114 protein-coding genes, 1 tRNA gene and 1 riboswitch (1 of these 116 running past the window's edge) are annotated in these 113,018 nt (G+C 58.5%); of the genes, 57 read left to right on the top strand and 58 right to left on the bottom strand.

Features of this window, described 5'->3' with window-relative positions:
* Together thrS and OLX72_RS00570 are read right to left on the bottom strand one after the other, a co-directional pair.
* Positions 1-107: the 5' portion of a threonine--tRNA ligase gene (gene thrS, locus OLX72_RS00575; RefSeq protein ID WP_433989533.1), read on the bottom strand. The gene continues 1,840 nt to the left of window position 1, outside the view; 107 of the gene's 1,947 nt are visible here — the first part of the coding sequence; the start codon lies at positions 105-107; the stop codon falls past the left edge of the window.
* Positions 108-207: 100 nt separating this feature from the next.
* Positions 208-1,212 carry an Lnb N-terminal periplasmic domain-containing protein gene (locus OLX72_RS00570; RefSeq protein WP_433989532.1) on the bottom strand — a complete coding sequence of 335 codons (1,005 nt, stop codon included), beginning with the start codon at positions 1,210-1,212 and terminating at the stop codon, positions 208-210.
* Positions 1,213-1,375: 163 nt separating this feature from the next.
* Between OLX72_RS00570 and OLX72_RS00565 the strand changes: the two genes are divergently transcribed.
* The 4 genes from OLX72_RS00565 (at position 1,376) to OLX72_RS00550 (ending at position 4,061) form a co-directional block, all read left to right on the top strand.
* Positions 1,376-2,122: an alpha/beta fold hydrolase gene (locus OLX72_RS00565; protein ID WP_114869346.1), complete on the top strand. Its 747-nt coding sequence runs from the start codon at positions 1,376-1,378 to the stop codon at positions 2,120-2,122.
* A 24-nt stretch (positions 2,123-2,146) separates the two neighbouring features.
* The gene (locus tag OLX72_RS00560; protein WP_114869347.1) at positions 2,147-2,581 is read left to right on the top strand and encodes a VOC family protein; all 435 of its coding nucleotides are present in this window, start codon (positions 2,147-2,149) and stop codon (positions 2,579-2,581) included.
* 14 nt (positions 2,582-2,595) lie between these two features.
* Positions 2,596-3,210: a hypothetical protein gene (locus OLX72_RS00555; RefSeq protein WP_114872133.1), complete on the top strand. Its 615-nt coding sequence runs from the start codon at positions 2,596-2,598 to the stop codon at positions 3,208-3,210.
* Positions 3,211-3,350: 140 nt separating this feature from the next.
* Entirely contained in the window at positions 3,351-4,061 is a 711-nt protein-coding gene (locus tag OLX72_RS00550; protein ID WP_433989531.1) for an alpha/beta fold hydrolase, read from the top strand.
* A gap of 3 nt (positions 4,062-4,064) precedes the next feature.
* Here the strand turns inward: OLX72_RS00550 and phaZ are convergent, their stop codons facing one another.
* Positions 4,065-5,336, bottom strand: a complete 1,272-nt coding sequence (gene phaZ, locus OLX72_RS00545) for a polyhydroxyalkanoate depolymerase (protein WP_114869349.1) — start codon at positions 5,334-5,336, stop codon at positions 4,065-4,067.
* A 111-nt stretch (positions 5,337-5,447) separates the two neighbouring features.
* Here phaZ and OLX72_RS00540 point away from each other — a divergent pair, with 111 nt between their 5' ends.
* The 3 genes from OLX72_RS00540 to phaR all read left to right on the top strand — a co-directional run bounded on the left by OLX72_RS00540 (position 5,448) and on the right by phaR (position 8,592).
* Positions 5,448-7,277 carry a PHA/PHB synthase family protein gene (locus tag OLX72_RS00540; RefSeq protein WP_114869350.1) on the top strand — a complete coding sequence of 610 codons (1,830 nt, stop codon included), beginning with the start codon at positions 5,448-5,450 and terminating at the stop codon, positions 7,275-7,277.
* Between the two features lie 131 nt (positions 7,278-7,408).
* The gene (locus OLX72_RS00535; RefSeq protein ID WP_114869351.1) at positions 7,409-7,855 is read left to right on the top strand and encodes a phasin family protein; all 447 of its coding nucleotides are present in this window, start codon (positions 7,409-7,411) and stop codon (positions 7,853-7,855) included.
* 179 nt (positions 7,856-8,034) lie between these two features.
* Positions 8,035-8,592, top strand: a complete 558-nt coding sequence (gene phaR / locus OLX72_RS00530; RefSeq protein ID WP_114869352.1) for a polyhydroxyalkanoate synthesis repressor PhaR — start codon at positions 8,035-8,037, stop codon at positions 8,590-8,592.
* A gap of 15 nt (positions 8,593-8,607) precedes the next feature.
* Here phaR and OLX72_RS00525 read toward each other — a convergent pair whose 3' ends face one another.
* From OLX72_RS00525 to secG, 16 genes are all read right to left on the bottom strand, one after another.
* On the bottom strand, positions 8,608-9,813 hold the full coding sequence (locus tag OLX72_RS00525) for a DegT/DnrJ/EryC1/StrS family aminotransferase (protein WP_433989530.1): 1,206 nt from the start codon (positions 9,811-9,813) through the stop codon (positions 8,608-8,610).
* 141 nt (positions 9,814-9,954) lie between these two features.
* Entirely contained in the window at positions 9,955-11,259 is a 1,305-nt protein-coding gene (locus tag OLX72_RS00520; protein WP_114869354.1) for an NAD(P)/FAD-dependent oxidoreductase, read from the bottom strand.
* A 107-nt stretch (positions 11,260-11,366) separates the two neighbouring features.
* Positions 11,367-12,725, bottom strand: a complete 1,359-nt coding sequence (locus OLX72_RS00515) for a glutamine synthetase family protein (protein WP_114869355.1) — start codon at positions 12,723-12,725, stop codon at positions 11,367-11,369.
* Positions 12,722-13,405, bottom strand: a complete 684-nt coding sequence (locus OLX72_RS00510) for a type 1 glutamine amidotransferase (protein ID WP_433989529.1) — start codon at positions 13,403-13,405, stop codon at positions 12,722-12,724. Before OLX72_RS00510 ends, OLX72_RS00515 begins: the two co-directional genes overlap by 4 nt.
* Before the next feature lie 61 nt (positions 13,406-13,466).
* Positions 13,467-14,786 (bottom strand): glutamine synthetase family protein, encoded by a 1,320-nt coding sequence (locus OLX72_RS00505; RefSeq protein WP_114869357.1) that lies wholly within the window; start codon positions 14,784-14,786, stop codon positions 13,467-13,469.
* A gap of 98 nt (positions 14,787-14,884) precedes the next feature.
* Entirely contained in the window at positions 14,885-15,691 is an 807-nt protein-coding gene (locus OLX72_RS00500) for an ABC transporter permease (protein WP_114869358.1), read from the bottom strand.
* Entirely contained in the window at positions 15,688-16,575 is an 888-nt protein-coding gene (locus tag OLX72_RS00495; RefSeq protein ID WP_433989528.1) for an ABC transporter permease, read from the bottom strand. Before OLX72_RS00495 ends, OLX72_RS00500 begins: the two co-directional genes overlap by 4 nt.
* A gap of 51 nt (positions 16,576-16,626) precedes the next feature.
* Positions 16,627-17,349: a transporter substrate-binding domain-containing protein gene (locus OLX72_RS00490; protein ID WP_114869360.1), complete on the bottom strand. Its 723-nt coding sequence runs from the start codon at positions 17,347-17,349 to the stop codon at positions 16,627-16,629.
* A gap of 38 nt (positions 17,350-17,387) precedes the next feature.
* Positions 17,388-18,176 (bottom strand): ABC transporter ATP-binding protein, encoded by a 789-nt coding sequence (locus tag OLX72_RS00485; RefSeq protein ID WP_114872134.1) that lies wholly within the window; start codon positions 18,174-18,176, stop codon positions 17,388-17,390.
* A gap of 154 nt (positions 18,177-18,330) precedes the next feature.
* Positions 18,331-19,071, bottom strand: coding sequence for a phosphate/phosphite/phosphonate ABC transporter substrate-binding protein (locus tag OLX72_RS00480; RefSeq protein WP_114869361.1), 741 nt, complete (start codon positions 19,069-19,071; stop codon positions 18,331-18,333).
* The gene (locus OLX72_RS00475; protein ID WP_114869362.1) at positions 19,068-19,508 is read right to left on the bottom strand and encodes a TerB family tellurite resistance protein; all 441 of its coding nucleotides are present in this window, start codon (positions 19,506-19,508) and stop codon (positions 19,068-19,070) included. The genes OLX72_RS00480 and OLX72_RS00475 overlap by 4 nt, the downstream gene beginning before the upstream one ends.
* 7 nt (positions 19,509-19,515) lie before the next feature.
* Entirely contained in the window at positions 19,516-19,962 is a 447-nt protein-coding gene (locus OLX72_RS00470; RefSeq protein ID WP_114869363.1) for a TerB family tellurite resistance protein, read from the bottom strand.
* Between the two features lie 38 nt (positions 19,963-20,000).
* Complete coding sequence (locus tag OLX72_RS00465; protein ID WP_114869364.1) at positions 20,001-20,693, bottom strand: hypothetical protein; 693 nt, start codon at positions 20,691-20,693, stop codon at positions 20,001-20,003.
* A gap of 18 nt (positions 20,694-20,711) precedes the next feature.
* Entirely contained in the window at positions 20,712-21,005 is a 294-nt protein-coding gene (locus OLX72_RS00460; protein ID WP_114869365.1) for a DUF1330 domain-containing protein, read from the bottom strand.
* 29 nt (positions 21,006-21,034) lie between these two features.
* Positions 21,035-22,678, bottom strand: a complete 1,644-nt coding sequence (locus OLX72_RS00455; RefSeq protein ID WP_114869366.1) for a CTP synthase — start codon at positions 22,676-22,678, stop codon at positions 21,035-21,037.
* Positions 22,679-22,851: 173 nt separating this feature from the next.
* Positions 22,852-23,217, bottom strand: coding sequence for a preprotein translocase subunit SecG (secG, locus tag OLX72_RS00450; protein ID WP_114869367.1), 366 nt, complete (start codon positions 23,215-23,217; stop codon positions 22,852-22,854).
* Between the two features lie 119 nt (positions 23,218-23,336).
* Here secG and nthA point away from each other — a divergent pair, with 119 nt between their 5' ends.
* From nthA to OLX72_RS00430, 4 genes are read left to right on the top strand one after another with little or no spacing between them, the layout of a single operon-like run.
* A complete protein-coding gene (gene nthA / locus OLX72_RS00445; protein ID WP_114869368.1) occupies positions 23,337-23,957 on the top strand; it encodes a nitrile hydratase subunit alpha in 621 nt (206 codons plus the stop codon).
* Positions 23,954-24,634, top strand: coding sequence for a nitrile hydratase subunit beta (gene nthB / locus OLX72_RS00440; RefSeq protein WP_114869369.1), 681 nt, complete (start codon positions 23,954-23,956; stop codon positions 24,632-24,634). Before nthA ends, nthB begins: the two co-directional genes overlap by 4 nt.
* Positions 24,634-24,954, top strand: a complete 321-nt coding sequence (locus OLX72_RS00435; RefSeq protein WP_433989527.1) for a nitrile hydratase accessory protein — start codon at positions 24,634-24,636, stop codon at positions 24,952-24,954. Before nthB ends, OLX72_RS00435 begins: the two co-directional genes overlap by 1 nt.
* Before the next feature lie 5 nt (positions 24,955-24,959).
* A complete protein-coding gene (locus OLX72_RS00430) occupies positions 24,960-25,352 on the top strand; it encodes a rhodanese-like domain-containing protein (RefSeq protein WP_114869371.1) in 393 nt (130 codons plus the stop codon).
* On the opposite strand, the gene OLX72_RS00425 is transcribed toward OLX72_RS00430, so the two are convergent.
* Complete coding sequence (locus OLX72_RS00425; protein ID WP_114869372.1) at positions 25,349-25,573, bottom strand: hypothetical protein; 225 nt, start codon at positions 25,571-25,573, stop codon at positions 25,349-25,351. The two genes, OLX72_RS00430 and OLX72_RS00425, sit on opposite strands and share 4 nt — an antisense overlap.
* 286 nt (positions 25,574-25,859) lie before the next feature.
* Between OLX72_RS00425 and OLX72_RS00420 the strand changes: the two genes are divergently transcribed.
* Positions 25,860-27,152 carry an adenylosuccinate synthase gene (locus OLX72_RS00420; RefSeq protein WP_433989526.1) on the top strand — a complete coding sequence of 431 codons (1,293 nt, stop codon included), beginning with the start codon at positions 25,860-25,862 and terminating at the stop codon, positions 27,150-27,152.
* Positions 27,152-27,376 carry a DUF2842 domain-containing protein gene (locus OLX72_RS00415; protein WP_114869373.1) on the top strand — a complete coding sequence of 75 codons (225 nt, stop codon included), beginning with the start codon at positions 27,152-27,154 and terminating at the stop codon, positions 27,374-27,376. The genes OLX72_RS00420 and OLX72_RS00415 overlap by 1 nt, the downstream gene beginning before the upstream one ends.
* Before the next feature lie 91 nt (positions 27,377-27,467).
* Here the strand turns inward: OLX72_RS00415 and OLX72_RS00410 are convergent, their stop codons facing one another.
* Positions 27,468-29,546 (bottom strand): hypothetical protein, encoded by a 2,079-nt coding sequence (locus OLX72_RS00410; protein WP_254684711.1) that lies wholly within the window; start codon positions 29,544-29,546, stop codon positions 27,468-27,470.
* 138 nt (positions 29,547-29,684) lie between these two features.
* Between OLX72_RS00410 and OLX72_RS00405 the strand changes: the two genes are divergently transcribed.
* Positions 29,685-30,368, top strand: coding sequence for a thiamine diphosphokinase (locus tag OLX72_RS00405; RefSeq protein WP_114869374.1), 684 nt, complete (start codon positions 29,685-29,687; stop codon positions 30,366-30,368).
* Here OLX72_RS00405 and OLX72_RS00400 read toward each other — a convergent pair.
* The 3 genes from OLX72_RS00400 to OLX72_RS00390 are packed head-to-tail and all read right to left on the bottom strand — an operon-like array spanning position 30,310 to position 33,389.
* Entirely contained in the window at positions 30,310-31,257 is a 948-nt protein-coding gene (locus tag OLX72_RS00400; RefSeq protein ID WP_114869375.1) for a DMT family transporter, read from the bottom strand. The genes OLX72_RS00405 and OLX72_RS00400 overlap by 59 nt on opposite strands.
* 51 nt (positions 31,258-31,308) lie before the next feature.
* The gene (locus OLX72_RS00395) at positions 31,309-32,682 is read right to left on the bottom strand and encodes an L-serine ammonia-lyase (protein ID WP_114869376.1); all 1,374 of its coding nucleotides are present in this window, start codon (positions 32,680-32,682) and stop codon (positions 31,309-31,311) included.
* Complete coding sequence (locus OLX72_RS00390) at positions 32,682-33,389, bottom strand: glutathione S-transferase family protein (protein ID WP_433989525.1); 708 nt, start codon at positions 33,387-33,389, stop codon at positions 32,682-32,684. The genes OLX72_RS00395 and OLX72_RS00390 overlap by 1 nt, the downstream gene beginning before the upstream one ends.
* Positions 33,390-33,577: 188 nt before the next feature.
* On the opposite strand from OLX72_RS00390, the gene rpiA reads away from it, so the two are divergent.
* From rpiA to OLX72_RS00360, 6 genes are all read left to right on the top strand, one after another.
* Positions 33,578-34,366: a ribose-5-phosphate isomerase RpiA gene (rpiA, locus tag OLX72_RS00385; protein WP_114869377.1), complete on the top strand. Its 789-nt coding sequence runs from the start codon at positions 33,578-33,580 to the stop codon at positions 34,364-34,366.
* 11 nt (positions 34,367-34,377) lie between these two features.
* Positions 34,378-35,736: a glutathione-disulfide reductase gene (gene gor, locus OLX72_RS00380; protein ID WP_114869378.1), complete on the top strand. Its 1,359-nt coding sequence runs from the start codon at positions 34,378-34,380 to the stop codon at positions 35,734-35,736.
* A gap of 71 nt (positions 35,737-35,807) precedes the next feature.
* Complete coding sequence (hflK, locus tag OLX72_RS00375; RefSeq protein WP_114869379.1) at positions 35,808-36,986, top strand: FtsH protease activity modulator HflK; 1,179 nt, start codon at positions 35,808-35,810, stop codon at positions 36,984-36,986.
* Positions 36,986-37,864, top strand: coding sequence for a protease modulator HflC (hflC, locus tag OLX72_RS00370; protein WP_433989524.1), 879 nt, complete (start codon positions 36,986-36,988; stop codon positions 37,862-37,864). The genes hflK and hflC overlap by 1 nt, the downstream gene beginning before the upstream one ends.
* On the top strand, positions 37,861-38,058 hold the full coding sequence (locus OLX72_RS00365) for a DUF2065 domain-containing protein (protein ID WP_433989523.1): 198 nt from the start codon (positions 37,861-37,863) through the stop codon (positions 38,056-38,058). The genes hflC and OLX72_RS00365 overlap by 4 nt, the downstream gene beginning before the upstream one ends.
* 310 nt (positions 38,059-38,368) lie before the next feature.
* Entirely contained in the window at positions 38,369-39,745 is a 1,377-nt protein-coding gene (locus tag OLX72_RS00360; protein WP_433990487.1) for a Do family serine endopeptidase, read from the top strand.
* Positions 39,746-39,819: 74 nt separating this feature from the next.
* Here OLX72_RS00360 and OLX72_RS00355 read toward each other — a convergent pair whose 3' ends face one another.
* Together OLX72_RS00355 and OLX72_RS00350 are read right to left on the bottom strand one after the other, a co-directional pair.
* Positions 39,820-40,347, bottom strand: coding sequence for a peptidoglycan-binding domain-containing protein (locus OLX72_RS00355; protein WP_114869382.1), 528 nt, complete (start codon positions 40,345-40,347; stop codon positions 39,820-39,822).
* A gap of 83 nt (positions 40,348-40,430) precedes the next feature.
* Positions 40,431-40,805, bottom strand: coding sequence for an OB-fold nucleic acid binding domain-containing protein (locus tag OLX72_RS00350; RefSeq protein WP_114869383.1), 375 nt, complete (start codon positions 40,803-40,805; stop codon positions 40,431-40,433).
* 126 nt (positions 40,806-40,931) lie between these two features.
* Here OLX72_RS00350 and OLX72_RS00345 point away from each other — a divergent pair, with 126 nt between their 5' ends.
* Together OLX72_RS00345 and OLX72_RS00340 are read left to right on the top strand one after the other, a co-directional pair.
* On the top strand, positions 40,932-41,255 hold the full coding sequence (locus OLX72_RS00345; RefSeq protein WP_114869384.1) for a 2Fe-2S iron-sulfur cluster-binding protein: 324 nt from the start codon (positions 40,932-40,934) through the stop codon (positions 41,253-41,255).
* Positions 41,255-42,001 (top strand): FG-GAP repeat domain-containing protein, encoded by a 747-nt coding sequence (locus OLX72_RS00340; RefSeq protein ID WP_114869385.1) that lies wholly within the window; start codon positions 41,255-41,257, stop codon positions 41,999-42,001. Before OLX72_RS00345 ends, OLX72_RS00340 begins: the two co-directional genes overlap by 1 nt.
* A gap of 60 nt (positions 42,002-42,061) precedes the next feature.
* Here OLX72_RS00340 and purD read toward each other — a convergent pair whose 3' ends face one another.
* Positions 42,062-43,324 (bottom strand): phosphoribosylamine--glycine ligase, encoded by a 1,263-nt coding sequence (purD, locus tag OLX72_RS00335; RefSeq protein WP_114869386.1) that lies wholly within the window; start codon positions 43,322-43,324, stop codon positions 42,062-42,064.
* Positions 43,325-43,398: 74 nt separating this feature from the next.
* Here purD and xseA point away from each other — a divergent pair, with 74 nt between their 5' ends.
* The gene (xseA, locus tag OLX72_RS00330; protein ID WP_114872139.1) at positions 43,399-44,952 is read left to right on the top strand and encodes an exodeoxyribonuclease VII large subunit; all 1,554 of its coding nucleotides are present in this window, start codon (positions 43,399-43,401) and stop codon (positions 44,950-44,952) included.
* Here xseA and OLX72_RS00325 read toward each other — a convergent pair.
* The 3 genes from OLX72_RS00325 to OLX72_RS00315 all read right to left on the bottom strand — a co-directional run bounded on the left by OLX72_RS00325 (position 44,949) and on the right by OLX72_RS00315 (position 45,868).
* Positions 44,949-45,347 (bottom strand): hypothetical protein, encoded by a 399-nt coding sequence (locus OLX72_RS00325; RefSeq protein WP_114869387.1) that lies wholly within the window; start codon positions 45,345-45,347, stop codon positions 44,949-44,951. The genes xseA and OLX72_RS00325 overlap by 4 nt on opposite strands.
* Before the next feature lie 70 nt (positions 45,348-45,417).
* Positions 45,418-45,681, bottom strand: a complete 264-nt coding sequence (locus tag OLX72_RS00320) for a hypothetical protein (RefSeq protein ID WP_433989522.1) — start codon at positions 45,679-45,681, stop codon at positions 45,418-45,420.
* A gap of 43 nt (positions 45,682-45,724) precedes the next feature.
* Positions 45,725-45,868, bottom strand: coding sequence for a hypothetical protein (locus tag OLX72_RS00315; protein WP_433989521.1), 144 nt, complete (start codon positions 45,866-45,868; stop codon positions 45,725-45,727).
* A gap of 156 nt (positions 45,869-46,024) precedes the next feature.
* Here OLX72_RS00315 and ftsY point away from each other — a divergent pair, with 156 nt between their 5' ends.
* Genes ftsY through OLX72_RS00300 form a run of 3 tightly spaced genes read left to right on the top strand, consistent with a single transcriptional unit; the run spans position 46,025 to position 48,958 of the window.
* The gene (gene ftsY, locus OLX72_RS00310; RefSeq protein ID WP_433989520.1) at positions 46,025-47,389 is read left to right on the top strand and encodes a signal recognition particle-docking protein FtsY; all 1,365 of its coding nucleotides are present in this window, start codon (positions 46,025-46,027) and stop codon (positions 47,387-47,389) included.
* A gap of 39 nt (positions 47,390-47,428) precedes the next feature.
* Positions 47,429-48,331, top strand: a complete 903-nt coding sequence (locus OLX72_RS00305; RefSeq protein ID WP_114869390.1) for an EamA family transporter — start codon at positions 47,429-47,431, stop codon at positions 48,329-48,331.
* Positions 48,332-48,340: 9 nt separating this feature from the next.
* The gene (locus tag OLX72_RS00300; RefSeq protein ID WP_433989519.1) at positions 48,341-48,958 is read left to right on the top strand and encodes an inner membrane-spanning protein YciB; all 618 of its coding nucleotides are present in this window, start codon (positions 48,341-48,343) and stop codon (positions 48,956-48,958) included.
* A gap of 91 nt (positions 48,959-49,049) precedes the next feature.
* On the opposite strand, the gene OLX72_RS00295 is transcribed toward OLX72_RS00300, so the two are convergent.
* Complete coding sequence (locus OLX72_RS00295; RefSeq protein ID WP_114869392.1) at positions 49,050-49,760, bottom strand: glutathione S-transferase N-terminal domain-containing protein; 711 nt, start codon at positions 49,758-49,760, stop codon at positions 49,050-49,052.
* Positions 49,761-50,201: 441 nt separating this feature from the next.
* On the opposite strand from OLX72_RS00295, the gene OLX72_RS00290 reads away from it, so the two are divergent.
* The gene (locus OLX72_RS00290; protein WP_433989518.1) at positions 50,202-50,438 is read left to right on the top strand and encodes a helix-turn-helix transcriptional regulator; all 237 of its coding nucleotides are present in this window, start codon (positions 50,202-50,204) and stop codon (positions 50,436-50,438) included.
* Positions 50,435-50,608: a hypothetical protein gene (locus OLX72_RS00285; RefSeq protein WP_433989517.1), complete on the top strand. Its 174-nt coding sequence runs from the start codon at positions 50,435-50,437 to the stop codon at positions 50,606-50,608. Before OLX72_RS00290 ends, OLX72_RS00285 begins: the two co-directional genes overlap by 4 nt.
* Before the next feature lie 368 nt (positions 50,609-50,976).
* Here OLX72_RS00285 and OLX72_RS00280 read toward each other — a convergent pair whose 3' ends face one another.
* The 3 genes from OLX72_RS00280 to OLX72_RS00270 all read right to left on the bottom strand — a co-directional run bounded on the left by OLX72_RS00280 (position 50,977) and on the right by OLX72_RS00270 (position 54,878).
* Positions 50,977-52,653, bottom strand: coding sequence for an amidohydrolase family protein (locus tag OLX72_RS00280; protein WP_433989516.1), 1,677 nt, complete (start codon positions 52,651-52,653; stop codon positions 50,977-50,979).
* Between the two features lie 737 nt (positions 52,654-53,390).
* Positions 53,391-53,789, bottom strand: coding sequence for a pyrimidine dimer DNA glycosylase/endonuclease V (locus OLX72_RS00275; protein ID WP_433989515.1), 399 nt, complete (start codon positions 53,787-53,789; stop codon positions 53,391-53,393).
* Positions 53,790-53,846: 57 nt separating this feature from the next.
* Positions 53,847-54,878: a tyrosine-type recombinase/integrase gene (locus OLX72_RS00270; protein WP_433989514.1), complete on the bottom strand. Its 1,032-nt coding sequence runs from the start codon at positions 54,876-54,878 to the stop codon at positions 53,847-53,849.
* Positions 54,879-55,015: 137 nt separating this feature from the next.
* A riboswitch (SAM riboswitch) is annotated at positions 55,016-55,093 on the top strand.
* Between the two features lie 60 nt (positions 55,094-55,153).
* On the opposite strand from OLX72_RS00270, the gene metZ reads away from it, so the two are divergent.
* Positions 55,154-56,335 (top strand): O-succinylhomoserine sulfhydrylase, encoded by a 1,182-nt coding sequence (metZ, locus tag OLX72_RS00265; RefSeq protein ID WP_114869393.1) that lies wholly within the window; start codon positions 55,154-55,156, stop codon positions 56,333-56,335.
* On the opposite strand, the gene OLX72_RS00260 is transcribed toward metZ, so the two are convergent.
* Complete coding sequence (locus OLX72_RS00260) at positions 56,332-57,585, bottom strand: M24 family metallopeptidase (RefSeq protein ID WP_433989513.1); 1,254 nt, start codon at positions 57,583-57,585, stop codon at positions 56,332-56,334. The genes metZ and OLX72_RS00260 overlap by 4 nt on opposite strands.
* Positions 57,582-58,370, bottom strand: coding sequence for a HalD/BesD family halogenase (locus tag OLX72_RS00255; protein ID WP_114872140.1), 789 nt, complete (start codon positions 58,368-58,370; stop codon positions 57,582-57,584). The genes OLX72_RS00260 and OLX72_RS00255 overlap by 4 nt, the downstream gene beginning before the upstream one ends.
* 107 nt (positions 58,371-58,477) lie before the next feature.
* Between OLX72_RS00255 and OLX72_RS00250 the strand changes: the two genes are divergently transcribed.
* The 6 genes from OLX72_RS00250 (at position 58,478) to OLX72_RS00225 (ending at position 65,093) form a co-directional block, all read left to right on the top strand.
* Positions 58,478-59,344 carry a LysR family transcriptional regulator gene (locus OLX72_RS00250; RefSeq protein ID WP_114869395.1) on the top strand — a complete coding sequence of 289 codons (867 nt, stop codon included), beginning with the start codon at positions 58,478-58,480 and terminating at the stop codon, positions 59,342-59,344.
* A 96-nt stretch (positions 59,345-59,440) separates the two neighbouring features.
* Positions 59,441-60,544, top strand: a complete 1,104-nt coding sequence (gene folE2 / locus OLX72_RS00245) for a GTP cyclohydrolase FolE2 (RefSeq protein ID WP_114872141.1) — start codon at positions 59,441-59,443, stop codon at positions 60,542-60,544.
* A 244-nt stretch (positions 60,545-60,788) separates the two neighbouring features.
* Positions 60,789-61,112 carry an antifreeze protein gene (locus tag OLX72_RS00240; protein WP_433989512.1) on the top strand — a complete coding sequence of 108 codons (324 nt, stop codon included), beginning with the start codon at positions 60,789-60,791 and terminating at the stop codon, positions 61,110-61,112.
* Between the two features lie 22 nt (positions 61,113-61,134).
* Positions 61,135-61,905, top strand: a complete 771-nt coding sequence (locus OLX72_RS00235; protein ID WP_433989511.1) for a hypothetical protein — start codon at positions 61,135-61,137, stop codon at positions 61,903-61,905.
* Between the two features lie 132 nt (positions 61,906-62,037).
* A complete protein-coding gene (locus OLX72_RS00230; protein WP_433989510.1) occupies positions 62,038-63,486 on the top strand; it encodes a TrkH family potassium uptake protein in 1,449 nt (482 codons plus the stop codon).
* Between the two features lie 29 nt (positions 63,487-63,515).
* Complete coding sequence (locus OLX72_RS00225; protein WP_433990486.1) at positions 63,516-65,093, top strand: thiamine pyrophosphate-binding protein; 1,578 nt, start codon at positions 63,516-63,518, stop codon at positions 65,091-65,093.
* 19 nt (positions 65,094-65,112) lie between these two features.
* Here the strand turns inward: OLX72_RS00225 and OLX72_RS00220 are convergent, their stop codons facing one another.
* A complete protein-coding gene (locus OLX72_RS00220; RefSeq protein ID WP_433989509.1) occupies positions 65,113-66,879 on the bottom strand; it encodes a serine protease in 1,767 nt (588 codons plus the stop codon).
* A gap of 187 nt (positions 66,880-67,066) precedes the next feature.
* On the opposite strand from OLX72_RS00220, the gene OLX72_RS00215 reads away from it, so the two are divergent.
* From OLX72_RS00215 to glmM, 9 genes are all read left to right on the top strand, one after another.
* The gene (locus tag OLX72_RS00215) at positions 67,067-67,996 is read left to right on the top strand and encodes a glycine--tRNA ligase subunit alpha (RefSeq protein ID WP_114869400.1); all 930 of its coding nucleotides are present in this window, start codon (positions 67,067-67,069) and stop codon (positions 67,994-67,996) included.
* The gene (locus tag OLX72_RS00210; protein WP_205389085.1) at positions 67,996-68,511 is read left to right on the top strand and encodes a DUF6446 family protein; all 516 of its coding nucleotides are present in this window, start codon (positions 67,996-67,998) and stop codon (positions 68,509-68,511) included. The genes OLX72_RS00215 and OLX72_RS00210 overlap by 1 nt, the downstream gene beginning before the upstream one ends.
* An 18-nt stretch (positions 68,512-68,529) precedes the next feature.
* A complete protein-coding gene (locus OLX72_RS00205) occupies positions 68,530-69,207 on the top strand; it encodes an FkbM family methyltransferase (protein ID WP_114869401.1) in 678 nt (225 codons plus the stop codon).
* A gap of 31 nt (positions 69,208-69,238) precedes the next feature.
* Positions 69,239-71,491, top strand: coding sequence for a glycine--tRNA ligase subunit beta (gene glyS / locus OLX72_RS00200; protein WP_433989508.1), 2,253 nt, complete (start codon positions 69,239-69,241; stop codon positions 71,489-71,491).
* Between the two features lie 92 nt (positions 71,492-71,583).
* Positions 71,584-74,121: a putative PEP-binding protein gene (locus OLX72_RS00195; protein WP_114872144.1), complete on the top strand. Its 2,538-nt coding sequence runs from the start codon at positions 71,584-71,586 to the stop codon at positions 74,119-74,121.
* A gap of 256 nt (positions 74,122-74,377) precedes the next feature.
* Positions 74,378-74,992, top strand: coding sequence for a cell wall hydrolase (locus OLX72_RS00190; protein ID WP_114872145.1), 615 nt, complete (start codon positions 74,378-74,380; stop codon positions 74,990-74,992).
* 157 nt (positions 74,993-75,149) lie between these two features.
* Entirely contained in the window at positions 75,150-76,070 is a 921-nt protein-coding gene (locus OLX72_RS00185) for a dihydroneopterin aldolase (protein ID WP_433989507.1), read from the top strand.
* Between the two features lie 41 nt (positions 76,071-76,111).
* Entirely contained in the window at positions 76,112-77,128 is a 1,017-nt protein-coding gene (gene folP, locus OLX72_RS00180; protein ID WP_433989506.1) for a dihydropteroate synthase, read from the top strand.
* On the top strand, positions 77,121-78,467 hold the full coding sequence (gene glmM / locus OLX72_RS00175; protein ID WP_114869405.1) for a phosphoglucosamine mutase: 1,347 nt from the start codon (positions 77,121-77,123) through the stop codon (positions 78,465-78,467). The genes folP and glmM overlap by 8 nt, the downstream gene beginning before the upstream one ends.
* Here glmM and OLX72_RS00170 read toward each other — a convergent pair.
* The 3 genes from OLX72_RS00170 to ilvC all read right to left on the bottom strand — a co-directional run bounded on the left by OLX72_RS00170 (position 78,445) and on the right by ilvC (position 81,536).
* Positions 78,445-79,389, bottom strand: a complete 945-nt coding sequence (locus OLX72_RS00170; protein WP_114869406.1) for a DMT family transporter — start codon at positions 79,387-79,389, stop codon at positions 78,445-78,447. The genes glmM and OLX72_RS00170 overlap by 23 nt on opposite strands.
* Positions 79,390-79,522: 133 nt before the next feature.
* Positions 79,523-80,428 (bottom strand): DMT family transporter, encoded by a 906-nt coding sequence (locus OLX72_RS00165; RefSeq protein WP_433989505.1) that lies wholly within the window; start codon positions 80,426-80,428, stop codon positions 79,523-79,525.
* 85 nt (positions 80,429-80,513) lie between these two features.
* The gene (gene ilvC / locus OLX72_RS00160) at positions 80,514-81,536 is read right to left on the bottom strand and encodes a ketol-acid reductoisomerase (RefSeq protein WP_114869408.1); all 1,023 of its coding nucleotides are present in this window, start codon (positions 81,534-81,536) and stop codon (positions 80,514-80,516) included.
* 137 nt (positions 81,537-81,673) lie between these two features.
* Between ilvC and OLX72_RS00155 the strand changes: the two genes are divergently transcribed.
* The 3 genes from OLX72_RS00155 (at position 81,674) to OLX72_RS00145 (ending at position 83,838) form a co-directional block, all read left to right on the top strand.
* Complete coding sequence (locus tag OLX72_RS00155; RefSeq protein WP_114872146.1) at positions 81,674-82,129, top strand: Lrp/AsnC family transcriptional regulator; 456 nt, start codon at positions 81,674-81,676, stop codon at positions 82,127-82,129.
* Positions 82,126-82,581, top strand: a complete 456-nt coding sequence (locus tag OLX72_RS00150) for an Lrp/AsnC family transcriptional regulator (protein ID WP_114869409.1) — start codon at positions 82,126-82,128, stop codon at positions 82,579-82,581. The genes OLX72_RS00155 and OLX72_RS00150 overlap by 4 nt, the downstream gene beginning before the upstream one ends.
* A 129-nt stretch (positions 82,582-82,710) precedes the next feature.
* A complete protein-coding gene (locus tag OLX72_RS00145) occupies positions 82,711-83,838 on the top strand; it encodes an aminotransferase class V-fold PLP-dependent enzyme (RefSeq protein WP_114869410.1) in 1,128 nt (375 codons plus the stop codon).
* On the opposite strand, the gene OLX72_RS00140 is transcribed toward OLX72_RS00145, so the two are convergent.
* From OLX72_RS00140 to OLX72_RS00130, 3 genes are all read right to left on the bottom strand, one after another.
* Complete coding sequence (locus OLX72_RS00140) at positions 83,826-85,034, bottom strand: UbiH/UbiF family hydroxylase (protein WP_433989504.1); 1,209 nt, start codon at positions 85,032-85,034, stop codon at positions 83,826-83,828. The genes OLX72_RS00145 and OLX72_RS00140 overlap by 13 nt on opposite strands.
* Before the next feature lie 75 nt (positions 85,035-85,109).
* Positions 85,110-85,358, bottom strand: coding sequence for a hypothetical protein (locus OLX72_RS00135; protein ID WP_114869412.1), 249 nt, complete (start codon positions 85,356-85,358; stop codon positions 85,110-85,112).
* Positions 85,359-85,441: 83 nt separating this feature from the next.
* The gene (locus tag OLX72_RS00130) at positions 85,442-86,086 is read right to left on the bottom strand and encodes a pyrimidine 5'-nucleotidase (RefSeq protein WP_433989503.1); all 645 of its coding nucleotides are present in this window, start codon (positions 86,084-86,086) and stop codon (positions 85,442-85,444) included.
* Positions 86,087-86,169: 83 nt separating this feature from the next.
* Between OLX72_RS00130 and OLX72_RS00125 the strand changes: the two genes are divergently transcribed.
* Positions 86,170-86,844 carry a GntR family transcriptional regulator gene (locus OLX72_RS00125; RefSeq protein ID WP_433989502.1) on the top strand — a complete coding sequence of 225 codons (675 nt, stop codon included), beginning with the start codon at positions 86,170-86,172 and terminating at the stop codon, positions 86,842-86,844.
* On the opposite strand, the gene OLX72_RS00120 is transcribed toward OLX72_RS00125, so the two are convergent.
* Positions 86,841-88,736, bottom strand: coding sequence for a glycosyltransferase (locus tag OLX72_RS00120; RefSeq protein WP_433989501.1), 1,896 nt, complete (start codon positions 88,734-88,736; stop codon positions 86,841-86,843). The genes OLX72_RS00125 and OLX72_RS00120 overlap by 4 nt on opposite strands.
* 92 nt (positions 88,737-88,828) lie before the next feature.
* The gene (gene carA / locus OLX72_RS00115) at positions 88,829-89,992 is read right to left on the bottom strand and encodes a glutamine-hydrolyzing carbamoyl-phosphate synthase small subunit (RefSeq protein WP_114869415.1); all 1,164 of its coding nucleotides are present in this window, start codon (positions 89,990-89,992) and stop codon (positions 88,829-88,831) included.
* 188 nt (positions 89,993-90,180) lie between these two features.
* Between carA and OLX72_RS00110 the strand changes: the two genes are divergently transcribed.
* Complete coding sequence (locus tag OLX72_RS00110) at positions 90,181-90,651, top strand: GatB/YqeY domain-containing protein (protein ID WP_114872148.1); 471 nt, start codon at positions 90,181-90,183, stop codon at positions 90,649-90,651.
* 7 nt (positions 90,652-90,658) lie between these two features.
* Here the strand turns inward: OLX72_RS00110 and OLX72_RS00105 are convergent, their stop codons facing one another.
* From OLX72_RS00105 to lipB, 5 genes are all read right to left on the bottom strand, one after another.
* Positions 90,659-91,153, bottom strand: a complete 495-nt coding sequence (locus OLX72_RS00105) for a DUF2244 domain-containing protein (protein ID WP_433989500.1) — start codon at positions 91,151-91,153, stop codon at positions 90,659-90,661.
* Positions 91,154-91,214: 61 nt separating this feature from the next.
* The gene (locus OLX72_RS00100) at positions 91,215-91,682 is read right to left on the bottom strand and encodes a hypothetical protein (RefSeq protein ID WP_114869417.1); all 468 of its coding nucleotides are present in this window, start codon (positions 91,680-91,682) and stop codon (positions 91,215-91,217) included.
* Between the two features lie 203 nt (positions 91,683-91,885).
* Positions 91,886-93,559 (bottom strand): cytochrome c oxidase subunit I, encoded by a 1,674-nt coding sequence (gene ctaD / locus OLX72_RS00095; protein ID WP_433989499.1) that lies wholly within the window; start codon positions 93,557-93,559, stop codon positions 91,886-91,888.
* 262 nt (positions 93,560-93,821) lie between these two features.
* Positions 93,822-94,865, bottom strand: coding sequence for a hypothetical protein (locus OLX72_RS00090; protein ID WP_433989498.1), 1,044 nt, complete (start codon positions 94,863-94,865; stop codon positions 93,822-93,824).
* Between the two features lie 144 nt (positions 94,866-95,009).
* Positions 95,010-95,657 carry a lipoyl(octanoyl) transferase LipB gene (lipB, locus tag OLX72_RS00085; protein ID WP_114872149.1) on the bottom strand — a complete coding sequence of 216 codons (648 nt, stop codon included), beginning with the start codon at positions 95,655-95,657 and terminating at the stop codon, positions 95,010-95,012.
* A gap of 244 nt (positions 95,658-95,901) precedes the next feature.
* Here lipB and OLX72_RS00080 point away from each other — a divergent pair, with 244 nt between their 5' ends.
* From OLX72_RS00080 to OLX72_RS00060, 5 genes are all read left to right on the top strand, one after another.
* A complete protein-coding gene (locus OLX72_RS00080) occupies positions 95,902-97,176 on the top strand; it encodes a peptidoglycan-binding domain-containing protein (RefSeq protein WP_433989497.1) in 1,275 nt (424 codons plus the stop codon).
* Positions 97,177-97,302: 126 nt separating this feature from the next.
* A tRNA-Leu gene (locus tag OLX72_RS00075) sits at positions 97,303-97,388 on the top strand.
* A 303-nt stretch (positions 97,389-97,691) separates the two neighbouring features.
* On the top strand, positions 97,692-97,877 hold the full coding sequence (locus OLX72_RS00070) for a helix-turn-helix transcriptional regulator (RefSeq protein ID WP_433989496.1): 186 nt from the start codon (positions 97,692-97,694) through the stop codon (positions 97,875-97,877).
* Entirely contained in the window at positions 97,874-100,147 is a 2,274-nt protein-coding gene (locus OLX72_RS00065) for an AAA family ATPase (protein WP_114869422.1), read from the top strand. Before OLX72_RS00070 ends, OLX72_RS00065 begins: the two co-directional genes overlap by 4 nt.
* A gap of 207 nt (positions 100,148-100,354) precedes the next feature.
* Positions 100,355-100,669: a DUF5681 domain-containing protein gene (locus OLX72_RS00060; RefSeq protein ID WP_433989495.1), complete on the top strand. Its 315-nt coding sequence runs from the start codon at positions 100,355-100,357 to the stop codon at positions 100,667-100,669.
* A 224-nt stretch (positions 100,670-100,893) separates the two neighbouring features.
* Here OLX72_RS00060 and OLX72_RS00055 read toward each other — a convergent pair whose 3' ends face one another.
* Positions 100,894-102,522 carry a N,N-dimethylformamidase beta subunit family domain-containing protein gene (locus OLX72_RS00055; protein WP_433989494.1) on the bottom strand — a complete coding sequence of 543 codons (1,629 nt, stop codon included), beginning with the start codon at positions 102,520-102,522 and terminating at the stop codon, positions 100,894-100,896.
* Between the two features lie 4 nt (positions 102,523-102,526).
* Complete coding sequence (locus OLX72_RS00050) at positions 102,527-105,007, bottom strand: CoA transferase (protein WP_433989493.1); 2,481 nt, start codon at positions 105,005-105,007, stop codon at positions 102,527-102,529.
* 102 nt (positions 105,008-105,109) lie between these two features.
* On the opposite strand from OLX72_RS00050, the gene OLX72_RS00045 reads away from it, so the two are divergent.
* Positions 105,110-106,033, top strand: coding sequence for a GlxA family transcriptional regulator (locus tag OLX72_RS00045; RefSeq protein ID WP_433989492.1), 924 nt, complete (start codon positions 105,110-105,112; stop codon positions 106,031-106,033).
* A gap of 379 nt (positions 106,034-106,412) precedes the next feature.
* Here the strand turns inward: OLX72_RS00045 and OLX72_RS00040 are convergent, their stop codons facing one another.
* On the bottom strand, positions 106,413-106,754 hold the full coding sequence (locus OLX72_RS00040) for a c-type cytochrome (protein WP_205389266.1): 342 nt from the start codon (positions 106,752-106,754) through the stop codon (positions 106,413-106,415).
* 221 nt (positions 106,755-106,975) lie between these two features.
* The gene (locus OLX72_RS00035) at positions 106,976-107,518 is read right to left on the bottom strand and encodes a recombinase family protein (RefSeq protein WP_114870475.1); all 543 of its coding nucleotides are present in this window, start codon (positions 107,516-107,518) and stop codon (positions 106,976-106,978) included.
* Positions 107,519-107,666: 148 nt separating this feature from the next.
* Between OLX72_RS00035 and OLX72_RS00030 the strand changes: the two genes are divergently transcribed.
* Positions 107,667-107,927: a recombinase family protein gene (locus OLX72_RS00030; RefSeq protein ID WP_368073705.1), complete on the top strand. Its 261-nt coding sequence runs from the start codon at positions 107,667-107,669 to the stop codon at positions 107,925-107,927.
* A gap of 366 nt (positions 107,928-108,293) precedes the next feature.
* Positions 108,294-108,434 carry a hypothetical protein gene (locus OLX72_RS00025; protein WP_162798056.1) on the top strand — a complete coding sequence of 47 codons (141 nt, stop codon included), beginning with the start codon at positions 108,294-108,296 and terminating at the stop codon, positions 108,432-108,434.
* Between the two features lie 468 nt (positions 108,435-108,902).
* On the opposite strand, the gene OLX72_RS00020 is transcribed toward OLX72_RS00025, so the two are convergent.
* From OLX72_RS00020 to OLX72_RS00005, 4 genes are read right to left on the bottom strand one after another with little or no spacing between them, the layout of a single operon-like run.
* The gene (locus tag OLX72_RS00020; RefSeq protein ID WP_254684589.1) at positions 108,903-109,571 is read right to left on the bottom strand and encodes an ABC-type transport auxiliary lipoprotein family protein; all 669 of its coding nucleotides are present in this window, start codon (positions 109,569-109,571) and stop codon (positions 108,903-108,905) included.
* Complete coding sequence (locus OLX72_RS00015) at positions 109,568-110,854, bottom strand: MlaD family protein (protein WP_433989491.1); 1,287 nt, start codon at positions 110,852-110,854, stop codon at positions 109,568-109,570. Before OLX72_RS00015 ends, OLX72_RS00020 begins: the two co-directional genes overlap by 4 nt.
* A 16-nt stretch (positions 110,855-110,870) precedes the next feature.
* Positions 110,871-111,680, bottom strand: coding sequence for an ABC transporter ATP-binding protein (locus OLX72_RS00010; protein ID WP_433989490.1), 810 nt, complete (start codon positions 111,678-111,680; stop codon positions 110,871-110,873).
* Positions 111,677-112,801, bottom strand: coding sequence for an ABC transporter permease (locus OLX72_RS00005; protein ID WP_114870471.1), 1,125 nt, complete (start codon positions 112,799-112,801; stop codon positions 111,677-111,679). The genes OLX72_RS00010 and OLX72_RS00005 overlap by 4 nt, the downstream gene beginning before the upstream one ends.
* Positions 112,802-113,018 lie beyond the last annotated feature (217 nt).

Genomic DNA, 113,018 nt, shown 5'->3' with positions numbered 1-113,018 from the left:
TTTTTCGCCAGAGACGGGGAAATATCGGCAGCCACCTGCAACGCGGTGATACCTGCGTCATAGGACCGTGCATTGCCATCGGGAAGGGTAAGTTGGATTTGGGCCATGTCGGGCCTCCTCGTCGGTTTGGCGCCTACGAGACGCCCGGTTGCGGGTTATGTTCGCGCGCTGTGTGGCGACAGATTGCGGGTAAGTCAACCGGTACGGTTACCGCGCCGGTGTCGGAACCCCGACACGGATCGCCTGTGAATAGCCGGACGTCAGCCCAACCTCCTGCGCGCGTTCGTCAATATGGGATAGCGCGCGCAATTGCTCCATCGGCACCCGCGTGTCCAGCGCGCCCTGATCATAGGCAAAATCGGGCAGGTAGCCGTTAAGCAGCAACCGCCAGTCCAGCGGGATGTTCACGCCGATGGCGCGCACCATGCGAAACACGGTTGTGGTGCAGTTGGTGGTGACAGAGTTGTAGAATTGCGGTGTTGCCGCCAGCAAATTGGCATCGCGTACGTATTCTTCCAACAGGGTGCGCGCCACAAGGGGAGATGTGTTCAACCGGTAAAGCTGCACGTCTTCTCCCCGGATGTTAGAGCGCACGCCCACCACATCGCGTTCTTCGGCGGCGACAAGAACCAGAGTGTTCGCCTTGAAAAAATCCGCCAGCGGGGAAAAACCGCCATCCACTTCGCGCCGCACTTCGACGGACCACGCCAGATAACGCCCGTCCTGAAACCCGAAGCTGACAATGAAATGGGCGATTTCCGGCCCGTCCCAGTGGGACAGAAACAGATCGACGCCTTCCAGTGTCGTCAGATCATAGCTGCGCTGCACCCAGTTTTGCGTCTTGTCGTCTTCGCTGCGCCATTCAAAATCGCGCACATCGTTCAGGGTCAGTATATCTCCGTCGATTTCCCCGGTGACCTGCCGCGCCACGTCCGGGGCCCAATTGCCATCGGCAGGGGGTTCGATCGACTCCCACCAGATGAAGATAAGCGCCATCGCAAAGGCAAACATCGCAAGCGAGCGCGTCGGGCGTTTGCCAAACTGGGCTGCCAGCGTGGTCAGGCCCAGCAGGCCCACACCCCCCGCCGCAATCATGCGGGCCGTTTCTTCCATCGGAAGGCGAAACCACAGGGCAAGGCCCGACCACACGGTCAGCCCCGCCACCAGCAACACAAGGATGCCGACGAAAATGATTTTACCGACAAGTCGCATGGCCTGTCCCCTGTTCTGCCCGATTAGACACCGGCGCGGGTTTTGCCCCTTTTTTACCGGTTTTTGGCTGTCTTGATATACCTCGCCACATTTTCGGCCATATCGCAATGAAGAATTGCGGTCAGGCCGGTCACGTGCATGATGGCGGCAAAAGGAGAAACCGATGCCTGCCACCACATTTCTGGAGACCGATCAGGGCCGCACGCTGGCCTATCATCTGACCCAGGGGCGGGGGCCGTGCATCGTGTTTCTGGGGGGGCTGAAATCGGATATGGAAGGCACCAAGGCGGTCCACCTTGAAGCATGGGCCAGAGCGCAGGGGCGGGCGTTCTTGCGGTTTGATTATTCCGGGCATGGCGAATCCTCGGGCCGGTTCACAGACGGGTGTATCGGCGATTGGGCGCAAGACAGCCTTGCTGCCGTCACCGCCCTGACCACCGGGCCGCTGGTGCTGGTCGGATCGTCCATGGGCGGGTGGCAATCGCTTTTGCTGGCGCGCGCCATCCCCGAAAGGATCGCCGGTCTGGTCACGATCGCCGCCGCGCCGGATTTTACCGAAGACGGGTACTGGGCCGGTTTCAGCGATGCCCAAAAGGCCGCATTGGACAGTGTCGGCCATGTGGAACTGCCCTCTGACTATATGGAGCCCTACATCATCACCAAACGGATGATCGAAGACGGGCGAGACCAGTTGGTGTTGCGCGCACCGCTTGCCCTGCCTTTTCCGGTGCGGTTCCTGCAAGGCACCCAAGACACCGCCGTCAGCACGCAAACCGCCCTGCGCCTGCTGGATCACGCAATTGGCCCCGATATGCGCCTGACGCTGGTGAAGGATGCGGATCACCGGTTTTCTGACGATGTGTGTCTGGATTTGATCGTGTCCGCCGTCAACGATGTGCTGGCGGATTAGCATACTGCGACAAGGAAGACGGACATGGACCAGCGGATTAGCCTGATTACCCTCGGTGTGCGTGACATTGCTGTTTCGCAGGCATTTTACTCCGCCCTTGGATGGGAACAGGCCGATGCAGAAGGCGGCATTGTGGTGTTCGATCTGATCGGTCAGACGCTTGGGCTTTATCCGCTTCAGGCGCTGGCGGATGATATCGGCTTGCCGGTTGATCACTTGGGCCACGGCGCGAAAACACTGGGGTATAATTGCCGTCGCAAGGATGAGGTGGCAGAAGTTCTGTCTGCAGCAGAAAACGCAGGCGCGCGCATCCTGAAAGCCGCATCAGACGTGTTCTGGGGCGGGCACCAAAGATATTTCGCCGATCCCGATGGCCACATCTGGGAGGTTGCGTTCAACCCGTTTTCGCCCTTGTCCGACAAGGGCGCATTCCGCTGGGCGGGGTATCCGGAACAATGAAACCGCCCGCCAGCATGAGAAGCCTTGAAAATTTCGGGCGCACCCGTTTGAGCAAACATTTTTTCATGCGCGATTTCCTTTATTCCGAAATCGGCAATTTCCACAGTATTCCAAACCTGCCGGACAATCCCGATCTGGCGATCAAGGCGGGCAAAATATTGTGCACAGAACTGCTGGACCCGCTGGAAGAAACCTTTGGCCGCATCGCGATCCGTTCGGGGTTTCGCAGTCAGGTGCTGAACCGGTATGGCAACGAAAACAATCTGAACTGTGCGCGCAACGATGCCAATTACGGGCACCACATCTGGGATGTGCTGGACAATGGCGTGATGGGGGCAGGCACATCGCTGGCGATCCCGTGGTTCGCCGACCAGTATGATCAAGGGCGGGACTGGCGCGATCTCGCGTGGTGGATCCATGATCATCTGCCCTATTCGCATATGTATTTTTTTCCGAAACTCGCCGCATTCAACCTAAGCTGGCGCGAGGTGCCGCGCCGCACGATTTCAAGCTATATCGCGCCCAAGGGAAAGCTGCTGGCGGCCGGGGCATCGCCTGATGAGCCGATCGATGAACGCCGCGCGCGCTATGCCGATTTTCCACCGTTTCGCGGCATAGCCTATCCCTGATCCACATTTTTCTGCCGACAGGCTGGCTTGGCCTTGCCTGCGGTCGGCGCATTGGTCAATGTGGCGTCAAGAAGACCCCAAAAATGACGGGCCGCAGGACACAGCATGATTTCCCCAATCCTTTCTAATCGCGGCTGGCCATGACCGAACCTGTCGTTTTTCTGCCCGGAATGATGTGTGACGCCCGTGTGTTCGGCGCGCAAATACTTGATTTGTCGGGGCAGACGCCGGTGATGGTGGCCCCCATCACCAAAGGCGAACGGATCGAGGAGATTGCATCGTCCCTGCTGGATGCCTTGCCCGCCAAATGCGCGCTGGTCGGGTTAAGCATGGGGGGCATCGTCGCGATGGAGCTTTTGCGCCGCGCGCCAGAGCGGGTTTCGCGGATCGCGCTGATATCGACCAGCCCGCTTGATGACACGCCCCAGATATCCGCCGCGCGCGAGCCCCTGATGGTGCGGGCCAAAGCAGGACGGCTTGAGGATGTGATGGCTGAAACACTGCAGCCCGAATACCTTGCCCCCGGTCCCAAACGGGTAGAAGTGTTATCGATTGTAAAAGAGATGTCGCAGGCGCTGGGCCCGGATGTGTTCATACGCCAGTCGCGCGCCCTGCAGCGGCGGCGCGATCAGCAAAGCACGTTACGCAAATGCAAGGTTCCCGCGCTGATCATGTGCGGCGCGCACGACCAGCTTACGCCGGTCAAACGCCACAGTTTCATGGCCGAACTGATCCCGAATGCGCAGTTGCAGATCATGGAACATTCCGGCCATCTGCCGCCGCTGGAACAACCCGACGCGGTCACTCAGGTGTTGCGGGACTGGCTGAAAATGCCGTTTATCCTGCGCTGACTTTCAGGCCGCCGCGTTCTTGTTCGCGGCTTTCTTGGATGGTTTGCCGCTGTTGGCGTCGATGAAATCCAGAACCAGCGGGCGGATGTTGTTGCGCCAGCTTTTGCCTGCGAAAATGCCGTAATGGCCCGCTTCGGGTTCTACATGGCTGGCTTTTTTGCTGTCGGGTAGGCCGGTACACAGATCAAGCGCGGCAATGCACTGGCCGGGAGCGGAAATATCATCCTTGGCCCCTTCGACGGTTTTGACAGCAACCGTCGTGATCTTGCCGATATCCACCTGCTTGCCCGCAACGATAAATTCGTTCTTGGCGATTTCGCGGTCTTTGAAAATCCGTTCAACCGTGGACAGGTAGAATTCGGCCGGCATATCCATCACGGCAAGGTATTCATCATAAAACCGGTTATGGGCGTCGTGATCGGATGCTTCGCCTTTGGCGACCCGTTGAATCTGATCCACAAAGGCCTGCCCGTGGCGTTCGCTGTTCATCGACATGAACGAGGCAAGCTGCAGCAAACCGGGATACACCATGCGGCCCACGCCGGGATACTTGAACCCGACCCGCTGGATCATGGTTTCTTCCAGCTGGCCCATCGTCACGCGGCGGCCGAAATCTGTAACGTCTGTCGGTGTCGCATCGGGATCAATCGGGCCACCGATCAGGGTCAGCGAGCGGGGCTGCGCATCCGGGTCCTGTTCGGCCAGATAGGCGGTGGCGGCCAAGGTCAGCGGGGCGGGCTGGCATACGGCAATCACATGTGTGTCCGGTCCCATTTCGCGCATGAAGTCGACCAGATACAATGTGTAGTCTTCGACATCGAATTTTCCGGCGCTGACGGGAATATCGCGCGCATTGTGCCAGTCGGTGATGTAGACTTCGCAATCGATCAGCAGGCTTTTCACGGTCGAGCGCAGCAGCGTGGCATAGTGGCCCGACATCGGCGCAACCAGCAAAACCTTGCGCGGGCGCGGCTTGCGGCCATTGATGTTGAAATGGATCAGATCGCCGAACGGGCGCGATACGATGGTTTCGACATTAACCAGATGGTCCTTGCCGTCTTCGCCGGTAAAGGTGCGAATGCCCCAGTCCGGTTTCACCGTCATACGCTGGAACGTGCGTTCCGTCACTTCGCCCCACGCGGCGATCATGTTCATCATCGGATTGGGAAACATCGAAAACGCAGGGTAGGATGCCATCGCCAGCGCCGAGGCCCCCATCCACTGGTTGGTGTTCCGGATCGTTTCCATCCAGTCATATGTGACCATGTAGCGCATCAACCATCTCCTTGCTTGATCGCGAACCACGTCCGGATCATACGTCGCTTTGCCCCGCAGCGAATGCGGCGCTATGCTGCACAGCAGCGACGTTAAGGGGGATTCGGCAAGATGACAACACGAGACAATGACGCGGGCAATACGATCGGCACGGAAGGTGGCGAAATTGCAGCAGAAAATCTGGAAAAGCTGACCGAGAACCTGACCAAGGTGGAAGAGCTGTCAAAGCGTTTGATCAACGCAATGTCACAGAAGAAGCCAAGCAATCCCGCCCTAAGCGCGCCGGATCAGGAGCTTTTCAGCAAAGCGGCCACGGCCTACTGGACGCAGGCGATGCACAATCCGGCTAAGTTGCTGGAGCATCAGCTGGAGTTCTGGAGCAAATCGGTCAAACATTATGTCGAAGCGCAACATATCTTGAGCCATGGCAAATTCGAGGCCCCCGCCGATCCCGGCCCGAAAGACCGCCGCTTTTCAAACCCGCTGTGGGACACGCATCCCTATTTCAACTTTATCAAGCAGCAATACCTGATCAATTCCGAAGCTCTGAAGCAGGCCGTTGCACAGGCCGGCGATCTGGATCCGGTTGAACAGCGCCGTTTGACCTATTTCACCCAGCAGATCGTCGATATGATGGCGCCCACCAATTTTCTGGGCACAAACCCCGATGCGCTGGAAAAGGCCATCCAGACCGAAGGCAAATCGCTTGTCGACGGGCTGGAAAACCTTGTTGCCGATCTTGAGGCGAACAATGGCGAACTGGTTGTGCGTCTTGCAGACGAAAAAGCATTTGAACTGGGGCGCAACATTGCCACGGCCGAAGGCAGCGTCATTTACCGTAACCGGATGATGGAACTGATCCAGTATTCGCCCACCACGAAAGAGGTTCACGAAGTTCCGCTGATCATCTTTCCGCCCTGGATCAACAAATTCTATATTCTGGATCTCAAGGCGCAAAACAGCCTGATCCGCTGGATCACCGATCAGGGCTATACCTTGTTTGTAGTCAGCTGGATCAACCCCGACGCGAAATACAAGGATGTCGGGATGGAGCAGTATATCGAAGAGGGATATCTGACCGCCATTCGCGAGGTCAAAGCGATCACCGGTCAAAAACAGGTCAACACGGTCGGCTATTGCATCGCGGGTACTACGCTGGCGCTGACGCTGTCGCTGTTGAAACAGCGCGGTGACAAATCGATCAAGTCGGCAACCTTCTTTACGGCGCTTACCGATTTTTCGGATCAGGGCGAATTTACCCCGTTCCTGCAAGACGATTTCATAGACGGTATCGAGGCCGAGGTAGCCGACAAAGGCATGCTGCCTTCATTCGTGATGGCACGGACCTTCAGTTTCCTGCGCTCGACCGACCTTATTTATACACCCGCGATCAAAAGCTACATGATGGGCGAGGCCCCGCCGGCATTTGATCTTCTGTACTGGAACGGCGACGGTGCGAACCTGCCCGGCAGGATGGCGGTGCAATATCTGCGCGGTCTTTGCCAGAACAACGCACTGGCCGAAGACGGGTTTGAATTGTTCGATACCAAACTGCATCTGAAAGATGTCGATGTGCCGCTGTGTTCCATCGCGTGTGAAACCGATCATATCGCGGCATGGAAGGATTGTTATCGCGGGGTCCAGCAGATGGGATCCAAGAACAAGACCTTTATCATGACCCAGTCGGGCCATATCGCTGGCATCGTCAATCCGCCCACAAAAAACAAATACGGCCACTATACCAATCCTGATCTGGATCTTGATCACGATGCCTGGCTGAAAGGCGCGGATTTCCACGAAGGATCATGGTGGCCCCGGTGGGAAGGGTGGCTGGCGAAACGGTCCGGCAAGATGGTTTCGGCCCGAAAAGTCGGGGATTCGGATCATCCTGTTCTGGCCGCAGCGCCGGGAACCTATGTGGAGATCAAGGCAAGTTCTTGATTTCAATAATATTTTAATATTTATGCTGCGATGCAGCAAAAAATACTTGAAATGCTGCGCCGCAGCAAGTATATCCTTGTCATCAAGACGAAACGGGGCTGGCCCGGACATAGAGACAAAGGATTAAGACAATGGCTAAAGCACAAGACATGACAGCAGTTCTGAAAGACATGATGGGCGCATTCCCGGTCGACACAGCTGCAATGGAAGACGCATTCAAGACAACAGCATCGCTGAACGAAAAACTGTCGGGCGTTGCTCTGAACGCTGCTGAAAAATCCACCGAGATTTCCAGCAAATGGACAAAAGACACTCTGGCCAAACTGGCTGAAATGTCGAAAGTCAAAGCAGAGCCTGCCGATTACGCCAAAGCAATGACCGATTTCGCATCCGCTTCTGCCGAAGTTGCTGCTGAAAACATGGCCGCTTTCGCTGAAATCGCGAAAAAAGTTCAGATGGACACAGTTGAGCTGATGATGGCCGCTGGCAAAGACATCTCGGAAGATGCAACTGCCGCAGTCAAAAAAGCCACAGGCGAAGTGACTGCAGCTGCCAAGAAAGCTGCAACTGCAAAATAAGAACGCTGATCAGCGTTCTTCCTCCCGAGGACGCGATTGCGGGGGCGAACCTTCTGGTTCGCCCTTTCTTTTTTGCAGACTGACTTAAATCAAAGGTCCGCCAGTACGACACGCTCTTTCAATTCCACCGCACCTGTCCTAGGCTATGCCGCAGTGCTGCATTTGGGAAAGGTTGGCGCGTGACACAGACAGATAAACCCCTGCTCATCAAAAGATACGCAAGCCGACGGCTGTATAACACCGAAACCAGCGATTACGTGACGCTGGAAGATATCGCAGGATTCATCCGCGCCGGACGCGAGGTGCAGATCGTGGACCTGAAATCCGGCGACGACCTGACGCGCCAGTACCTGCTGCAAATCATTGCCGAACACGAAAGCCGCGGTGAAAGCGTATTGCCGATTGATGTGCTGACCGATTTAGTGCGCAGCTACATGCTGCCGGGCGGGTCTGTGGTGCCGCAATTTCTGCAAGCGTCATTTGACATGCTGCGCGATGGCCAATCCAAAATGGTTGAAAACATGACCACTCTGAACCCGATGGCGAAAATGCCCGGGTTTGATGCGATGCAGGCACAGCAAAAGGCATTCATCAAGGCCATGACAGGCGGCATGTCTGACAAATGGACCGGCGCTGCCTCTGGCCCCGCACCGGAAGAGGCGGAAGAAACCGAAGACCTCGATGCGATCAAAAAGCAGCTGGCCGAACTTCAGGAAAAGCTGTCGCGCCTGAAGTAACTGACGGCAGGCCTTTCAGGTGCCATAGGCGCGCACCGACCCCAACACTGGCCCCATGGTTTCGGTAATTGCGTTCAGCAGGACGCCGGCAATCGCGTCCAGATCGCCTTGCCGCAATTGAACCGGCAGGCGCACATCACAGGCCCGCATCAACATGGAGCGGGTCTGCGGCAAATCCGGCAGATCCGCGACAAACTGCCAGTTCCAGAATGCGCGCGCGTTGTCTGCCGACAGGCCAAACACCTGCACCTTGACCCCGTTTGCCCCTGCGATCTGCACGAAATGGCGCACTTCGTCATCCGACAAACCCGACAAATTGAACTGGATCGAATCCGGCGCGCGGTTTTCCGGGGGCAGGGCATCAGGCACCTGCATCCACTTTGATGTGTTCAACTGTGCGGCCACGTAATCATGGTTGCGCCGCCCGTCGCGCACACGGCGCGGCAACTCGGCCAGTTGCGGGCGAATGATTGCAGCGCTCAGGTTGTTCAGGCGCAGGTTATAAAGCGGCAATTTGTTCTGCCAGCGCGCAAAGGCCTCCTGCAGAACCGGATGTTTCTGCCAGTTATGTTCGTAAGCACCCGACATGATGATGGCGCGCGCGACAAGATCGGCATCATCCGTGATCAGAATTCCGCCTTCACCGGCGTTGATCATCTTGTAGGATTGAAACGAAAAACACCCGACGCGCCCCAGCGTTCCGATGTTGCGCCCGTTCCATGTGGTGCCCAGCGAATGGGCGGCATCCTCGATCACCGGAACTCCGGCTTTCTCACACAGCGCCAGAATGGCATCCATATCCGACGTGTGCCCGCGCATATGGCTGATGATCACGGCGCTGATGTCATCCCCCAGACGCTGTTCAAAATCGGCCAGGTCAATACGATAATCCGTGCCCACCTCGCACAACACCGGAATGCAATCGGCGTGCAGAACCGAAGACGGCACCGCGGCAAATGTGAACCCGGGGATCAGCACGCGCGCATCCCGCGGCAGACCCAACGCCTTGAGAGACAGGAACAGCGCCGCAGAACACGATGATACCGCCAGCGCAAACCGGCTGCCCATCATTTGCGCAAATTCCGCTTCCAGCAGCGCCACCGGCGCATCGGCATCGGCCGTATAGCGAAAAAGATCGCCCGTTTTCAGCAACCGGTCAATTTCGGCGCGGGCAGTTTCAGGGATCGGTTCGGCGGAATGGGTGTCGGGAAGAGGGGGCATATTCAGCTTTCCTTAATTCTACCTTTCAAAATAATAAAACAATGTAGCGGGCGTGCAAAGCAAAAACTGCCCGTTCGCCTTGCATCGGCGAAACCGGACTGGCCTTGATTTCAGGTAATGTGCGGCTTTGCGCTGACCGGCTCAGAGGCCCATGCGGTCGCGCATGGCATACCATGTCATCGCCAGTACCAGCAGCGGCGAGCGCATCATCGATCCGCCCGGAAAGGACGGTGTCGGAACCTTCGACATGACATCAAATCCGCTGGCCTGCCCCTGAATGGCCAGCGCCATCAGTTGCCCCGCATGGGTGGCCGTGCCAACGCCGTGGCCGGAATAACCCGACGCCGACAGGATATTGGGGGCAACCCGCGCCACGTAGGGCAGGCGCTTCATCGTAATGGCCAGCGTTCCGCCCCATGTATAATCGAATTTCACGTCTTTCAGATGCGGAAACACGATAGACATCGGTTTGCGCACCACCGCGCCGATATCCTGTGGAAAACGGTAGCCATAGGTTTCGCCACCGCCGAACAACAACCGCTTGTCATGGGACAGACGGAAATAATTGACCACAAAGCGGCTGTCGGCCACCGCCACATCCCGCGTCAGAACCTGCGCGGCATCGTCGCCCAGGGGTTCGGTGGCTGCGATGAAATTGTTGATCGGCATCACCCGAGCCGCCACTTTGCGGTTCAGATTTCCCATATATCCGTTACAGGCCAGAACCACGTGATCGGCAACCACGCGGCCCTTGTCGGTGTGTACGATGGGTTTGGTCCCTTCGGTGATGTTATGCACATGGCTCAACTCATGAATGCGAGCACCTGCTTTTGCCGCCGCCTGTGCCAGACCCAGCACAAAATTCAGCGGATGCAGATGCCCCGCCCCCATGTCCAGCGTACCGCCCTTGTAATCGGGCGACGGGCACAGCGCATGGCACGCCGCTTCGTCCAGCGGTTCGATTTCGTCATAGCCGTAATCGCGTTGCAGCTTTTCGGCGTAGCGATGCGCGTGCTCCACATCCGCCGCGCTGGATGCGGTGTGCGCCACACCCGGTTTCAGATGGCAGTCGATCTTGTGCTTTTTCACCAGCGCCTTGACCAGTGCCTTTGCCTCTTCTCCCATGCGCCACAGACTGGCCGCATCATCCTTGCCCACCAGACGTTCCAGACCGTCCTGTTCCATGCGCTGGCCGCTGCCCAGTTGGCCGCCATTGCGCCCGGACGCGCCAAACCCGGCGCGGTGTGCTTCGACAACCACAACGTCCAGACCCGCCTCGACCAGATGAAGCGCCGCCGACAATCCGGTATACCCTGCGCCGACCACACACACATCTGCCCGGGTTTCGCCCCGAAGCGGCGCAAAAGGCGGCAGCGCATTTGCTGTCGCGGCATACCAGCTGTCGGGATATGTCCCTGTTTTGTCATTTGAATACAAAAGGTTCATGCTACAGCTCCGCTCTGGCGCCGGGGGAACAGCGCCTTGCCTTCATTCGTCCGGAAATACTCACCTGCTCCCGCCGCGCGTCTTGCGGCACCGGTGCCGGTTGGATTTTAGACGTTGATCAACAGGTGCTCGCGTTCCCACGGTGAAATCACCTGAAGAAATTCCTGATACTCGGCCCGCTTCACGATCGAGTAGACCCGCGCGAAATCCGGGTGCAGCACATCGTGCAGATCCTTGGCCTCGTCAAACAGATCCAGCGCGTCGCCCAATACGCTTGGGATATCGCCTTCGCCCTCATACGCGTCGCCCTTGTATTGCTTGTCGGGCCATTCTTCGTTGATCAGACCAAGATAGCCGCAGGCCAGCGATGCGGCGATGCCCAGATAGGGATTGCAGTCCATTCCGGCCAGACGGTTTTCAACGCGGCGTGCCTCCGGCCCCGAAAGCGGAATACGAATGCCCGTAGTGCGGTTGTCGCGGCCCCATTCCAGATTGATCGGCGCGGCGTGTTCGCGCACATAGCGCCGATAGCTGTTCACATAAGGCGCCATCACGGCGATGGCCGACGGCATGTGGTTCTGCAATCCAGCGATAAAGTTGAAAAATGCGTCTGTCTCTCCGCCTTGCGGGCCGGAAAACAGGTTCTTGCCGGTTTCAATATCGATGATCGAATGGTGGATGTGCATCGCGCTGCCCGGTTCATCGGCAATCGGTTTGGCCATGAACGTGGCGAAACAATCGTGGCGCAACGCCGCCTCGCGGATCAGGCGTTTGAAATAGAACACCTCGTCCGCCAGTTTGATCGGATCGCCGTGGCGCAGGTTGATCTCAAGCTGGCCAGCGCCACCTTCCTGCGTGATACCGTCAATCTCAAGCCCCTGCGCTTCGGCGAAATCATAGATGTCATCGATCACGGCGCCGAACTCATCGACCGCAGTCATCGAATAAGCCTGACGGGCGGCGGCGGGCCGGCCCGATCTGCCCATCATCGGTTTGATTTCCTGTGCAGGATCAATGTTGCGCGCCACCAGATAGAATTCCATTTCGGGGGCAACGACCGGTTCCCAGCCTTTGGCACGATAAAGATCAACCACACGCTTGAGCACATTGCGCGGCGCGTAAGGCACGCGTTTGTCCTTGCGATCAAAGGCGTCGTGGATCACCTGCAACGTCCAGTCGCCGGTCCATGGTGCCGCCGAAGCCGTGCTCAGGTCCGGTTTCAGGATCATGTCGCGTTCGATAAATCCCTCTTCACCCGCGGCTTCGCCCCAATCGCCCGTAATGGTCTGATAAAAGATGCTGTCGGGCAGGTGAAAATATTTCTGGTAGGCAAATTTGGTGGCCGGCATGGCCTTGCCCCGCGCGATACCGGGCAAGTCCGAGATAATGCATTCCACTTCGTCCAGACGGCGCCCCTCCAGAAAGGTGCGGGCGGCCTCGGGCAGCTTATCGGTCCAGTCGGTCATCTTGTTCTCTCTTTTTTGAAAAACGCGGCCATCTGGGCTGCGATGTCGGCGCTGGCGGTGGGCCTGTCCAACTTGGTGCTTGCTTCGGCCATGATCTCGTCGGGCACGATGCCTTTGCCGCGCCCTTTCATCAGCCCGTCCAGAAATTCAGCCGTGAATTCGGGATGGGGTTGGATCGACCATATCTTATCGCCGTAAACCAGAGCGGCGTTTTCGCAGAAATCCGTGCGCGCAATCACCTCTGCGCCCTCGGGAACCTTGACCACCTGATCCTGATGCCAGGCGTTCAGCGGTACCTTGTGGCCGTCAAAATCATATTCGGTATAGCCGACAGACCAGCCACCGGAATATTTTTCAACCTTGCCACCCAAAGCCTGCGCAATGATCTGGTGCCCGAAACAGACACCGACCAACGGGCGGCCATCCGCATAGATATCGCGCACGAACTCTTCCAGTTTCGGGATCCACGGGTGATCTTCGTAAGCGCCATAGCGCGATCCGCTGATCAGCCAGCCGTCGCAGTCGGTGACGGCATCGGGAAACACGCCATCCACGACGGGATAGGCCTGAAAGTCAAACCCGTACCCCGCCAGTAGGTTGGGATACAGAACATCATAATCACCCAGCTTGTGGATCAGGTCGTCAGGCGTGTGCCCCGCCTGTAGAATGCCGATTTTCATAGGTCACCAATAATTTGATCAAATTCAGAATAGCGGAGCCTTCTTCAGCGGGCAAGAGGGATTAAACGCGCTCCAGCGTCGCCAGCCAGTGCTCTTCGGATGGCAGTTCGGCCATGCGTTTGATTTCCTGCCGTTTGGTCATCACAAGGTTTTCGATCAGTTGTGGATGAAAGATACCGGCAATGATCGGATCGGTTTCAAAAAGACTGACAGCGCTTTCCCAGTCCGACGCAAGCTGCGGCAGACCCGGAACATCATAGGCATTTCCGGTGACCGGGTCAGGGGGTGTCAGTTCGGCCTCGATCCCCTGCATGGCCGCACCCAGAACAACGGCCAGCATCAGATAGGGGTTGATATCGCCGCCCGCGACCCGGTGTTCAATGCGCCGCGCCGATGCGCTGCCGCTTGGGATACGGATCGCAGCCGTGCGGTTTTCATAGGCCCAGGCTGCCGCCGTCGGGGCATGTGCGCCAGGAACCAGACGATCATATGAATTGCTGTGGGGGGCAAAGATCAGGGTCGATGCGGGCATCGCCGCCAGACAACCGGCCACCGCATGGCGCAAGATCTGGCTGCCCTCGGGGCCACCATTGCTGAACACGTTTTGCCCGTCACCATCGACCACGGAAAAATGCACATGCATTCCATTGCCGGCATCTTCGGGATAGGGTTTGGCCATAAAGGTGGCGGAATAGCCATGTTTGCGGGCCATTCCGCGCACCAGTGTCTTGAAAAGCCACGCATCATCCGCGGCGTGCATGGCGTTCTGGTGGTTCAGTGTCACCTCGAATTGGCCCATGCCGGATTCCGAAATCGAGGTCTGCGCAGGAATTTCCATGGCGTCGCAGGCGTTATAGAGATCGGTAAAGAAATCATCGAACGCATCCAGCTGCGCCACGGACAAGATTGCAGAACTGGTGAGCGGGCGGCCCGACACCGGACTGCTGGGCGCCTGCGGTCTGTCGCCGGAATCATCGATCAGGGTGAATTCCATTTCCGTTGCCGCCATGACAGACCAGCCGCGCGCGGTGTATTTGGCGACAATGCGCGCCAGCGCGTTACGCGGATCGCCTTCGAACGGAACGCCGGGGGCTGTTTCCATCGCCATCGGCACCAGCGCGCTGGGGTTGGACAACCATGGCATCGGAACCGCGCCCCGGTCTGTCGGGCGCAGAATGCCGTCGGCATCGCCTGTCGCAAAAACCAGCGGGCTGTCTTCGATGTCGGCCCCCCAAAGATCGACATTCAGCACCGACAGCGGCATGCGCACGACACCGGTGTCCAGTTTGCGAGCGTAACTTGCGGGCACACGTTTGCCCCGCATCTGACCGTTCAGGTCGCTGGCCGCGACACGAAAGGTCGAATAACTTTTCAAATCCATTAAACGACGTCCATTCCCATTTTTTTGCTCAAATACTCACGCATCGCGGTAAATGTCTATGGGGATGCAATCGGCACAGCGCTGCCAGGGCGCGCGATTCAGCGAATGACGTTCACTTTCAGCTTTAGTTTCTGGCGCACATTTGACGGCAGGTGCCGGTTGAGATGCTTGTTCGCCAGTCCGAACAAGCCGACGATGCACAAGGTCAGCAGGATGAAAAAACCGGCCAGAATAGGGTAGGGCACAAACGGGTTGAACGTCTTGTCGGCAAAGTAGCTGGCATAATAAAGCGCATCGCCGCGTTGCTGCCATGCCGGAAATCCGCTGAAGTAGACAAGGGTCGTGGCGTGAAACAGGAAAATCGCCTCGTTCGTGTAGGCAGGCCATGCCAGCCGCAGCATCGTCGGCCAGATGATACGGCGAAACCGCGACCAACCCGACAGCCCATAGGCATCCGCAGCTTCGATATCGCCCTTGGGGATCGAACGCAGCGCGCCGTAAAAGATTTCACCGGTATAGGCGGCGGTGTTCAGGAAAAGCACGATCAGCGCCCCCAGCCAAGCGGCCGTAAACGGATCAAAGATCGGGTTCACGCCTTTCAGGCTGAGAAACAGGAAATACGCAAAGAAGAACTGGATGAACAGCGGCGATCCGCGGAACACGAAGATGAACCATTCCGCAGGTTTGCGCAGCCATTTGTTGCCCGATCCTTTGGCGACGGCCAGCGCCGTGGCCAGGAAAAAGCCGGTCAGCAACGCCAGAACGCCGAAATACACGTTCCAGATCATGCCCGATCCGATCAGGGTCACCTGTTCGCAAATCGTGAAATTGTCACGCGGCAGCAACCGTTCGCCAATACCGATAGAGCGCAGCGCGTAATCCTGAAAGGTTTGCCAGCAACTCATGACGTAGCCGCCTTGCGTTGCGCTTCACCGCCGGCGGTGGCCTGGCCATGGGTCAGTTTCAACATCAGCCGTTCCAGAACAATTTCCGAAACGCGGGTAAAGGCGAGGTAGAACACCAGCAAAAACAGGAAATACCACATCCGCCAATCCCCATGAGGATACGCGGTGAACTTGCTGGTCTTGGTGCCGCCCAGTTCACGGGCCCAATAGACAATATCTTCAATCCCCAGCAGGAACAGCAGCGGCGTTGCCTTGATCAGCACCATCCACAGATTGCTGAGGCCGGGCAGGGCATAGACCCACATTTGCGGCACCAGAACGCGCCAGAATGTCTGGCGGTGCGACATGCCGTAAGCCTCGGCTGTTTCAAGCTGGGCGTGGGGAACGGCACGCATGCCCCCGAACAGGACGTTGGCGGCAAAAGCGCCGAACACGATGGCAAAGGTAATCACCGCCAGCGAAAAGCCGTATGTCTCGTGTACCCATTGCGGTGCGGTGCTCAGCGGCAGTTTCGCGGACTGGCAGACGATGAAATCACTGCCCTGGCGGATCGGCTGATCCCAGTCGGGGCACATGACCTTGTGCCGCAGGAATTCAAAGGCCTGATCCAGCGCAATGACGAAAAACAGGAAAAAGGCGATGTCGGGCACACCGCGCACCAGCGCGATATAGGTTTTCCCGAACCAGCGCAGCGGCGCAATGCGCGACCGTGCGGCCATGGCCCCCAGAAAGCCAAAGCCAAGAGCCACAGGTGCCGTGATGGCCAGCAGCAACAGCACTTTGAAAAAAGCGATGTAAAACGACATGTGCACGCCAGTCGTCAGATAGCAGGACAACCACCTGAAGGTGCCCAGCGTGTCCGGATCGGTGCAATATGAAAACATGTCGGGTGCCAAAACGACAGGCCTGCTAAGCGCGGGCCTGTCTGTTTCCTATCAATAGGTTGCGGTGCCTTCACCGAACCATTTGATCAGCAGTTCGTTCAACGAACCGTCCTCTTTCATCGAGGTGATCGCAGCGTCGAACTTGTCGCGCAGTTCATTGTCGCTTTCGCGCAGGCCCATGCCAACACCACCACCCAGCGGAACATTGGGGCCGACAAACATCAGCTCGCCATTGGATTCTTCAACCAGCGGCGCCAGATAGTCGCGGTCTGCAAAAACGGCATCCGCTTCGCCGTTGCGCACGGCGGCAACGGTTTCTTCGGGTGTTGCGAACTCAACCAGCGTTGCACCGCTTTCCGCGATGTAACCGGCCTGAATGGTCGCGGTTTGTGCGGCAACCACTGCGGACGTTACATCAAGTCCCTCGGCTGCGCCGACATAGGCCGAATCGGTGGGCGGAAAGTAATCTTGCGTAAAGTCGATGACTTCATCGCGTTCGTCCGTGATGCTCATCCCGGCGATGATCGTGTCATAGTTGCCGGACACCAGGTTGGGAATGATCGAATCCCAGTCGTTCTTGACCCACTCGCAGGTCAGACCGGCGCGCTTGCACAACTCGTCGCCCACTTCACGCTCGAACCCGTCAACTTCGCCTGCGTCATTGATGAAGTTATACGGAGGGTAGGCACCTTCTGTGCCCATGCGCACCGTATCTGCCATCGCGAATGTTGCGGACAAGGCGAATGCCGCAGTTCCAAGTATCAGTTTTTTCATTGGTTTTTCTCCCACTTTGATTTTTTTGGTCGTTCTTTTTACGCTGCAACGGTTGCCGAAAGAAACCCTTGCAATCGTTCTGATTTGGGCGCGCCGAACAGTGTGGCGGGTGGCCCTTGTTCTTCGATCAGGCCCTGATGCAGGAACACAACGTGATCCGATACATCGGCGGACAGTTTCATATCATGCGTCACGATCAGCATCGTGCGCCCTTCGTTGGCCAGATCCTTGATCACGCGCACAACTTCCTGTTCCAGTTCCGGATCCAGTGCCGATGTCGGTTCGTCAAACAACAGCGCTTCGGGTTCCATGCACAGGGCGCGGGCGATTGCGGCCCGCTGCTGCTGGCCACCCGACAACTGGGCCGGAAACACATCGCATTTGTCGCCGATGCCGACCTTGTCCAGATATCCGCGTGCCGCGTTTTCCACTTCGCCACGCTCGCGGCCCAGAACGGTACAGGGCGCTTCCATCACGTTTTGCAGCACCGTCATGTGCGACCACAGATTGAACTGCTGGAACACCATGGACAGGTTCGTGCGGATGCGCAGAACCTGTTTGGGGTCCGCAGGTCGGCGGTTGTGGCCATTGCCGCGCCACAACACCGGTTCGCCTTTGAAAAGAATTTCGCCCTGCTGGCTGTCTTCCAGAAGATTGGCACAGCGCAGCAATGTCGACTTGCCAGATCCCGAAGACCCGATCAACGATACCACATCCCCGCGATGCGCAAGGATATCGACACCTTTCAGAACTTCCAGATGGCCATAGCTTTTGTGCAGCCCTTTGATTTCTATCACAGGTGTTGGATCGGTATCGGTGTCGGACAAAGGCAGGCCAATCTTGTTATGCGGCGATTGCAGGGTAATAGGGATGAAAAATCGCGCCAATGCAACGTCCAAAACGGACGATTTGATGCCGAAAGGTGCAAAGTGACCGGAGGGAAGCCCGAAATGCCCGTCAAAAAGGCATCAGGATGCGGCATCAGGCGGGTGGCGGGGGCGGCGTTGCGACGGCCAGATAGGTATCCTGCGGAATAACAACCAGACCTTGCAGGTGCAGGGCCGCGCGGTCGGCCTCTGACAGCATGGCGATCGCCTGTTCCACCGCGGTGCGTATGTGAACCGGATCATTGGCAAGGGACGTGATATAGGGCAGCCCCGGTGTCGGATCCGTACGCTCGACCTCGCGCAGGTGGCTGGCCCATGGTTCACATTCACAGATCAATGCCCATGTCAGCGCATCGATTGCGGCGATATCCGCATTGTTGTCGGCCACAGCCTTTGCCGATGCGATATGTGCGCCGGTTGGAATATAGGCCCCGAAAACCGTGCCGGTTTTGGCGGCGTGGGTCGCAGGCGCGGCCCAGCCCGATTGCGACACTGCTTCGTTATAGGCGAACCGCTGGCCGGAGAAATCGGCCATCGTGTCGCCCGGTGCATCGGCGCGGGCCACCAGCACCGAATTGTAATATCCCGGCGGACAACCCGGCAGGCCGTAATCGGGGGTGCCAACAAGATGCACATGCCCGTGCAGAGCGGTGCGGTAGGGCATGCCGCAGGTCTGCGCAAACACCATGCCCGGATCGCGCCAGATATCCCAGAAATCCCGCGACCGCTCTAACGTGTCGGGACCGGTATTCAGACAAGAACGGATCGTGGCCCAGAACCTGTTATTCGCGGCCTGAAGATGGGGCAGGTCATACATGCCCAACATGGCCGTCATGATGGTGTATCGACCCGCTGGCGCGCCATCGCGCTGTCACGGTCATTGATGCCCAGCAGATTTGCCACCAGGCGCAACAATGCATCTTCATGATCGTCCCGCACGCCATCGGCCAGTACCACCCGCCACATCGCCTCGACCACGGCCAGACGGTCGGGATAGGGCACGGCATCCTTGATGGCGCGGGTAAAACGCACTGTATCCGGTGCTTCGGTTTCCAGCGTTTCTGCGGCGGTACGCAGCGCGACAGTTGCGTCCTGATCCAGCCCGTAGCGCGCTGCAATGATGCGATCTATGTTGGCCACCTCGGCGGGCGCATAGTGCCCGTCCGTGCGTGCCACCCGCACCAGCAAAGCGGTCAGTGCCAACCGTGCATCGTCATCGGGCAGAGTGGCCGGTTCCGGCTGAGTCAGCCGTTTCAAGAATTCTCCGAACATGTCTTGCTTATCCTGTTTCTGCGTCGCGCAGTGCGGTCAGTTTGGCCGCGTCGCTGTCCTGCGCGGTAATACCTAATGTCGTTTCGATCAGGTGCAATGTTTGTTCCTCTGCATCATCGCGTTCCCCGTCGGCCAGAACGACATCCCACAACGCCGCAACAATCTGCAACCGGTCCTGATAAGGCACTTCCTGCCGGATCAGGCGGGCGAACTCGTCGGTGCCGGGGGCGTGTTTTTCCAGTTTTTCGCAGGTAGCGCGCAGCCGCGCGGCCTCGATCGGTTTCAGGGCATAGCTTTGGCCCAGAATGCGATCGATCTGGCCGATCTCGGCAGCGGTATAGACGCCATCGGCCATGGCGACGCGCACCAAGAGCGCCCCCAGCGCCAGACGGGCATCCGGTTCCGGCAATGGGGCCGGTGTGGCGGGCGGGCGGTTGAAAATCCGGTTCAGCATGAAAACAGGTTACCCGATCCAGCCTTGCAGGCAAGAGTTCACCCCGCATCCCGCAGCGGATAATGCAGGGCGCCCATTTGGGGGGGCTGTTCAAACCGCAAATTATCAAGGGCCAGCCCCTGCGGGTCTGCGTTTGTCAGAACAAATCCGGCGATATCGGCCACGCCATCCGAACGCACGAAGCCGAAACCGTGTTCACCGACAGGGCTGATCTGCATATCCTGAATGATACTGCCGTCGCGGCGCAGGAATTGCAGGGTTGCAACACCGTCCTCGCCACCGCGCAATTCAAAGGATAGTGCCGCCTGATCGCGATCAAACAGCACCGAGATCGCGCCTTCGCCCTGGGCATCGCGCTTGGGATATCGTGCGGGGCCGAACCCGTTCAACACATTGGTGCCCGACATTCGGGTGATCGAAAGGGTTTCACCCGGCCCGCCACTGATCGCCACCAGCGGGGCCAGCGGCACGCCGGTGATATGATCAAACATTCCCAGCGCATCGCGCGACTGGCCGGCAAACCGCTCTCCGAACTGAACGCCGGTGGTGACCAGCACGTCATCCACCAGACGGCCCGGTCCGAAACTGCTGGGCATGTCGTCAAATGTCACGATCTGCGTCAGCGCCAAAGAGTCCGGATCGACGAGGCAAATCGCCTGTTCGCACGCCAGCGCCATGCGCGGCAAAACCGCAAGAAAAACACTGAAAAGGCCAAACCGAAAACCTGTCATGGCCTATGTTAGCACGACTTAGCTGTCGTAGCCTTCAATAATAACAAGATCACCGGTCGAAACCGGATCACGCAGGCCTTTGGCAGTTTGATATTCATCTGAATGATAGCATTCCAAAGCCGCATCATAGCTTGGAAACTCGATCACGACTGTGCGCTCCCGGGTTTCGCCTTCCGCTTCGATGCGGGTGCCGCCCCGCACCAGAAAGCGTGCGCCATATTTCGCAAGCGGTATCGCGTTGGCCGCGATATAGGCCTTGTATGCTTCAAAATCATGCACATCGACATGTGCTATCCAATAGCCCTTTGGCATCGTTTCGCTTCGGTCCTTTTCGTTGCGTTTTAAACCAGCCGTGAATTGTCCTTTGCCGCGCGCACGAAATCCTTGAACAGTGGGTGCGGATCGAACGGCTTTGATTTCAGTTCAGGGTGGAATTGCACGCCGATAAACCAGGGATGATCGGGCCATTCCACGATTTCAGGCAGGCGCCCGTCGGGCGACATGCCGGAAAAGCACAATCCCGCCTTTTCCAGTTGCTTGCGATACTGAATGTCCACTTCGTAGCGGTGGCGATGACGTTCATCGATATCCAAGCGACCGTAAATCTCGGCGACGCGCGATCCTTGTTTCAGCACGGCATCATAGGCGCCCAGCCGCATTGTGCCGCCTTTGTCGTCATCGGGCCGCCGGTTTACCTTTTCGTTGCCCTGCACCCATTCTTTCAGGTGGTAGACCACGGGCGTAAACCGTTTCTTGCCGGCTTCGTGGTCGAATTCCTCCGATCCGGCATCGGCCAGATCGGCCAGATTACGCGCCGCTTCGATCACCGCCATCTGCATGCCCAGACAAATGCCCAGATAGGGAATCTGGCGTTCGCGCGCGAATTGCGCCGCCTTTATCTTGCCTTCGGTTCCGCGTTCTCCGAAACCGCCGGGCACCAGAATGGCGTGAAACCCTTCCAGATGGGGCGCGGGGTCTTCGCGTTCGAACAGTTCGCTGTCCACCCATTCGATGTTGACCTTGACGCGGTTGGCCATGCCGCCATGGGTCAGCGCCTCGGCGATGGATTTGTAGGCATCTTCAAGCTGGATGTATTTCCCCACAATGGCAATTTTCACATCGCCCTCAGGGTTGTAAATCCGGTCTGCCACATCTTCCCAGCGGTCCAGATTTGGTTTGGGGGCAGGGGTGATCTGAAAGGCATCCAACACCGCCTGATCCAGCCCTTCGCGGTGATAGGCCAACGGCGCTTCGTAGATCGATTTCAGATCCTGTGCGGCAATAACGCTTTCGGGGCGTACATTGCAGAACAGTGCCAGCTTTTCACGTTCCTTGACCGGGATCGGCCCTTCGGACCGGCAGACCAGAATATCGGGCGCAATCCCGATTGAACGCAGTTCTTTCACACTGTGCTGTGTCGGTTTGGTCTTCAGTTCGCCGCTGGCCTTGATGAAGGGCAGCAGCGTCAGGTGCATGAAAATGCACTGACCACGGGGCTTATCCTGACTGAACTGGCGGATTGCCTCGAAAAACGGCAGGCCTTCGATATCGCCCACGGTGCCGCCAATCTCGCACAGCATGAAATCGACTTCGTCCTCACCGATTTTCAGGAATTCCTTGATCTCGTTGGTGACGTGCGGGATCACCTGAATGGTTTTGCCCAGATAATCGCCGCGCCGTTCCTTTTCCAGCACGGTGGAATAGATGCGCCCGGAACTGACCGAGTCGGTCTGGCGGGCGGCAACACCGGTAAACCGTTCGTAATGGCCCAGATCCAGATCGGTTTCAGCCCCGTCATCGGTGACGAACACCTCGCCATGTTCAAACGGGCTCATAGTGCCGGGATCGACATTCAGGTAGGGATCAAGCTTGCGCAAGCGCACCGAAAAGCCGCGTGCCTGCAACAATGCGCCCAAAGCGGCCGATGCCAGACCTTTGCCAAGCGAGGAGACGACACCGCCGGTAATGAATATGTAACGAGCCATGTGGTGGCGATCCCCCGCGAAATTATGGTGTGAAAACGCCAAAAAGCGTTGCCCGCTGTCGATCAAAAAACCACAGCATCACGGGACTTACGTCATAAAGGATTCGTCACGGATTGGCAAGGCAACCGCAACATCATGTTGCAACGTGTTCCGCTGCGTCAAGGTCTAGTGTTTCAGTCCGCCTTGGGTACCAATGGCGCGTTTTCGTCCGATGTCGGCGGCAACAGATCGGTGCCCAGCGGTGTCGCGGGTGCATCCGCACCTTCTTCGCTGCTAGGAGCGCCCAGTCTGTCGATCACACTGGTGCCTGCGGCCTTTTGCGCGGCGATCACCGTCAGGGTGATCGATGTGCAGATGAACGCAATCGCCAGCAGCCATGTGAGTTTTCCCAGCGCCGTTGCCGCAGCGCGGCCCGACATGGCCCCGCCACCGCCGCCGCTGCCCATACCAAGGCCGCCGCCTTCGGAACGTTGCATCAAAACAACGCCGATCAGGCCAAAAGCCAGAAACAAATGGATGATAAGGACGACGTTTTCCATGCATACCCTGCGTGCGCGACTTGATTGCGGCTATGTAGGCAAGTTTGCCCAGAGGGGCAAGGCCAGTTTCCGACACTTCCCGCTGGACAAGGCGAGGGGAGTGGGATCATTCTGTTTTTATGCCCCATGACCACCACGATCACGACCATCCGCACAGTCTTTTGCCCCCGGAACCAGCGTTGCGTGTGCGCGCGCTGGAAACGATTCTGACCCAGAAAGGGCTGATCGATCCGGCGGCACTGGATGAAATCATCGACACCTATCAAAACCGCATAGGGCCGCAAAACGGCGCGCGTGTGGTCGCCCGCGCCTGGAGCGATCCGGCCTTTCGCGCGCGTCTGCTGGAAGATGCGGATGCCGTGTTGCAGGACATGGATATTTATGGGCGCCAGGGCGAACATATGGTCGTGGTCGAAAATACCGACCAGACCCACAATGTGGTCGTGTGCACCTTGTGCAGTTGTTATCCGTGGCCGGTTCTGGGCATTCCACCCGGTTGGTACAAATCGGATGCATACCGTGCCCGCGTGGTGCGTGAACCGCGCAAGGTTCTGGCCGATTTCGGGATTGAACTGCCCGCTGATACGGCGGTGAGTGTCTGGGATTCAACCGCCGAAGTGCGCTATCTTGTCTTGCCGCAACGCCCCGCAGAAACCAAAGGGCTGGACGTCGACGCGCTGGCGCAATGGGTCACACGCGACAGCATGATCGGCACCGGTTTACCACAGGCTCCGGCATGACCCGCCCGCATGATATGGGAGGGCGGTTCGGCGACGGGCCGGTGGTGCCAGAACCGCAGGGCATTCCCGAATTTGCCGCCGATTGGCATGGCCGCGCCCTGGCGCTGACGCTGGCATCGGGCGCTTTGGGGCAGTGGAACATCGACACCTCGCGCCATGCCCGCGAATCCATCGCGCCCAAGGATTACGCGCGCTTCGGCTATTACGAGAAATGGCTGGCCGGATTGGCCGATCTGTTGGTCGCCAAAGGCATCGTCACACGGCAGGAACTGGAAAACGGACAGGCCGATGGCATGTTGTCCGATCTGGCGGCGCGTTGTCTGAAGCGCGATGCGGTGGCCGCCGTTCTGGCCAAAGGCGGGCCGGCAACCCGCGACAGCGATATCGCGCAACAATTTGAAATAGGACAGAAAGTGCGCACATTGCGCCCCGCGGGCAACCGGTTGGTGGATGGCGGGCACACACGTTTGCCCGCCTATGCTGCAGGCGCAACCGGGCATATCCTGCGCTATCACGGCACGCATGTTTTTCCAGACAGTGCCGCACATGGGCTGGGCGACGCCGCGCAGCCGCTTTATGCCGTTGTGTTTCCCGCGTCCGAACTTTGGGTGTCGCCCGAACATCCGCAGGACGAGGTCGTTCTTGACCTGTGGCAATCGTATCTGGAGTCTGCGTAATGGAAATTCTGGGTAAGGAACCAGTATTTCGGGAACCCTGGCACGCGCAGGTGTTCGCGCTGGCGGTGCATCTGAACGAAACCGGTGTGTTCACCTGGCCCGACTGGGCCGACCGGTTTTCGCAAACCCTCGCGGCGCATGGACTGGATCGCGAACTGGATGGCGGGGATGATTATTTCACCGCATGGCTGGCCGCGCTGGAAAGCCTGCTGGCCGAACGGGATATTGCCCCGCCCGAGGATGTGACCCGTCTGCGTGGCGCATGGGAAACCGCCTATCTGGAAACGCCCCACGGTGCGCCGGTACAACTAAAGGATTAATCCGTATGAGAAAGCTCGATACGTCCGCGGCTGAGATGGTCAAGGCTGCACGCGCGCGGATAGAAGAAATCGAAACACCCAATGCCATCGCGATGGTCAATGATCCCGAGGTGGTTTTTGTCGATCTGCGCGATGTGCGCGAACGCCAGAGATCGGGTTTTATTCCCGGCAGTTTTCATTGCCCGCGCGGAATGGCCGAATTTTGGGTTGATCCCGAAAGCCCGTATTACAAGGAAGAATTCGGACAGGACAAGAATTACGTCTTTCACTGTGCATCGGGCTGGCGGTCTGCGCTGACAGTGGCGACGCTGAATGACATGGGGTTCAAGGCCGCCCACTTGAAAGAAGGGTTTTCCACCTGGGAAGAACAGGGCGGGCCGGTTGAACGGCTAGATTAACGCGAAGGCCGCCGGCTTAGACCCGCGGCGTTCAGAAACCGGCGCAGACTGGCCTTGAGATTGGGTTTGCCGATCCGGAATACGCGTTTGGGTTTTCCTGCCAAGCGATTGAATTCATGCACGTCAATGACACGTTCGGCGCAGCCACAGCCTTCGCCAAGACCGACCTTGGCGTAATAGAACTTTTCGAAACTCTGGTCCTTTGCGGGGCCGCGCGACATGGTGTTTCCTTTTTCTTTCGCATCTTAACCTAGCACGACGGGGACAGATTTCACAGGCTTGGGCACCTTTCGATTGCCCGCATTATCCACATGGGCCTGCCTTTACATATTGCCTGAAGAACCGGGGCACATCTGGCGCAAGTATAATCGCACAGTTCCGCCCCCGATCGACCCTGTTTTCTGCATCTTGCCCGTGCCGCAACACGGCAGAGTTGAAATTGAGGTTTCGCCCCGCGCCATGCCCCGATATACGGGCGCGGGTTGTACTGAAATCAAAGGACGGATCATGGCCAACGTTGTCGTTGTCGGAGCCCAGTGGGGCGATGAAGGAAAAGGCAAAATCGTAGACTGGCTGTCCGAACGGGCGGACGTGATCGCGCGGTTTCAGGGCGGGCACAATGCGGGCCACACCCTTGTCGTTGATGGCAAGGTTTACAAGCTGTCGCTGCTGCCCTCTGGCATTGTGCGCGGCGGCAAACTTTCGGTGATTGGCAACGGGGTTGTGCTGGATCCGTGGCATCTGGTGAAGGAAATTGCGCAATTGCGCGATCAGGGCGTGACCATATCGCCCAAAACACTGATGATCGCGGAAAACACGCCGCTGATCCTGCCGATCCACGGTGAACTGGATCGCGCACGCGAATCGCAGAATTCTGTCGCCAAGATCGGCACGACAGGGCGTGGCATCGGCCCCGCCTATGAAGACAAGGTGGGGCGCAGATCGGTACGTGTTGCCGACCTTGCCGATGATGCAACGCTGCAATTACGGGTGGATCGCGCGCTGGTGCATCACGATGCGCTGCGCCGTGGTCTGGGGCTGGAACCGGTTGATCGCGACGCGCTGATCGCGGAACTGCGCGCCGTTGCACCCGTGGTGCTGGAATACGCGGCCCCTGTCTGGAAGGTATTGAACGAAAAGAGAAAAGCGGGAAAACGTATTCTGTTCGAAGGCGCGCAGGGCGCGTTGCTGGACATTGATTTCGGCACCTACCCGTTTGTCACATCGTCCAATGTGATCGCCGGGCAAGCCGCCACCGGCACCGGGATTGGCCCAGGATCGATCGATTTCGTGCTGGGCATTGTCAAAGCCTATACCACCCGCGTCGGCGAAGGCCCGTTTCCTGCCGAACTGGATGATGCGGATGGCCAGCGTCTGGGGGAACGGGGCCACGAATTTGGCACCGTGACAGGGCGCAAGCGCCGCTGCGGCTGGTTTGATGCGGTTCTGGTGCGTCAGACCTGCGCCACATCGGGCGTGAACGGCATCGCATTCACCAAGCTGGACGTTCTGGACGGGTTCGAAACGCTGAAAATCTGTGTCGGTTACGAACTGGACGGTCAGCGCATGGATTACCTGCCCACCGCTGCCGATCATCAGGCGCGCTGCACCCCGATCTATGAAGAAATGCCCGGCTGGTCCGAAAGCACCGAAGGCGCGCGCAGTTGGGCCGACCTGCCTGCCGAAGCAATCAAATACGTGCGCCGCGTCGAAGAACTGATCGGGTGCCCTGTTGCGCTGTTGTCCACCTCACCGGAACGCGAAGATACGATTCTGGTCACTGATCCGTTTGCCGACTGATGGCGCTGTCTTACAAAGCACGCCGTCGCTGGGCGCTGGTGATCCTGCTGGTTGGTCTGCCGATCTATATTGTCGCGGCGGTCACGCTGGTCGGTTTGCTGGAGCGCCCCGGTTTTCTGATCGAATTGCTGATTTATGTCGCGCTGGGGGTCGTCTGGGCATTGCCGTTCAAATTTATCTTCAAGGGCATCGGTCAGGCCGACCCGGACAAGGATGACCGCTAGAGCCTGCCGCCAGAGAACAGACTGCTACAAAAAAACGGGCGGAACCTGATGGTTCCGCCCGTTTGCCCGCCGGTCAAATGACCTGACGTGTTCATCCCACATCTCGCGCGCGATGGGCTTCGGGTTTGAAGCCGATCTTGTCGGATACGATGAACCGGCCACCTTTGATTTTTTCGATCTTGCCCGACCGCAGCAACAACCCGAAGGCGCGCAGACCGTCTTCGCGCGAATAGCCGTCTTTTTCGACCTGACGCACCTTGCCCATCAGCTGGGGGCGCGAAAACTGTTCGCGGCCTTCGACATAGGCGATAAAGGCGGCGGCCGCTTCGATGACTTCGGGCAACCGCGTCGCACCGACGTTTTCGGCAAATTCCACAAAATCATCGGTTTCTTCTTCGACGGTGACGCTGCCGGATTGCAGAACGTTGGTGGCAACGCGGCGGGGGCGCACCGGCCCGCGCGTTTCGCCGTCTTCAACGTCGATGCGCTGTTCTGCAACCAGTTTCAGCGGCGCAGGGCGTGCATCTGTCGATGGGCGTTCTGTCCGCGAACCCGATGTTTCCGGACGGCGCGGTTTTACAACGCTGGCCAGATCATCGCGGTACGCATCTGCGCTGTCTTTGTCCTTGCCGCCTGTTCCAAGGGTTTCTTCTGCCTTGGTGGCGGCCACAGCTGCGCGCAGGTGGGCAAATGCATCGCGACGTTGCGATCCTTCGGGTTCACCCATCTGCTGTTCGGTTTCCGCCATCAGGCGTGAAAGGTCTTCATCAGCATCGGTGTTCTCCGACAGAACCTTGGCACCGGCATGGCCATGATCTTCGTCCTGATCATGCGCCTGCTCTGCAGCAGTGTCCTCGTCCGCGTCGTCATCTTCAACGCTGGCCTCGACTTCGGCCAGTTCGCGCTGCAATTCGGCTTCTTCTTCGTCGGACAGGGTGGTGTCCTGATCGTCTGATGCGTCGGCAACGTCGTTCTCGTCGATTTCTTCCAGATCACCTTCGGCAATGGCGGCTTCCAGATCGGCGCGGTTCACTTTCAGAACACGGGCGCGCAGCGGGCTTTCATCGTCGTCATAATCCTCGTTGTCGTCATAGGCTTCGGTTTCCATGTCGGGGCCGGATGCTTCATCCTGATCCTCGTCATCGTCCATGAACAGATTGCTGTGCGTGTCGGCCGTATCGGCGGCATCATCATCATCCTCGTCGGACAGGTCAGGCTCGGCCACGGTGACAACTTCGGGCGCGCTGACACTGGCGATGACGCTTTCGGTCACGGTGTCGTCCTCGGCCACTTCTTCGGCGTGTTCATCTTCCAGATAGGTATCGTCAGGTGTGGCTTTTTCCGACCGCGACACCACCGCACGGATGCGACGCAGTTTGTCTGCGATGCTGGATGTCTTGACTTCGGGCGCGGGTGCGGGGGCAGGGGTTTCAACAACCTCTGTCACAATGTCTTCTGCCGCGTCTTCTGCGGTCTCGTCATCCAGGCTTTCCAGTGATTCGGAAACAGCGGCGTAATCTTCGGCACCAAAGGCGGTTTCTTCGTCATCAGAGTCTTCGGCGTGGTCTTCCGCAGCTTCGGCTTCCACCCTCTCTTCTTCAACCGCGTCTTCTGTTACGGTCTCTTCTTCCACAACGGTGATTTCTTGTTCCACCATGGTGATCTCTTCTTCCACAACGGTGATTTCTTCCTTCACCGGGGAAGTTTCTTCAACTCCTTCGACAGCCTCGACTTCGGCAACCTCTTCGGTTGTTTCGATCACGGGTTCGGACACGTCCTCATCCGCTGCGACCTCGGCTTCGGCCTGATCCTGCTCTTGCGCGGGTTCCGCTTTCGCAACAGCCTGTTCAGCCGTGGCAGCGGCAACAGGGGCAGCGATGGCGGCCGCTTTGGCAGCGGGCTGTGCATCAGCATCGTCTTTCGCGCGCAGGACGATACCACCGTTTTCACTGTGTGCTTCTACGCGGCGGGTAATTTCGCGCTGGGCAATCCGGGCAAGCATCTCTGCATCGGGTTGGGGCGGCTCGGCGCCGAAATAACGATCATCTGCGGCAAGATCGCGAAAATACTCTGCAATCGCCTTCATCGTGTCGAAAGAATCATCGAATCCTTCCAGCGTGCACGAAAACGTCCCATAAGAGACTGTAAGAATTTTGTTATTGTTTACCATCGGATGCTCGTCCTCTGCCACATTGCAGGATTGTCTATAACAAGGAACCAAAGTCGAAAGCGGCTCGAATCTGTGCCAGTAAAGGTATCATTTCATGGCCAGAATGTGACCTGTTTCCCAAAGGGACCTAAAATTGACATGAATGACGACATTGTCCATTCATTGGAAACAATAACCTTGTTGGGCGGGGGTGTTGTATCCATATCGGACCTGAACGAGGCGCTTTCATGGGCGCCGCGATTGGTGGCGGCGGATGGCGGGGCAGTTTTTGCGCATGAAAACGGTCTGATCCCCGAGGCCGTGATCGGCGATTTTGATTCGCTGCCGGAAACAATTGCCGCCAAACTGCCCGCCGAAACTTTGCACCGGATCGAAGAACAGGACAGTACCGACTTTGAAAAGGCGTTGCGCAGCATCGCCGCGCCGCTTGTTCTTGCCGTTGGTTTCACCGGTGCGCGGATAGATCACCAGCTGGCCGCGTTCCACACGCTGATCCGGTATCCCGCCCGTCCCTGTGTGCTGATTGGCAGCCACGAACTGATCTGCCTCGCACCGCCGGATATGACGCTTGATCTGGCGGCGGGAGATGTGGTGTCGCTGTATCCCATGGGGGCAGTGACGGGCCGGTCGCAGGGGTTGGAATGGCCGATAGACGGGTTGGAGTTTGCACCTGACCGCAAGATCGGCACGTCAAACAGGGCCACGGGGCCGGTGCGGTTGTGCTTTGATCAGCCGGCGATGCTGCTGATCCTGCCGCGCCATGTCATGCCGCAGGTGGTGCGACATTGGCAACAATCGCCCGCGCGGTGGCCCGCTCTCTGATCACGATGTAAAGCCCGGCGGAAATCGTCACCAGAATTCCGAGGGCGGCCAGCCCGTTGGGAAGATCCCGGAACACCAGCCAGCCGATGATCGTGGCAAAGGGAATTTCAAGATACTGCATCGGGGCCAGCGTGGCCGACGGCGCATAGCGCAACGACCATGTCATTAGCAGATGTGCGAACGTGCCCAACAGGCCGATGGCAATCAGCATGCTCCATTCCGTGCTGTTGGGGCGGATCAGTTCCAGCGGTGCAAACCCGCTATCACGCGCCAGCCACAACAGGGGCGCCATGAACACCACGGCCATGACACCGCTGACCGCCTGTAATCCGATCGGGTCGGTTTCCTTGGCGATCTGGCGTGTCACCAGCATGAACAAAGAAAACACAACCGCCACCACCAAAGGCAGCAGCGCGGGCAAACCCACATTGGCAAAGCTGGGCTGGATCACCAGCAAAGTGCCGATAAAGCCGACGATACAGGCATAGATGCGGCGCGGCCCGACCTCTTCGCCCAGAACATATTTGCCCAGCAGCAGCATCAGAAACGGCATGACAAAGGCAATCGCAACCGCATCGGCCAAGGGCAGGTACTGCAAGGCGGAAAACATCGCGCCAATGCCGACGATATGCAACGCAGTGCGCAGCGCCGTCAGCCGTAACAACCGCCCCCGCATTTTCCAGTGCCGCCCGGTCAGCAGGACCAGCGGGATCAGAACGATAGCCTGAACGGCAAAACGCACGAACAGCAAAACGCCAAGCGGCACAGACTGCCCCAGAATTTTTGCCATCGCATCGCCCATCGGGGCCACGATGCAAAACCCCAGCATCAGCCCCACGCCCAGCAAGGGGCGATCAAGCGTTGTCGGTATCTGGCTCACGCGCGTCATTCCGGCACGCTAGGCAGGCCGATCTGGATTGGCAAGTCGCGCTGCCAGTTCCTAACAATTCGGCACGTTCACCGCCAACCCTCCGAGGGATGTTTCCTTGTACTTTTCGCTCATGTCCTGACCGGTCTGGCGCATGGTTTCGATGCAGGCATCCAGCGGTACCAGATGGGTGCCGTCGCCGCGCAGGGCCAGTGACGCGGCAGACACCGCCTTGATCGCGCCCAGACCGTTGCGTTCGATACAGGGCACCTGCACCAACCCGCGCACCGGATCACAGGTCATCCCCAGATGGTGTTCCAGCGCGATTTCAGCGGCGTTTTCCACCTGTTCGGGCGTACCGCCCATGACGGCGCACAATCCGGCCGCAGCCATCGCGCTGGCGCTGCCCACTTCGGCCTGACATCCGGCTTCGGCACCGGAAATCGACGCGTTGTATTTGACCAACCCGCCAATGGCGGCGGCGGTCAGCAGAAAGTCCTCGACATGGGCGTTGGATGCGCCGGGCACGTGATCCAGATAATAGCGCAGCGTGGCCGGTACGACGCCCGCCGCCCCGTTGGTGGGCGCGGTGACAACCTGTCCGCCGGCGGCGTTTTCCTCGTTCACGGCCATGGCGTAAACGCTCATCCAGTCGTTGATAGTGTGGGGTGGTGCCCAGTTCATGCCGCGTTCGGCCAGCAGCGCATCGTGAATGCCCTTGGCGCGCCGTTTCACCATCAACCCGCCCGGCAGAATGCCATCGGTTTCCAGACCCCGCGATATGCAATCATTCATCACCTGCCAGATGCGCGCGGTGCCCTTGGACAGATTGTCGGCGCCGCCGCGCGACACTTCGTTGGCGCGTTTCATGCCCGCTATCGTCTTGCCCGACGCGTGTGCCATCTCAAGCATCTGCGCGGCGGTCTTGAACGGGAAGGGCACCGGTGCGCCTTCGTCGGTATCCTTGCCTGCGGCCAGTTCCGCTTCGGTCATCACAAAGCCGCCGCCGATCGAATAATAGGTTTCGCGCAATGTCACGTCGCCCTGGGCGTCGGTTGCCATCAGCATCATGCCATTGGCATGGCCGGGCAAAGCGTGATCGTAATCAAAGACCAGATCCTGCGCGGGATTGAAATGCAGCGGCGGCAAACCTTCGGGGGTCAGGGTGTGGGTTGCCTTGTTGTCGGCCAGTGTCGCGTCCGCCTTGGATGCGTCATAGGTTTCGGGCACGAACCCCGCCAGACCCAGAATGGTTGCGCGATCCGTTGCATGACCGACGCCGGTAAAGGCCAGCGATCCGTGCAGGGACGCACGCACGCCGTGAAATTCAAACGGTGAGGCGCGCATCAGTTCGAGAAACCGTGCCGCCGCCACCATTGGCCCCATCGTATGGGATGATGACGGGCCGATGCCGACTTTGAACATTTCGAAAACGGACAGAAACATCAGGTGGCCGATCCGTCCTGTGGGGTGGGGTGATGTGGGGCGGTAAACGGGGTCGGGCCCAGACCTTCGGCGGTCTGAACCGCGCGGGCTTCGGGGCGTTTTTCAATTCTGTGCAGCAGGGTCATCAGGTTCTGATAGCGGGGCAGATCAAAATCGTGCCGGACCGCCTGATCGGGATAAAGCGCCACCCAGCGCAGGCAGGCGGCCACGTAGTAATCCAGACCGCTTGGGGTTGCGCCGTTGAACCACGGGTGCCCGGCACCTGCCGCCGCGTTCAATGTCTGGAAATGGCGCGCCACCTCAGAGTTCATCTGCGCGCGCAGGGCATCCTGTACCGCCGGTTCCGAACCCACGTACTGGCTGGGGTAAAACAGCATGCGAAGTGCAGGATGCAAGGTGTTGGACACAAAGAACAACCATTTCAGAAAAGCCGCACGGTCGGGATCATCCGGGGCAGGTTCAAGTGCGCCATGCGTGTCGGCCAGCCACAACAGGATCGCACCGGTTTCGAAAATCGCGCCGTGCGGTGTTTCCAGCGCGGGGATCAGCCCGTTGGGGTTGATCGCCAGATAGTCCGGCGCCTTCTGGCCCTGAACGGACCTGTCGACAAGCACGGTTTGATAGGGCACGGCCAGTGCATGCAGCGCCAGCCGAATGATCAGCGACGCATTGTCGGGGGCATAATACAGGCGGTACATCTGTGTCATGTCAGCGGATATAAGCGAGCGCCGGAATAAATTCTGCTGGAAAGCGACCAATGGCGTGCATTTGCGTACTTTGATGCCTTGCCGGTCCGGCCCGGCATTTTCGAATTCACCGCAACTTTGCGGCAAATCGCCCTCGCCACTGCGGCTCAAGCGGCCTATAAGGCGCCCATGCAATCCGGAGGCTTCCAATGACCCATGAATTGTCGCCCATCGACAAGGCTAAATTTGTCGCTGCCAAGCGCGCAACCGAATATGTAGAAGACGGCATGCGTGTCGGGCTGGGTACGGGCAGTACGGCGGCATGGCTGGTCCGGTGTCTGGGCGAAATGGTGCGCGAAGACGGGCTGAAAATCAAAGGCGTTCCCACATCCACCCGCACCGCCGAACTGGCGCGCGAGGTGGGTATTCAGGTGATATCGCTGGACGAGGCGAAATGGCTGGATCTGACGATTGACGGCACGGATGAATTTGATGGTGATCTGAACCTGATCAAGGGCGGCGGCGGCGCGCTGTTGCAGGAAAAGATCGTGGCCACAGCCAGCGACCGGATGATCGTGATTGCCGATATCGGCAAAGAGGTTGAAACGCTGGGCGCATTTCCCCTGCCGATCGAGGTGATCCCGTTCGGCTGGCAAACCACGCAGGCTTTGGTCGAGGAAACGCTGATTTCCATGGACGTGCTGGGGCGCTCTACCACGATGCGGATGAACGGATCGGTTCCCTTTGTGACCGACGAAGGCAACCACATTCTGGATCTGCATCTGAACCGTATCGGCAATCCGCGCCAGCTTGCTCTGGTGCTGAACCAGATGCCGGGGGTGGTTGAAAACGGGCTTTTCATTGATATCTGCGATACTGTTGTCATCGGGTACGGCGACGGGCGCGTCGAAGTGCGCGACATCAACAAAGGCACAGTCGATCAGGATCGGGTTGATTTCACCGAAAACGACAACCTGTTCACGGATCTGGCAGACTAAGGATTACCACTATGGCGTTTGATTATGATCTGTTCGTTATTGGCGGGGGATCGGGTGGCGTGCGCGCCGCGCGGGTCGCCGCAGGCGACACCGGCGCCAAGGTCGCACTGGCCGAAGACGACCGCTATGGCGGGACATGCGTGATCCGGGGCTGTGTGCCCAAGAAGCTGATGGTGTTCGCGTCGGGCTACGCGCGTCTGGCTGAAGATGCGCATGCCTATGGCTGGGACAACACCATGCCCAGTTTCGAATGGCCGCGTTTTCAGAAACACATGACGGACGAACTGGACCGGCTGGAACAGGTCTATCGCAATCTGCTGGCCGGATCGGGGGTTGAAACCTTTGATGCGCGCGCCACGCTGGTTGATCCGCACACTGTGGCGCTGTCCACCGGTGAAACCAAAACCGCCAAACACATCCTGATCGCGACCGGCGGGCACCCTGTCAAACCCGATATGCCGGGGGCTGAACTTGCAATAACATCAGACGATATTTTCCACCTGCCCGAATTGCCCAAAACGATGCTGGTCATCGGTGGCGGCTATATCGCGTGCGAATTTGCCGGTGTGATGAACGGCATGGGCGTTGAGGTGACGCAATATTATCGCGGCGCGCAAATCCTGCGCGGCTTTGACGACGAGGCGCGCGGCCTGGTCGCGACCGAGATGGTTGATCGCGGTGTCCAGATCAAAACCGGCACCAACGTGCTTGAGATGCGGCGCGAAGGCAAAGGTGTCTGGGTCAAGGCGACCAACGGGGACGAACAGGTATTCGATCAGGTGATGTTCGCCACCGGGCGCGATCCGAATTCGGCCAATATGGGTCTTGAAAACACCGGTGTGAAAACCGGGCGACGGGGCGAAATTCTGGTGGACGACTATTCCCAGACCGACCAGCCTTCGGTTTACGCGATCGGCGATGTGACCAACCGTGTGAACCTGACGCCGGTGGCCATCCGCGAAGGAATGGCCTTTGTTGAAACCGTATTCAAAGGCAACCCGACCAAGGTGGATCACGCATTGATCCCGTCGGCGATCTTTACGCAACCGGAAATGGGCACGGTCGGACTGTCCGAAGAAGCGGCGCGCGAACGCGAACCCGTCGAGATTTATTGCACCAGCTTCCGGCCCATGCAGACCGCCTTTGCCGGGCGCAGTGATCGCGTATTGATGAAACTTGTGGTATCCAAGGCCACGCGGGTGGTATTGGGATGCCATATCGTTGCCCCCGGAGCAGGTGAAATGATCCAGCTGGCGGGTATCGCCGTGAAAATGGGGGCAACCAAGGAAGATTTCGACCGGACCGTTGCAGTCCATCCTACAATGTCCGAAGAACTTGTAACGATGAAAACTCCGATGCGGACAGCTTGAATATTGTAATAAAGATCACAGTTTAGACGAAAGCGTCTTTTGGGCGTGTGAAATTAGGGGAAGTGCAGAACATGGCAGGTAACAACGGCGGCCCATGGGGGGGCGGCGGAAATTCAGGCGGCTCCGGCGGCAACAAGGGCGGCGATGACAATCGCGGCAACAATGGTGGTGGTCGCAGACCCGGCCAGGAAGGCCCGCAGATTCCCGAAATTGATGAGCTGGTGAAAAAAGGCCAGGAACAACTGCGCGTTCTGATGGGCGGCCGCGGCGGCGACAAGGGCCGCGGTGGTGGTACCGGCGGCAGCGGCGGCGGTGGCCCCGCGATTACGCGCGGCACGGTCGGCCTTGCCATTGTGGCAGGTGCGATCCTGTGGGCTATGGCCAGCTTTTATACCGTCAAACCCGAAGAACAATCTGTCGAACTGTTTCTGGGCAAGGAATATGCCATCGGCAATCCGGGTCTGAACTTTGCGCCATGGCCGGTTGTAAGCGCCGAGGTCATCACGGTAAGCTCTGAACGCACCGAAGATATCGGTGTGGGCGCGCGCGGTGATGATGCGGGCCTGATGCTGACGGGCGATGAAAACATCGTTGATATCGATTTTCAGGTTGTCTGGAACATCAACGACCCCGCCGAATACCTGTTCAACCTTGCCAATCCACCGGCAACGATCCGTGCAGTATCTGAATCCGCGATGCGCGAAATTATCGCCCAGTCCGATCTGGCGCCAATCCTGAACCGGGATCGCGGCCTGATTGCGGGGCGCTTGCAGGATCTGATCCAAAGCACGCTCGACAGCTATGACAGCGGTGTGAACATTATCCGCGTCAACTTTGACAAGGCCGATCCGCCGCAAACCGTGATTGACGCGTTCCGCGACGTTCAGGCAGCCGAACAGGAGCGGGATCGCCTGCAAAACGTGGCCGATGCCTATGCCAATCGCCGTTTGGCCGAAGCACGTGGTGAAGCCGCGCAAATTCTGGAAGAAGCCGAAGGCTATCGCGCGCAGGTCGTGAACGAGGCCGAAGGTGAAGCCAGCCGCTTTACCGCCGTTCTGGGCGAATACCGTAAAGCACCCGAAGTGACCCGCAAGCGTTTGTACCTTGAAACAATGGAAAGGGTGCTGGGCGACGTCGACAAGATTATCCTTGACGAAAACGCCACCGGCGCAGGGCAGGGCGTGGTGCCCTACCTGCCGTTGAATGAATTGCGTCGCACCCCGACGACAAATACCGGAGGGAACAACTGATGCGTGCTGCCACTTATCTAATTCCGATCGTCGTGATTGCCGTTGTCGGTGTATTGTCGTCGATCTTTATCGTGGACGAGCGTGAAAAAGCGCTGGTTCTTCAGTTTGGCCGTGTCGTCGCTATCAAGGAAGAACCCGGACTGGCGTTTAAAATCCCACTGATCCAGGAAGTCGTGCGCTATGATGATCGTATTCTGAGCCGCGATATCGACCCGCTGGAAGTAACGCCGCTGGATGACCGGCGTCTGGTTGTCGATGCGTTTGCCCGCTACCGGATTGCCGATGTGAACAAGTTCCGTCAGGCGGTGGGTGTTGGCGGGATCGCCACAGCCGAAAACCGGCTTGATTCGATCCTGCGCGCCAAAACACGGGAAACGCTGGGTTCGGTATCCTCCAACGATATCCTGAGTTCGGATCGTGCCACGCTGATGCTGCGTATCCGCAACGATGCCATCGCAGAAGCGCTGGCGCTGGGCATTGAAATCGTCGACGTGCGTCTGAAACGGACCGATCTGCCCTCGCAGAACCTTGAAGCAACCTTTGAGCGGATGCGCGCAGAACGGGAACGCGAGGCGACAGACGAACGTGCCCGTGGTAACGAAGCGGCCCAAAGGGTGCGCGCCCAGGCGGACCGGACTGTGGTTGAACTTGTTTCTGACGCCCAGCGTCAGGCCGAGATCATTCGCGGTGAAGCAGATGCAAACCGCAACGCCATCTTTGCCGGTGCTTTCGGCGCCGATCCGGAATTCTTTGAATTCTACCGGTCGCTTACGGCCTATACACGGGCCTTGCAGGGCAGCAACTCGACGATGGTGATGTCGCCGGATTCCGAGTTCTTCAACTATCTGAACAGCCCCACAGGCGTTGCGTCGGAATGATCGCGACAACGCTTCTGGCTATCGGGTTGGTACTAACGGTTGAGGGGCTGGCCTATGCGCTGGCCCCTTCGCTTGTGGAACGTATGCTTGAGATGCTGCGCCAGATACCGGAAGCTGCCCGCCGGCAGGTGGGTGGGCTGGCCATCGTGACCGGCCTGATCCTGATCTGGGCGGCGCATCAGTTGGGCGTTTGACTCTGTCCGACGGAAATGGCGCAACGTGCGCGGCCTTTCGCCGGTATGGCGTGCGTCCTCACATTCATTTGACAGATTGTTTCGGCGCTACACCTTTAATGTTGTCCTAACTCGTTCCTAAATGCACGGTAAGGTCAACACCCGGACATCGGGTCGGTCATATGCGGCCACAACCAAGGAGAATTTGAGCATGCAGGCTCGTACTTTCAGACAAAAACAAACACGCACGGATGCCGGGGCAAATGTTGCCGCTGCCAATTTGGTGGTCGCCCGCAGGGTGCTTTGGACTGGCGTTGTCGCGCTTGCGGCGATGCTGCTTTTGGCATTGCCTGCATTTGCAAAGCCCGAAAGCCTGGCGCCCCTGGCTGAAAAAATCAGCCCGTCAGTGGTGAACATCACCACATCCACAGTTGTTGCCGGCCAGACCGGACCACAGGGTATCGTTCCCGATGGCAGCCCATTCGAAGATTTCTTTCGCGACTTTCAGGAACGCAACCGCGATGGTGATCGACCACGCCGGTCCTCGGCGTTGGGCTCCGGCTTTGTGATTTCCGAAGACGGGTATGTGGTGACCAACAACCACGTCATCGAAGGTGCCGATGAAATCCTGATCGAATTCTTTTCGGGTCAGGAACTCAAGGCAACGTTGATCGGGACCGACCCGAACACGGATATTGCGCTTCTCAAGGTCGAAGCCGATGAACCGCTGCCCTTCGTGTCGTTTGGCGACAGCGATCTGGCACGTGTCGGGGATTGGGTTATCGCAATGGGCAACCCGTTGGGGCAGGGTTTTTCTGTTTCCGCGGGCATCGTTTCGGCGCGCAATCGTGCGCTGTCGGGCACCTATGACGATTACATCCAGACCGATGCCGCCATCAACCGCGGCAATTCGGGTGGTCCGCTGTTCAACATGGATGGCGATGTGATCGGTGTGAACACGGCGATCCTGTCGCCCAATGGCGGTTCTATCGGTATCGGCTTTTCCATGGCGTCCAATGTGGTGACGCGCGTTGTGGACCAGCTTAAGGAATTCGGCGAAACCCGCCGTGGCTGGCTGGGTGTGCGTATTCAGGACGTGACCGATGATGTGGCCGAAGCCATGGGTATGGAAAAAGCTTCGGGCGCTCTGGTCACCGATGTGCCGGAAGGCCCCGCGAAAGAGGCCGGAATGCTGGCCGGTGACGTGATCATCAACTTCGACGGCGATGATGTGGCCGACACCCGCGCCCTTGTGCGCCGTGTGGGCAATACCGCAATCGGCAAGGCGGTGCGCGTGGTTGTTTTCCGTGACGGCAAGACACAAACCCTGCTGGTCACGCTGGGCCGCCGTGAAGAAGCCGAATCTGCTGTGCCCGCAGCCATGGATGCGCCCTCCGAAGGTGCAACCGAAACTGAAATGCTGGGCCTCAAACTCAGCACCCTGACAGACGAGTTTCGCGAGCAGCTGGGTCTTGGAGATGATATGGACGGTCTGGTTGTCGTCGATGTCGATCCAGCGTCGGAAGCCTATGAAAAGGGTCTGCGCGCCGGAGATCTGATCACCGAGGCGGGACAGCAGAAGATTTCGGATATCAAGGGTCTGGAAGAACGTGTTGAAGCCACCAAAGAAGCAGGCCGCAAATCGCTTCTGCTGCTGGTGCGTCGTGCCGGTGATCCGCGCTTTGTTGCGCTCAGCCTGGAAGAATGACCCGGTCTTTCGATTGACAATCCGGAAAAAGGCGCCCCCGTGGCGCCTTTTTTCTTGGCCGGCAATCGCGCGCCCTATTCGGCGGGAACAGGCACCGTGACCAGCCCAAGCGCGCGCGCAGATGCAAGCGACAGGTCCGCGCTCAGGATACCATCGGGCTCTTGAAAGGTGCGGATGGCGGATTGCGTCGCGCTGTCCAGTCGCCCGGTGATCGGCCCGTCATAGATGTTGCGCGCCGCCAGCGCGCGCTGGACCGATTCGATGAACTCGGGTGTCATCACATCCTCACACGGTGTTTCAAACCAGGTTTCCTGCCGCTCCTGCACGATTTTCGGGCTTGGCGCATTTCTGTAAATCGCCGGACTGATGACAACGCCATTGCTGTCGACCTGTTCGGGGTTCACCAGAACCGGTGCGATGACAGTTTCGATCACGGCCGGTTCCACGCTTTTGCCCCAGCACGTTCCCGGCGGTGCATCTGGCGGCGCGCTGCCCGCCAGCAGGCCGCTGGTGTCCGGCGTGCGTGCCGCGCTGTCCGGGGCGATATCGCATCCTGCGAAAACGCCCAGCAGCAAAACCGCGTGTCGTGCCGTCCATGCCATTGTCTGAAATCTCGATCCTGTTCCTCGCCCGCAACCTAACCTGTTCGTGACCACCCGGAAAGGGCGATCCGCTTGCGGTGGGATCAGGGGTTCACCAGCCCGTCCAGCATGTCCGAAATATCCTCGATCTGTTCTGCGATAACATGGATCACATCGTTTTCGCGTTGTAACCGCCCCGTCACACGCAACATCCGCCCGGCAATCACCGCACGGCGGAACCGTTCATAAAGCGCGCGCCAGACGATCACGTTCACCACGCCGGTTTCATCCTCCAGCGTGATAAAGATCACGCCGTTTGCGGTGCCGGGACGCTGGCGCAGAATGACCAGCCCGGCCACGGCAACACGCGCCCCGTTTGGCGGATCGCGCAACCGCGACGCCACCAGACAGTGCGGCGGGCGGGGCCATCGGGCCTGTTGCGGGGCAGGCGGAACCCTATGATCTTTCAAAGCGGACATAAGAACAAAAATAGAACAAACGGAATTTGTCGCAAGGGGAATATTGTTCGGTCGCAAAAGGGGGTGGCGCGCCCTATATGGCCCAGATAGACAAGCGCGACACAGTTACGAAAGAAAGACGATCAAATGGCAAAAATCACCTATGTCGAACATGGCGGCACCGAACATGTGGTTGACGTCGCCAACGGCCTGACCGTGATGGAAGGCGCACGCGACAACAACATTCCCGGCATCGAAGCGGATTGCGGCGGGGCCTGTGCCTGTTCCACCTGTCATGTTTACGTCGATGCCGCATGGGTCGAAAAACTGCCCGCAAAGGACGACATGGAAGAAGACATGCTTGATTTCGCTTACGAGCCTGATCCCACCCGTTCGCGTCTGACCTGCCAGATCAAGGTGACCGATGCGCTGGACGGTCTGCGCGTGCAAATGCCGGAAAAACAGATCTGATGCGCCTTGCGGCTGTTCTGGTGTGCCTGCTGGCAGCCGGATGCGCCGCCGCGCAAAATGGCTGGACCACGGCATCGGGGGCAGGGATCACCGCAGCGCGGTATGAACATGATCTGGATGTCTACCCGCACCGGATCATGGGCAATATCCGCGAAAAGGCGGTGCTGGCGGCGCGCGATGCGCAGGGCCGCACCTACCGGATCGATCTGCGCGATCAGGGCGCAAACCATAATGTGTTCGAAGATATCGCACCCCGCGTTGTCGATGCAGACGGTGACGGGCAGAACGACATTGTCGTTGTCGAAAGCGCCCAAACCGAAGGCGCACAACTGGCCATCTACACCCTGCGCAACGGTGCTTTGGTCAAGGCCCACGCAACACCCTATATCGGCACACGCTTTCGTTGGCTTGCCCCCGTCGCAATTGCCGATCTTGACGGCAACGGGGTGATCGACCTCGCCTATGTCGACCGCCCGCATCTGGCCAAAACCCTGCGCGTGTGGACCTTTGCGCCAGGCGGTCTGACCGAAGCGGCAACACTGCGCGGCGTCACCAACCACCGCATCGGCGACGAACAGATTTTTGGCGGTCTGCGCACCTGTGGCGGCGCGCCCGAACTGATCCTTCTGTCTGCCGACTGGTCTGACATTATCGCCGTTACCTTTGCGAACGGTACCCTGACCCGGCAAACCATCGGCCCGAATACAGGCCCCGCTGCCATTGCTGCGGCGCTGGGCTGCGCCTAGCTGCGCCCGTGCGTCACGCTCCAACCTTCATTTGTCCGGAAATACTCAAACAAAACGCATCTACAGCGCGCGCCAGCCGATATCCTTGCGGTAAAATCCGTCCGGCCAGTCAACGGCGTCTACCATTTCATAGGCGCGGTCGCGTGCCTCTTGCAGGCTGGCGCCGCGCGCCGTCACGTTCAGAACGCGTCCGCCGGTTGCGGTGATCTGGCCCTTTACCTGCGCTGTTCCGGCGTGAAAACACATGTGGAAACTGTCTTCGGGCAATGCCTCCAACCCACGGATCACGCTGCCCTTTTCATAGGCGCCGGGATAGCCGTTTGCCGCCATCACAACGGTCAGCGCATGATCATCCGCCCAGTTGACCCGCGCGTCTCCCAACCGGTCCTCGGCGGCGGCGTGCATCAGATCGAAGGCCTGCGCGCCCAGCCGCATCATCAGCACCTGACATTCGGGATCGCCAAACCGGGCGTTGTATTCCACCAGACGCGGTTGGCCGTCCTTGATCATCAGCCCGACATATAAAACGCCCTGATAGGGCATCCCGCGCGCGGCCATCTCGTGCATGCTCGGGCGCACGATCTGTTCCATCGCCAGCGCCTCGATCTCGGGGCTGAGAACCGGGGCGGGGGAATAGGCCCCCATGCCGCCGGTATTGGGGCCGGTGTCGCCGTCGCCCACGCGTTTGTGGTCCTGCGCGGTGCCGATCGACAGGATGTCGGTGCCGTCGCACAGCACGAACAGCGATGCTTCCTCGCCGTCCATGAATTCTTCGATCACCACTTCGGCGCCCGCCCCGCCAAAGGCGCCGCCAAACATTTCGTCCACCGCCGCCAGTGCTTCGGCTTCGGTCATGGCGACGATCACGCCTTTGCCCGCAGCCAGACCATCGGCCTTGACCACGATGGGCGCGCCATGTGCCTTGATATGGGCGCGCGCGGCTGCGGCGTCGGTAAAGTGGCCATAAGCGGCGGTCGGTGCGCCCGCTGCGTCGCAGATTTCCTTGGTGAATGCCTTGGATGCTTCCAGCTGCGCCGCCTTGCCAGAGGGGCCGAAAACCAGAATTCCGGCATCGCGCAACCGGTCGGCGACACCGGCCGCCAGCGGCGCCTCGGGGCCGACAATCACGAAATCAATTGCGTTCTCTTCGGCAAAAACCACAACCGCACCGCCATCCAGTATGTCCAGAGACGCGCAATCCGCAATCTGCGCAATTCCGGCATTTCCCGGCGCCACGATCAGCTTGTCGCATTTGGGGTTTTGCATCACTGCCCAGGCCAGCGCATGTTCCCGCCCGCCGCTTCCAAGGATCAGAATATTCATGCCGGTTCTCCACTTGGCCTTGCCGTGATGGCGTTCTAAGCTGGCATAACACAATGCACAAGGAACCGCCTTGCATGGACCTGATCGACGACCCGTCCGAGGGGCAGAATGCCCCCGAATACAGCGTGACCGAACTGTCCGGCGCAATCAAACGGGTGATCGAGGGTGAGTTCGGCCATGTCCGCATCAGGGGCGAGGTGGGCCGCGTCAGCCTGCCCAGATCGGGGCATATCTATCTGGATCTGAAAGACGACAAATCGGTCATTGCCGGTGTGATCTGGAAAGGCGTCGCCACCCGCCTGCAAACCCAGCCCGAAGAAGGCATGGAAGTGGTTGCGACGGGGCGGGTGACAACCTTTGGCGGCCAGTCGAAATACCAGATCGTGATCGAAGATATAAAACCGGCGGGCATGGGCGCGCTGATGGCGATGCTGGAAAAGCGCAAGCAGCAATTGGCGGGCGAAGGGCTGTTTGATCCCGCGCGCAAACGCGCCTTGCCCTATCTGCCCGAAATCATCGGCGTGATCACGTCGCCCTCGGGCGCGGTGATCCGCGATATTCTGCACCGTCTGCGCGACAGATTTCCGCGCAAGGTGCTGATCTGGCCGGTCGCCGTGCAGGGCGCCAAATGCGCCCCCGAAGTGGTGCGTGCCATTGAAGGCTTCAATGCGTTTTCGCCGGGGGGCGCCTTGCCGCGCCCTGATCTGCTGATCGTGGCGCGTGGCGGCGGCTCGATCGAAGATTTATGGGGCTTCAACGAAGAGGCGGTCGCGCGTGCGGCGGCAGAGTCCGGTATCCCGCTGATCTCTGCGGTGGGGCACGAAACTGATACCACGCTGATTGATTTTGTATCAGACCAGCGCGCGCCGACCCCCACAGCCGCGGCTGAACTGGCGGTGCCAGTGCGCCTTGATTTGCTGTCATGGGTAGGCGAACAGGAATCGCGGATGACCCGCAGTCTGGGCAATATGGTGGCGCAACGCGGCCAGCGGTTGCGCGATCTGGGACGTGCCCTTCCGCGCGCCGATACGTTGCTGGACGGACCCCGCCAAAGGCTGGATGTTCTGGGTGACAGGTTGCCCGCCGCGCTGATCCGCAATGTGCAGGTGCGCCGCGTGCATCTGTCCGAACGCGCAGGCAGTCTGCGCCCCGGAACGGTGCGGCGTGGTGTGGAAAACGAACGCCGCCGCATGGATGCGTTGGGCCGCCGGCTTGCCCCGGCTTTGCTGCGATCTGTCGATGTGCACCGCACCGCGTTTCAGGCCCGTGTGGCCCGCGTGCAGATCCGCGCCCTGACGGCGGATATCATCCGCAAGCGCGAGGCGCTGACCGCCCTGTCGCGCCGGTTTTCCGAAACCGCACAGCGCCAGATCACACAGTTGCATCAACGCCTTGAGGCAACCGACCGCTTGCGCGAAACTCTGGGGTACAAGGCGACATTGTCGCGTGGCTATGCGGTTGTGCGCGATGGTGACACGTTGATCACTACGAAAAAGGCCGCCGCCCGTGCGACCGCGCTTGAGATCGAATTTTCGGATGGTCGGTTTTCGCCGGATACGCCGGCGCGCGCCAAACCTGCGACCAAGCCCGCGAAACCAGACCCGAAAGATCAGGGATCTCTGTTCTAAACGCCGATCTCGGGGCCCAGACACAACATCGGTTCGTCTGATGTTTCGGCCTCATAAAGCTCTAACCCTTCGGGTTCGTTTTCAAACTGGGCAATCAGACCGTTTGCGCCTTGGGTAAACGTCCAGCATTGCGGGTCGGGTCGGTCTTCGTAGACGAAACAGATCCGGCCTGCATCTTCGTACCAGACGCCATCCTTGCATTGCCCATCCAGAAACGACCAGCGCACCCGGCGGTTTTCCAGATATTCCTCTGCGCCATAGGCCGATCCGCCCTGCGCATACATCAGGGTTTTACCGCGCGTATACGTGTCAAACGCATCCGCCGACATCGGCTGCCCTGCCAAAACAGGGCCGCACAGAATCAACAGACACAGACAGGCGCGCAGAATAATCATGCGGCCATCGTGGCAGATCACTTACCGCATGAAAACCGGCAATACCGCCACAGGCAAAGTGTGGCAGGGTTCAGCCACCCTGTGCCGCCGCGTCTTTCAGGGCGTCAAAAAGCAAGGGCAGCGCAAAGAAATCGCGCACATGGCGCGTTTTCAGCGCCTGTATCGGACGCGTCAGCGGATCAAGCCAGCGGTAGCGGTGGCACCATGCCTGCGCGCCGGCCCAGATGGAATTCGTGTCATGCAGTCGATAGGCGCGCATCGCCGCTGTCATCTCGGGGCGCTGTTCTTCTACGGCGGCAAAGGCGCTGTGCAGGAATATGATCAGGTCACGCACCTGATACCTGAAACTGTTATGCGCCGGGCTGTAATATTCCAGATCAAGCAGGGTGATCTGCCCGTTCAGGGCGCTTGATCCAGTAAACGGTGCCGTTATGGGTAAAGTGTGTCACACGTTTAAACGGCTGTGCCAACTGCGCCGATACGGCCTCGGCCAAGCCGGCGGGCGGTGTGATCATTTTCATATCCTCCCCTTCGCACTGGGCCATTGCGGTTTCCGGCCACATGCAAGGTGGTCCTTTGACGGTCATATTTTAGTTTGAAACCCCAAGGCAAGTCGCACGGCCTTCCATCTGGCGCAAATCCCCATTAGGTGAAATCAACCGAGTGGCGGAGGGTGCATGTCGTTTTTCAAAAAACTCAAAGACCGGTTGTTCAAATCGTCGTCCAAGATTGATGAAGGTCTGGACGCCATCATGGAAGATGGCGGCACCGAAGAAGAAATTCCGGAAACGGACGAAAGCCCTGTTGCCATTGCCCCGGAACCGGGAGACCGCATTCCAGATCCAGATCCAGATCCAGATCCAGATCCAGATCCAGATCCAGATCCAGATCCAGATCCAGATCCAGAGCCAGAGCCAGAGCCAGAGCCAGAGCCAGAGCCAGAGCCAGAGCCAGAAGTGGTTGCACCAAAGCCCGCGATGGAGTCCGTTCAACCGGAACCGGAACCGGAACCGGAACCGGAACCGGAACCGGAACCGGAACCGGAACCGGAACCGGAACCGGAACCGGAACCTGAACCTGCCGCGTCGCAGCCGGTCACGCTGGCACGTCCCGAACCGATGGCAACGCGGGAACCCGAACCGGTGGCGGAAAAATCGACCGGCCTTCTGGGCCGTCTGTTCAGGCGTGGTGAAAAGACAACCGTGGTCCGCCGCGTGCTGGACGACGACATGCTGGAACAGCTGGAAGAACTGCTGATTTCGGCGGATATGGGCGTTGATACCGCGTTGCGTGTGACCGCCAACATGGCCGAAGGCCGTTTTGGCAAGAAACTGTCAGCAACCGAGATCAAGGAACTGCTGGCGCGCGAAATCGCCCGAATCATGGAGCCTGTCGCCAAGCCGATGCCGCTCTATCCGCACCGCCCGCAAGTGGTTCTTGTGGTGGGCGTGAACGGATCGGGCAAAACCACAACCATCGGCAAACTGGCCAGCCAGTTCCGTGCTGCCGGCAAGAAAGTGGTGATCGCCGCAGGCGATACCTTCCGTGCGGCTGCGGTGGAACAACTGCAGGTCTGGGGCGAACGGGCCGGTGTGCCGGTCCTGACAGCGCCCGAAGGGTCCGATCCGGCCAGTCTGGCCTTTGACGCGATGACCAAGGCGCAACAGGACGGCGCCGATCTGTTGATGATCGACACGGCGGGGCGGCTGCAAAACCGCGGCGACCTGATGGAAGAACTGGCCAAGATCGTGCGCGTGATCCGCAAGAAAGACCCCAGCGCGCCGCACAACACCTTGCTGGTGCTGGATGCCACGACAGGTCAGAACGCGCTGAACCAGGTCAAGATCTTTCAGGAAGTATCCGATGTGTCGGGGCTGGTGATGACCAAGCTTGACGGCACAGCCAAGGGTGGCGTTCTGGTGGCGCTGGCCGATAAATTCGGCCTGCCCATTCATGCGATCGGTGTTGGCGAACAGATCGACGATCTGGATGCGTTCGACCCCGAAGACTTCGCCGCCGCACTGACCGGGCTCGACAGGTGATCGAGTCCAACGCCCGAACCCGTCAGGCCATTCACGCGTATGGGTGACTGGTTCGTCGCGCTGGAAGGCACCGAGGCCGGCCATCAACTGGCGCTTGGGCTGGCCATTCTTGCGGCTTTTTTGCACGCGGTGTTCGGGGCCTTGCAAAAGGGGCGGCATGATCCGTGGCTGACGCGCGGCGCGATCGATATATCCTATTGCCTGATGGCCGCTCCCTTTGCCCTGTTTGTGGTGCCCTGGCCCGAGCCGCACATGTGGATCATCTTTGCCACCGCTTTTGCAATTCACCTTGTTTACAAGATGTTGCAGGCGCAGGCCTATACCAAGGGGGCCTATACGGTTGTTTATCCGGTGGTGCGCGGCATGGGCCCGCTGTTCACGGTGATCGGGGCCTATTATCTTTTTGGCGAAGTGTTCACCGGCGTGCAGTGGATGGGCATTGCGGTACTGTTATGCGGCATATTCGGGTTGGCCGTCTATAATCTGATGTTTCTGGAAACCGAGAGGGACACGCTGAAACTGGCGTTGTTTCTGGCGGTTCTGACGGGCCTGTTCGTGGCACTTTATACGACCTATGACGCCTATGGCATCCGCGCGACGGCCAACCCCTTTACGTTTCTGGCATGGTTTTTCATGTTTGACGGGATGGTGATGCCGTTCATCGCCTATGCCCGCTGGCGCAACATGCCCAACCCGCCCGCCATCGCCCCGCTGATGGCGCGCGGCGTGTTCGGCGGACTGACCGCTTTTCTGAGTTTCGGATCGATCATGCTGGCCACGCGTCTGGACAAGGTCGGCGAAGCGGCGGTGTTGCGCGAAACATCGACCGTATTTGCCGCCCTGATCGGATGGCTTGTGCTGAAGGAAACCGTCGGACCGCGGCGCATTTTTCTGATGGCGCTTATTGCACTTGGGGCCGTGATCGTTGAGATGGGCGGATAGGAGCATGAAATGAATGACGCAAAACAGATCAACCCTGTTCTCAAGCAGGTGCTGGAGCTTGGCCCGACGCTTGTTTTTTTCGGGATCTACCTGCTGATCCGCGATGAAACCTATCAATGGAACGGCACCGAGTATTCAGGTTTTATCGTTGCGGCGCTGGTGTTCGTGCCGATCCTTCTGGTTTCAATGGGCATTCTGTGGGCGCTGACCGGCCAGCTGAGCCGGATGCAGGTCTTCACCGCCTTTATGGTGATCTTTTTTGGCGGTCTGACCGCGTGGTTCAATGACGAGCGGTTCTTCAAAATGAAAACCACGCTGGTTTACGGTACGTTTTCGGCCCTTTTGGGTATCGGGCTTTTGCGCGGACAATCCTATCTGGCCTATGTGATGGCCGAGGTGATGCCGATGCAGCACGAAGGCTGGATGATCCTGACCAGAAGGTTGTGTCTGGGCTTTGCGGTGCTGGCGGTTGCCAACGAAATCATCTGGCGCACGATGTCGACCGATATGTGGGTCAAGATCGAAACCTTCGGCTTTCCCATCGCGCTGATGGCGTATTTGTGGTGGCAGATCATGGCGCTGCAAGGCTACATGATCGATACCGACAACGACGATCAGGGACAATGACGTGCCTGCGGCGTGACACCTTTTTTGTCACCTTCGGTGAAAGTATTTTTGAAAAGATGAAGGCGGGCGGTGCGCCTGTTTTGGGTCAGGATCAGCCCTTTTTGAATAGAACGTCCTGGGCCGACCGCTGGTCTTTGGAGGCCAGATTGGTGCGCAGTTCGGCGGCCAGAGCGCGGCCGCGTTGTACGGCAGGGCGGGCGGCGACGCTGTCCAGCCATCTGGCAAAATGGGGCTTGTCATCCAGCGTTTGCTGCTGCCCTTCCCAAAGCGAGGCCCAGGGCCAGATGGCCATATCGGCGATGGAATAGTCCGGTCCGGCGACAAATTCGTTCTGTTCCAGCTGTCTGTCCAGCACACCGTAAAGGCGCGCGGTTTCATTGCGATACCGGTCCTTGGCATAGGGCAGATCATTGGGGGGATCCATCGCGGGGGCGTATTTCAGAAAATGGTGCGCTTGCCCCGCCATCGGGCCAACCCCGCCCATCTGCCACATCAGCCATTGTTCGATTGCGACCCGGTCGCGTTCGGTTTGTCCGCCGAACTGGCCGGTCTTTCGCGCCAGATATTGCAGGATCGCGCCGCTTTCAAAGATTGAAACCGGGGCATCATCTGGGCCGGCAGGATCGACGATCGCCGGCATCCTGTTGTTTGGCGCGATTTTCAGAAACTCGGGTTTGAACTGGTCGCCCGCACCGATATTGACCAGATGCAGGGTGTAGGGCAGGCCCATTTCTTCCAGCGCGATCGAGATTTTCCAGCCATTCGGCGTGGGCCAGTAATATAGATCGATCGGATTTTGCATTGGGATGGCCCTTTCATTTCGAGTGTTGCGCCTATGGTGGCGTATTTTGCGCCCGTCGCAAGGGCAGAGACGACAGGAATGCGGTGCATGGCAAAGACAGCGCAAAACCGGCGTGACCGGCCTGCTTCCCGGCTGCGATATCCAGAGAGTGTGACGACCACGCAGTGTTGACGCGGCGCGCGGCGCGCAGTATCGGTTTTATGTGGCGATTTGTTACCGGATTAAGTAATTATTTAACTATCTCAATAACTTGTAAACCCTTTGTATCAGCCTCGTATCACTTAGTTTTAGAAAATATGCTGCTTGACTGTTTCGTGCTTAGTCGCCATGTTCTGTGCATCTCCACACGGAGCGGCTACTGGCGGTGAAAAAGCCTGTTGAGCTGTACTGCGCAGAACCAAGGGGTGGCTCCCTTATCACGATACTGTCGAGGATGTTGCCATGCGTTTGCATGATCACCTCGGCGTAATTTGTGAAGACGAATTCGCCGAACTCACCGAACTTTCAACTTCTACGTTGCGCCGTTGGCGTCACGAGAAGCGCGCGCCCATGCCTGTTCGCTTGGGTAATGCTTGGTTCTACTTCCTTGACGACATTCAAACTGAGCTGATGCGTCTGCGGTCGCAGGCGTCACCTGTCGATACGCGGTCGAGTGCCGCACAAGGAGAAACGACATGACTAAAGACGATAGCAAAACGACAAAATCCGATGCTGCTGCTGCTGCTGCTGAGGGCGTTGCTCTTGCACAGAAACTGAACGAATGGCTGTCAGCCAATCCGGAGTTTCATCTCAAGCGTAGCGGGAAAGAAGCGGTTATCATCACTCACCACGTGAAAGAGTATCGCTAGTTTAAGAAAACGATCCTGTCGTTAACTGATCCATATATCCCATTACCTCTTTGGGACGAGGTTAACGACAGGATCCTCGATACACCGACGCTTGCCAACGAGCTATGCTGACGCCCACCATAGTTCATAAATTAGTTATAACCGGGGATGCTTCGAGACGAGCCCGAGTTCCGCAAAGCGTTGTGGCTTGCAGATTCCAGAAATGCGCTGCCGAGGTTGGAAGGACGGCTTTCGGCCGTGAACTTGTGTTTCCCGATCCTTGTTGAACTCCTTGCTCTTTCTCTCCTGCAGGGTCCTCGACCCTGCAGGGTCGTCCTCAACGTGTCAGAAAGCTGCCGATCCTGTTGCTGCTATGCCGACGCTCCTCGTCACATGCAGCAGGGGATGACCCGGGGGTCGTAGACCGGCTGCGAGTTCGGAATGCCGCCGCCGAAATCCTGTGGGACGGCGTAGAAGGCCTGCGCCCACGCCTCGACGTCCAGCGGCTCGAACAGGCTTTCCCGCGGCTCGTGGCGGATCGGCTGGCCCGGATTGACGTCGCGCAAGACCTCGCCGCCATCGACAACCACCGTGCCGTTCACGATCACGAAGGGAATGCCCGAGGACGGCAGGTTGCCCTGAGCATAGGTCGCGTTGTCGGTGACCGTCTCGGGGTCGAACACCGTGATGTCAGCGACCATCCCCTCCTGCATCCGGCCGCGCTCCTCCATCGCCTGCAGCCCCGTCAGGCCGAGCGGCCGCGCGGAGTTCCAGCTGAGCTGCGCGAGGCTCTGCATCAAAGGGATCCCGTTCTCGCGCCCCAGGCGCAGCGTCAGCGCGCAGGATCCGGCCCCGCGCGGGTGACTGTTGGGCAGATCTTCGAACGGCGTGTCCCAGGTGATGCTGCCGTCGAGGATCGGCATGCCGTCCGACGCGATCGCCACGCCCGGCATTCGCAGCCAGTCGACGATGGCGCTCTCCGGCATCTTGTAGACCAGTACGAGCCGTGCGGGCTCGCGCGCGATCATCTCGGAGCGGCTCTCCGCCGTGTACCACTCACCGGTGAGTGCGTCCTGGATGGTTGTCTCGTATTCGTAGCCGAGCTGGTCGACCCAGACCTCCGGCTCGAGGAAGACGGCGTTGAGCGCCGTCGAGCCCGCAGCGTAAGGATAGAGCTCGCCCCAGACGTTCATGCCCCGCCCCCGCATACCCACGAGCAGCTCGTGCACGAGGTTGTAGCCGGGGTTGTTGAAGTGGCAGGCGATGGCCGGGGCGCCGAGCGCGGCGGCGTTCGCCAGCATCTCCTGGATGCCGTTCGACTCGGTTGTGTCGGTGCCGGGCGTGTAGCGGAAATGGAAACCGCAGGGCCGCCCGTAGCGCGCGGCGACGCGCTGGATCTCGTAGACCTCGCGCGCCGAGGCGCCGTCGCGCATGTAGCCGAGCGTCGAGCCGATGCCGGCGGCCCCCGCGGCGAGGCCGGCGTCGAGCAAGCGCAGGATCTCGTTGCCCTGTTCGAGGTCCGGGCGGGCCAGGGACCAGCCGGTCTTGTCCGAGCCCCGGTGGTTCAACATCTCGGGTGCATCTTCCGTCGTGATGCCGTCGAGAACCTGCGTCCGCGCGAATTCGTGCGCGGTGGCGCAGCCGTAGTTGATCTGGTTGGCACCGGCGCGTGCAGCATACCAGCTGTCCACCAGCGGCCCGTGGGTGCCGATCTCGAGATCCATGACGGTCGTGCGCCCATCGAGCAGCGCGAGCTTGTTGCCCATGGGCCGGGGCCAGTGAAAATGCGTGTCGATGAAGCCGGGTGCGACGACATGGCCGCTCGCGTCGATCTGCCGGCCGCCCTCGAGGGGGTCGGTCGTGATGGCGACGATCCGGCCATCCTTAACGCCGACATTGGCGATCTGATCGAACCCCGTCTCCGGGTCCATCACGCGGCCCCCGCGAAGCACGAGGTCGAACCCCTCCGTCACCTGCGCGACCGCGCTTCCCGCGGCGCTGAGCGTGACCGCCCCCGCCGCCGCCGCCGCGTTGAACTCCCGGCGGGTCATCTCACTGTTGCTCATGTCTTCCATCTCCTATGTTTGCCCTGTCGAAGCGGGCCAAAAATCGATTTCCTCATACCCCTTCACGATGCCAAATGCAGCTGACCGATTTTGCCAGCGTAGGAATTGACCCTCGAATTCCGAATGCGGCGTATCAAAATTCTGCCTATCAATCCGACATTGCGCAAGTGGCCTGCCGTATGACGTGGCAATTGCCGGGAACTACTTGCTGAGCAAGTATTTTTCAACTCGCACGGCGTCTGCGGTCGCACCAGCGTCTGGAATTGGGCGGATTGGGCCGCGTAACCGCGGCCTCCTTACCCATCGACCCTTCGGCAAGGACGAAATGCCTGTCAGGCCAATACGCCGTATCGCAACAGTAAAGTTCGCTTCGTCCCGCACTTCAGACCAACACAGTTTGCGGACACCCCCGGTGACAATGATCCACAATTTTCAGAAGAAATGAACGATTCCTGCCCAACTAAGACGTTCGTGGTTAGTGCAGCGAATGACTGGTTCCCGCCGATGCTTCCGAGTGGCTCCGCAGTTGCAGCGTATAGTGAGCACGTGCGGCGAACGGCCGAAAGGTCCCGCATAGCGGCCTCTCAACTGCCCGTGCGTTAAGGTCCGCTTTGACCAGCTCGGCTGCTTCTCACCATGTCCGCTTTGGGCTGGAAGCAGTCATCTGGGGGGGAAGTATGCCTCCCGTTACCTAGTTCGTTTTACACGGTCTCCGCGCTCAGCACTGGCAGCCCAGATTAAACGGGCCATACGTATGGCAAATCGTTTGGCACATCGGGGCAGTGCTGGCGATAGTGCGCTGGCGACTTGCGAACCAAGTTTGACTGATGGCTGAGGTGAAATCGACCGTCGCCTAGCCAGCTTGGTAGGTCAACATCGCAGCCGACCTCGTAGAACCCGATGTTGTGGCGATAGCCTCGGCTGATCCATTCTTCAGAAACGATGTTGTAGTAGAGTTTGAGCGCATCGATGTGATCGGCCCACATGCGTGTCGCTGGATGATTGACCCACCCACGCGATCTGCCCTCAAGAGCATTTAGTATCTGTCTGCACTCGACGCGCTGTTTGCCTAGCCGTTTGTAGTCGAGGCATTGTGCCGAAGCTGTGAAGTCGGGGTATGGTAGAAACGTTTGCATGTATTAAAATAAATTCTTGATACATAATCGTAAACCATTGATTGCGAACGATAGATGTTAGCTGATCCCAAGCGACTGTGCCTGCTCATGCACCTGCGCAGCTGACAGATGTGTGTAACGTTTCAGCATGGCCCAATCGCTGTGCGACGTAACAATCGACACCATCGGGATCGTCATGCCGGATGCGATCAGGCGTGAGGCGCAGTAGTGTCGCAAAGAGTGAAACACCAAACCGTTCAGCCCAAGTTCGTGCATGGTAGCCGTAAACTGCTTGCCGACGCTCCTGCCATCGAAATCGAAGATCAGATCGTTTGGTGAACGGCCCTCGCACCGGCTATGCAAGATCGCCAGCGTTTCGTTGGTCAGGATCGGAATGGTTGCATCACGTTTATGAACTGGATGTTTTCGCTGGCGGATCGTCAGCTCACGGCGGTTGTGGTCGAAATCGCCAACAGTCACACGAACGATCTCACCGCGCCTCATGGCTGTGTCAGCAGCTACGCGCACGATTTCGTGCATAGGCACCTTGCCTTTGCGCCAAGTGCTTTTGAAATAGCCAATGATACGCTCAACCTCAGCATCAGTCGGGATGCGATCGCGGGTTCTGGGCTTAGTCTTATGCCCCGACAAACGCAGATGTATGCGAACCTCCGAGAAGATACTGGCAGGAAGGTCCAGACGCTTCGCTACTCTGCCCCATTTGTAGACCCGCCCCAACGTGGAGACGTAGACGCAAGCAGTCGATGCTTCGTTGCCGTCTGCCATACGTCGCTCTGCCCATTCTAGACATTGCACAAAGCCGAAGTCGCTCAGCCGGTAGTGACCGACATCACGGCGACTGACACGCAGAATGGAGCGCGTCGTTCCGTTGCGCATCATGCCAGCAGCTTCAAACGCGTCGATCAGTTCTGCGATAGTCGCCGCTTTGGGTGCGACGTATCCGTGAGCAGCGATTTCGTGTGCCCTGCGCTCAACTGATGCAGCCCATGCTTCAGCCTCACGACGTGATCCGAAGGTTTTACACCTCGTCGTTCCAGACCGCCTGACCAGTGCTCGGTAGCGATTCCCTCTCTTCATTATTGACGCCATTGGCTCTCCTTTGTATCAGTCGCACCGTGTTTGATGCGTGTTGGCTGCGTATCAATCCTGTATCACTTGCGTGTGCAGCGGGTGATGCTTGCAAAGTAGCTGGGCCAAAAACATTAACGATTTGAATAACTTAAGCATAGCACACCCGTGGCGATTTGAATACCGGATTGCGGGCCACGTTAAACAAGCCGCTAAAAGGTCAGGATGAGGGACCCCCTTTCGCTTGACCGCGACGGGGGTTTTTTATTGGGCGCAAGCGCCCGGAGGACGATCAGATGAGCGAGACCTGGAACAGCCGCACCAAAGCCGTACACAGCGGCACAAGACGCAGCCAGTACGGCGAAGTGAGCGAGTCGATATTCCTGACGCAGGGCTTTGTCTATGACAGTGCCGAAGCGGCAGAGGCACGGTTTGTCGAAGCCGGGCGCGAGGAATTCATCTATGCCCGCTATGGCAACCCGACAGTTGCGATGTTCGAAGACCGGATTGCGGCACTGGAAGGCGCCGAGGACGGGTTTGCCACGGCCAGCGGCATGGCGGCTGTCAGCGGCGCGCTGACTGCGATGTTGCGTGCGGGCGATCATGTAGTGGCGGCGCGCGCGCTGTTCGGATCCTGTCTTTATGTGCTGGAAGAGGTGCTGACCCGTTTTGGGGTCGACGTGACGTTTGTCGACGGCACAGACCTTTCGCAATGGCAGAATGCTCTGCGCCATGACACCAAGCTGGTGTTCTTTGAATCGGTATCCAATCCGACGCTGGAAGTGATTGATATTCGCGCTGTTTCGGACATGGCGCACAGGGTCGGCGCGCAGGTGGTTGTCGACAATGTGTTTGCCACCCCGGTGTTTTCGCGCGCCTTCGAACAGGGGGCGGATGTGGTTGTGTATTCGGCCACCAAACATATCGACGGGCAGGGGCGTGCGCTGGGCGGCGTGATCCTTGGGCGGCGCGATTTCATTCGCGGCACTGTTGAACCCTACATGAAGCACACCGGCGGCTCGATGAGCCCTTTTACGGCGTGGATCATGCTGAAAGGCCTTGAAACCATGCATTTGCGGGTAAATGCGCAGGCAGATACGGCTCTGGCAATCGCCAGTGCACTGGACGGGCACAGCGCATTGGCGCGGGTGATTTACCCGGGCCACCCCGCCCATGCGCAGCATGAACTGAGCCAGGCGCAGATGATCAAGGGCGGCACCGTTCTGTCGATTGATCTGGCCGACGGACAAGAGGCGGCGTTCCGGTTCCTGAATGCGCTGAGCCTGTGCACGATTTCCAACAATCTGGGGGATGCGAAAACCATCGTGACGCATCCGGCCACCACGACGCATCAGCGCCTGCCCGAAGATCAGAAACAGGCGCTGGGAATCACCCGCGGGCTGGTGCGGATTTCGGTGGGGATCGAGGATCAGGGCGATCTGATCGCGGATATCACGCAGGCACTGGCGGCGTCCTAGACATCTTCCCAGGGGAAACTGTCCAGCCGTTCGGTGCCGCAGTGGGTGATCAGAACCTGGGTTTCCAGCTTGACGCTTTCGCTATGCGCGTCGGCGATCAGGCTTTCGACACAGATAACCTGACCCGCCTCGAACGTGCCGCTTTGGCTGTCGGCAAAATCGGGATGCAGGGCGATCACCGGCCATTCGTCGGCCATGCCCACACCGTGGGCCGCAAGCGAATAGCGGTAGGGCTGGTAGGCGGGCGGGATTTGCCAGCTTTTGGCGTTGAACTCGGCAAAACTCAGCCCCGGTTCTATCAATGCCAGATTATGTTCGATCTGGTCGCGGGCGGCACTGTAAATGCGTCGCTGCTCATCATTCATCGGGGTGTAGCCGCAGGTCCATGACCGGCTCAGATCGGCGCAGTATCCGTAGGGACCGATCATGTCGGTATCAAAGGCGATCATTTCACCCTTTTGGCAGGGGCGCGACGAACATTCCCGATACCACGGTTTGGTGTTGGGGCCACAGGTCAGCAATTTGGTTTCCAGCCAGTCCCCGCCAGAGCGTGCGTTTTCGAAATGCAGATGCGCCCACAGTTCGGTTTCAGTCGCGCCCGGAACGGAATGGTCGTAAATACGGGCCATTCCGGCCTCGCAGACGCGGATGGTCCAGCGCATCAGTTCGATTTCATCTGCCGATTTGATGGCGCGGGCGATTTCGGTGATCTGGCCTGCATCAATGATCGTGATGCCGCGCGATTGCAGGGCATAAACGCCTTCGGGTTCCATCCGGTCGACGCCAAGACGCAAGTTGCCGCCGCCGTGTTCGCGCAGGGTCTGGGCGATTTCGTCGGCCCAGCGGTTCAGTCGGTCATGTGATTTGTCGCCTGCGGCCATGAACATCCAGGCAATCGAATTGCGCAACTCGTCTATGCCATCCAGCCCGTCGTTCAGGTGTTCACAGCCCTTGAATTCGAACATGATGCCCGGACCACCGGTCAGGATCATCGCGTAGCGCATCGGGTTGTGTGCCGTCCAGACGCCCATGTTGGAACAGTCAACCGCGTACCGGATGTTGACCGGATCGTACAAAAGCAGGCCAGCCACATCATATTCGCCCAGGACCGTGCGCAACCGCGCCAACCGGTAGGCCCGCGCGCGTTCCAGAACATCCTGGGATACCGGGCTTTTCAGCGGGCGATCGGCGCCTTCGCTGTTCAGGTATCCCAGCTTGCGATCATCCTTGAAAGGGGGGTCAACGTTCATGATGCGCGCCCGTAAAAACCGATCCGCTCTTCCTGCGAAAAGGTGACGCCGGGGCGGTCGTAAAACGAAAACACGGCGATCACTCGGGCTGTGTCGCCCTGCACCGGGGTCACGCGGTGGGCCGTGTTCTTGCCGCGAAAGACGTTCAATGTGCCGGGCGTGAGGGTAATGCTTTTGACCATTTCGTCCTGTCCGGTCAGCAATCGCGCGACACCATCATAATTCGGGTCATCATCCGAACGCAGATCGGTTCTGTATTCGAAATCGCCACCCTGTTCGGGCGCTTGCAACAGCAGCGTCGTGGTGAATTCCGAGCGGTCGAAATGCCAGTTCAGCGCTTGCCCTGCGTGATAGGACATCACGTTCACGCGGGCCAACGGATCGCGCATCACGAAAAGCTCTGGCTTGTGCATCGTGGCGGCCAGAAATGCCGCGAATTCGGGCCATTCGTAAAGCCCAAGCAGATACGACGTTGCAATCTGATCCGCACACAGGGTTCTGTTGGATGTTTCACACAGCCGCAGTGCCGGGTGATCCGACGCCAGTCCGGGAATGTCTTTCCTGAAATAGATGTTGTGGGATCGTGTATGACAAAAGGCGTTTTCGGCAAACTGGCCCTGCATCTGCGCCACGGCTTTGTCGGCCGCATCCAGCCGCATCAGACCGGGCAGGTTGAACATGCCTGTTTGTGCCAGTTCGCCGCGGCAGTGCGCGACAAGACGATGCCAGCCGGGGCTGTGCGGCTGATCCAGCGGATAGGTTTCAAGATCGATGATATCGCGCATACCGCACCCTTCCATGCTTTGGGGTTCCACATCTTTGACTGCCGAACGCGTTTTCCACCACTGCAAAAATTCTTGGTATCCCCTAGATTTTCTTTAATACTGCAGTGATGAAACTGCCCCCGCTGAATGCCTTGCGCGCCTTTGAATGCGCCGCCCGATCCAGCAGTTTTGCTGCCGCAGGGCGCGAGTTGGGTGTGACTTCTGCAGCGGTAAGCCAGCAGGTCCGGAATCTGGAAACCTGGCTGAACCGAAAGCTGTTCGAACGGCACAACAACCAGATCCGCCTGACCGATGCAGGGCGCGATTATTACACGAATGCCGCCGCCGCATTATCGGATATCGCGCAGTTCACCCAAGCCCTGACCGAAGGGGGCAAAGGCATACCGCTGGTGATCAGCGCCACTGAAACACTGGCGCAGTTCTGGCTGCCTGCGCAGTTGGAACGGTTTTCAACCTTGTTTCCCGACATTCCGGTCGTTGTCCGGGTCGAACATGATCCGGTTGATATGGAAGGCGACGGAATTGATATTCGCCTGACCTATGGTGGCGAATTGCCGGATTACCAGATTACCCCGCTATTCACCGATGCGCTGGTCCCGGTTGCAGCTGATCCCCGCTTTGATCTGGCGACAGGCCGTCTGATCCATGTTGACTGGGGGGCGGCGATTAGCAGTGTGCCGCGATGGGCGCACTGGATTGCCAATCACGGGCCGGTTCGTGATCGGGGGGCAGGGGTGGACGTTACGGTCGCGTCAGTCGCTTCGGCCATCGCAATGGCCGAAGCGGGTGTTGGCGCTGCTCTTGTGCCGCGCAGCATGGTTTTGGGCCACGTCAACGCTGCCCGGCTGGCCTGTCTGTCCGATGCCGTCATCGAACTGCCACGTCCGTTTGTTATGATTTCGGCACATTACAAGAACAGAAGCCGGCGCATGAAAAGTTTCCAGAAGATGCTGGCCATGTCGGATTCAGATTGATCCGGTCGCAGGGTGCGCGCGTAAACACTTGTGAATGGATTTTAATACATGGAACCATTATGTATGTGGTTCGATGATTTCAAAGGGGTTGTACCGTTGAACCTTCACGCGCCTGATCTGACTGCCTTGCCTGATGCCGACGACGCCCAAGCGGCACTGGATGTATTGCGTCAATGGGCGGCCCAAGCCAGCCCGGCGGATATCGCGCAACTTGACCCGTCGCTTGCGGCCCTGATCCCGGCATCCGGTCTGACGGATTATCCGGCCCTGTCCCGCGAATACCCCGAAGCTTTCACGGTCGATGCAACCTACAAGGCCGGATTGCCCGATCTGCAAAACGGCCCCAGCAGCCTGATCCGCGGCGCGCGCCGCCAAATCCAGCATGTCGGAATTTCGAATTTTCGGTTGCCCATCCGGTTTCACACCCGTGACAATGGCGATCTGACACTTGAAACCTCGGTCACCGGGTCTGTCAGCCTTGACGCGGACAAGAAGGGCATCAACATGTCGCGCATCATGCGCAGCTTTTACAAACAGGCCGAACGCACGTTCAGCTTTGAAGTGATCGAAGCCGCACTTGATGATTACAAAACCGATCTGGACAGCTTTGATGCGCGCATCCAGATGCGGTTTTCCTTTCCGGTCAAAATGGACAGTCTGCGCTCGGGGTTAAGCGGATATCAGTATTACGACATAGCGCTGGAACTGGTTGAGCAGAACGGTGTACGTTCAAAAATCATACATCTGGACTATGTATACTCGTCAACTTGCCCGTGTTCGCTTGAACTATCCGAACATGCGCGCATTACGCGCGGCCAATTGGCGACACCCCATTCGCAACGCTCTGTCGCGCGCATTTCGGTCGAACTGGACAGTGCCGCAAACTGTCTCTGGTTCGAGGATCTGATTGATATGTGCCGTCGCGCGGTGCCCACCGAAACACAGGTGATGGTCAAACGCGAAGACGAACAGGCCTTTGCGGAACTGAACGCCGCCAATCCGATTTTTGTGGAAGACGCGGCGCGTCTGTTCTGTGAACAGCTTCAGGCAGATGTGAGGGTAGGGGATTTCCGTATCATCGCCAGCCATCAGGAAAGCCTGCACAGCCATGATGCGGTCAGCGTTCTGACAGAGGGCGGTATGTTCGCAAGCACGAGCCTTGATCCCAAACTGTTCAGCACGCTGTTCCACGTCGGATAAGATCGCGGACGTTTCCAACGTTGATGCGGCGTGCAGTCCCACCGGGCCCAATCTGGGCAGAACCCGCATGAAAGCCCAGATTGACACTTAATGCCGCAGTGCAGCATTTTTATCTGTCATCAATAGAAAAACTGCGTATGGTTGACCTTGATTTGGTCGATAAAAGGCGGTTTTCGATGGCAAGGCAAGATTTTTCGGTCAGACTCGCGCGACTGCTGCGATGCAGCAAGAACCGGTGTGCTGAATGAAGCACCCTTCACCCGCCGACATCGCAACCTTGTGGGTATCCTATGCAACGCTGATCACCGAAGCGCACAGTGTTGTGGCCTACAGGCTGATGGGTATGGGTGGGGCCTGGTCCGTGCCACGGGGCGAAAACCACGCCATGCTGCGTGAAAAGGGGCCGGCCTTTACCGAAGCAATGGTGGCCAGCACCATGACAGCCATCGAGGGCGGGGCCCCCGACAAAATTATGGCCGCCGCGATCAAACCATTGTCCAAAAAGGCCAGATCCAACCGGAAACGGCTGGCGCGGCGCGGCCCCACAACTCTCAGACTTAGCAAATGAACGACATGATCGGAGATTTGAAATGATCCCTATGACACATCCATTGGCCTTTTCCGCCGCCTGCCTGAAACTGGCAGGCTACACATGGGCCAGCAATCTGAAAGCCTCGCAAATCGTGATGCAGTCAATCAGGAACGCGCCGCTTGTCTGGTTGCCAACAACCCCTGACGCGCCCGCCAGCGCGCCGAAACCTGCGGTTTCTGCCGCCCCCAAACCGCGCAAACCCCAGCGCAAGGCGAAACCGGTGCGCCAGAAACCGTCGCGGGTGGTGGCCACAACACCCAAACCGGACGCCAAGCCTGTCAAAGTCGTCAAAACCGCTGCGGCAAAGCCTGTTAAAGCCAAAATCAAACCAAAACCGGTGGTTGCCAAACCTGTCGCACAGCCTGAGCCTGTTGCAAAAGCTGTGGTTGCGCCGACGCCAACGCCCGTTGCGAAAACCGCTGCGCCTGCACCGGCACAGGTTGAAAAACCGGTTGCAGCGCCCGCGCCTGCACCTGCTGCACAGCCCAAGGTCGCTGCGCCCGCCGCACCAGCGCCAAAATCTGATGCAGCGCCAAAACCCGTGCCCGCCGCGAAGGCCGCCGATGCCCCGGTAAGCCCGGCCAAACCTGCGGTTCCTGCCGCAACGCCTGAACGGAGCACACCATCGAACGCGAAGGCCGCAGTCAAACGGCCCCGCGCCCCGTCCATGCCGCCTGCGTTGCCCGCTGCATTGAACGCGCAATCGGTGGACGCCGGGAAAGACGAAACAAAGGCCAAGATCAGTCTGGCCAAGCCACCCGCCAAGTAAGACGGACGCCCCCGATCACACGTCACGCCCGACCCTCTTGTGGCGTGACGAAGGGCGCCAGGCGGGGCGTTCGTCGAATGGGCTGCTGTCCCTGCTTGACAGTCGGCTGTCCTGCGGCCAACCCTGCGCCTCATGATTGACCTGCGCCCTGTCGGATATGTGATCGGCCTGTTGGTGGCCATGCTGGGCCTGACCATGCTGTTGCCATTGCTGGTCGATCTGGCCGAGGGGCGCGAACATTGGCCCGTTTTCCTTGAAAGTTCCGTTATTACAATGCTTTGCGGCGGGTTGATCGCGCTGGCATGTGCCAACGGCGTGCGCGAAGGCCTGACAATCCAGCAAACCTTTTTGCTGACCACTGGCGTCTGGCTGACCCTGCCTTTGTTCGGCGCGATCCCGTTTGTGTTCGGCGCGACCGAAGCACGGTTTGTAGATGCTTTCTTTGAGGCGATGTCGGGCCTGACCACAACGGGATCAACGGTTTTCTCTGGATTGGAAGACCTGCCCAAGGGATTGTTGTTGTGGCGCGGCATTTTGCAGTGGCTGGGGGGCATCGGTATCATCGTTGTGGCGATGGTGTTCCTGCCGGAACTGCGTGTCGGCGGGATGCAGATTTTCCGCTCGGAAGGCTTTGATACTTTTGGAAAAATTCTGCCAAGGGCGACCGAAATTTCCAGCCGGATTTCGGTGATCTACATCGGCCTGACACTGGCCTGCGCCATTGCCTATATCAGCACCGGCATGAATGCGTTTGATGCCACCGTGCACGCCATGACCACAATCGCGACGGGCGGGTTTTCCAATTACGATGCATCCTTCGCCAGCTTTACCGGAATGACCGAATATGCGGCGGTGGCCTTTATGCTGCTGGCCGCATTGCCGTTTGTGCGGTTCGTGCAGTTGACTGCGGGATCCGCCCAGCCCCTGTTTCATGACAGCCAGATACGCGCATTCTTTGGCACCGCTGTTGTTCTGGTGCTGACCATCGTGTTCTGGAAAATGTTTCAGGCCGGCGAGGTGGGCGAGGAAATGTTTCGCAAGGCGCTGTTCAATACGGTGTCATTGCTGACGGGCACAGGCTATGCCAGCGCGGACTACATGATCTGGGGCGCCTTGCCGATTGCCGTTCTGTTTTTCACCGGGCTGATAGGCGGATGTGCGGGTTCAACGGCCTGTTCGATCAAGATTTTCCGCTATCAGCTGCTGTTCGCGTCGATCCGGGCCCAGCTATACAAGATCAGATCGCCCAACGGCGTGTTCACGCCACGTTATGATGGCAGGCCGGTCAGCGAAGACGTACTTGGCTCGGTGATGTCGTTTTTCATGTTCTTTGTCGTCACGCTGGGCGTGCTGGCTGTCGGGCTGGGGCTGACGGGGCTGGATTTCACGACATCCGTTTCGGGCGCGGCGGCGGCGCTGGCCAATATCGGGCCGGGTCTGGGGGATCAGATCGGCCCCGCCGGCAACTTTGCCGGTCTGAATGACACTGCAAAATGGATGCTAAGCGCGGCAATGCTGATCGGACGATTAGAGCTGCTGGCGGTTTATGCTATTCTTACCGTACAATTCTGGAGATCCTGAAAATGACAAGAAAAACCGCGGATACGGGTATGACACGCCCTTTGGGTGCCCAGATTTCGCATATGCTGAAAGATCGCGGAGTCGATGTGATTTTCGGCATTCCCGGCGTGCATAATCAGGAAATGTATCGCGGCATTCAGGAGGCCGGGATCACCCATGTTCTGGCGCGCCACGAACAGGGCGCAGGTTTCATGGCCGATGGCTATGCCCGCGCCACCGGAACGCCGGGTGTTGCCTATGTGATCACCGGACCGGGTGTGTGCAACATCATAACGCCGATGGGGCAGGCCAACAGCGATTCGGTTCCGGTGCTGGTGATTTCATCCTGTCTGGATGAAACCGCATCGCGTCAGGGACAGTTGCACCAGATGAAGGATCAGGAAATCGCCGCCGGTACGGTGTGCGACTGGTCCCATACCGCGCACAGCCCTGCTGCGGCCTATGGTCTGGTGGATCGTGCTTTCGAAGAATTCGCCACCCAGCGCCCGCGCGCGAAACATATTCAGGTGCCCATTGCCCAGCTCGAGGCCGATGCCGCCCCGGCAGAGCCGCCCAATATGCCCGGTTTGCGCGCCAAGGCCGGCCCGCCCGACATCAGCCCGCTTCTGTCGCTGCTGAACATCGCGCGCCGGCCGCTTTTCGTGTTCGGCGGCGGGGCGTGCAGCAATCTGTGGCGTCAGGTTCTGATACAGACCGGTGCGGCCTGTTTTCAGACCTATGCGGGGCGCGGATTTGCCGGTGCGGGCTATGATCTGGATTTCGGATCAACCCTCGCGCGGCCGGGCAGTGCTGATGTTATTGCCACGGCTGATCTGGTGATTGCTGTCGGCACCGAACTGGCCGAAGTCGATCTGTGGCGCGCCCATCTGGGGCACAGTGCGACCCTGATCCGGGTCGATATCGACCCTGTCAGCCTGTCTGATGATCAGCGCGCATCGGTCAAGCTGCTGGCCGATGCGGCGGATGTGGCCAAGGCCTTGTGGGCAGCAACCGAAAACAACACACCCGATACCAGATGGAGCGTTGCCGAAGTGGCCGAAGCACGGGCGCGCTGGCGTTCGGAAACCGATGCGGAACGCCCCGGTATCGTGCCAATCTGTGATGCGCTGCGTGCAGCCGTGCCGGACGATACGATGATCTATTCGGACATGACCCAGTTTGCCTATGTCGCCAAAGAGGTTTGGCCGATGACACGGCCCAAACACTGGCACCATCCCTATGGTTTCGGCACGCTGGGTTATGCGCTGCCCGCGGGTATCGGCGGGGCCGTGGCCCGGCGCGGCAAACCGACAATGGTGATCATCGGCGATTACGGGTTCCACTATACAATGCAGGAACTGGGTGTCGCGGTGGAACTGGGGCTTAGCCTACCCATCATTCTATGGGACAACGGCAAGCTGAAAGAGATTGAGGACAGTATGGTGCGCGCCCAGATCGCCCCCAATGCCGTCATTGCGCGAAACCCCGATTTTTGCAAGCTGGCCGAAGCGTTCGGCGCCCGCGCCACAACGCCTGCTACGCTTGAGGCATTACAGGCGGATGTGCGTGCAGCGTTCGATGCAGATGGCCCGACCCTGATTTACGTCACACCTGACATGACGCTTTAAGCACGGAATGTACGCTGTATCAGTCCCAGCAACTGACCAGAACGGTCATTCCGCTGGCCCGTTCGCGGATATCCTCGACCGGCAGGGGGTCGGACCGGTCGACGGCATTCACGCTTAATCCCGCGGCATCCAGCACGGTTTTGATCGCCGCACCGTTTACCGCAAAATTCACGTCTTCCGGCAATGTCTGATCAGAGTTGGAGCGCGGCAAAAGCATGCCCAGAAGATGCCCGCCAGTGTCCAGAACGGGGCCACCGGCATCGCCCGGCAACGGGGTCAGCGCAAGACGTTTGATCTGGTCTTCGCCAGCCAGCCCGCGCAGGTCGGACAGGGTGCCAAACGTTACCGTTGGCGCGCCCAGTATGCCTTCGTAGGAATATCCGCCCACGGCAACGTCTGATTGCAGACGTGGCACAGCACCGGCGAACCGCGCAACACCCAACGGGGCCAGCGCTGTTGCGGGCTGCACGACGGCAACGCCCAGTTTGGTGTCCAGCGTCAGTACGTTTGCATCATGTTCATCGTCCAGCGTGATACGGGTGCAGCTTTCCACCGCATCCGCGGTCGTCACAACCGTACCGGCACGATCCACAAAGAAACCGGATCGCGACAGGCGCGGTTTGCGCACCTCAAGGCCGGCGACCAGATCAATGCTTTGCTGAGCATCTGCACCGATGCTTGGGTCCAGAACACCGCCAAGGCGCGCGAAACTTTTCTGCATTTCGCCCAGAACGCGGCGGCGGCGTTCTTCATCACCAGCCGGCCAGACAAGCGTAAAACCCTTGATTTCGCCGTTTTCAAGCCATGCTTCGGTTTGCGAGATCATCATCCCGCTTTCCCCGATCAGGCGGAAACTGTCGCTGTCACGTTCGCGCGGCCCGGTCAGCGGCACGATTTCCAGCGTTTGCATGATGTCATAAAGGCCGAACAAAGTGGCCTGATCGCCAGCCTGACTGATCAGCAGAACCTGCGCATCAAGATCACCGGTTGCCGCGTAATGGGCAAAGGGTGGTTCGTATTTTTCAAAAGCAACTACGCCGGTTGGAATCATGATTTCGATCCCGGCCTGGGTGTCGCGCACCAGTTTCAGGTCCATTCCTTTCAGCACGGCATTGTACTGGTCCAGAAGCGCAGCGCGCTGCGCCGTTGTCAGGATACCCGTCGATTCGAACCCGTTGGCCTGCTGCCACGCGGCCATCGAATTGCGGGTACCGCGCCCGAACGCGCCATCAATCGTCGAATCGTAGAATCCGGCCCATTTCAACGCCACCTGAAGGGCTTCCCGATCCGGGCGCGACAGCTGCGCCTCGCTGCGGCGGGCCTCGGTTGGGGTTTCGTCGGCAGGGTCCGGTGTCGCCTGTATAATGGAAGGCAAATTCGCTTCGGGCTGGGGTAATGACGAAATCACCGGCGGCGCCAGCACGCCACGGTTCAGCAGGTTTTCACCCACCGGCCAGAACTGCTGGCGAAAGCTGGATGAAAACGCGATGAAACTGTCACGCGGGATCGTTCCTTCCGAACGGTACACCCTAAGAACCTGATTTGCGTCTTCACGGGCATAGGGGCCAAGTGCGATGGCATACCACCCGCTGGTCATGGCAAAACCGTTAACATCAGGCAATCTGGCGGCATAGGCGCGCGCGCGGTCCTGTGCCTCGGCAAGGCTGGGCTGCGCTTCGACCTGAACCCAGACAACATCGTTATCCTGTGCAAGTGCGCGATTGAAAGGTGCGCACACCAACAGGAAAACGGCTATGACGACCGGCGTGAAAAAATGCTTGAACAAGTGGACGGCCTCTGACGGGTGAAACTTGGCGTAATAAAGCAGGCTTTTAACCGAATTGCCATGATTTGCACGGCCAAATTACCGCTTCTGTCACAATTGACCCCGCCGGTGTGGCAGCTTAGGTAAGGCGCGCGTATATTCGGGGCCGGACGGGCTGCGATTTGCCGTCAACCAAAGGCCAAAACCGATGAACAGCACACCCAATCCGCCCCGGTCCTTTCAGGAAATTATCCTGCGCTTGCAGTCCTATTGGGCGGCGCGCGGCTGTGCCATGCTGCAACCCTATGACATGGAAGTCGGGGCCGGCACATTTCATCCCGCGACAACACTGCGCAGTCTTGGCACCCGGCCATGGGCGGCCGCTTACGTGCAACCCTCGCGCCGCCCTACAGACGGGCGCTATGGCGAAAACCCCAACAGATTGCAGCACTATTACCAGTATCAGGTGCTGATCAAACCCAGCCCGCCGGATTTGCAGGATCTTTATCTTGGATCACTGGCAGCCATCGGCATCGACATGGGAATGCACGATATCCGCTTTGTCGAAGACGATTGGGAAAGCCCGACACTGGGTGCGTGGGGCCTTGGATGGGAAGTGTGGTGTGACGGCATGGAAGTGTCGCAATTCACGTATTTTCAACAGGTTGGCGGACATGATTGCCACCCCGTTTCCGGCGAACTGACCTATGGTCTTGAACGGTTGGCGATGTATGTTCTGGGCGTGGATCACGTGATGGACATGCCGTTCAATGATCCCGATGCCCCGATCGCGCTGACCTATGGGGATGTGTTCAAACAGACCGAAGAAGAATACGCGCGCTGGAATTTCGATGTGGCCGATACATCCGTCCTGTTGCGCCATTTCGAGGAGGCCGAGGCCGAGTGCCGCGCCATACTGGAGCAGCCCAAAGACGATCCCAAGACCGGAAAGCGCATCATCATGGCGCATCCCGCCTATGATCAGTGCATCAAGGCCAGCCATATTTTCAATCTGCTGGACGCGCGCGGCGTGATCTCTGTCACTGAACGGCAGGCCTATATCGGGCGCGTGCGCGCGCTGGCCAAGGAATGCGCGGATGCGTTTGTGCAAACCGCTGCGGGCGGGCAGGCGGCCTGATGGGCAAGTTTCTGGTGGGTATGCTGGTGCTGATCGCCGCATTGGCGGGCGGTGCGATGTATTATTTGCAGGTTTACGGCTATTATGAAGAGGTGACGCCGGACGGCGTCGGTGATGTGCAAATGGCTCTGGCAGGCACAGAGCAGCCGCAAACCATCCCCTATGACGATTTCCGGGCCATTGATGCGCAATCCAGCCCGATCCGCTATCGTGCCTGTTTCACAACCGGTCTGGATCTGGAAACGGCTGGTGGCCTCTATGTTCCGTTGCAGGATGTAACGCCGCGCAATGCACCGGGTTGGTTTGACTGTTTTGATGCAGCCGCCATCGCGCAGGCTCTGGATGCGGGCACCGCACAGGTCTTTCTGGGCGCCAAGAACATCCGTTACGGTGTGGACCGCGTTGTCGCGATCACCGATGACGGGCGTGGTTATGTCTGGCACGAACTGAATGAATGTGGTGAAAAAGCCTATGACGGCACGGTGATCGGCGAAGAATGCCCGCCGCGCCCGTGAACCCAGTTAGGATGCGTTATGGCCGATCCGGCCCATCAGGCTGAACTGGACGAGATGCGCCGGCGCAACAAACGGCGCGTGAAACGGGTGCGCGCCCAGGGTATGCTGCAGGGCGTTATTTCGATGCTGCGCGCAGGCGATATCGTTTTTGATTGCGGGGCGAATGTGGGTGATGTCACGGTGCAACTGGCGCAGTCCGGCGCGCAGGTGCACGCATTCGAACCCGATCCTGTGGCATTTGCCCGCCTGTCCGAGCGGTTTTCCGACGCCGACAACGTTACTTTGCATAATGTTGCCGTCGGCACGCAGGACGGGGTTGCTCCCCTGATACGTGCTCATGACTTCAAGGATGACCCGGCCGCGAAATCCAGCCGCAGCACAATCGTGGCCGGGGGGCATCTGATGGCGGATCAGGCTGATACGACGACACAGGTGAAAACCGTTGATCTGCCCCGTCTGATCCGCGAAACAGCAGTGGAACACGGCCAGATCGCATTTCTGAAAATGGACATCGAAGGGGCCGAACTGGACATTCTGGAAACGATGGAACAGCACGACCTGTTTGACGCTGTTCGCCTGACTGTCGTAGAGACCCATCAGGGAAAATTTCCGGCCTTGCGCCCGCGTCTGAAAGCCTTGCGCAAACGGTTCGCTGCCAAATATCCCGCCACCAAGGTCAACCTGGAATGGACCTGACCGGAACCGTTGAACAAGAAAGCCGCCCGCAATGCCCGATCTGCTGATTGAACTGTTTTCCGAGGAAATCCCCGCACGTATGCAGGCGCGCGCTGGCGAAGACCTGAAAAAACGCATGACAGACGGTCTGGTCGAGGCCGGTTTGACCTATGCCAGCGCAGCGGCCTTTACCACGCCGCGCCGTCTTGTCCTGACGGTTGAGGACGTATTGGATCACAGCCCGTCGCTGCGCGAAGAGCGCAAAGGCCCGCGCGTTGATGCGCCCGAAAAAGCGATCGAAGGGTTCTTGCGCGGCGCTGGCGTGACGCGCGCCGATCTGGAAGAACGGGATGAGAAAAAGGGCCGCGTGTTCTACGCCGTGATGGAACGGCCCGGCCGCCCCGCACCCGACATTATCGCCGAGGTTCTGGACCATACGATCCGGAACTTTCCATGGCCCAAATCCATGCGATGGGGCACAGGCAGTTTGCGCTGGGTGCGTCCGCTGCAATCGATCCTGTGTATTCTAAGCGCGGAAGACGGCGCGCAGACCGTGCCGCTTGAGGTGGACGGGATCGTGGCGGGCAACATGACGCGGGGCCACCGCTTTATGGCGCCGGATGCGTTTTCTGTAACTAATTTCGATGATTACAGTGCGAAGCTAAAACGCGCATTCGTCGTTCTGGATGCCGCTGAACGCGCCGATCACATCTGGGCCGACGCCACAAATCAGGCCTTTGCCAACGGGTTTGAAGTGGTGGAAGATGCCGCCCTGTTGACCGAGGTGGCGGGCCTTGTCGAATGGCCCGTTGTGTTGATGGGCACGATTGATCCGGCGTTCAAGGATTTGCCGCCCGAGGTGTTGCAAACCTCGATGCGCGAACATCAGAAATTCTTTTCCGTGCGCAACCCTAAAACCGGACGAATCGAACGGTTTGTGACAGTTGCGAATGTGCAAACCCCCGATCATGGCGCGACCATTCTGGCGGGCAACCAGAAGGTTCTTTTTGCCCGTCTGTCCGATGCCAAATTCTTTTGGGAAAACGATCTGCGTATTGCGAAATCTGACATCAGTATCTGGACGCAACCCCTTGAAAATGTGACGTTTCACAATAAACTGGGAACACAGGCCGAACGGGTTCAGCGTATTGCAGCACTGGCGCGCGATATCGCCCCTTTTGTCGGCGCGGATGCGGACGAGGCGGAACAGGCCGCACAACTGGCCAAGGCCGATCTCAGCTCGGAAATGGTCGGAGAATTTCCGGAATTACAAGGGCTTATGGGGCGTTATTACGCCTCTGCCGCGGGGTATTCCGATGCCGTCGCCGCCGCCAGTCAGGAACATTATGCCCCCCAGGGCCCGTCCGATGCGGTACCAACCGCGCCGGTTTCGGTGGCCGTGGCGCTGGCGGACAAACTGGACACCCTGGCAGGGTTCTGGGCGATTGATGAAAAACCCACCGGATCGAAAGATCCGTTCGCATTGCGCCGTGCCGCTCTGGGCGTGATCCGGCTGGTGCTGGAAAACAGCGCCCGCCTGCATTTAGACCGGTTCATCGACGCGGAACTTCTGAAGTTTGAAATTCGTCAGGCCAACGGCACCCCGCCCGCGCTTGATCTGCACACAATGGAAGAAACCCTGAGTGAGATCGCAGAGCATGGCGTATTCGGGGCGGCGTTGCGCACCGTGAAAACACGGTTTGACGATGCCGCCGAAAAGCCGGATTTCAAGGAAGGGTCTTGGATCGACGGGATCGCAAAGCGCCTGCCCGATGTCAGTGAACACCTGCTGTCTTTCCTGCATGACCGGCTCAAGGTTTATCTGCGCGATCAGGGCATCCGTCACGACATTATAGATGCGTGCATCGCGATGCCTGCAAACGATGACCTGACGCTGCTGGTCAAACGCGCCACTGCGCTGAACGACACTGTCAAAACCGAAGATGGCGAAAACCTGATCCAAGGCTTCAAGCGGGCCAACAACATTCTGTTGCAGGCCGAAGAAAACGACGGCGTTGAATATTCTTATGGTCCGGACGTCAAATTTGCCGAGGCAGGCGCGGAAACCGAACTGTTTGCCGCACTGGATGCCGCCGAGGCGAAAATCGCCCCTGCCATGGCGCAGGAGGATTTCACCGCCGCGATGCACGCTATGGCCACCCTGCGTGCGCCGATTGATGCGTTTTTTACCGATGTTCAGGTCAACGTCGACAACCAGACGGTGCGGCGCAACCGGCTGAACCTGTTGCACCGTATCCGCACGGTCTGTTCTTCGGTGGCCGATCTGACACGAATAGAAGGCTAAACAGTCGCATCCCGCGAAACAAAGCCCTACTTGCGCATGGCGGTTCTGTGCCTATGCTGCGCCATCCAACAAAGGTGCCGCAGCGCAGCAACATGCATAGAAACCCGACAACAACCCTGATTTCGGCGGATGCGCCGGTGGCGACCGCAACCCATGGCGGGCGTGCCAAATGCCTGCAACGTCTGGTGCGGCTTGATCTGCCTGTGCCGCGAACGGTCGCGCTGTCCTTTGATGCAGTGCACGGGATTGCATCGGGCGATATGCCGGACATTGCATCGGTCTTGAAGCAATTCGACGCTGGCGATCTGTTATGTGTGCGCCCTTCATCGGAAGATCCCGATTGGGGCGGGCCGGGCGCGGTTCTGAACATCGGAATGAACGACGCGCGCTATACCCAGTTGTGCGACACGCTGGGCCCGAATGCGGCAAGCGCGCTGTATCTGCGGTTTGTTCAATCCTATGCGATCCACGTGGCACGGCTTGACCCTGATATGTTCGACACGGTTGATGGCGATGGCCCCGACGCGCTGACCGAAACGCTGCGCGCCTATGAGGACGAAACCGAAGAACCCTTCCCGCAAGAGCCGGTTGTGCAATTGTCGGGCGTGTTGCGATCCATGGCGCGGGCCTGGGATGGCACATCGGCGCGTCTGCTGCGGCAGGCCAAGGGCGCGCCGGCAGATGCCGGTCTGGGCCTTGTGGTGCAACAGATGGTGTTTGGTGTCGGGCAGGGCGAAAGCGGGTCAGGCGTTCTGCAACTGGTCGATTCCGTCACGGGCCAGCCGCAGATCACCGGGCGCTACCTGTCCCAGTCACAGGGCCGGGATGCGTTGCAGGGTGATGCAGCCGCCCTTTATCTGGAGCAGGATCCGCGCGGCCCATCATTGGAAGAACTGGCACCCAAGGCGTTTGCCGATCTCAAGGCGCATGCCAGCCTGATGCGCACGCAACTGCGCGAGGAAATGCAGGTCGAGTTTGCGTTGCAGGATGGCGTTCTGCACATTCTGGATGGCGTTCGCGTTGCACGGTCGGCCCGGGCGGCGGTGCGCATTGCGGTGTCACTGGTGCATGACGGGATCATTCCCGCGCAAGAGGCGGTGATGCGGATCGAACCGCGCACCCTGACGGAATTGCTGCACCGCCAGATCAACCCCGACGCACCCCGCGACGTGCTGGGCGCCGGTATCGCCGCAAGCCCCGGTGCCGCGACGGGCCGGATCGTGTTTTCGGCGGACGAAGCGCAAGCCAGCGCCGCGCGCGGCGAAGCCTGTGTTCTGGTGCGCCGCGAAACCTCTTCTGAAGATGTGCGCGGGATGCATGCGGCCAGCGCCGTTCTGACGGAACGGGGCGGCATCACCAGCCACGCTGCCGTAATCGGGCGCGGAATCGGGGTGCCTTGCGTCGTTGGCGCGTCTTCGATCCGGTTCCAGACGGCCAAGAAACAGCTGATCGTGCCCGATGGGCGTATCTTGCGCGCCGGCGACATTATTACAGTGGATGGCACCAGCGGACAGATCCTTGCCGGAGAGCCGCCGATGCTGGAAGCGGCGCTGGATGACGCGTTTCAGGACTTGATGGGCTGGGCCGACAAAGAGCGCGACATCGATATTCGCGCCAATGCCGATACGCCCGACGATGCCCAGACGGCCCGTAATTTCAACGCGCAGGGTATCGGCTTGTGCCGGACCGAACACATGTTTTTCGATGAAGACCGTCTGACGGTCATGCGCGAAATGATCTTTGCGGATGAAAGCAATGATCGCCGCGCGGTGCTGGCCCGCCTGCTGCCCATGCAGCGCGAGGATTTTACCCAACTGTTCCGCATCATGCAGGGCCAGCCGGTGTGCATCCGTCTGTTTGATCCGCCCTTGCACGAATTCCTGCCCTCTGACCGGGACGGCCAGCGCGAACTGGCCGAAGCGCTGAATTTGCCGGTGTCCGATGTGATCCGCCGTGTCGAGGCGATGGGCGAATACAACCCGATGCTGGGTTTGCGCGGTGTACGTCTGGGCATCACGGTGCCCGAAATCTACGACATGCAGGCGCGCGCGATTTTCGAGGCCACGATCGAGGCCAGTATCGACGGAGAGCCGGTGGTGCCGGAAATCATGATCCCGCTGGTCAGCGCCAAGCGCGAAGTTGAAATGGTCAAGGCGCGGGTGGATGCCGTGGCCGCATCGGTGCGCACCGAAAAGGGCCGTGATTTTACCTACCGTCTTGGCGTGATGGTCGAAACACCGCGCGCTGCCTTGCGGGCAGGCGATATCGCGCCCTATGTGTCCTTCCTGAGCTACGGGACAAATGACCTGACCCAGATGACATACGGCCTGTCACGCGATGACGCGGGCCGTTTCATGTCGACCTATGTGCAGCAGGGTGTCTTTTCCGAAGACCCGTTCCATGTGTTGGACGTGGATGGGGTTGGCGAATTGCTAAGCATCGGAGCAGAGCGGGCACGCAATGCGAATCCGCACGTGACATTGTCGATTTGTGGCGAACATGGTGGCAATCCCGAATCGATTGCATTTTGCCGTCAGGCAGGGTTTGACTATGTTTCGTGCTCTCCTTTCCGCGTTCCGGTGGCCAGATTGGCCGCTGCTCAGTTGGCGATTTCACACAAAATACAGTGATGAAACCCGTTGCCTTCGGCAAAATATGCGCGTCGGCACAATATTCGGTGGGGCGCGGGTAAGCTGGTAAACAGTGTGTTTCCGCCTATTTTTTGCCCCAAACTGGACGTTATTTCCAAAACTGGTTAGAGACCGCCTTGGTTGCACATCTGGGAGGAGGTGCGCCAACCGCCGTTTGGGGCTGTGGTTTGGGGCTGTCATGTATTTCTACAAGGTTTGGTGCGCGGCAATAGCCGTGATTGGTGTTGGGTTTGTTATGGCGTTTTCTGCGGAAGGCGCGCTGGCATCAGACGCAACATTCCGGACCGCAATGGCACAGGAACGGCAGTCGTTGACGGCAGTGCCGGACACGCGGATCAGGAAACTGGTGTCAGAGCCAAAGCAGCGTCCGGCGACCATCTCGTTCTCGAAATCCTGGTTGGATTCGCAACCCAAGGCCGACGGCGATGCGCAATGGCGCTGCCTGTCCGAAGCGCTGTATTTCGAGGCGCGCGGTGAATCCGTAAGAGGCCAGTTCGCAGTCGCCGAGGTGATCCTGAACCGTGTGGAAAGCAGCCGTTTTCCCGGTACGCTGTGTGGCGTGATCAATCAGGGAACCGGCAAGAAGTATCAGTGCCAGTTCACCTACACCTGTGATGGCAACAAGGAAGTGATCCGCGAGCCGAAAGCTTACGAACGCGTCAGCAAGGTTGCGCGGGCAGTGCTGGATGGCGCCGCACCCGACCTCACGAACGGGGCCACGCATTATCACACCACTGCCGTGCGTCCTAAATGGGCGCGGGTTTACACAAAAACGGCCAATATCGGCGTACACATTTTCTACCGGCACAACTATCGTGCCGCGTCGGTCAGCACGCAGTCCAAACCCTAGGGGGTTCGGGCCGCTGGCCCATCAACGCCTGAACCGTTTTCAAAATTTCCCTGTCCAAGACGCTTTCGGCCGCTGGTATGGCGCGTGCAGGGCTGCTATTCGGTCGCCACGCATTTATGGTGCAGCCCAAACAGATACGAAAAAAGGCCCGTTTCCCATGACTTCCGAAATTCGTCTGGCCTTTGCGCATCCGTCTGAACGATCCGAAGCAACCGCGCCGGATGCGCCGCTTGATAGAATTTCGCTGCGCGACCACATTGTCGAAGTCGAGATCGGCGCGTTTCAGGCGGAACGGGGCACCACCCAGAGGATCTGTTTCAACATCGTAGTCGAAGTGCGCCCGCTGAGCGGACAGATTGATGACGATGTAGACCGTATCCTGTCCTATGATCGTGTGACCGAAGCCATCGCGCACGAACTTGCCGAAGAGCGGTTGAACCTGCTGGAAACGCTGGCTGGCCGTATTGCCGACCGCATCCTGCTGGAACCGCAGGCGATGCGGGCCTTTGTGCGGATTGAAAAGCTGGATCGCGGCCCCGGTGCTTTGGGTGTCGAAATTGTGCGCTCTCGCGTTCAGGATACAGCGCCAGCTCCGGCAGGCCAGACGCTGTCACCCGAACTGGTCTATCTGTCGAATGACGCGATTGCGTCGCCCAATCTGACAAGCTGGGTTGACCAGTTGGAAAATATGGGCCGCCCGCTGATCCTGTGTGTCGGGGCGGCAGACGCCCCCGCCCCGAAAGCGCAACACAAACTGGCGCAACGCCGGATTGATCTGTTTGCGATCGAACAGAACGCGTGGGTTCTGGCGGCGCGTGATGCGCGCTGTGTCGTGGTTTCAACCCGGACCGAACTGGACTGGGCCATGAAGAACGGCCAGATCAGCGTATGGGCGCCCTCCAAGATCGTTCTTGACGCTGTCGATGGCCCATCGGCCCATCCCAGCGATGCAGTTGCGCTGGCCGCGTGGTTTGCGGCGACATTCCACGCGGGTGAAATGCTGGTGATCGGGTCTGACTTGCCCACCGCCCCTGACGTGCCATTGCGCGCGATTCCGGTGGATCAAAAGACGATCTGACGGCGCTTGCCTTTGGGCGCCGCATCGCGCAGGAAAGGGCCATGAAGTCCTATTATCGCCCGATCCCAATGATGGAACCGGCCAGCACCGCGCACGCGGCCCAACTGGCAGGGGGGCTTTGCTTTGCGTCCCATGTTGAATGTCTGTCGCGCGAAACCAAACCCAAGATCATACCGCTGTCAGATGTGCCGGAAAACGCGCGCCAGGCCATGACAGCGCCGCGCGCACCGATTGCCGGCCTGAGTTTGGATAGGCCGCGCCTGATGGGCATCCTGAATGTCACACCTGACAGTTTTTCCGATGACGGAGTGCACGGGGCACCCGATGCGGCGATCCGTTCCGCGCTTGACATGGTGCAGGCGGGGGCCGACATGATCGACATCGGCGGAGAATCGACGCGCCCCGGTGCGGTAACAGTGTCTGTTGCCGATGAAATCGCGCGCACGGCACAGGTTATCGCAGGGGTGCGCGCGCGAACAGAAACGCCAATTTCCATCGATACGCGTAAAGCCGCGGTGGCCAAGGCGGCGCTGGGCGCGGGGGCAAATCTGGTGAACGATGTGTCGGGTTTTACCTTTGATCCGAACCTGGCGAAACTTTGTGCGCAGCGCGCTGTGCCGGTCTGCGTCATGCATGCCCAGGGCGATCCGGCCACGATGCAGGACAACCCGCACTACGACAATGTGTTGTTGGATGTGTATGATTATCTGGAAGAAAGGGTAGATTTTCTTGTGTCTTGCGGTGTCGAAAGGTCTTGTATTCTGGTTGATCCAGGGATCGGCTTCGGCAAGACGCAGGCGCATAATCTGGCCCTTTTGCGCCGCATCAGCCTGTTTCACACGCTGGGTTGTCCAGTTCTGCTGGGCGCGTCGCGCAAACGGTTCATCGGAACCATCGGGCAGGAACCTGTCGCCGCAGCCCGCGCGCCGGGGTCGATTGCGGTGGCCCTTGCGGTACTGGGGCAGGGCGTGCAATTTTTGCGTGTGCATGATGTGGCGATGACGAAACAGGCCGTCAGATTGCACGATGCCATTTGGGATGAGGACCGTCATGAGTAAGCTTTTTGGAACGGACGGTGTGCGCGGCACGGCCAATACCTATCCGATGACGGCAGAAATGGCTCTTAAAATAGGGGCCGCCGTGGGCCGGTACTTCCGCCGCGACAGCAAGGGCGTGCACCGGGTCATCATCGGCAAGGACACCCGCCTGTCGGGCTATATGTTCGAAAGCGCGCTGACTGCCGGGCTGACATCGACGGGCATGAATGTACTGACCCTTGGCCCGGTGCCAACGCCTGCGGTCGGGTTGATGACGCGATCCATGCGCGGTGATCTGGGGGTGATGATTTCGGCCAGCCACAACCCGGCGGAAGACAACGGGATCAAGTTTTTCGGCCCCGACGGATACAAGCTGTCCGATCAGGCCGAAGCCGAGATCGAGGCGCTGGTAAACACAGGCGTCGAACCGGCGCAGGCGGGCAATATCGGGCGTGCAAGACGCATCGATGATGCACGGTTCCGCTATGCCGAGCGGGTCAAATCCACCTTTCCGTCTGATCTGCGGCTGGATGGCGTCAAGGTCGTAATCGATTGCGCCAATGGGGCGGCGTGGCGCGCGGCCCCCGAAATCCTGTGGGAACTGGGTGCCGATGTTGTCCCTCTGGGGGTGGCCCCTGATGGGTTGAACATCAACAAGGATTGCGGCTCGACCCATCCGCAAAGGGCCGCCGAAACAGTTGTTGCCCATGGCGCGGATGTTGGCATTTGCCTGGATGGCGATGCCGACCGCGTGATTATCATAGACGAGTCGGGCAAAATTGCCGACGGCGATCAGATCATGGCGTTGCTGGCGGCGCGCTGGGCCAGCGAAAACCGCCTGAAAGGCGGGGCGCTGGTTGCAACGGTAATGTCGAACCTGGGGCTGGAACGGTTTCTGGCCGGGCATAACATCGGTCTGGAACGCACCGCCGTGGGCGACCGGTACGTTGTCGAACGAATGCGTGAGGGCGGATTTAATCTAGGTGGCGAACAATCGGGCCATATCGTGATGTCCGATTACGCCACAACGGGCGACGGATTGATGGCCGGCCTTCAGTTTTTGGCCGAAATGATCCGTTCGTCCCGACCGGCCAGCGCCTTGCTGCATAGTTTTGACCCAGTGCCGCAATTGTTAAAGAATGTACGGTATTCTGTAGGTCAAGCGCCGTTGGAAGTTGAAAAAGTGAAAGCGGCGATTGCGCAAACCGAGGCGGATTTGCATGGAAAAGGCCGCTTGCTGATCCGGAAATCGGGAACCGAGCCTTTGGTGCGCGTCATGGCGGAATGCGAGGATGCGGATCTTCTGGAACGCGCCGTCGATCGTGTTGTCGATGCGGTTACCGATGCCGTGGCGTCCTAGCGCGGACGCTGTTGATCAATCGCGAAATCGCGCCGTACTGGCTTAACCCGACGCCGCCAAGGATCAGACCCATTGCCAGCAAGAGCGAAGGAGGCAAGGGTTCCGACAGGATCAGTGCACCCAAAATGACCGACCAGACCGGCACCTGATAGCCGGTCAGACTCATGAACACCGGGCCCGCCGTGCGCACCACCAGCACCCGCAACAGGTTCGCCGCCGCAGTCGGGATCAGCCCCAGCACAGCCAGTACAATCAGCGTCTGGCGATCAGGCATCGGTGGCGGCCCTTCGACGGCCCACGCAACCGGAACCACGATGGCCGATCCGATCAGCAACAGCACCGTGGCAAGCCCGATCGGATCAATCGCCGGCAGACGCCGCATCAGAACCGAACTGAAACCGTAGCAGGTGGCGGCCCCCAGACACGCGATCCGCCCCGGTGTTTCAAATGCGGCACCGCTGCTTTCAAAGGCGTTTCCGCCGATCAGAACCACCACGCCGCAAAACCCGATCACGAACCCAAGCGCCTTACGCCATGTCATCCGTTCGCCCGGCACCAGAAAATGCGCCAGTGGCAGAACCATCAATGGGCCGGTTGCCATCGACACACCGGCAAATCCGGACGTAACATATTGCTGCCCCCAACTGAGCAGCATGAATGGCGTTGCCGCACTGAACGCGCCTGCGGCCAGCAAGGTCATCAGATTGGCCCGTGTCGGTCGGGCCTGAAACAGCCGCGCGCCGCGCACGGCCCAGATCAGCCCCATCAGCGCCGCGGCAAAGCCGATCCGGGCAGCCGCCAGCCAGAACGGGGTGATCCCCCGCAGTGCGATTTCGATAACAATAAAGGTGGCGCCCCATGTCAGGCCCAGAGTGGCCACCATCACCCAGCTTTTCAGTGTGATTTCAGGGGGCTGTGTCATGGTGGCCTTTTGCGGATTGAAATGCGTAGGCCATCGGGATGGCGGACACAGAATGCGTTGTTTCGGTGACTTGTGATGCAATGTGTTGAGCGCGACAAGGTATTCTTTGTCTGCTTCCTTGATGCAAAACCAGTCAGACGAGCGCGCGCACCCGCTTGCGACTAAGCAACAGGCCACCAAGGATCAGCGCGAGCGATATCAGCAACTGGGGCGGCAGCACCTCATTCAGCAGCAGTGCGCCAAACAGCACCGACCAGACCGGCACCTGATAGTTGACCATCGATAGAAAACTGGGCCCGGCATCGCGGATCACCTGCACCAGCAGAATCTGTGCCAGCGCCGTTGGCAACAGCCCCAGATAAAGGATCGCCGCCAGCGACAGGGTATCGGGGCGGGCGGGAACGCCTTCTTGCCAAAGTGCGACTGGCACGATCATGACAGCGGCGCACAGCATGGCCGCTGCGGATAGGGACAGCATGTTCGTGGCCGGGCACAGCCGCGTGACAATGGCCCCGATGGCATAACACAGCGCCGCGCCCAGACAGGCGACACGCGCCAGAGCCTCGTAATCGCTGCCGATGCTTTGAAACGCGTCCAGACCGATCAGAACAATTACCCCGGAAAACCCGATCAGAAAACTGATGCCGCGCCGCAATGTCATGTGTTCGCCTGGGACGAAAAAATGCGCCAGAGGCAATACAAACAGCGGCACGACCGCCATGCAGACACCGGCGAACCCGCTGGCCACATAGGTTTGCCCCCAGCTGAGCAGGGTAAAAGGCAGCGCGTTCGAAAACAGCCCCATCGCCGCCGCTGCGGCCCAGATGGCGCGCCCCTGCGGCGCGGACCAGTCCGGCAGGCTGACGCCAAGCGCGCGTATCATGATGTAAAGCGTCAGCGCCCCGATGCTGATACGCGCGGCCGCCACGCTGATCGGCGCGAACCCGTTCAGGGCGACCGACACAAACATAAAGGACGCGCCCCAGATCATGCCAAGCAGAACAAGTTTGGCCCAGTTGCGGGCACCGGGATTGGGCATGGAGGGGCGTGTCCTTGAAAAGAAAGGGGGTGCCCGCGTGTGGCACCCCCCGTGGAGATCAGGGCGGGATGTTTCCCGCGCGCAATCAGTTCTTGGCTTTGTCGACCATCTTGCCGGCGGAAATCCACGGCATCATGCCGCGCAGTGTTTCGCCTGTGGCTTCGATCTGGTGTTCGTCGTTGATCCGGCGCGTGCCTTTGAAGAACGGCTGGCCAACGGCGTTTTCCAGCATGAAATCGCGTACGAACTTGCCGGTCTGGATATCGGTCAGGATCGCCTTCATCCGCGCCTTGGTTTCATCATAGGGCAGGACCCGCGGGCCAGAGACGTATTCGCCGTATTCAGCCGTATTCGAGATCGAATAGTTCATGTTGGCAATGCCGCCTTCGTAGATCAGATCGACGATCAGCTTCACTTCGTGCAGGCATTCGAAATAGGCCATTTCCGGCGCGTAACCGGCCTCGACCAGTGTTTCAAAGCCCATGCGGATCAATTCAACCAGACCGCCGCAAAGCACGGCCTGTTCGCCGAACAGATCGGTTTCGCATTCTTCGCGGAAATTGGTTTCGATGATGCCGGACCGTCCGCCGCCGATGGCCGAGCAGTAGGACAGGCCGATTTCCAGCGCCTTGCCCGACGCGTCCTTGTCGACCGCGACAAGGCAGGGCACGCCGCCGCCTTTGGTGTATTCGCCGCGCACCGTGTGGCCGGGGCCTTTGGGGGCCATCATGATCACGTCGATGCCGTCTTTGGGTTCGATCAGGCCGAAATGCACGTTCAGACCGTGGGCAAAGGCAATCGCGGCACCTTCGCGGATGTTGTCATGCACGTATTTCTTGTAGGTTTCCGCCTGCAATTCATCGGGCATCGTGAACATGATCAGATCGGCCCAGGCCGCGGCTTCTGCAATACCCATTACCTTGAGCCCTTCGCCTTCGGCCTTGGCCGCAGAGGCCGAGCCTTCGCGCAGGGCGACACACAGGTTTTTCGCACCGCTGTCGCGCAGGTTCAGCGCATGGGCGTGCCCCTGGGAGCCGTAGCCCAGAATGGCCACTTTCTTGTCTTTGATCAGGTTGATGTCGCAGTCACGGTCATAATAAACGCGCATGGTATGTCCTTTGGTTCGGAAGGTTCAGATTGAGCGCGACCCTAGCAGCGTTTCACGGGTTGTGAATGTCGGATTTTCGAGTATTTTTGGACAAATGAATATTCTTATTCGGACAAATGGCAATATGCGGTTTTTTCATGCTTGACGACAGTGATCGTCGCCTGTTGCGCCAGTTGCAGGCGGAACCCAGCCTTGCCACGTCCGAACTGGCCGAACGGTGCGGCCTGACGCCGGGCACCTGTGCGCGCCGGTTGGAGCGGTTGCAGGCCAATGGCGTGTTGCAGGGGCAGGGGATCAGGATCAACTGGGCCGCACTGGGCTTTACTGTCGAGGTCAGCCTGCGGATCACGCTGGACAAGACTCAGCCGCGCGCCTTTGACGATTTCATTGCCGCCGCGCGCGAGGTGCCGGAAGTTCTGGAAATCCAGACCTTTCTGGGCAGTGTCGATGCGCGTCTTTCAGTGATCGCGCGGGATATGGCGCATTATCAGCAAATCTATCGCAGCCAGATTCTGACCCTGCCCCATATCGCCGATATCGAGGCGCTGATGCAGATTGCACGGATCAAGGCCGATGACAGGGTGCCGGTATGATCATGCTGGACGATACAGACCGTCAGTTGCTGCGCGCGCTGAGTGCACAGGCCAACCAGAGCGCGGGCGCGTTGGGGCGGATGCTGGGCCTGTCGCAACCGGCCACCTGGCGGCGTATCCGGCGGCTGGAAGAGGGCGGCGTGATCGCGGGGCGTCGCCTGTTTGTGGATGCCGAGGCGCTGGGCTATGGCGTGACGGTGTTTCTGGGGGTGAAACTGGCCACCAAGGGACGTGTCAGCCTGGAAGATTTCGAACGCGCGGCCTGCGCCATACCCGAAGTGCAGACGGTAGAGCATGTGCTGGGTCTTTATGATTACAGGCTGCGGGTCGTGGCGCGTGATATCGCCGATTTTGAACGGGTGCTGCGCCGCCGGATCATGATGTTGCCGGGCGCTGGCGCGGTTGAGGCCAATGTCCTGCTGAGTGAAGAGCGCCGCCCCGGCCCGATTTGACAGGATCGGCGCCCTCTGTTTCGCATAAGCGCGCGCTCGGTTGCGTTAGGGGGCTGTATACCGAAGTAGACTTTGCCAGCGCGCCGGCGACCCGTTAAGCGTGGGCGTAGAACATATCGGGAGAAGACCATGGCTGCTTTGCTTGAACATATCGATCCGGACGGGTTGGAAGAATTTTCGGTTGTTTTCACCGACCGGTCGCTCAATTCGATGTCGGGCGCGTTCCAGCAGGTGATGCGCGACATTTCGGACATGCTGAAACAGGTTTACAATGCGGATGCGGTTGCGGTGATCCCCGGAGGCGGCACGTTCGGCATGGAGGCCGTGGCGCGCCAGTTCGGCAAAGGGGCCAATGTGCTGGTCGTGCGCAACGGTTGGTTTTCCTACCGCTGGAGCCAGATTTTCGAAGCCGGCGATTTCACCGCGCAAACCACGGTATTAAAGGCGCGCCAGACCGGTAACAGCCCGCAGGCGCCTTTTGCGCCGGCACCGATTGCCGAAGTTGTTGCGAAAATTCACGAAATCCAGCCAGATATTGTGTTTGCGCCGCATGTTGAAACCTCGGCCGGTGTGATCCTGCCGGATGATTATATTACAGAAATGGCGGCGGCGGCCCATGCCGTGGGCGCGTTGATGGTTCTGGATTGTATCGCATCGGGCTGTGCCTGGGTGGATATGAAGGCCACCGGTGTGGATGTACTGATCTCTGCCCCGCAAAAGGGCTGGTCGGCCTCGCCCTGCGCGGGGTTGGTAATGCTGTCAGAACGTGCTGTGGCACGGCTGGAGACAACCCAGTCGGACAGTTTCGCCATTGATCTGAAGAAATGGCGCCAGATCATGGCGGCCTATGAAAACGGCGGGCACGCCTATCACGCGACCATGCCGACAGACAGCCTGCGCACCTTTCGCGATACGATGATCGAAACCCGCGACTACGGGTTCGAGAAATTGCGGGATGCGCAATGGGCACTGGGCCATGCGGTGCGTGCCTTGCTGGCGGAAAAAGGCTTTCAGTCGGTCGCTGCAGACGGGTTCGGCGCGCCCGGCGTGGTTGTCAGCTATACCACGGACCCCGAAATCCAGAATGGCAGTAAATTCGCCGCCAAAGGTATGCAGATCGCAGCTGGTGTGCCGCTGCAATGTGATGAACCGGCTGATTTCCGCACCTTTCGCCTTGGCCTGTTCGGTCTGGACAAGCTTTATGATGTGGACGGCACCGTGGCGCGGTTGAAAACCGTGATCGATCAGGTGATCTGACGCGCCCCAAGGCCCATCTGCATCAGCATCTTGCGCACCGGCGCCAGTGCGTAAAGCGCGCTGAGCCCGGCCGCACGGGCATCGCGCAGCGGTTGCGCGCTGATCATCGAGGCGCGGTTTAGCAGGTCGATGCCCTTGACCCGCACCGCTATGTCGTTGTGGCGCGCGCGGTGATAGCTGTCCAGCATCCGGGCATCGCCCAGCCCTTCGGGTCGGGCCAGAGCCAGATCGCGCAGGGTGCGCATATCGTTCAGGCTCATGTTCAGGCCCTGCGCACCGATCGGCGGCACCACATGGGCCGCCTCTGCGATCAGCGCGATCCGTTCGCCGTTCAACCGATCCGCTTTTTGGCTGATGATCGGCCAGATCGTGCGCCGCGAGGCCAGAGTCAGCGGGCCGAAAAGATGGCACGACCGGTCCGACATTGCCTGCTCAAAGGCGGGAATATCCATTTCTGACAAGGCTTTGGCCTTGGGCCCCTGTTCCATCCAGACCACGGCAGAGGACGGCAGACCATCGTAATCGGGCACCGGTACAAGCGTGAAAGGCCCGCCGGTGCGGTGGATTTCGGTGCTGACATTGTTGTGCGGCACGGGGTGCGTGACGGCAAAGGCCAATGCTTTTTGCCCATAGCGGAGCGTGTGCACCGCAATGCCTGCCGCCTCGCGCATGGGAGAGCCACGCCCGTCTGCGGCGATCACCAGTTTGGTGGCGATCCGGCTGCCGTCACTTAATCCGACACGTGCCTCTGTCTGGCGGGTGAACAGGGATGTTGTGGCCGTTCCGGGGCGGAATTCGACATTGGGCAATTCGCCAAGGCGCGCGACCATTTCGCGGCGCAGCAGCCAGTTGGGCAGGTTCCAGCCAAACGGCAGGTCCGACAGATCGGCGGCATTGAAATCGCGGGTCACGCGGGGTTCCGGATCAACCCCGCCGGCATCGACAATGCGCATGATCTGCAACGGGGCGGCATACGGGGCCAGCCGGTTCCACAATCCCGCATCATCCAGCAGATCGCGTGCGGGTTGCAAAAACGCGGTGCTGCGCAGATCGGACCCGGCGGCATCCCGTTCCGTCACGGGGGGGGCGGGATCAACGCACACCACATCAAAGCCTGCGCTGGCAAACACCGCGGCGGCCGTCATACCCGCAATGCCGCCGCCCGAGATCAGAATGTCTGTGGATTGATCTGTCATGTCACGTTCCCTTTGACGCAAGGATAGGTCAGCCACACGGTCCGGGCCAAGCGGCATCCTGCCACGGGTCGGTGTTTACGCCCAGGTGATGACAAGCAAAACCACGAATATCACGGGAACTAGCGCCAGCGCCGGAAGATAAAGGCCCGGAATGCCGAAGATCAGGATCGCCGACAGCCACAGGCTGACAAAGGTGATCAGGGCGTACCAGATGTTGTCCTTGTCGCCGAAAATAAGATCGCGGGCGATCCAGCCCAGAACGGGGATCGCAAGAAAGGCGCGCAGCCAGAACGGCTGGCTGCGGGGGGTGTCTGCAACACTCATGAAAGTCTCCTGTTCGCGTTTATGAACAGGAGGTAAGCGGGGGTTGTTAAATCAAAAGGGACATTACGCCGCATCCTGACCGTTTATGTCAGAAATCCCAGAAATGCGGTCAGATCATCGGTGTGATGGTGGATGTAATCGGCCTTGTGCGGTTCGGGCGCGACGTGAACAGTGCGCATGCCCATTTGATGCGGAGCCGAAAGGTTGCGCACATCGTCTTCGAACATGGCGGCGGTGCGCGGGTCAACGCCATCGCGGTCAAACACGGCCTGAAACGCGGCGCGTTCCGGTTTGGGGCGAAATCCGGCATGTTCCACGCCGTAAACCGCATCAAACAACCCCGACAGGCCGCGCGCGGCCAGCACCCGTTCGGCATAGGGGGCCGATCCGTTGGTATAGACAATGCGACGCCCGGGCAAAGCGGCAATATAGGTGGCCAGATCGGGATCGGGTGTTAGCGCGTGCATTGAAATATCGTGCACATCCGTCAGATAAGGGGCCGGATCGACATCATGTTCGCGCATCAGGCCAGCCAGCGTGGTCCCGTATTTGCGCCAGTACTTTGCCCGCAAGGTGTTGGCCGTCGGGTGATCCACCCCCAGCGCATCCATCACAAAGCGGGTCATCTTCACCTCGATCTGGTCAAACAGGCGCACACTGGGCGGATAAAGTATATTGTCCAGATCGAACACCCAGTGCCGCACATGAGAAAAAGACGCTTTTACCATGTCCGCCACCCTAGGGGGCGCGATTTGCCCCTGCAAGCGCCAAGGCTTGTTGCCTTTATCCTGCGCCGCTATGGTCGCCCCACATGCAGGAGAGCGTAACCGAGATGGCCGAACCCAAAGCCGCCCAGACCGATGCCTACAGCCTAATTCTGGAAGCGATCGATGTCGGGATATTCAAACCGGGCGACCGGCTTGTGGAAAGCGATCTGGCGGACCGGTTCGGTGTGTCGCGCACGCCGATCCGCGAGGCGCTGCAGCGGCTGGAAACGCAATCCCTTCTGGCGCGAGACGGGCGCAGCCTGATCGTGGCGTCGCTGGACCACAACCAGATGGCCGAACTATACGTGGTGCGCCGCGAACTGGAAGGGCTGGCCGCCCGCCTTGCCGCCCGCCATGCCACCGCCGAAGAGGTGCGCGTTCTGCGCGAAATGGTCGAAGAAGATCAGGCGCTGATCAATGATCCAACCGCCTTGGCCCGCGCCAACCGCCGCTTTCATACCCAGATCCATCTGGCTTCGCACAACCGGTATCTGGTGCAACAGCTTGATCTGGTCCACCGCACGATGGCGCTTATGGCGACCACGTCGCTGGCGGCGCAGGGCCGGGGCGAAATTGCGTTGGGCGAACATGGTGCGATCGTGGATGCCATCGCCGCCGGCGACGAAGATGCCGCCTATCAGGCGCTGAAGGAACACATCTCGGTGGCCTTCATGACCCGCCTGAAACAGGACGCGGCCGGGCGCGTCAAGCGGTCCTAGTCACCACCACCGCCGTTCAGCGAATGACCATGCTGGGTTTTGTCCCAGAAGAACGGCTTGCGGATCAGTTCATAGACAGCTTTGTAGGCCGCCAGCGTGGCCATCGGAAAATAAAGCGCAAGGGTCGGGACCCATGCCATCAGATGCCGGTGCGCCCGCCCTCGAACGGCATAGCCCGCAATGATCATGGCGCTGACTTCGCACAGGATAAACAGAACCGCCAAAACCGTGGTTGCGCTGGTTCCCAGCACGGTGGCGACAGGGTGCGACACCCCGAACGGCACAAGCCAGAAAGACCACAGAACCGGTGCCAGCAGGAATTGCGACAAGGCGCAGATGAAGAAAACCTGGAACCCCCAGAATTTGTAGGCGCCGATTTCGGACAACAGAACCCGCGGCTGACGCATGTGCACCGCATAGGTGACCATGAACCCCTTGAGCCAGCGCGACCGCTGGCGGATCCATGGCCAGGGGCGGCAGGTTGCCTCTTCCCGGGTGACAGTCCGGATCAGGTCTGTGCGGTATCCGTAGCGCGCAAGCCGAAAGCCAAGATCGGCATCTTCGGTCACATTATGGGCGTCCCAGCCGCGCAATTTTTCCAACACGTCGCGGCGGAAAAACACGGTGGTCCCGCCCAGCGGAATGATCAGGCCCAATCGCGCAATACCGGGCATGATCACCCGCCACCATGTCGCGTATTCGATGGCGAAACAGCGTGACATCCAGTCGTCGCGCGCGTTGTAGTAATCCAGCACGCCCTGCACACAGGCGACTTCGGGCGGGGCTTCGTCCAGATAGTGCACGACGGTTTCGATTTGATCCGGTGCCGGCGCGTCTTCCGCATCCCAGATCCCAATGATGCTGCCACGGCAGAAATCAAGCGCATAGTTCAGCGCACGGGGTTTGGTGGTTAACGTGCCGGTAGAGGGCACTTCGATCACCCGCATCCACGCCGGCAAAACGGTGTGGGCCAGTGTATCGCGGGTTACATTATCATCGGCTTCCAGAACCAGAACCACGTCCAGCAATGCCTTGGGATAGGTCAGCCGGGACAAGCGGGCAATCAGCGCGTTGGTAATCTCGTGTTCGCGCAACAGCGGCACCATGACCGACACGCATGGCAGTTTCAAGCGCGTGCTGTCGGCCAGTGTTGGGGGTGAATAAGCTGCAGTATGCGGTTTGGTCTGCCGGAGAAAAGTCGCCAGTTTCAGCCCTGTCGACAACAGCAACGTAAAAACGGCAATGCCTGTAATAACGGTCAGCGCATAAAGCGGCGCAAGAAGGGCCAGCGTCAGACAGGCCACGCCAGCCGCCCCGATCCAGTTGCGGCGTGGATGGGTGCGCCAGTTCCACGTGCGACAGCTTTCGGTTTCCTTGACAAGGGTTTCCGCGCGCCGCGCCAGTGCGGGCCCGATGGTGGCCGACAGGCAGGTCGCAATGTCCTGCGGTGCGGCCACCACCGGAAGGATGGCCCCGATCTCAGGCTCCAGCGCCAGACGCAGAGATTTGAGGCTGTCTGGCCGCGAGGTCGCGACGAAAAGAGTGTCACCCAGCCGAAGCCATGGCACGACCTGATGCCTGGCCCAGAATGCGCATGGTCTTAGACCGAACAGGCGGTAGTCCGGTGGATCAAGCGCCAGATCAACCCGGCGGGCATCATGTTGCAGCGCAACGCAATCCAGTATCAGCTTTTCATCCACCAGCCCTTCGGCGGCCAGCACCGCGCCCAGCGGCGCCCCAAGATGCAATTGCTGGTTCAGGGCATGGATCAGCTGGCGATGTGAAATGACCCCCGCATTGACCAGAATTTGCCCCAGAGGAACGCGGGCGCTACGCGCTTTTGTACGGTATGCCAGCGGGCTGTGCCCAAGCCGTAAGCGCAAATCACTCATATCCGTCAACCCTGCCAAAACGCCGTGCGATGGTGCGGGAAAAGCGGTTAAAAAGGTCTTAACAGGCGATCAGGAGCCTTGATTTAAGGGGCTTACACAGTCTCTTGCGCCGCCATTGCCGATGCAAACCGTTCAAACAGGTAAAAACTGTCTTGCGGGCCGGGGCTGGCTTCGGGGTGATACTGCACCGAATAGATCGGGCGGTTGTTCATGCGGATGCCGCAATTGGACCCGTCAAACAGCGATGTATGCGTTTCGATCACATTGTCGGGCAGGGTTTGTGCATCAACGGCAAAGCCGTGATTCATCGACGTGATCTCGACCTTGCCGGTTTCCAGATCTTTTACGGGATGGTTGGCGCCGTGGTGCCCGTGGTTCATTTTGATTGTCTTCGCGCCAAGCGCGAGCGCAAGCATCTGATGGCCCAGACAAATCCCGAATATGGGAATGTCGGATTTTTCCATGACGTCCCGGATCATCGGCACGGCATAGGTGCCCGTTGCCGCCGGATCGCCCGGCCCGTTGGACAGAAACAGACCATCGGGATTATGCGCCAGAACATCGGATGCCGTGGCGGTGGCGGGCAGCACCGTAACGTCACATCCCGCACTGGCCAGACACCGCAGAATGTTGCGTTTGGCACCATAATCGATGGCAACCACTTTGTGTTTGGGTTCGGCCTGACGCGCATATCCGTCGGGCCATGCCCACCGCACTTCATCCCAGCGGTAGGATTGTATACAGGTGACATCCTTGGCCAGATCCATGCCTTCCAATCCGGCGAAACCGCGCGCTGCGGCAACCAGGGCATCAATATCGAACACCCCGTCGGGGTTGTGGGCCAGCGCTACATGCGGCGCACCCTGCTGGCGGATTTCGCGGGTCAGCCTGCGGGTATCGATGCCGCCGACCGCAATGCGCCCGCGCGACGCCAGCCAGTCTGAAAGGCCCTGAACCGCGCGCCAGTTGCTGGGCGTGGTCGGGTGCCATTTCACCACCATGCCCGCCGCAACCGGATCGCTGGTTTCGTCATCTTCGGGGTTCACACCGACATTGCCGATATGGGGAAAGGTGAATGTCACAACCTGTCCGGCATAAGACGGATCGGTCATGATTTCCTGATATCCCGTCATCGCGGTATTGAAACACAGTTCCGCCACGGTCATGCCGGTTGCACCGAACCCGGTGCCGTAAAACAACGTGCCATCCGCAAGGGCTAGGCAGGCGGTTGGTTTCCCGTGTTGGGTCTGGGCCATAACGCGACTCTTTTGCTACAGTTGTGAAATTTCGACGAAACTAATGGCATGTGAACGTCGGGTCAAGCAAAGTGACTAAAACAGTTTTGTTTGAAATCAATATGTTAGATAGATTGACGCGCGGTTGCCCATTCGCGCCCGATTGGGTATGGTCCAAGCCTTGTGCGACCATGGGGATGGGACATGACATGACTTTGCGAACGCAGATTAACGATGCGTTGAAACAAGCGATGAAAGACAAGGCCGCCACGCGCCTGTCGACATTGCGCCTGATCAATGCGGCGATCAAGGACAAGGAAATTGCCTTGCGCAGCGATGGCGGGGACGGTGCCGACGATGGCGCCAGTGATGCGGAAATCCTTGCAATCCTTGGTAAAATGACCAAGCAGCGGATTGAAAGCGCACGCGCCTATGAAGAAGGCGGACGCCTTGATCTGGCCGAACGCGAACGCGCCGAAGTCGAAATCATCGAAGAGTTCCTGCCGCGCCAGTTGAACGCCGAAGAAACCGCCAAAGCCGTCGGCGACGCCATAGAAGAGGTGGGCGCGGAATCGATCCGTGACATGGGCAAGGTGATGGCCGTGTTAAAGACGAAATACACCGGACAGCTGGATTTCGGCAGTGTCGGGCCGATGGTCAAGGACCGGTTGTGCGGCTGAAACGCGCCTAGCCGCGCGTTTGCGCCAGGCCGCGCAGTAAATCATCATAAAGGCTGATGCGTTCTTCCTCTGACAGGAACGCGCCTATTTCCACTTCGCGGCCTTCGCCGCGCAATGTGACGTAATGCGGCACAGGCCCGTCTTTCTTGTGCATTTCGACCTGCGCCCAGTAGATGTTGCAATCCCATTCCTGCGCCGGCCCGCGCGGGTTGTGGCGCACCAGATGAGCCGTTTCACCCGACAGTTTCAGAACCTCAAGGATTTGTGCATTCCGGTGGCTGCGTTCCAGCGCCAGCCAGACACCGCCCACAGCCAGCAGCAGAAACGGCAGAACGCCCCAAAGAACAACCGACCCGATCAGCGGAAACAACGGGATCATGATCAGCACAAATGTGGCGCCGATAAATGCCGCGAACCCTTTGGGCGGCAGGGACTGATGCGGCCATAGCTGCAGTTCACTGGCCGATTTAGGGGCGGGCGGGGTTTTCCATTTATAAGGCATGACACAGCGTGCTTTAAAGAGGCGGGATACGGGGGCCGGTGGTAGGCACCGGCAATCGGGTTTATCCGTTGGTCTTTGGGGTCGGCAGCGTCAGACTTGCCGATTGCGAAGGTGGCACGCATCCGCGCATGTCTGCAAAGGCAGATACAGCGCTATCCGCGGCCGATTGAAAGCCTTTGTCGATCAGGATCGCGGGATCCTGCAAATACGGTTCCAACGTGCCTGAAACCCCGGCAAGCTGGGCTTGCAGGGCGTCTATCCGCGTCTCGATACCTTGGGCGACCGCAGAATTCAACGTGCCGGTCTGGGTGCGGATGGTTTGCAGATCGCCGCGCAAGGCCGCCAGTTCGCCGGTCATGTCGTCGATACTGCTGCGCACCGGTTTCAACACTTCGATATTGCTGGCAAAGCTGGCCGCCATGTTGTTGGCCGTGCTGGTTACGCGCCATGCCATGAACAGGCACAGCAGAATCAGGATCAGGGTCGCGTTGATCATGGCAACGGCGATGTCTTTGATGATTTTCAGCATTTTGGGCCTCAATTCGGGTGCCGAAGGCGTTTCTTATGGGCAGGGCCAATTTGCATGTCGGGCGTTGGGAACGCGGCGCGCACGGCCTGCCGGATTTGTCATGTCAAGATGATAGCATATGCATTCGGCGGGTCCATGCGTTACAAAAGAAAAAGGCCCCAAGCGGTGCAGGGGGCCTTTTCCGTAGTCTGTGTGGCTGGCGCTCAGTGCGCGTGGCCTTTGTCCCAGTCTTCCTGTTTTGGCAGGATTTCGAACGTATGCTCGGGCGGCGGGCTGGGCAGGGTCCATTCCAGCGTATCTGCATATTCGTTCCACGGGTTGTTTTGCGTCACCTTGGCGCCGCGCAGCAGCGTGTAGGCAACAACGCCAAAGAAGAACAGGAAGGACGCAAAGCTGAGGAAGGCGCCGATGCTTGACCACCAGTTCCAGTAGGCGAACGCCTCGGGGTAATCAATGTAACGGCGGGGCATGCCCTGACGGCCCAGAAAGTGCTGGGGGAAGAATGTCAGGTTCGCGCCGATGAACATCGCCCAGAAGTGCAGCTTGCCCGCCCATTCAGGGTACATCCGGCCCGACATTTTGGGCAGATAGAAATAGATGCCCGCAAAGATCGCAAACACCGCGCCAAGGCTCATCACATAGTGGAAATGCGCCACGACATAATAGGTGTCATGATAGTAGCGATCGACAGCTGCCTGGCTGAGAACGATACCGGTCACACCACCGACCGTGAACAGGAAAAGGAAGCCGAACGCCCACAACATAGGTGTCTTGAACTCAATCGAACCGCCCCACATCGTGGCAATCCAACTGAACACCTTAACCCCGGTGGGCACCGCGATCACCATTGTGGCCAGCATGAAGTAGCTTTGCTGGTTCAGCGACATGCCGACCGTGTACATGTGGTGCGCCCACACGACAAAGCCCAACACACCAATCGCGATCAGCGCCCAGACCATCGGCAGATAGCCGAACACCGGCTTGCGGCTGAAGGTTGCGATCACGTGGCTGATGATGCCAAAGCCCGGAAGGATAATGATATACACCTCGGGGTGGCCAAAGAACCACAGGATGTGCTGGTACAGTACCGGATCTCCGCCACCGGCAGGATCAAAGAAGGTAAAGCCAAAGTTACGGTCCATCAGCAACATGGTGATCGCGCCCGCCAGAACCGGCAGGGACAGAAGAATCAGCCACGAGGTGATGAAGATCGACCATGAAAACAGCGGTACCTTGAACAGTGTCATGCCCGGAGCGCGCATGTTCAGGAATGTCGTGATCATGTTGATCGCACCCAGAATGGAGGATGCACCCGACACGTGAACCGCGAAAATCGCAAGGTCCATCGACATGCCGCTTTCGGTGGTGGACAGCGGCGGATAAAGCACCCAGCCAACGCCCGATCCAAGCTGGTCATTACCGCCCGGTGCCAGAACCGAACACACGGCCAGCGTTGTGCCTGCGCAGTACAGCCAGAACGACAGGTTGTTCATCCGCGGGAACGCCATATCCGGCGCGCCGATCTGCAAAGGCATGAAATAGTTGCCAAATCCGCCAAAAAGCGCCGGAATAACAACAAAGAACATCATCAGGATGCCGTGGCCCGTGATCAGAACGTTCCACAAATGCCCGTTTGGCGTACAGGTTTGCGACGCATCCGCAAACATCCGCGCGCCTTCCATGCACATGTACTGAACACCCGGGTCCATAAGCTCCAACCGCATGTAAACGGTGAATGCGACCGAGATAAATCCGACAAAGGCCGAAATGATAAGGTAAAGAATACCGATGTCTTTGTGGTTCGTAGACATGAACCAGCGGGTAAAAAATCCGCGCTGGTCTTCGTGATCATGTCCGTGAATGGCTGCGTCTGCCATGCGGGGTGCCTCCTGGCTGGTATAGTTTTACACACGTGAACGGCAGACATAAATCTGCCGTTCACGTGCAGGATTACGAATGGTTCTAGAACGCCAGACCGATTGCTTCAATGCCCGACTTTGATCTGGCGCAAGATAAATTGACGCGGGTAGTTGAAAATGAAGGGGAATAACCCGATCAGGCGCAGGTGGCGGGAATTGGCGGTGCGCCTGAAAAGCAAAGGCTATCGTGACGTTTGAGAGATAATGGTTTTGCGCACGTCTACTGGATACCTGCGTAAAACTGCGCACAAAGCGCGAAAAATGCCAGCGGAAAGGCAAAACGGCTGATTAGGTCTATGCGGCCGGCAATGGCTGTCCGGTCCTTTGACGCCAGATATCCCGTGCACAGTGATTGCAGCAAAGCCAGAAAGACAAAGACAGTGGCACCTGCGACATACCTGTCCAGCATGGTAAAGTAACCCAGCCGGGGCAGCATGCTGGTTGTGGAAAAAATGAATGCGATCATGGTCAGGACCGAGGTTGCGGACAGCCCGAGTTGCGTTCCGAACTGTTCGGGATTGATCCAGAATACACACCAGGACATGAAGACGATCAGACTGATCGGCAGCATGATCTTCCAGAAATAGTAGCTAAGATAGCGCTCTGCCGAGATTTGCAGCAGATATCCTGACCTGAGCTGATCAACAGCCTCAAAGGTTTCTTCGACCAGCTCTGCCTGTATTCCGGTGATGGCCCAGTCGGATATGTTCAGCAACGGCGACATGCCTGTAAACGCCTCGTCGTTGCGAAACACCACTTTGCCGATGCTCCAATCCAGCGGGTAAATCCGCAACGCAATCGTCTGCTTGTCGAAAGGGAAATCAGTCAGCTTGTGATAGCTAGAGAATGATCCAGAAATCCGCTGCAGATAGGTGATCTTGCCGCCTTCTTCGACACTTACGGTTTCTGGCCAGCGCGAAAACATGCGCCCTGAATTCTTCAGCACCAGATCAGGAAACCAGATGTCATCAATAGACAGTTTGCACCCGTCCCACGCGGCAAGCCTTGGGTCTGTCCAGCGCATACGGATTGCTAGATCAATTGAAATCGTTTGATTGACGTCGTCAATCTCAAGCAGGTCGGCGACCCGCAAACCAAAGGTAATTTCGGTGGCCGGCCCGGACGACCCCGGCCTTATGTCTGTTCGATAGGTGGGCGGCGCACAGGGGTTTTCCGGAACGGTTGTTTGCGCACGCGCGCCCCCAGGTGCCAAAGCCGCGATAGCCACAAAAAATACTGCAAGCACCATCAGAAAGTGACGCATCCCGAAATTCCACCCTTTTCCGGCGTGCGCCCGTCACGCAGCCGGTTTGGCCAGTCTCTACAGAAACAAGGATTTGTAAACAGAACGATTGTTTGCTGCCAGTTTCAGACGCGCCAGAGTGGGGTTGAAGTGTGGCCGGACTGGCTAATCCCCGAAAACGTCCGCGAAACTTGTGCGCAACGCCACATCGACATCGTCCATCGTGACGGGCAAACCCATATCGACAAGGCTTGTGACGCCATAATCCGTGATCCCGCAGGGCACGATGCCGCTGAAATGGTCCAGATCGGGTTCGACATTGATTGAAATGCCGTGAAAGCTGATCCATTTGCGCAGCCGGATGCCAATGGCGGCAATCTTGTCCTCGGCGGGGCTGCCATCGGGCAGGGGTGCCTTTTCCGGGCGGACCACCCAGACACCGACGCGCCCGCACCGGATTTCGCCCCTGACGTTGAATTGCGCCAGCGCCGCAATCACCCACGCCTCAAGCTGCTGCACAAAGGCGCGCACATCATGCCCCCGCGCGCCGACATCCAGCATGACATAAGCCACCCGCTGCCCCGGTCCGTGATAGGTGTACTGTCCGCCACGTTTGGTCGGGTACACGGGAAACCTGTCCGGATCGGTCAGATCGGCGGCTTTTGCGCTGGTGCCTGCCGTGTAAAGCGGCGGATGTTCCAGCAGCCAGATACATTCCGGCGCTGTCCCCTCGGCAATGGCCGCCGCGCGCGCCTCCATCCAGATTTCGGCGTCATGATAGGGAACCAGATCGTCCGAGGTGATCCATTCTATGGGCACGCCATATCCTTTAGTTGCGGGTGCGGCTGGCAGCGGCACGATGGCGCTGTTTTTGCCCAGCCCAACACTGGATGTCCAGATGAACAGGCAGAACGGCAGGCAGAACAGCGTGGCTGTAAACCGCCCATCTTAGGCGAAAATTGTCCGGACCAGCGCTCTGTCACGGATTTTTGCGGGCGAAAACCGATTCTGCTGCTATAATGAGGCCGTTCGTTTTACCTGTATAGGAGGGCACATCGTGTTTTCAAAATCCATTTCCGTATTTGCAATCGCCGCTGCCATGGCCACCGGACCCGCCACCAAAGCGTCTGCGGATGCTGGTGATTTCGTCGCCGGTGCCCTGATCGGCGGCGTGGTCGGCCACGCGCTGACCAAGGAAAACCAGCGCAAGAAGGCAACCACTCAAAGAAGTACAACCCGCACCTACAACACGTTGCCGTCCACGCAGGAAGGGCGCGAAATTCAGGCGTCACTGAACTATTTCGGGTTTGATGCCGGTGCGGTCGACGGTCAGTTGGGCCGCAAATCGCGCAATGCCGTTTCAAACTATCAGGGCTATCTGGGATACCCCGTGACCGGCGTGCTTAGCCCGTTTGAACAGAATCTGCTGATCAGTTCTTACAACCGGGCGCAGGCGGGTGGATACGCGACGACCCAGCAGGCGGCTGCCTTGCCGGATGGCACGCGTGGATTGTTGCGCGTTTACCGTGATGAAATGGCGGGGGGTGGCACTACCAGCGCATCCGCACCGGAACCGGCCGGAACGCTGGCCGCAGTGGCCGAGCCGGAACAGACAGCCCCGTCGCTGCCAAGCTTTATGAACGACGGAGCACCGCAGAAATCCCTGGCCGCGCATTGCAATCAGGTGTCGTTGCTGACGAATACCAACGGCGGTTTCACGACCGAAGCCAAAATGACCGACGCGAATTTTGCCCTGAACGAACAGTTCTGTCTGGCGCGCACATATGCGATCGCCGAAGGGCAGGACCTTGCCGCCAAGGTATCGGGATACACATCGCAGGAAATAACCCAGCAATGTGAAGGCTTTGGCCCGGCCCTTCAGGCGCAGGTTGATGCTCTGTCCTATGAATCTGAGGATACCGTGACCCGTGATGTGGGTGCTTTTGCCAGGTCGACAGGCATGTCGCCGTCACAGTTGAAAGGCACCGCACGCATCTGTCTGGGTGTCGGCTATCGCACAGATAATATGGAGGTCGCGCTGGCGTCCGCGCTGATCCTTTATACGATGGGGGAAAAAGTCTATGGCGAACTGATGGGACACCATCTTGCACAGGGCTATGGCACAACGCAGGATCCCACACTGGCACTGCAATGGTACGAGAAAAGCTGGGATGCACATAATGCCGGCCAGAAAGCTGCCTTTGCGCCGGGTCAGCCTGAACGCAACGCCCTGATCCACAAAGCTGCCATGCAGGTCGGTGGTGCAGGGGATCAGGCTGGTTCGTCTGTCACCCCGACAGCCGCCCTGCCAAGTTTTTCGGTCAGCGATTGATCGCAAAAAACCCAATCACAAGAACGCACAACCCCGGCGCAGTCCAAAGCGTCGGGGTTTTGCGTAAAAAGACACTTCACAATGCGTGCGCGGGGCGATAAACGGCCTTTACCAAGCCTTGGCTGTGCGGTCGTGGCGGAATGGTAGACGCGCAGCGTTGAGGTCGCTGTGGGGTAACACCCGTGGAAGTTCGAGTCTTCTCGACCGCACCAACTTGGGACGCAAAGTCCCCTAAAAATATAGAAAAAACCAAAGTTTTTCGCGCTTTGTCTACCAATTTGTCAACCTATTGACTTGTGTACCAAGCTGGGGGTAAATGCTACATGTTGTGCAAACTCGGCCGTGTTGGCTGGGCATATGGACAAGGGTATATGGCAGACTACGGCGACCAAGTACGCCTAGGGTCTGATATCGGGCAACGGAAAACGGTTATGGATACGGTATAACGGCAGAAACCCGGCTTGGAGGGTGAAGAAGCCAGTCAGACACAACGACCTCCATTATGGGGTTCTGACATGACAAAGAAACTGTTGACCACGGATGAGAAGATCGCCGAAATCGGCGTCTCTCGGCAAACATTATATCGCTGGCGCAAAATGGGCATTGGCCCGAAGTACTTAGAATACGGCGGGTGCATTAGATATTTGCCTGAGCCGTTGCTCGCCGAACATGTTGGCGAGATGCGCGTGGTGAAGCCATGATCACATACACCCGCATCGCACTTGCCGACCCCGAAAGGGGCGGCAAGCACTACTCAATCACGTCGGAAGGCAGGATCGAAAAGAGCAGCATACCCTACATTAATGCGGGGCATGCCTACGTCGAAACGGCCGACGACATGGCCGACTTCACCACAGTGCTAAACGACAAACTGCAACCGGGGCAGGATGTGCTGATCTATGGCGTCCCGGTCAGGGACGTTGCAGAAGAGGGGATTGCGATCCGTGCCGCGAACAAGATGAACGGCACAGACGCGATCCAGCGCAGCAATGAGGACTTCCGCTGGCCCAACGGGGCCACGATCTTCGCGATGGACTACGACCCGCGCGACGGCCATGACGTCCTGACCCGTGACGCCCTGTGGGAACAGCTTTCAGGCACCTTTCCGGCCCTTTCTGGCGTCGATGTCGTTTGGGGCGCGTCCAGTTCGTCGCACATCTTCAACGGCGACGAGGAAGTGGTCGGCCTCAAAGGGCAGCGCCTGTATTTTGCTGCCGCCGATGGCACCGACATAGAACGCGCTGCTACAGTCATGCTCAAGCGCATGTGGCTGGCGGGGCATGGGTACATCATGATCTCGGGCAGTGGGGGGCAGCTTATCCGCGCCACGACCGATCCCTGCATGTATCAGGCCTCGCGTCTGGATTTTGCCGCCGGGGCTGTCTGCAATAACGGTCTGGTGCAGAAGCGGCCAGATGCCTTTCTCATCAACAAAGGGTCGGCGCTGATCGATACGCGGGTCGCCTTCCCGGACCTGACCAGCGAGGAAGAGGTCCGGTACGCGGAACTGATCAAAAAGGCCAAAGCCGACACTGCCAAAGAGGCGCAGGCGATACGGGAGACATGGGCCGATGCCCAGATCAGAAAGGAAGTCATCCACGACAATCCCGACGCCGATGACATCGATGCCCTTTGCGCCCAGAAGGAGAAGCGCAAAAGAGATCTTATCAGGGTCGCAACAGGCGAAAGCGTCCCGTTGGGGCTGGATCACCTCTTATGGCTGTCAGACGGGCGCACAGTGAGCGTCAGGGAGGTTGTGACCAATAGACACCTGTTCAACGAGGTGAAATGCCGCGATCCGCTCGAACCGGACTACCGGGGCGGATCAATCACGGGGATGATCTACGGGGCGGGCCATCGCCTTGTCTCTCACGCGCACGGGCTTAAAAAAATTTACAAGTTGGCCGACGCCCGCGCGGAGCTGATCGAGGCTTCTCTGGAGCGGGTGGCCGAGGCGAAAGGTCCGATCTCGGATGTGGTGGATGAGTACAGCACGGCGGCCTTGCTCAAGGTCCACCTGCAACGTTCGCCTCCATTGGTCGAAAACCTGATCGCGCCGCATCTGACATATCTGGTCGGCGACCCCAAGGCGGGCAAATCTTTTCTGGCCATGCAGATCGCAAACGCCATCAGCAAGGGGGAGACGATCTTCGGATGTGAGGTGCCGGAGAAACGCCGCGCGTTGTATTTTGCCGTGGAGAATGGATACGAGGAAACTGTGGATCGTATCCAGAATATGGGGCTTGATGGGGATGTGGTCTGGCGCTTCAAAGGCAAGAACTTCGAACAGGAACCGGACAGCGTTGAAGAATTGCTGGTGATGCTCACTGATGAAGTTACGAAAGACGCCTCAATCGGGGTCATATTTCTGGACACCCTGCGCTTCATGGCTGGCCCGCCGCCAAAGGTCGATGGCGGGAACGCGCAAGATCGGGACTACGCCCAACTCAAACCGATCCAGTCGTGGTGCCAGAAGGCGGGTGTGGGCGTCGTGGCGCTGGCACACACCAACAAGGCGCAGGACGGGCGAGGGGGACTGCGGACGCAGATCGCCAGCACGGCGGGGTCGAACCTGATTATGGGGACCGCTGAGAGCATCCTGACCCTGTCGCGCCATGTGGATAAGGACACCATGGCAAACCTCAATCATGGGCTGATACAGCGCACGGGACGGTCCTTCAAAGACGATACCGCTCTGGATGTCACCTTCGAGGGCAGCAACACGTCGTTCGTCATGACCAGTGAACACGAGAAGGCGGCGCTGAAGGTGATGCAGAAGGCCCGGACAAACTCATGCCGCCAAGCCATCGTAAAAGAACTGCTGAACGAGAGCGAGGGTGTGCCGCGCGATGAGTTGCGTGAAAGGGTTATGGGTGAACTACGTGTCTCTCGGCAGGCTTTCCATAAAGCTGTGCAGGATATGATTGCGGGAAAAGCCTTAAAAGAAAGGGATGGGAGGGTCTTCCTGTAAGGTTGACGCAAGACGTCCGAAAGGTTGTCGGCTGGGTTGCGCTAAGGTTTCACATCAGTGTGTTACGCTAAGTATATGTAATACAACATTAAACACTGGAAACGCGCCCCTCCGCCGCTTACATTGGCGGGGGCGGAACAATATAGACGCACAGACCACGCCCTCGCGCACGTAGGATTGCTAACAGGGTCGTAACAGGAGATCGTCATGCGGTTCAAGAAAGGCCAATCGGGCAACCCGCGAGGTCGCCCCGTCATGTCACCAGAGGTTCGGGAAGCCCTTCGGGCAGGTGGTGAAGTCGCCGTGCGACGAATGGGTGACCTGCTTGACGATGATGCCGCCTGGGGGCCTGCGGGATGGCTTTCGCCCATGGAACAGATCAAATTATTGGCGGTTGCACACGAACGTGCCTTCGGACGGGCAGTAGCTGTGTCCCTAGATCAGCAAGTTGTGGTGGCTGGAGATCGCGCGTTGGCTTCAGATCAGCATCGCAGGCTTGCTGCGCTCATTCCTAAGCACTAGCGCCAAGGCTCTGGGCCTGCAAAATTGAAAAAACCTCGAATATTGGCATAGCGGTCATTGAGGCATGGTGCAGCGAATGACTGCATCGAGCCCAATATGACTGATGCTGCGTTTTGCACCAATGACCGGTTTGAGTTGGCAGATAATGCGTCCCTCGAATTTCCGGCCCATAGCTGCCATCTGGAGTTACGTGAACAAAGGTCCGCTTTTGAGTTTGAATAGCTTCAAGCGGTGCCAAAGCGGTCCAAAACATTTCGGGTGATTTTCTCAACTTGGCTGTCACGTCTCGTCAGACCCATGATCCATTCGCATGTTCCAGCAGTGAAAATCTCGCCTTTTCCGCGCTTCCAGGACACGATCATGCCGTTGCCCCGTGCGCAGGCGTCCAAGGTTTTGGGTGTAACTTCACCATAAAGGACCGTCGCTTTGAACGCCGCATCGGTGGCGCCGATATAGAGTGTTTCGCCCCATACATCGTGATCAACCTCAATATTGGTGGCAAGGCCCATTGCAAGAATCTGGATGTCGGGTATCGCGCCATCCGTGCAGGTGGGGAAAGGCAAGCCATCTTCAAACTGATAGTCGAGCCCGTCCACCTCATATCCGAAGATGCGCGATGCCGCTCCGAAGACATCGCCATAGCCGATTTGAGCGCCTTCAAACGCCCAGTGTTCGGGGCGGTAAACGGTAAATCCGCCCGCCCCGCGACCAACACAATTGCCCAGACCGGCATAAACCCCGCGCAGGGCATTCACGCCGAAAGTCAGAGCGCCCGGTCTATTGACCGGATCAACTTCCCACGCACCTGTCACCAGATGGGCCTTGTCAGTGCCTGCCAATGTGTCCTGATCAGCGGTATATTTGTAGCAGATCTGACGCCGCCCTTCATCCTCGATCCTGATTTGCCAAAGGAAGTTTCCCGCGAACCGCGCAACATTACCGCCATTTTCGACGTAGCTATCAACAGCGTCGCGCATGGACGCGCTCCAATACTCGTCATGACCGACAAACACCGCACAGGCATATCTAGATAGCAGTGCTGGTTCACTTTCCAGATCATGCAGGGCCACGACATCAAAGTCATAGCCTTCCGCTTCGGACCAACGGGCGAAGTGGCGTTCGTAACTCGCCCAACCGGCGGAGGCATACTTCTTGGAGTACCCATAGGCATAGGCCCATTCCATGTAAGGATAGCGCACCATGTCTCCGGGATGTGGTGGATGGTCTGTCAACGCGCGCGGCGCACCTTCCGGTAGCTTGCAAAAGCCCCGCGTCCAAGGTCGCTGCGTTGACAGGACCGGGGAGAAAGCGTTGCCATTTGGACCGGTAATGCCTTCGTAGTGGTTCGAGCCGCCCCAGCAATTGTAAGCCACCCATGTGCCTGTTGCGCATACAAGAACATAGGATCGCGGCGGGGCATCGGAGGCACTGCGTACCAGTATCAAATGGTGTTCCTCAACCATATCATCGCCGCACCGGGCGCGCAGCGTAAACAGATATCCGCCAGGCTCCCAATCTTGGGGAATGGTAAACGCGTAAGCCTCCGGCCAACCGCAGCCATTCACCGAGCAGTCTTCGGGCGTTGGGTGGTGGTTGCCGGGCAAACCCTTTTCTTCAAGACGCGGCAGGTATTTCAGCCCGTCACGCCCAATTTCAAGGTCCCATTCCAAGGCTGTCGTGGAGACGTGGAGGGCGACGCGTTCGCCCGGAGCATAAGTCATTTTTGGGGTATAGCCCCAGATTTCAAGCACACTGGAATCGCGTGACGGACCGATATAGTAGTTGTCCAGAATATGCCGTGCCCGCGCGCGGGTTCTTGGCGTAATGGCGGGTCCACCACCGCTTTGTGTCATCTTTCTACTCCGGCAAGTATTTTTCCGACCACGCTTCAGAGGCAATACCTTGGGCGATCTTCGTATTAATATCTTCAGAGGTATAGCCCAACCGTTTCAATATCGCGCGCGTCTCTGAGCCATATTTAGGAGCAGGTCCTGGAATGGTGATAGGGGTCCGTGCCGGGCGAACCGCATTGGGCGCGGCCAGATCGACCCAGCGGCCCATCGGGTGTGTATCATGACGCACAGTGCGATAAGTCGCCCCTTTTATGTCAATCTCGCCACTGCTTTCCAGCTGCAAGCCTTCTTCCCGCGTGCCCATCAGCGACCCAAGAGGCACCACACCAACAGACGTTCCCGCAAAGCTTTCGGCCCAATACGCGATCGGTGCCTTTGCAAAGCGTGCAGCCAGTGCTTCAGTCAATCCATCATCGTCCACTTCCACCAAGTCTTTTAATTCAGGCACCCGCGCCAAGGCGCTTTGTCGCTCGGTTGGTGCAGCAAAGAACATCCAACCGTCAGCAGCAGCATAGCAATGGTAATACGGACCCCATCCGCGCGCGTTGCGCCCTGTTGGTTCGTCAAACGGCGCGCGACCGGGATAATCATACATGAACTGTGCCTGAATCATCTCGCCTGCTGCGGCAAGTGTTGCGCGTGCGATGCCGCCCCGCCCAGTGATGCGCAACCTCTCCATCGCAGCACCAAGAGCCACGCAGGCACAATAGCCCGTCAGCACGTCGATGGTGCCGAAATGTGCATGCTCTTCAGGCGTGTCAGGGCCGCCACCAAAGCGCGTCATGACACCCGTAGCTGCCTGCGCCAGATCATCATAGCCCAGATGGTCGGCCTTTGGGCCGCGTCTTGGCCCGCCAAAAGCGTCGAGTTGCACAAGGATCAGTTTTGGATTGATCTTGGCCAGACGCTCTTCGCTCAGGCCAAGGGCCTCGCGCTGCGCGTCTGTACCGTTTATCGTGATGACGTCAGCTTCGGCCACCATTCGCCAAAAGGCATCCTGTCCCTGAGGATCGCGCAGGTTTAACAGAATGCTTTGCTTGCCCCGCTGCGCTTGGAGACCAAAAACAATCGCATTCCAAGGATCGACCGAGGGGGCGACCGGTTGGACAAGAGTGACCTTCGCGCCAAAGCGCGCCAGAGTGGAGCCGATGGTGGGGCCTGCAATAACATTCGTAAGGTCCAGAACCCTCAATCCATCGAGCCAGCCGCCAGTGCCCTGACGTTCTGCTGCTGCGCGCGCAGGCTCAGCGAGAAAAGATTGCAACTCATTGTGGAATTCGTCGACTTCAGGCCCTGCCCGCTTTCGCAGGGCACCACTATCGTCAGCAAGCCATGCAACATTACCCATCTGACGCATGTTGCCATGGCGCGGGTCATCAACGTCAACCACAAGGCCAGAGGCCAATGCATGTGGGTCGGCCAGCCACTCACGAGTGCTGCGCTGCGCGGTTGCGGGGGCTTTCGCCGCCCCAAAGAGCGCCTCCCACTCATACGAAGGTCGAGTCAGGAAGGCCGCCTTCATTGCATCAGAAATCCGTGCCCGGTCCCGGGGACCAACAGGATAGCTGCGCAGTGCCCACTCATCGGGCCAGTCAACCTGATCCACGTAGACGTCAAAGTCAGGCAGGTCTGACAGCAGGTCACCAAGACCCAAAACCTCCAACACTCGGCGCGGATGGGTCACGATCGAGCAGGAGACAATATAGAACCCGCGCCCGTCGGCACAGGTGTAGGTGCGATAGAAAGGGTCAAGAAACTCGGACAATTGCCCATAATCCAGATCGTTCGGCAGGCCCAGACGCGCGCGGCGTTCCAACTCCAACTCTCGGGGGGATTTATAGCGGTCAGGGTAGTCTTCTACCAATTCACTATTATAGGCCAAGCCCTCGAACAGGGCGGAGGCCAATGGCACCTCGATATGGTCTCCCCTAATACGATCACGGGCATTTAGGGCAAAGAGTACAGACATCGCGCCAAATGCAGCACCATAGGCAGACGCGAGCCCCAGAGGCGTGAACGAGGGATTGATCCCCATCAGACGCCGATTCAGCCCCATATCGGTGAACTGGCCTGTGCGGGCGGCAATTACGGCTTCCCAAGCCGCGATGTCGCGTAAATCGGGGTCGGTTGAGGCAAAGCCGGGCATCGACAAGGAGACGATGTTTGGATTGGCAGCCTTCAGTGCATCCGGTCCGAGGCCAAGCCTTGTCATCACGCCAGGGCGGAAATTTTCAATCACCACATCCGAACGGCTGACAAGTTCCAATGCAGTTTGAAGGTCTGCTTCAGATTTCAAATCAAGCGTGAGCGCCCGCTTTCCCCGCGACAGCATGTCGAATGCCGGGTCCTGCCATCGGGGGCCGCCAGGTGGGTCAATCCGGATAACCTCAGCGCCCAGATCAGCAAGCATCATACCGACCAGAGGCCCGGCCAGATAATGTCCGAAGTCAAGCACGCGAATATGGGAAAGAGGGCGGTTTTTCATTTGTTGGATCCGTGTCGCTGGAGGTGTTGGGTGAGACAACAGTAGAAAACCAATTGGCAAACTTGCATACTCAAACTGCCAAACGTAGGTCTTGAACTGCCAATGACACAGCTTAGAGTTTCGATTGTTCTATTCGATGCATTTTCAAATATGGTCTTAGCCTGCCTATTGGAGCCATTACGGGTTGTCCGCGATCAAAATGGTCTCGATCTCAGTTGGACCATCCTGACAGAGGGCGACAGGCCAGTGGACAGTTCCAGCGGCATCACGGTTGCACCTGACATGCTCAAGGCCGAGGCCAAAAGTGCTGATCTGGTCCTGATCATCGGGGGAGATGTGTTTCGTGACCACCACAAGGCCAGCGCAATGCGGAACAGTCTTGATCCGCTGATACGAAATGCCACCGTCATTGCAGCTGACACCGGTACTTGGATATTAGCACGCTGCGGTTATCTTAACGGACGCAAGGCAACGCTACATTGGCAACTTCTTGATGAATTCGCCGAGACCTTCCCAGATGTACAAGTTTCATCTGACAGTTTCGTTCGCGACGGACGCTACTGGACGTGTGGCACTGCCGCAGCAGCACTGGATCTGATGCTTGACTACATCCGTAGCCGTTTTGGACCCGCTGTAGCTATGGATGCAGGTGCTATGTTTCTACACGATAACGCCAGGCGGTACGGTGCCTCCTTTCCTGGACAGTCCTTTTCCTTTTCAGCCTCCTCGACTTTCAAACATGTTTTGCAAATCATGTCTAAAACACTGGAACAGCCGGTTCCGATTGCACAGTTGGCGCAGGCGGCGAATATGCCCGAGCGCTCTTTCCACCGTCTTTTCCTGCGGGAACTGCATATGGCCCCAGGCAAATACTATCTGCTTCTGCGCCTCGCCCGGGCGCGCGAATTATTGCGCCACACCGACCTGACGCGAGGTGAAATCGCACTGCGCTGCGGTTTCACCAGTGCTTCAACGCTAGCGCGTAGCTTTCGTACGCATCACGGGATCAGTTTGCGGGAAATTTGAAGTTGGTCCCGTCTGCGGACGAGGGGCTAAACGATCCAGCAAGCGCTTCTGACGGTGCTTATTAAGATTAGCGGATTAGCCCGAAGCGGACATTGCGCCCTGATGCAGCGAATGTCCGCAATCCGCCCATGCTGATTTTCGCTGCGATTGCGCCTTGGCAAAAGCGGTCATTTGCTTCAGCTGAAGCAAGGTCGGTTTTGTCCGCTCAGCAGTCATTCACACTTGCCGCAGCGAAAGTCCGCTTTGACAGTGTCTGGGTCGGCTTCGTGCCAAGGAGACTATCAATGATCTAGACGATCCGGTGAGCCGCGAGACGTGCGGATCAGTGATGTACGGACTGGCTCCCAACTGCGAGGTTGCGCACTTTGAGCCAAGCCGACTATTTTAATTCGTTCTGAACACCCTTCAGATATGCAATCAGGTGAGCAAGGTTCTGCGTCACCATCATTGTCTGCCCGCTTGGTAGTTTGATAGCTACTGACTGGATGGTTTCCAGATACGGACCGAAAACCGGCATATCGCCGTGGCTGCCAATGTTCATGCGACCATCGATCTGCATGGCAACAGTTTCTGTCGGAAACTCTCCGCCGTTACGTTCGCTAAGTGTCGTAAGTCGCGGCGGTTCGACGGCCAGCATTTCTGCCATTGGGCCAATGCTTTCTGCATCCCTTCCATGACACTCGGCACAAAAGTACAGAAAAAGGTTTTCCCCATTCTGCATTTCGATGTTCTGTGCCGAGGCTGGGCCGGCCAGTATGATGGTCGCTAAGATAAGTCGAAGCCGCACAAGTATACTCCCTTAATAGCATTCACTCTGTGCCGATTTGATTTCAAAAGCAAACCCACACTACGAGCTAGGCGCACAAGAGGAAGGCGGCCTACCGGATGTTCGAGGATGGACTGTCTGTCGTATGAATGGTGCTGGCGGTGCGGTCTGTTGCCTCAATCCCCTAGAATTTTATAGATAGCCCCTCTTGAACACCCTATTTGCCCGGCAATGGCTGACACCTTCATTCCCTCTGATGCCATTTCCCTGATCTTCTTGTGATCCAGACGGACAGGACGACCTTTGTAGACACCCTTGGCTTTAGCTGCTTCAATCCCTGCTTTCTGCCGTTCCTTGAGGTGGTTGAGTTCCATCTCGCCAACCATTCCAAGAACCGTGAGTATCATTTTTCCCATTGGCCCACTGGTGTCTATCTCAGGTTCAAGGACACGTAGTGATGCACCTTTCTGCTCTAACTCATGTACGAGATTGAGCACGTCTCGTGTGCTTCTGCCTAGACGATCAAGCTTGCAGACAACCAACTGGTCACCTTCGGCAATGAAATCCATCAAGTTCGCCAGTTCGTCCCGTCCTTCTCTGGTTTTCCCTGACACCTTTTCAGTTCGAATTACAGAACACCCAGCACCTTTGAGCAACTGTTCTTGCACCTCAGTGCTTTGAGACAAAGACGACACTCTTGCGTAACCATAGACAGCCATAAGGAACACTCCATTTGTTCATTTAGGGTCTTAAACTGTTGAACCATTTATGTCAATAAATCAAATATAACCCTAAGTGACGCACTAAGTGTTCACTCCCGGTGCGTCACGCAAGGTTTACCCATAATGACATACGTTACGAACGGGGATGATCCCTTCGCAAAAGCTTCAATTACACATGATGGGTGCGTTCGCCGAATTTGAACTTGCCCTTATTCGCAAACGACAGGCTGACGGCATTGCAAAAGCTCGACAGAAGGGAGTCTACAAGGGCGGGAAGCGTCGAATTGATCGGGAGCGGGTGACTGCCCTGCGCGATGAAGGCCTTGGGCCAAGTGCGATTTCGGAGCGAATGGGCGTTAGTCGAATGTCCGTCCACCGAAGACTAAACGCACGAGCAAGTGACTAGATCAGGATAGGATTGTTCTAAACTGCAAAATACCCTGAGCCGAGGCCCCCCACCCTCGAGCTTTTGGGTAGGGCCGTGGAAGCGTGGCCTATCTGCGCTGGATTTTTTTTTCGATTTTCAGAATGCAGAACTGTTCTCGTCATGCTTTGAATAGTTGGGTTTGACCTGCATCAACGCCTGATTACACGCTTATCTTTAATCATTTGGTACAAACAAATTTGTAGGCAATTTTTTGAACAAGATATTTAGAGTTTAGTATGTTTGGGATGTTTAAGGAGGTGCGCGCGCTGGCTGACCTGTCGACGCAGCAACTGGTGGATCGCATGATCGCCATCGGTGCTGAACTTGCGCAGAGGAGGAAATGACATGAGGGAAGCCATCGATATTTTGAGCGACGTGCAGTGCGTTATTACCGAGCGCGCGAAGACCCACGGCGACGCGCGCCGTACGCACGAGACGGCGAAGGAATGGCTGATTTTCTGGCCCGAGGTGTATTGGCAGACGTGACGGCCCCTCTACAGGGGGAGGGCAACGCTGACCGCATGGCGCGCGATCTGGGCGCGATGGCGGTGGAAGTGCCGCGGGTCGAGACGATGTCGATGCAAATCCCTGAACTGGCGCACGTCGTGAAAGGGGTTAAGAACGCAGGACGCGCCGTTAAAGATCGTTTGGCACAGCCGGGCCGGTCCCGGCAATGGGGGCTAATTTTGGTAATAAAGGAAAGACAGTTGGAAAACTTACTGACACACCCGGCGTCCCAGCCGTACGAGGGGCACCCGACGCCGTTCCTCCGAAACTTGCTGTGCGAGGTCCGTCTGGAGGTTCTTCGACGGCAGTGGGAGGCGAGCGTTATTCCCAAGGGTACGACACAGCGGGCGGCGGCGGGTCTCATAGAGTCTTACGGGCTTAGGTTCGAGGGGTATTTCAAGGATACACTGCGTCGGCGGCCAGATCGCAAGCACCCCTCACAATCTATCAGTCGGTGGCGGGTGCTGCCTTTGATACGGAATCGGAATGCATCTTTCTGATGCTCCATTCTATGCTATCGCGCATTGTGCTGCCCAGAGCATCATCAAAGGCCTCGGTGATGTCTGCGGCCGCATCGCTTTTAGCGGGAACAATTTTTTCAAAGGAACGCGAAGCGATGATCTGATCGAGATCGGCGTCAATCACCTTGATATTCAAACGCACCTGCACTTCCAAAAGGCTTTCAGGTGGCGCATTCGGCGGCACCCGAGCCTGAAACTCGCGTACATCCGTGACAATCAGATAGTCTGCGCGCAAACCAATGGCCGACCTGCCAACGGCATCGACTTTGCCGGTATTTTCATAGCTCTCGATCAGAAGCGCCTGAATGATCACCGGCGCCAGATCCACCCAGCGCGCGCCCGGCAGGTATTCGACCTGTAACGATGTGGGCATCACCGCAATCCGGTCGGTGCTGACAGCGGCAGTCGCTGTCGGTTCGCCCACGACGATCTGCTGCCTGAGCCGTGGCAGGGAGGCATCGAATGTGCTTTTGGGTGTCAAAAGATACAGGTCGGTGGGCGTTGTTGCTGTCGTCAGGGTGGCCAAACCGGCGCAACCCGTCAGCACACAGGCCACGCTGCAAAAGGCCAAAGCGCGAAAAGCAGATAGGGTCAACGTTTGAACTCCGATCCTTGGGTCCCTAGAATAAAGCGTGCGGGATCACGTTGGGCACGGTCGACAAACCGTTCCATGATGCTCACCAAAAGCCGCGCCTCTTCCATCAGACGCAGAAACTCCGGCAGGCCGACCCGCAAAAAATCAGAAACTTGGCGGCGGTTCTGCGCAAGGATGACTTCAAGCGTGTTGGCAAAACTGGAGGCGGACCGCGACGCTTTCAGCACCTCTTGTGAAATGAGGGTAATGTCACCCGTCGCGTCTTCTATGGTGGTCGTGAAGACTGTCACTGCTTTGCGCGTGTCCGTGAGGATGCCATCCAGGTCTTCACTAATAACCTTGTTGGCCGCAGCAAACGTCTGCTCCGCGCTGCCGAGCGCGGTCGTGGCCGTATCCAAAGTCGTGGTGAGTACCGGCTCCACCCTCGTCAGCACCTCCCCGACCTGTTCCGCTGTTGCAGTACCCTGACGGACGAGATCGCCAAGATCGCCATCAACCAGTGTTCTGACAGAGATGAATGTCTCATCCATTGTGCCCAGTGTCGTTTTCGCCGACGCTATCATTGTGTCGGCATTCTCGAGCGAACTTTTGGCGGTCTGCAGCGTATCCGTCGCCGCCAACAAAGCGGTTTCAGTTGTTTCCGCCAGTTCGTCCAGTCGCCCGACAAAACCGGCAATTTCACGTGACGCCAGGCCCAAGTCGCCCGACAAGGTTTCGAAATTCTCCAGCGCGCGATCCATCCGTCCAGTGGCAGAGGCAAGGTTTTCAAGGATCTGGCTGGTCGCGGTTCGGTTTTTCTCGTTTACGACACTGTTAATGTCTTCAAGCAGCAGCACCGCTTTTTGCAAAAGCACCGGCGCGCCCTCCAGAACGGACTGCAAGGCGCTGGATTCCGAACGGATCACACTGCCCTGTTCTGCCCGCTCCGCCTCAGGTGATCCACCCGACAAGGACACAAAGCTAACGCCAGTCACGCCCTGCGATTGCAAGGTGGCGATAGTATCGGTTTTTACGGGCGTATCTGCGCCCACTTCCAGCCGCACGCGCACCCTTGACGGATCATCGGGATCAAGGTTTAGAGCAACCACCTGACCGACAGGCAACCCGTTGTAACGCACATCGCCCGCATCGCTGAGCCCGGAAACACTGTCGAAAAGCACATCATAATAGGCGTATTGCCGGTCAACTTCGACCTTGGCCAGCCACAGAAGAAAGCCGAAGCTCGCAAGGATGCCCGCAAGCGTAAAAGCACCGATCAGAATAAAACTGGCTTTGGTTTCCATAGATTGGCCGCGCCTCTCAGCGTTTGTCTTGCGCCGCGCGGGCGCGCGGACCGGTAAAATATTCCCTGATCCAGGGATGATCGACGGAACTCATCTCGCTAACCGGCCCCTCGACCAGCACGCGTTTTTCAGCGATCACCGCTACACGGTCGCAGATCGCATACAAACTGTCGAGGTCATGCGTCACCATGAATACGGTCAATCCCAGCGAAGCCTGCAAATCCTTGATCAACTCGTCATAAGCTGAGGCTCCGATCGGATCGAGCCCGGCCGTCGGTTCATCCAGAAAGACGATTTCAGGATCCAATGCCAATGCACGGGCTAGCGCAGCACGTTTACGCATACCCCCGGACAATTCGGACGGAAACTTGCCGCAACTGAGGGGCGGCAATCCAACGAGGCTTATCTTCAGCTCTCCAAGCGATTTCATCAGCCCGTGAGACAGGTTGAGGTGCTCGCGCATCGGCGCCATCACGTTTTGCAACACGGTGAGCGATGAAAACAGGGCACCGTCCTGAAACGCCACACCCCAACGTCGTTCCACCGCGCGGCGATCCTTTTCAGGACCATTGACGACATCCACCCCCAACACCCTGATGTCTCCGGCCGTTGGACGGTTAAGTCCCACTATCGTGCGCAGCAATACGGATTTTCCGGTACCGGACCCGCCGACGACTCCCAGCACCTCGCCCTTCCAGACATCAAGGTCGAGATCCTGATGTACGATCTGCGGGCCGAACTGGGTCCGTAAACCGCGCACGGTGATAACTGCTTCCCGCGCAGCGGGCTTTTCAATGATCGGCTGATTGGTCGCAATGTCCTTCATATGCCGATCTCCGGAAAAAATACGGAAAAACCCGCATCCACGACGATCACCAGAAAGATCGACTGAACGACGGATGCAGTGGTGCGTTGACCCACGCTTTCGGCGGAACCACCCACCTGCATCGCCTGCCAACAGCCAACAATGCTGATCACGAAGGCAAAAAACGGCGCTTTGATCAGACCCACAGCCAGATGCCAGACATCCGTGTTCTCGACAAAACGCGTTACGAACATGCCCGGACTGATTCCCAGTTCGATCCAGGCCATAAGAATGCCACCGAACAGAGCAAAAACATTAGCGATCAGCCCCAGTATGGGTAGCATCAAGATAAGCGCGATCACGCGCGGTAGAACCAGCACTTCAATCGGGTCAAGGCCCAGCGTGCGCATGGCATCGATTTCCTCGTGGACCTTCATTGAACCAATCGAGGCCGTGAATGCCGACCCAGACCGCCCCGCCACGATTATCGCTGTCAGCAATATGCCCAATTCTCGCAGCACCGAAACCGCGATCAGATCGACAACAAAAACCTCGGCGCCGAACTGGCGCAACTGCACTGCCCCCTGAAACGCCAGCACCACGCCAATCAGAAAACCCATCAGAGCAATGATCGGAACCGCATTCAAACCGACCTCTTGCATCTGGCTGACCAGCGCCGTGGCCCGCAGCCGCCAGGGCCGCAGGACAGTACCCATCAAGCGATGCAACACGAGACCTACGAAGTTCAAAAGGGAAAGCGCAGCCTTGCCAAACTGGGATGTGCTGTGTCCAAGCCGTTCCAACCATGGCAAAAACCCACGTGGAGGCGCTTCTTCGCCTTCTGTATCAGGCAAGGCCCGGGTCACCGTTTCGATCAATTCCCTGCGCGCTTCGGAACAGCCTGCAATCTCAATCGCGACGCCGTCGCGGGCCAAACGCGCCTGAAGTGTCGCGATCATCCATGCGCCGCCCGTGTCCAACGCTTCAAGATCAGACAAATCCACCGTGACCGGCCCAGAGGCCGCAGAAAACTCTGCGAATTGACGTTCGACTGAGGCCAGTGCCGCCGTCACAAGGCGACCCTGCAAATGCAGCACAGTGCCTGCATCGCTGTTCTGGGTGGTCAAAGTTGTTTGGGCCATGACACAGACAGTTGAACGCGAGTTGGCGCGAACCGCAACACTATTGTTTCTGCGATCCGGATTAGGCGGCCTTCAAATGCCTGTCTCTCACGATCTCTTGCAACCTCCGCTTTCCAAAGTCAAAAACCGCATAGTTGGAATATCAATACCCGCCACACTAGGGCCTGTGGACAATCAGGATTCCCATTGGCTTTGATTTGTGATTCATATGTGGACG

The organism is Sulfitobacter sp. TBRI5 (genome assembly GCF_051013555.1).
Taxonomy (GTDB): domain Bacteria; phylum Pseudomonadota; class Alphaproteobacteria; order Rhodobacterales; family Rhodobacteraceae; genus JL08.
The sequence above is the reverse complement of the archived record's forward strand: the minus strand, read 5'-3'. Positions and strand labels throughout refer to the sequence as shown.

Bases quoted from the DNA above. Each gene is read 5' to 3' on its own strand.
- OLX72_RS00185 (WP_433989507.1), top strand. From the start codon at position 75,150: ATGACTTCCGAAATTCGTCTGGCCTTTGCGCATCCGTCTGAACGATCC.
- OLX72_RS00055 (WP_433989494.1), bottom strand. From the start codon at position 102,522: ATGACACAAAGCGGTGGTGGACCCGCCATTACGCCAAGAACCCGCGCG.
- OLX72_RS00005 (WP_114870471.1), bottom strand. From the start codon at position 112,801: ATGGCCCAAACAACTTTGACCACCCAGAACAGCGATGCAGGCACTGTG.
- OLX72_RS00050 (WP_433989493.1), bottom strand. From the start codon at position 105,007: ATGAAAAACCGCCCTCTTTCCCATATTCGCGTGCTTGACTTCGGACAT.
- OLX72_RS00285 (WP_433989517.1), top strand. From the start codon at position 50,435: ATGACTAAAGACGATAGCAAAACGACAAAATCCGATGCTGCTGCTGCT.
- OLX72_RS00410 (WP_254684711.1), bottom strand. From the start codon at position 29,546: ATGGTAAACAATAACAAAATTCTTACAGTCTCTTATGGGACGTTTTCG.
- OLX72_RS00435 (WP_433989527.1), top strand. From the start codon at position 24,634: ATGGAAATTCTGGGTAAGGAACCAGTATTTCGGGAACCCTGGCACGCG.
- OLX72_RS00110 (WP_114872148.1), top strand. From the start codon at position 90,181: ATGACTTTGCGAACGCAGATTAACGATGCGTTGAAACAAGCGATGAAA.
- OLX72_RS00505 (WP_114869357.1), bottom strand. From the start codon at position 14,786: ATGGATTTGAAAAGTTATTCGACCTTTCGTGTCGCGGCCAGCGACCTG.
- ilvC (WP_114869408.1), bottom strand. From the start codon at position 81,536: ATGCGCGTTTATTATGACCGTGACTGCGACATCAACCTGATCAAAGAC.
- OLX72_RS00280 (WP_433989516.1), bottom strand. From the start codon at position 52,653: ATGAGCAACAGTGAGATGACCCGCCGGGAGTTCAACGCGGCGGCGGCG.
- OLX72_RS00215 (WP_114869400.1), top strand. From the start codon at position 67,067: ATGAACAGCACACCCAATCCGCCCCGGTCCTTTCAGGAAATTATCCTG.
- OLX72_RS00195 (WP_114872144.1), top strand. From the start codon at position 71,584: ATGCATAGAAACCCGACAACAACCCTGATTTCGGCGGATGCGCCGGTG.
- OLX72_RS00350 (WP_114869383.1), bottom strand. From the start codon at position 40,805: ATGTCCGCTTTGAAAGATCATAGGGTTCCGCCTGCCCCGCAACAGGCC.
- OLX72_RS00165 (WP_433989505.1), bottom strand. From the start codon at position 80,428: ATGCCCAATCCCGGTGCCCGCAACTGGGCCAAACTTGTTCTGCTTGGC.
- OLX72_RS00040 (WP_205389266.1), bottom strand. From the start codon at position 106,754: ATGCAGAATGGGGAAAACCTTTTTCTGTACTTTTGTGCCGAGTGTCAT.
- OLX72_RS00100 (WP_114869417.1), bottom strand. From the start codon at position 91,682: ATGCTGAAAATCATCAAAGACATCGCCGTTGCCATGATCAACGCGACC.
- OLX72_RS00140 (WP_433989504.1), bottom strand. From the start codon at position 85,034: ATGACAGATCAATCCACAGACATTCTGATCTCGGGCGGCGGCATTGCG.
- OLX72_RS00290 (WP_433989518.1), top strand. From the start codon at position 50,202: ATGCGTTTGCATGATCACCTCGGCGTAATTTGTGAAGACGAATTCGCC.
- OLX72_RS00470 (WP_114869363.1), bottom strand. From the start codon at position 19,962: ATGCTGAACCGGATTTTCAACCGCCCGCCCGCCACACCGGCCCCATTG.
- OLX72_RS00250 (WP_114869395.1), top strand. From the start codon at position 58,478: ATGAAACTGCCCCCGCTGAATGCCTTGCGCGCCTTTGAATGCGCCGCC.
- OLX72_RS00150 (WP_114869409.1), top strand. From the start codon at position 82,126: ATGATCATGCTGGACGATACAGACCGTCAGTTGCTGCGCGCGCTGAGT.
- OLX72_RS00070 (WP_433989496.1), top strand. From the start codon at position 97,692: ATGACAAAGAAACTGTTGACCACGGATGAGAAGATCGCCGAAATCGGC.
- rpiA (WP_114869377.1), top strand. From the start codon at position 33,578: ATGACCCATGAATTGTCGCCCATCGACAAGGCTAAATTTGTCGCTGCC.
- OLX72_RS00500 (WP_114869358.1), bottom strand. From the start codon at position 15,691: ATGAGTTGCTGGCAAACCTTTCAGGATTACGCGCTGCGCTCTATCGGT.
- OLX72_RS00510 (WP_433989529.1), bottom strand. From the start codon at position 13,405: ATGAAAATCGGCATTCTACAGGCGGGGCACACGCCTGACGACCTGATC.
- OLX72_RS00460 (WP_114869365.1), bottom strand. From the start codon at position 21,005: ATGCCAAAGGGCTATTGGATAGCACATGTCGATGTGCATGATTTTGAA.
- OLX72_RS00090 (WP_433989498.1), bottom strand. From the start codon at position 94,865: ATGCGTCACTTTCTGATGGTGCTTGCAGTATTTTTTGTGGCTATCGCG.
- OLX72_RS00405 (WP_114869374.1), top strand. From the start codon at position 29,685: ATGAATGACGACATTGTCCATTCATTGGAAACAATAACCTTGTTGGGC.
- carA (WP_114869415.1), bottom strand. From the start codon at position 89,992: ATGGCCCAGACCCAACACGGGAAACCAACCGCCTGCCTAGCCCTTGCG.
- OLX72_RS00560 (WP_114869347.1), top strand. From the start codon at position 2,147: ATGGACCAGCGGATTAGCCTGATTACCCTCGGTGTGCGTGACATTGCT.
- OLX72_RS00525 (WP_433989530.1), bottom strand. From the start codon at position 9,813: ATGCCCCCTCTTCCCGACACCCATTCCGCCGAACCGATCCCTGAAACT.
- OLX72_RS00235 (WP_433989511.1), top strand. From the start codon at position 61,135: ATGATCCCTATGACACATCCATTGGCCTTTTCCGCCGCCTGCCTGAAA.
- OLX72_RS00325 (WP_114869387.1), bottom strand. From the start codon at position 45,347: ATGATTATTCTGCGCGCCTGTCTGTGTCTGTTGATTCTGTGCGGCCCT.
- OLX72_RS00255 (WP_114872140.1), bottom strand. From the start codon at position 58,370: ATGCGCGATATCATCGATCTTGAAACCTATCCGCTGGATCAGCCGCAC.
- OLX72_RS00550 (WP_433989531.1), top strand. From the start codon at position 3,351: ATGACCGAACCTGTCGTTTTTCTGCCCGGAATGATGTGTGACGCCCGT.
- OLX72_RS00430 (WP_114869371.1), top strand. From the start codon at position 24,960: ATGAGAAAGCTCGATACGTCCGCGGCTGAGATGGTCAAGGCTGCACGC.
- secG (WP_114869367.1), bottom strand. From the start codon at position 23,217: ATGGAAAACGTCGTCCTTATCATCCATTTGTTTCTGGCTTTTGGCCTG.
- OLX72_RS00515 (WP_114869355.1), bottom strand. From the start codon at position 12,725: ATGACCGACTGGACCGATAAGCTGCCCGAGGCCGCCCGCACCTTTCTG.
- glmM (WP_114869405.1), top strand. From the start codon at position 77,121: ATGAGTAAGCTTTTTGGAACGGACGGTGTGCGCGGCACGGCCAATACC.
- OLX72_RS00010 (WP_433989490.1), bottom strand. From the start codon at position 111,680: ATGAAGGACATTGCGACCAATCAGCCGATCATTGAAAAGCCCGCTGCG.
- OLX72_RS00230 (WP_433989510.1), top strand. From the start codon at position 62,038: ATGATTGACCTGCGCCCTGTCGGATATGTGATCGGCCTGTTGGTGGCC.
- OLX72_RS00305 (WP_114869390.1), top strand. From the start codon at position 47,429: ATGGGTGACTGGTTCGTCGCGCTGGAAGGCACCGAGGCCGGCCATCAA.
- gor (WP_114869378.1), top strand. From the start codon at position 34,378: ATGGCGTTTGATTATGATCTGTTCGTTATTGGCGGGGGATCGGGTGGC.
- OLX72_RS00260 (WP_433989513.1), bottom strand. From the start codon at position 57,585: ATGAACGTTGACCCCCCTTTCAAGGATGATCGCAAGCTGGGATACCTG.
- glyS (WP_433989508.1), top strand. From the start codon at position 69,239: ATGCCCGATCTGCTGATTGAACTGTTTTCCGAGGAAATCCCCGCACGT.
- OLX72_RS00135 (WP_114869412.1), bottom strand. From the start codon at position 85,358: ATGAGTGTTGCAGACACCCCCCGCAGCCAGCCGTTCTGGCTGCGCGCC.
- folP (WP_433989506.1), top strand. From the start codon at position 76,112: ATGAAGTCCTATTATCGCCCGATCCCAATGATGGAACCGGCCAGCACC.
- phaZ (WP_114869349.1), bottom strand. From the start codon at position 5,336: ATGCGCTACATGGTCACATATGACTGGATGGAAACGATCCGGAACACC.
- OLX72_RS00190 (WP_114872145.1), top strand. From the start codon at position 74,378: ATGGCGTTTTCTGCGGAAGGCGCGCTGGCATCAGACGCAACATTCCGG.
- OLX72_RS00520 (WP_114869354.1), bottom strand. From the start codon at position 11,259: ATGAACCTTTTGTATTCAAATGACAAAACAGGGACATATCCCGACAGC.
- OLX72_RS00120 (WP_433989501.1), bottom strand. From the start codon at position 88,736: ATGAGTGATTTGCGCTTACGGCTTGGGCACAGCCCGCTGGCATACCGT.
- OLX72_RS00345 (WP_114869384.1), top strand. From the start codon at position 40,932: ATGGCAAAAATCACCTATGTCGAACATGGCGGCACCGAACATGTGGTT.
- OLX72_RS00340 (WP_114869385.1), top strand. From the start codon at position 41,255: ATGCGCCTTGCGGCTGTTCTGGTGTGCCTGCTGGCAGCCGGATGCGCC.
- OLX72_RS00315 (WP_433989521.1), bottom strand. From the start codon at position 45,868: ATGAAAATGATCACACCGCCCGCCGGCTTGGCCGAGGCCGTATCGGCG.
- OLX72_RS00210 (WP_205389085.1), top strand. From the start codon at position 67,996: ATGGGCAAGTTTCTGGTGGGTATGCTGGTGCTGATCGCCGCATTGGCG.
- OLX72_RS00395 (WP_114869376.1), bottom strand. From the start codon at position 32,682: ATGTTTCTGTCCGTTTTCGAAATGTTCAAAGTCGGCATCGGCCCGTCA.
- OLX72_RS00390 (WP_433989525.1), bottom strand. From the start codon at position 33,389: ATGACACAGATGTACCGCCTGTATTATGCCCCCGACAATGCGTCGCTG.
- OLX72_RS00540 (WP_114869350.1), top strand. From the start codon at position 5,448: ATGACAACACGAGACAATGACGCGGGCAATACGATCGGCACGGAAGGT.
- xseA (WP_114872139.1), top strand. From the start codon at position 43,399: ATGGACCTGATCGACGACCCGTCCGAGGGGCAGAATGCCCCCGAATAC.
- nthA (WP_114869368.1), top strand. From the start codon at position 23,337: ATGCCCCATGACCACCACGATCACGACCATCCGCACAGTCTTTTGCCC.
- ftsY (WP_433989520.1), top strand. From the start codon at position 46,025: ATGTCGTTTTTCAAAAAACTCAAAGACCGGTTGTTCAAATCGTCGTCC.
- OLX72_RS00415 (WP_114869373.1), top strand. From the start codon at position 27,152: ATGGCGCTGTCTTACAAAGCACGCCGTCGCTGGGCGCTGGTGATCCTG.
- OLX72_RS00300 (WP_433989519.1), top strand. From the start codon at position 48,341: ATGAATGACGCAAAACAGATCAACCCTGTTCTCAAGCAGGTGCTGGAG.
- OLX72_RS00535 (WP_114869351.1), top strand. From the start codon at position 7,409: ATGGCTAAAGCACAAGACATGACAGCAGTTCTGAAAGACATGATGGGC.
- OLX72_RS00400 (WP_114869375.1), bottom strand. From the start codon at position 31,257: ATGACGCGCGTGAGCCAGATACCGACAACGCTTGATCGCCCCTTGCTG.
- OLX72_RS00475 (WP_114869362.1), bottom strand. From the start codon at position 19,508: ATGTTCGGAGAATTCTTGAAACGGCTGACTCAGCCGGAACCGGCCACT.
- OLX72_RS00065 (WP_114869422.1), top strand. From the start codon at position 97,874: ATGATCACATACACCCGCATCGCACTTGCCGACCCCGAAAGGGGCGGC.
- OLX72_RS00295 (WP_114869392.1), bottom strand. From the start codon at position 49,760: ATGCAAAATCCGATCGATCTATATTACTGGCCCACGCCGAATGGCTGG.
- OLX72_RS00555 (WP_114872133.1), top strand. From the start codon at position 2,596: ATGAGAAGCCTTGAAAATTTCGGGCGCACCCGTTTGAGCAAACATTTT.
- purD (WP_114869386.1), bottom strand. From the start codon at position 43,324: ATGAATATTCTGATCCTTGGAAGCGGCGGGCGGGAACATGCGCTGGCC.
- OLX72_RS00490 (WP_114869360.1), bottom strand. From the start codon at position 17,349: ATGAAAAAACTGATACTTGGAACTGCGGCATTCGCCTTGTCCGCAACA.
- hflC (WP_433989524.1), top strand. From the start codon at position 36,986: ATGCGTGCTGCCACTTATCTAATTCCGATCGTCGTGATTGCCGTTGTC.
- OLX72_RS00420 (WP_433989526.1), top strand. From the start codon at position 25,860: ATGGCCAACGTTGTCGTTGTCGGAGCCCAGTGGGGCGATGAAGGAAAA.
- OLX72_RS00270 (WP_433989514.1), bottom strand. From the start codon at position 54,878: ATGGCGTCAATAATGAAGAGAGGGAATCGCTACCGAGCACTGGTCAGG.
- hflK (WP_114869379.1), top strand. From the start codon at position 35,808: ATGGCAGGTAACAACGGCGGCCCATGGGGGGGCGGCGGAAATTCAGGC.
- OLX72_RS00130 (WP_433989503.1), bottom strand. From the start codon at position 86,086: ATGGTAAAAGCGTCTTTTTCTCATGTGCGGCACTGGGTGTTCGATCTG.
- metZ (WP_114869393.1), top strand. From the start codon at position 55,154: ATGAGCGAGACCTGGAACAGCCGCACCAAAGCCGTACACAGCGGCACA.
- OLX72_RS00465 (WP_114869364.1), bottom strand. From the start codon at position 20,693: ATGACAGGTTTTCGGTTTGGCCTTTTCAGTGTTTTTCTTGCGGTTTTG.
- OLX72_RS00570 (WP_433989532.1), bottom strand. From the start codon at position 1,212: ATGCGACTTGTCGGTAAAATCATTTTCGTCGGCATCCTTGTGTTGCTG.
- ctaD (WP_433989499.1), bottom strand. From the start codon at position 93,559: ATGGCAGACGCAGCCATTCACGGACATGATCACGAAGACCAGCGCGGA.
- OLX72_RS00105 (WP_433989500.1), bottom strand. From the start codon at position 91,153: ATGCCTTATAAATGGAAAACCCCGCCCGCCCCTAAATCGGCCAGTGAA.
- OLX72_RS00455 (WP_114869366.1), bottom strand. From the start codon at position 22,678: ATGGCTCGTTACATATTCATTACCGGCGGTGTCGTCTCCTCGCTTGGC.
- OLX72_RS00015 (WP_433989491.1), bottom strand. From the start codon at position 110,854: ATGGAAACCAAAGCCAGTTTTATTCTGATCGGTGCTTTTACGCTTGCG.
- OLX72_RS00155 (WP_114872146.1), top strand. From the start codon at position 81,674: ATGCTTGACGACAGTGATCGTCGCCTGTTGCGCCAGTTGCAGGCGGAA.
- OLX72_RS00565 (WP_114869346.1), top strand. From the start codon at position 1,376: ATGCCTGCCACCACATTTCTGGAGACCGATCAGGGCCGCACGCTGGCC.
- OLX72_RS00480 (WP_114869361.1), bottom strand. From the start codon at position 19,071: ATGACGGCCATGTTGGGCATGTATGACCTGCCCCATCTTCAGGCCGCG.
- OLX72_RS00240 (WP_433989512.1), top strand. From the start codon at position 60,789: ATGAAGCACCCTTCACCCGCCGACATCGCAACCTTGTGGGTATCCTAT.
- OLX72_RS00025 (WP_162798056.1), top strand. From the start codon at position 108,294: ATGAGGGAAGCCATCGATATTTTGAGCGACGTGCAGTGCGTTATTACC.
- OLX72_RS00030 (WP_368073705.1), top strand. From the start codon at position 107,667: ATGATCCCTTCGCAAAAGCTTCAATTACACATGATGGGTGCGTTCGCC.
- OLX72_RS00495 (WP_433989528.1), bottom strand. From the start codon at position 16,575: ATGTTTTCATATTGCACCGATCCGGACACGCTGGGCACCTTCAGGTGG.
- OLX72_RS00125 (WP_433989502.1), top strand. From the start codon at position 86,170: ATGCAGGAGAGCGTAACCGAGATGGCCGAACCCAAAGCCGCCCAGACC.
- nthB (WP_114869369.1), top strand. From the start codon at position 23,954: ATGACCCGCCCGCATGATATGGGAGGGCGGTTCGGCGACGGGCCGGTG.
- OLX72_RS00035 (WP_114870475.1), bottom strand. From the start codon at position 107,518: ATGGCTGTCTATGGTTACGCAAGAGTGTCGTCTTTGTCTCAAAGCACT.
- OLX72_RS00060 (WP_433989495.1), top strand. From the start codon at position 100,355: ATGCGGTTCAAGAAAGGCCAATCGGGCAACCCGCGAGGTCGCCCCGTC.
- OLX72_RS00045 (WP_433989492.1), top strand. From the start codon at position 105,110: ATGACACAGCTTAGAGTTTCGATTGTTCTATTCGATGCATTTTCAAAT.
- OLX72_RS00365 (WP_433989523.1), top strand. From the start codon at position 37,861: ATGATCGCGACAACGCTTCTGGCTATCGGGTTGGTACTAACGGTTGAG.
- OLX72_RS00360 (WP_433990487.1), top strand. From the start codon at position 38,369: ATGCTGCTTTTGGCATTGCCTGCATTTGCAAAGCCCGAAAGCCTGGCG.
- OLX72_RS00355 (WP_114869382.1), bottom strand. From the start codon at position 40,347: ATGGCATGGACGGCACGACACGCGGTTTTGCTGCTGGGCGTTTTCGCA.
- OLX72_RS00275 (WP_433989515.1), bottom strand. From the start codon at position 53,789: ATGCAAACGTTTCTACCATACCCCGACTTCACAGCTTCGGCACAATGC.
- OLX72_RS00205 (WP_114869401.1), top strand. From the start codon at position 68,530: ATGGCCGATCCGGCCCATCAGGCTGAACTGGACGAGATGCGCCGGCGC.
- OLX72_RS00425 (WP_114869372.1), bottom strand. From the start codon at position 25,573: ATGTCGCGCGGCCCCGCAAAGGACCAGAGTTTCGAAAAGTTCTATTAC.
- OLX72_RS00145 (WP_114869410.1), top strand. From the start codon at position 82,711: ATGGCTGCTTTGCTTGAACATATCGATCCGGACGGGTTGGAAGAATTT.
- OLX72_RS00225 (WP_433990486.1), top strand. From the start codon at position 63,516: ATGACACGCCCTTTGGGTGCCCAGATTTCGCATATGCTGAAAGATCGC.
- OLX72_RS00170 (WP_114869406.1), bottom strand. From the start codon at position 79,389: ATGACACAGCCCCCTGAAATCACACTGAAAAGCTGGGTGATGGTGGCC.